The following is a 115,343-nucleotide window of genomic DNA, read 5'->3' as shown; positions in this document are numbered from 1 at the left end:
CTTTAGTGTATCATCGACATAAACATCACCTTGTTGAAATATATCATTCATCGAAATCACCACGATTCAATCACCTACCCTTATATATTTATTTTATTAATTGTTTAAACCGACTATGATTCAGCATAATATTACCAATCAAGCTTGCAATAACTGCTTTGACTAAATCCGCAGGCATGAAGACAAGGGATAAAGTCACTGATTTTGAAATCGGTAAATTAGTCATAAGCCCCATAACAATTGTACCTACAATATCTAATAAAATAACACCAAAGATAATTGTTGTACCTAATAATACAGTAAAGTTTATTTTTTTGAAATACAAATCTCTTACTAAACCAATTAGATATGCAATTACTGGATACATGATTAAAAAGCCAGTAGAGGGGCCTGCAAATACACCTATACCGCCACGTCCGCCAGATAATAATGGTAATCCAGTTGCTACAAGTAATAATAATACGATTACACTAAGCGCACCGTATTTACGTCCAAGTAAAATTCCCGCTAAGAAAATACCTATATTTTGTAAAACGATAGGTACTGGCATAATTGGTAATGGAATCGCTGGCACAAATCCTAATACACCAATAATTGCTGTCATTAAAGCAGTGTATACTAAATATTTTGTCGTCATAGTCAATCCTCCTAATGAAAAAAATTATACCATAAATGTTAACTGTTAAAAATAAAAAGTTTACAATATCTTATATATAATAAAAAAAGCACAACTCAACGGTGTTAATTCGTTGAATTGCGCTTTTTTAAAGCTGATTATAATGCTTATTAATTTAACTCGTGTATATTAGTTATTTAAAAGTTTATCTTTTAAATCTTTTCTCATAAATTCTAAAGTATATGGGTCATTATACCAATAAGTTTCAGCTTGCACTTCAAGCACATTGTCATTTTGAACTGCTGGTAAGTTATTCCATAGATTAGTTTTGGCATAAGCAGGTGTTGATTTCCCTTTACTTGTCGAAACAATATAATCGCCAGCATAATCTGCTATTTTTTCTTGTTTCACTTCAGCCCAGCCTTCTTTTTCAACTAAATCATTTAATTTTTCAGGCATTTTAAGTCCAAATGCTTGATACAATACTTCTCCGCCACGACCCCAGTTTGGTCCATAACTATATAGTTTTTTCTCGAATTCATCAAAAATTGAAACTGTTGCGTCTTCACCAATTTTATCTTTAATTTCTTTACCGTCTTTTTTAGTTTGCGCTTTCCATTTGTCTTCCCATTCTTTTACTTCATCTTCTTTACCAAGTAACTTACCTAATTCTCTTTGTTGGTCTAAATATTTATGTTTGCCATAATCAAATACGACTGTCGGCGCAATTTTTTTATATTTTTTAATATTTTTGTCAGTAGAATATACAACGATTAGATCTGGTTTCGTTTTTGCTACTTTCTCAACATCATTCTCGCCAACTTTTTCAACATCTTTAAATTTATCTTTAAGGAGGCTACTACTATCGACTTGTTCATTTACTGCAACAATATTCCCACCAAGATATTTAATTCCACCAGCATATGTAGGAGCAACTACTGCTATACGTTTTGGATTTTTTGGTATATCTATCTTTTTCCCGCTATCTAATTTATAAGACTTTGTTTCAGCTTTTGAGTCACTGTCCGAATTATTACCACATGCTGCTAAAATAAGCACTAAAGCAATTAACGGAAACAATAATTTTTTCATAAATTTTCCTCCATTGAAAATGATTATCACTACCAATTGATTATATAATGACTAAAGTAAATTTACAATAGTAATCATAAGTATCTTCACATTTTTTAAATTACAAAAAAATACATTTAGACAATTTGTCTAAATGTATTTTAACTGTTTATTTATATATTTTTAAAAATGATCTAATACACTATGTGCAATATTCGTATATGCCATATCTTCCATCGGCGGATTGTGTAAACCTGCGCGCATATCTCTATAATAGCGTTGTAATGGTCTTTCCATTTGAAGGCTTTTAGCACCAACAATACGCATAGCAATATCTATAACTTCTAAGCCTTGATTCATTACTAACACTTTACTTGCTGAGGTTTCATTCCATATTTGGCTACCTGAAACCTCCTGATTATATAAAGCCGCTGTGCTCCACAAGAAATGGCGCGCAGATAATAATTGCGCTTCCATCTTTCCAATATTTTGTTGCACAGTTGGTATATCACCGATTGTGCCTTCAATACTATTTGGGCTATAATTTTTCGCAAAATCAACAGCATAATCTCTTGCTGCTTGTGCAATACCAAGATACACACTTGGTATATGTAAAATCCAGCCATTCGGTTTTTTACCACCCGCGCCTCTTATTTCAACAAAGTTTTCTTGTGGGATATGTACATCATTTAATAATAAATCATGACTTTCAGTTGCACGCATACCTACCATATTCCAGTTATCTGCAATTTCTACACCAGGTGTATCTTTTTCGATTAAGAAAAAGCCAACTTGATCGATATCTTCATAATAAGCACTCACAACAAAATGGGTCAGCCCTTTACTCATTGAAGTAAACGTTTTTACTCCATTAACAACAAATCCATCATCTACTTTAACAGCGTTTGTCGCAGGTCTTCCCCCACGTGTTGGGCTACCAGTATCAGCTTCACTAACTGCTCGATTTACTAATGCCCCATTTTTCACTGCTTCAGCAAAGCGATCTAGCATATTGGGTTCCCACATTTGTTGTTCATATAACTGGCCTACTACACTTAAATGCCATCCTATAGAAAGTGCAGTCGCGCCATCAATAGATCCTAAATAGCTTTGTATTATAACCATATCTTCAACAGTTGCTCCTTCACCACCGTACGCTTTAGGTAAAGTAAGCAGTGTGTACCCTTCTTTTACTAACCATTCAATATTTTCATAAGGAAAACGCGAATGGATATCATTATATTCCGCTTTCTCTTTAAATTGCGTTTTAACTGTATCTAGTTTTGCAATCCATTTTTCTTGAATATCCGTATGTATTAATGCGGAATAATTCACTTTCATCACCTCATCATTAACTTTACTCCTATTTAAACTTAGTTTAACACTCGCCATTATTGAAAGAAAGCTTTTCAGCAATAAATCCTACTTTACCGATAAGATTTAATATGATACTTTGTATTTATTGACATACTGGGGGAAATTGAATGATTACAGTTAAAAATCTTATACATAAATACAACGAAAACACGATACTTAACGATGTCGGCTTTGCACAAGAACAAGGCACCGTTACTGCAATTATAGGACCAAGTGGTTCTGGGAAAACAACCTTACTTAGAACGTTAAATGCACTCGCACTTCCTAAATCTGGCACCATTGAAATCGGGGATGAAATTTTTGATGCTGCACATCATACAAATAAAGATATTGCTAAATTACGTAAAAAATCAGCTATGGTGTTTCAAAATTACAATTTATTTAAAAACAAAACAATACTTGAAAATATCACGTTAGGTTTAATACATGGTCAAAATTACAATACCAAACAAGCTAATGATATTGCCACATCTTATTTAGAGCGCGTGAATTTATTAAATCAAAAAGATAAATACCCTATTCAGCTATCTGGAGGTCAAAGCCAACGTGGAGGTATTATTCGTGCACTTGCGCTCAATCCAAAAGTTCTTTTACTAGATGAACCTACTTCTGCTTTAGACCCTGAATCAATTCAAAGCGTCTTATCTCTGATTAGATCGATTGCTCAAGAAGGTATGACGATGGTACTCGTTACACATGAAATACAATTTGCAAAAGCAATTGCTGATCAAGTTATATTTATTGATGATGGGCAAATCATCCATCGTGGAACGCCACAAGAAGTATTGGAAGATTCAAAATCTGAAAGAATCCATCGCTTTTTAAACAGAGTTGAAACGGAGCGTGACATTTAATGACATTAAAAAGAAGTTTCACATTTTTATTAATGTTAATGATGGTTTCCGTACTAACAGCATGTGGTAATAATGATGCTTCCGATAGTAAATCTCAGAAAAAAGAAGTTAAAGTAGCACTTTCTGCTGAAGTTAATCCACCTTATTTATATACTAATAAAGATAATGAGTTTGTCGGCTTAGATATGGATTATATGAAATTAATTGAAAAGAAATTACCTCAATATGATTTTAAATATGAAGTCGGTGAAGAGGAATCGAATTTAGTTGGGATTGGTTCAGGCAAGTTTGACATGGGGATAAATTGGTTTTTCAAAACACCAGAACGTGAAAAACAGTTTCTCTATCAAGATGAGCCTTACAGTTATGCGCTACCTTTATTAGTTGTAAACAAAGACAACAGTGACATACATAGTTTACAAGATTTACCTGGTAAAAAAATTACTCCTATGGCGCCAAGTGGTGGTTTATATTCTATACTCACACAGTTTAATAAAGACCATAGTTCCAAAATCGACATCAATACAATACAAGAACAAATAAATGCCGACGTTAAAATAGGAGGTATTGTGAAGAAAGAACCATTGCATATCGTTTATAATAAAAAACACCAAAAACTTCACGATGACGTGGATCGCGCGACCCAAGAACTTAAAGATGAAGGCAAATTACAATCACTTTCAAAAAAATATTTTGATATTAATGTCTTTGATGACTTAAGTGAAATCAATGAGCAAAAAGATAAATTGGAGGTGACAAACTAATGGGGTCAGTCAATTGGTTAGATTTGTTTGGACAAGTGTTGCAACAATTACCTTTAACTTTATTGATGATAATTGTTGCACTCTTTTTCGCAATCATACTTGGTTTTATTTTAGCAATGATTCGTATTAAAAAGACAAAAGTACTTGCTCCTATTGTAAGAGTTTATCTTTCATTTATACGGAGTACACCGTTATTATTACAACTCTTTTTAGTATATTTTGCATTACCACAATTATTGTTACTTATTCATATAGATATTAACCATTTCAGTAGATTGTTTTTTGTTATCTTAGCCTTTACTTTACATACAGGTGCATACCTTTCTGAAATTATCAGAGCAGGTTATCAATCCGTAGATTATAGTCAAATTGAAGCTGGATTAACAATTGGTTTATCTTATCCTAGAATTTTAAAAGATATTATTATACCTCAAGCTTTACGAAATAGCATACCGAATTTAACGACTCAAATCATAGAACTTGTAAAAGATACTTCGTTGGCTTTCACCATTGGTATCATCGATATGATGGGACAAGTCAAACTCATCATTGGAAATAATTACGGACTCGGCATGCTAGAGGTTTATATCGTAATTTCCATCATATATTGGATTATTGCTCTAATTATTCAAGGTACCTTTACTTTAATTGATAAACGAACACAAAAACCATATAGCGTTTAAGGAGGAAAATCATTTTGTCATTCATTCTATATACTATAAGTGAAGTACTTAAAGGCGTACCGAATACAATTATTATTTCCATTGTAGCTATGTTCGTAGGTCTTATTATCGGAACGTTATTTGCGATTATTCGTATCAAACGTGTGACTGTCTTATCTCAACTTATAATCGTGTATAATTCATTTTTTAGAAGTACACCATTAATCGTTCAATTGTTCATACTATATTATGGAATACCTTCATTTATACTTTTTTTAAATGATCAGTTCTCTTGGACAATCATTCCTGACATATTCTCACCTTTAACGATTGCCTTTATCGTCTTTTCTTTTCATGCCGTAGCGTATCTTTCTGAATCAATTAAAGGCGGTCTTCAATCCGTAGACCAAAATCAAATTGAAGCTGCCCAAACAGTCGGACTATCAAAATTCAACATTTATAAAGAAATTGTATTACCACAAGCTTTTGCTTATGCATTGCCTAACATAGAAAATCAATTCATTATGTTAATCAAAGGTACTTCCCTAGCATTCGCTGTTCAAGTAACTGAAATTATGGCAGTCAGTCGTGTTATTGCAAATGAAGGTTATCGTTTTATTCCTGTATATACAGTAGCAGCTATATTTTATTGGTTGTTAGCAATAATATTAGAGTTCATCTTTGCAAAAATGGAACGTAATATGACGCGTTACTTAAGCGCAAATGCTTCTTAGGTAACGATATCAAACAAAAAAACTGTTTCTGAAATGTTATTTCAGAAACAGTTTTTTATACTTTATTATATTTAAGCTAAACTTTCCATGCATTGCGCTTTAAGTTTATAATATTGTTTTACCTTTTTCGGCATTGTGCCATGTTGTAATTCATCTTTAGTAACTATAGGATAGTTTTTAAAAACAACTGAGCCTATATAACCACAAAGTGCACTACCTGATGCACACATGAGTGCCACAATTATTACAGTTAATGCATTATTAAATCCAAACATAACCATAAGCCCTGCAATTGGTGTAGCTGTACCTGTCGCCTCATTTACTAAACCAAACATAGAGATAATTACACCTGAGAGCGCACCACCTACAAAATTGGTTAAATATACTGGTACTGGATTTGCTGTCACAATATCTGCTTGAGATAAAGGCTCTATTGCAACTGAAATCGTTGTTTTACGATCTCCAAATTTCATACGCTTAAATAATACAAAGTTCATAAATGATGAACCAAATACTGCTAAAGCACCGATAGCCATTGGCGTACCAGTTAATCCTAATAATGCTGTTAATGCCATTGAACTTAAAGGTGCAGTAGCAACAACAGTAATAATACCACCAAGTACAATGCCCATAAGAATAGGACTTGAAGTCGTAGATTCTTTAATGATATTTCCAATTTGTAATAACGTCGCATCTACTAAAGGCGTTGTACCAATAGCAATTAAACGTGTAATAGGCGCGATGACAATAATCGCAGCAATTAAATCAAGCCCATCTGGTAATTTTTGTTCCATCCATTTCATACCGAAACTCGCAATATAAGCTGCAACAAAGCCAGGTAAAAGATCCATACTTCCACATGAGACAGCAATGACAAATGCATAAACTGGAGATACCCCCATAGCTAAAGCTACAAGTCCTGCAGCTGCAACACCGCCAAGTCCTCCAGCTGCATCACCCAACTCACCTAAGAATGGAATACCAAACAAGTCACCGCCTACATATTTGTGAAAAGCCTCTACTAGAAATGAAGCAATAGCTGCGTTAGCAAGAGCCCCCATAGCCTTGCCTCCATTTGGTGCTTTACTCGTGAACAATGTAAACAAAGCTAAAACAATCCCTAAAAATATGATCCCGATTAATAAATTCATAAAAACACCTTTCCAAACCATTTTGTATGCGCTTTCATTCGACAAATATTAGTATAGCACATTTAATTTGGTTCTCAAATCATATTTTTGTACAATATATAACTATAATTATAAAATTACATTATTCAGAATATTCAAATCTTTTAGACTTACGCACAACCTTATTATCATCAAGCTTTCACACTTTAAAACTGTTCCTGTAAGTTCTCTATAAGTTCATTAATTTTATCACGTTGTGCTTGATTTATATATACTACCACAGTTCTTTCATCTATATTGCTTCTTTTTTTATTTAAAAAATCCATTTTGATAAGCTTTTGCAAAGCCTTCGTTAAATAGTAGGGTTTCAATTCTGAGTATTGAGCAATTTCTTTTGCAGTGACGTCATTTTCTTTACAATTATACAGATAATTTAATATCAGTACTTCTTCATAATTTAGTTTATAGTTCTTTTTCGTTGTTTTAAAAAACTTCCTACCTTGTTGATAAGTTGCAATAAGTTCATTTAGTGACTTGAAATTTTGTTCATTCACAAAACCACTCCTTTTGTTATATCTTGATGTTAATAACTTAATTTTATCCTATTTAACGCCTTTAATTCAATATGCTTAACTATGAAAAATATGAACAATTCCTACTCTTTTTTTAATCTTTTATTTTTATTTTTAAATTTTAGTGGTTCATTCACCCTTTTTATTACTAAAAAAAGACATAGGTATAAAAATTTCAATTATCAAATATCTCTATTTAAAATAATGCATTTTGATATCTTAAATATGTCATAAAAATTCATACAAAAATGCACAGCACGTGTTAGACTATTATCCAACATTTGCTGTGCATTTAAGCGATTGCTATTTTAAATGATTGAGTTCAACCATTATTATTTTTTCTTAATATCAATTGTATCTAAGAAGCTTAATGCTGCTAAACCTGATAAATCTAATGCATGTTTAGCACCTGCTTTACCATGTCCTGCTTCAAAGTGTTTAATTGCTGCTACACCTAAAACTGAAATTGTTAAAAGTGATGCAATACGTGATAATCTTTTACTTGCAAAGCTTAAAACGAAAAATACAGCACTTAATGCTTCAAGTGCTCCTGCCAATGGCACTGCATTTGATGGCAAATTAAACACTTCAACAAAAGATTCTTTCATTGACTGGTCACCTTTAAGTTTAGGTTTTGATGCACCATATAATTCCTTAGCTAATTTTAAATTTGTTAAATAACGTAATATCATTATAAACGCTCCTTTTATTTGTTTTCAAAATATTTATCTACAATAGGCTTTACTCGCTCTGCTAATAATTTAATTGTATTGATTGTTTTATCATGTGGCATAGAACCTACAGGTGTATGAAGCATAAAACGAGTAAGACCTAGTGTTTCAATTGTTTCAATTATCTTTTGTGCAACGGTTTCCGGACTTCCAACATACAAAGCACCATGTGGAGCTGCTTCACGATCGAAGCTGTTTTCATCATATGGTGGCCAACCCCGTTCTTTGGCTAATATATCATGACTCGCTTTTACCGATGGGAAAAACTCACGTTTAGCCAACTCATCTGTTTCAGCAATATAGCCCCATGAATGCGTAGCAATAGGCAATTCATTTATATTATGTCCGTAAGATCTAGCAATAGATTTGTACATATCTATGTTTCTTCTAAATCTTTTTGGGTCACCGCCAATTATAGCATAAGTTATAGGTAATCCTAATGCTCCTGCTTTTAATGAAGATTCTGGTGTTCCTCCAGTTGCAATCGTAATTGGTAAAGGCCCATGCTCCGCCTTAGGATAAACACTTAAGTTTTCAATAGAAGGTCGTAACTCCCCTTCCCAATTTACAATTTCATGTTTATTAATGGTCATTAATAAATCTATTTTCTCATTAAAGAGTTGTTCATAGTCTTTTAACTCATAACCAAATAATGGAAATGATTCAATAAATGAACCTCTGCCCACCATTATTTCTGCACGTCCATTAGAAACTGCATTTAATGTAGAGAAACGTTCGTAAACTCGAACAGGATCATCTGAAGATAATACTGTTACTGCACTACTCAACTTTATATGCGTTGTATTACGAGCTGCTGCTGCTAACACTGTAACGGGATCAGATACTGCATAATCTGCTCGATGATGTTCTCCCAAACCATATACATCTAGACCATATTGGTCAGCTGTCTCTATTTCTTCTATTATATTTCTAATTCTTTGTCCATTACTTATAGCTGCTTGTCGTCCACTTTCCATCTGAATATCAATATTATCTGCAAATGATGTCAAACCAAGTTCTATTTTCAAATAATCACCTCACAAACTAAGTATATTTTTTATACCTCTATATTAAATACTTCCTTAGAACATGTCAATTTCAATGCTCTAATTCTTTTCTTTCCTATTAAGAAGGCTTTTAATTCACATTAACCTTAATTCAATACTTTTTATATAGTCTTTATTTATAGTGTTTTTTCATATATTTAAATAACTAAATTCTCTCATATTTTATTGTTTGTAATTTTCTGTTATTTTACAGCTTTGTAACAAACTGAAGTGCAATTATACACTGTAAATTTTGTAAATATTATATTAACGGGCTTTTAAGCCTTAAACGCCCATCTTCTTTTTGTTACATTAAGCACTTTATTATTAGAACTAAATTACAAAACGATAACAAACCCCACAAACAGACATTTTTCTGATAAAGTAATTCTTGTCGTTAAAACAGCGAAAAAAATTATAAATAATGTCTTTAAGAGACTGGGATAAATGATTTACAATTATTAGGAGGAAATTTAACAATGAAAAAAATCGCTACAGCTACTATCGCTACTGCAGGAATCGCTACTTTTGCTTTTGCACAAAATGATGCAGACGCTTCAGAAAATAACAATGGTGGGTATAACCCAAATGATCCAACATCATACAGCTATTCATATACAATAGACCAACAAGGTAACTATGATTACACTTGGCAAGGTAACTGGAACCCAAGCAATGCTGACCAAGGTCACAACAACAATGCTCAAAGCAATAACACTGCTGCTCAAAGCAATAACACTGCTGCTCAAAGCAATAACACTGCTGCTCAAAGCAATAACAGTGGTTATAGCTACAATCAAAACGGTTCTACAGCTACTAACAATAACTCAAACCAATCATATACAACAAATAACCAAGGTACTGGTGGAGGCGGAGCTGTTTCAACTTCTACTTCAAGTAGTAATGTTCAAGTAACAACTACTAGCGCACCATCAAGTTCATCAAACTCAATGGCTAACACTTCAGGTTCATCAAGCAACCTTTACACTTCAGGTCAATGTACATATTATGTATTTGATAAAGTTGGCGGTAAAATTGGTTCTACTTGGGGTAACGCAAACAACTGGGCAAGCGCTGCAGCTTCATCAGGTTACACTGTAAACAACTCACCTTCTCAAGGTTCAATCTTACAATCATCAACTGGCGCAATGGGTCACGTTGCTTATGTTGAAAATGTAAACAGCGACGGTTCAGTTAACGTTTCTGAAATGAACTACGGCCAAGGTGCTGGCGTTGTTACTTCACGTACAATCTCAGCTAGCCAAGCTTCATCTTACAACTATATTCACTAATAAATGATTTAAATAAAAAAGACAATCCTTATGGGTTGTCTTTTTTTTGCCGTTTTTTCTTATGACATTCTACTTATAATATAAAATCATGCATTTTAGTGATTATTCCACTATGTTATAGAATAGGAAAAGGAGTGAGACAGAAATCAAAATTTGATTTCCATCCCACTCCTACTAAATAGGGCCAGTCCCTATTTAGGTTTCAGACTTCTAAAGTCTTATATTTTTTAAAACCAATACGCTATCGCTATCCAATATATAAAGGCCATCAAATAAAGTAACGGAAAACTTTCTGAAGCCTTACCTTTTATCCGTTTATATAATACAAATCCACCTACTATGAGTAAAACAACTGAGAAAATAAGTCTTACAATAAACATCGTTTGCAATGAAATTATTGACGTCGGTGCCAACGGTAAAATCGCTAATACGATTGTTAATATAACAATAATAACCGTATAGTAAATTGTATCGCTACTCTTATTTCGATGAGAATTAATCCAAAATATAATAAGTCCAAATATCGTAGTTAGTAAAATTTCATGTATTATCGTTGAACTATCTAACAATTCGGTCTTATAAAGTAATATCGCTACAATTATCACTAGGTATAACATAGAATCACCTCATCCATAGTTATATATAACCGAATTATATATTTTTAAACTTATAATTCATATTTTATATTAAGAGTTATTGTTTTTTCTCTGTTAATTGTATACCTTTAAATCATTTAGTTTATTAGCTTTTTGCTTTTTTAATGCCAATACCTGAAAATCCATAAAAAATTGCGAATATGATACATAGATAACAAGGAACTGCCCAAATAAAGAATTGATCCACCGAAACACCTAATTGTTGTGTATAATAAATGCCTGATGTTCCCCATGGAATAAGTGGAATAATCATTGTACCTGAATCTTCTAGCGTTCTTGATAAATTAGAACGATCTAAATCCATATCATTATACATTTCCATCATTAACACGCCGACCATGATAATGACTACAGATGCCACACCAGCTGCGAGTACCATTATTAGACTACCGATTACAGTCGCTAGTATCAATTGTCCAACGGAATTAATATTTTTAGATATTGTTTTCAAAATAACATCTAAGCAACCAGCTTTTTCAACAATACCTGCGAAAGCATACCCACAAAAAATAGTAACAATGATTTCTGTCATGCTCATCATGCCGCCTTGCTCGACCAAATTAATGGCTTTATCCGATAATTCTCCACCACTTGCGGGTACCATGCCTTTATTAAAACCATCGAAAGTGGACTTAAATCCATCTACAATATTAAATCCATGATTAAATGCGCCAACAATGATTGCACTCAAGCTTGAAATAAGCATTGCAGGTACAGTCGATATTTTTAATAATAAACACGTAATAATGATTAATAAGGGAATCCATACAAAAATATTTATATTATAAATTTGAGATAATTCGCTAAGCATTTGATTCACTTGTGATGTATTAGTATTTCCACCAAACTGCCTACCTGCAAAATACCAAACGATTAGGCCTATGATTGATGCTGGTACAGTCGTCCATATCATTGCTCTTATATGCGCAAAGATATTCACTTTTGTTACTAAAGCTGCTAAATTTGTCGTATCTGAAAGTGGTGACATTTTATCACCAAACACCGCACCTGCAATTATGGCACCTGCTGCCATACCTGGCGTAATATGTAATTCTGTCGCTATAGCCATTAACGCCATGCCCGCAGTAGACGCAGAGCCCCATGCTGTCCCTGTGGCAACTGAAGTAATTGCACATATAATAAATGCAGATACTAAAAATAAATTAGGATTTAAAAATTCTAAGCCATAATAGATTAAAGCCGGAACAGTCCCAGAGTACATCCAAGTACCTACGATAATTCCGACTGCTAAAATGATAAAGATAGCTGGCATTGCTGTTGCTAACCGATGTGTGATACCTTCTTCCAAATCTTGCCATTTCAACCCAACACGTCTTGCTATAAATGCAGCATATGCTGACGCTAAAATTAATAAAGCTTGTATTGGAATTTCAAAAACAACAAATCCTGTGATTACAATTATAATCATTACTATTATAGTAGAAATTGATTCTAAAAATGTTGGTTGTCTTGTCATACACAGTCCCCCTATTGTTAGTTCAAATTAATTAAGCCCCAGCTTTTCTTTGCCTAATTCATTAATCGTGAGTCCTTCTTCAAAAAAGTCACGTTCTAAAATAGTAGATGCTAATACGATAATGGCATCAATATTTGGCGTTTCAACCTCAATTTCACGACCAAGACTAGACCATAATACGAGTCCGTATGCAATATCTTCTGTTAAATAACGGTTTTTCACATGATTTGGTCCTTTGATTTGTGAAAATACTGGACTCGTGTTAAACAATCTATTCAGAGGTTCATCTTCATCTTTTCTTTCTAAATAGCCACGTTCAATACGCGCTTCTTTAGCTGGAGATAATTCAAAGCCTAACTTACGTCCTAAAGTTAATCGTTCCAACTCTACGGCGTGCAGTAAACGAACGGTGTGTTTCGTTATGCCTTCTTCATATAATGCAAAGTCATCGGCATAATCGATACGTCCTACATTGAGTAATGTTGGACCTGGATGCACTTCTGGATTCCCGTTCTCAAGATTTGTTTTCCAAAGACTTTCCTCTTTGACAACATATGGGTATAGCGATTCAATCTTGTCAAAGCTGTCACTTAAATGTTCTTTATCATAAGTTGAAAAATGTACTTTTCTTACATTTAATGATAAGTCCACGTGAGCTTCATCAAAATTCACTCTCGTCCCATAAGTTAATGTGTTCACTTCAGCAAATATCGGCATAACTTCTATACGCATATCTTCTAAGACGTTCATAAATCGAATCGAAGCCATTGCCGCTGCCATATTAAAGAATATTAATTGCTTATCATTAATAAATGGCGCCATCGTACGCGCATAGTGTTCAATAAATGTAGATGGTATAATGACTTGAATGATTTCTGCATCACTAACAACATATTCCATATCATCACTGATATCAGTAAATTCGATAAACGTTTCTTCTCCTTCATTATTAAACGTAAATCCGCCTTGTGCTATTGCCTTGTCAAACTTATCAATAGATTGATTTCGACAATATAACTTCACCTCATGTCCTTTATGCTTCATATCTAATGCTGCTGTAACAGCACCATTTCCTGATCCTACGATTGCTATCTTCATAAATACCCTTCTTTCTCTAATGATTTGTATGTATGAGTGTTTTAAACATTACTATAATGTATATCCAATTTAGATTTCTTATAAACACTGGTATTCAACCTTTACTAGTTGCATTATATTCATTTGTTTCATTCAATTAAATGTACGACGTTTTAAAATGATCAATTTTTTAATTGTAGCCTTTAAAATTAAATATCAATCAACAATAATATTTGTTATAGTTATGCTAATAAGGGAGGCGTGATTCTATGGATGAACAATATAATGCAAACCAATCTTCTACAGTTATAAATCAAGAACCAAGTAGCGACGATAGATTAATGGGAACTTTAATCTATGTGCTAAGTTTTTTCACTTCGTTAATAGCACCACTTATTATTTGGCTTATTAAACGTGAAGATTCACCATTCATTGACAAGGCTGGTAAAAATTATTTCAACTTTTTACTTTCTTATATGATTTGGTTAATCGTTGCTTCAATAGCGATGTTTATCATAATAGGCTTTATCTTATTCCCTATTATAGCTATTTTGAATTTCATATTTACGATCGTAGCTGCTGTAAAAGCATATAATGGAGAAGACTATCTGCCACCACTTTCAATTAGATTTTTCAAATAAAACGAATCTAAATTTTGTGACTTATTACAACTCTTGTAATACAAATTAGTTATTTTGAATGTTAATTTATTGTAAAACCTTATACCACAGCTCTTTACAAACTATTACGAGCCGCTACCTTTCTGTAACCTCACATGTCGTTTATTACAACGATATGTGAGGTTTTTTTAATTGTTTTACAAAAGCGTAACAAACCACACAAACCTAAATTCATCTGTTAGAGTATTACTTGTCGTTGAAAGCAAAGCGAAAAATAAAAACATTAACTTTAAAGACTATCGAACGAATAACATAAATAATAAATATAAAGAACGAACAAATTTGGGAGGATTTTTTAATTATGAATAAATTAGTAACAGCAACAACTATCACAGCAGGTATTGGCGCAGCAATCGTAGGATTAGATCAAGGAAATGAAGCAAGTGCAGCAGAACAAACTCAACAAACAAACCAAACTACTACACAAGAAACTGCAAGCTCAAGTGCTAACTTATACACTTCAGGTCAATGTACTTGGTATGTATTTGATAAAGTAGGCGGAGGTATCGGTTCTACTTGGGGCAATGCAAATAACTGGGCGTCAGCAGCTTCATCTGCAGGCTACACAGTTAACAACTCTCCAGAAGCTGGATCAATCTTACAATCATCTGAAGGACCAATGGGCCACGTTGCATACGTTGAAAATGTAAACAGTGACGGTTCAGTAAATGTTTCAGAAATGAATTATAGCGGCGGACCTTACTCTGTAAGTGAACGTACTATCTCTGCTGGTGAAGCAGGTTCATATAACTATATCCACGTTAACTAATATTCGCTACTACAATATAAATTAGAATAACAGGATTTAGAACATTATAGAGTGTCAACAAAGTCTAAAACTTTGTTGACACTTTTTTTATGCACACTTTCCGCGGACGCCACCTCAACCTATAGTCTTCAATTCGTGCTTTATTAACTAGTCAAGCGTCCAAGCAAACCACTGCCTTTTTAAAAAAATATACTCAATCATTCAGACATATCGATTGATTGCACACTTATAAATGTTCACCACATCAAAGTAATTAAGCAAGACAACACGCGCTATAATTAAAACGAATCTAAAAATTCAGTATTAAGCGCTCAATATTTTTAGATTTTTTTAATATTGCAGTATAATAGAATATTTGAGAAAATAAGAGCGTTTGGTGAAAAAGGAGGCACAACGATGCAATGGTTTAAAGTTATACTTGCTGGGCTTATAGAAATATTATGGGTCACTGGCTTAAATACTGCTGATTCATTACTTAGTTGGATTGGTACGATTATCATTATTATTATAAGTTTCTTTCTTGTTATTTCTGCGTGTAAATCATTACCCGTTGGCACGGTTTACGCCGTATTCGTAGGTATTGGCGCAGTTGGTACTGTTTTAGTGGACATGTTATTTTTCGGTGATCCTTTTAACTTTATGAAAATCATCTTAATTATACTATTGGTAATAGGTATTATCGGTCTAAAATTAACTACAGAGGAGGCTGAAAACTAATGGCTTGGTTTATTTTACTTATTGCAGGGCTATTAGAAGTAGTCGGTGTAGTCATATTAAATGAAATTACACGCACTAAAAAGAAATCTTTAGTAGGCTTATTAGCAATTGCTTTTATCTGTAGTTTTAGCACGCTCAAAGTAGCAATGAATGACATTCCTATGGGAACTGCTTATGCAATTTGGAGTGGCATCGGTACTGGCGGTGGCACACTTGTGGGTATGTTGATATACAATGAATCTAAAAATGCAAAACGTATATTCTTTATTGGCTTGATTATTCTTTCAATTGTAGGCTTAAAGCTTATAAGTTAGAAAAACAAATAATAAAAAGATACTTTCTAAATCATGATATTAAAATAAAAGCAATAATCCACTGTTTAATTTAAATATATTATATTATTTTTGTTTAAAAAATAGCAGTAATTTGTGCCGACTCCTGCGGGAAAAGCACTAGCCGAAGACTACAGGCTGAGGCTGTGCCAGCGGAAAGCGTGCACAAAAGAGTGCCAACAAAGTCGGAGACTTTTTCGACACTCTAAAGCAATAATCCACTGTTTAACAATGGATTATTGCTTTTTTTGAGAATGGCTATGTTTGACTTATATACATTAAAATATATAAATAAGTAACATAGAAATCGCTTTCTATAGCTTTTAGGCATTATATAAAAAGAACACCCAACTATTTCTTTAATAAATATAATAATTTGTTTAGTGCTTTGAAATTTACTATACTAAATATATAATGGAGGGATTATACATGGTAAAAGTTTATATCGCAGGTCCAGTACCCGAAGTAGGTTTTGACTTGTTAAAAGATCAAGGTTATGAAGTTGAAATGTATGAAGGCGAAGGTATCATTGATAAAGATACTTTAAAGCAAGGGGTTAAAGATGCTGATGCATTAATTAGTCTTTTGTCTACCAACGTAGATAAAGAAGTAATTGATGCCGGTAGCAATTTAAAAATCGTCGCAAACTATGGTGCAGGTTTTAATAACGTAGATGTAGCCTATGCTCGTCAAAAAGACATTGACGTTACAAACACACCAAAAGCTTCAACAAATTCTACAGCTGAATTAACTTTTGCGCTCGTACTTGCAGTTGCAAGACGTATCGCTGAAGGTGATAAATTATGCCGTACAACTGGCTTCGATGGCTGGGCGCCACTGTTCTTCCGTGGCAGAGAAGTTTCTGGTAAAACGATTGGTATTATTGGTTTAGGTGAAATTGGTGCTGCTGTAGCAAGACGTGCCAAAGCATTTGATATGAATGTGCTTTATACTGGTCCTAACCAAAAAGTCGATAAAGAACGTGAAATCGGCGCCAAGTATGTAGACTTAGAAACTTTATTAAAAAATGCAGATTTTGTAACAATTAACGCTGCATATAATCCAGATTTACATCATCAAATTGACACTGAACAATTTAAAATGATGAAGTCAACGAGTTATTTAATTAATGCTTCGAGAGGCCCTATCGTCCATGAACATGCTTTAGTACAAGCTTTAAAAGATAAAGAAATTGAGGGCGCAGCTTTAGATGTTTTCGAATTTGAACCAGAAATAAATGACGAGTTGAAATCACTAGACAATGTAGTGCTCACACCACATATTGGTAATGCGACATTTGAATCTCGTGATATGATGTCTAAAATTGTTGCGAATGACACAATTAGTAAGCTAAATGATAAAAAACCTAAGTTTTTAGTAAATTAACAAATGAGTTGCTAAAAGTTTAATTCTAAATACTTAGTACAAATTAAAGCACCCATCCATTAAAAATATGGATGGGTGCTTTCTATTGAAATATTCCAAGTTTATTTACTTTTGGATTTATATAAAAATTTAGTTTGGTTCGTAACTAAATTATTAGGCAAAGCTTTTGCAACGCCATTTCTTACAGTTACAACCAGTTTATTACTACGTTGTGCGAGCTTACCTATTTTTCTAGAACGTTTAATTACTTTTTTAGTATGTTTTACACGTAATTTATCATAGCGTTGTAACGCCTCATCAAACGAATATGACTCAAGACAATTTGCTAAGACAATGGCGTCTTCCATTGCTTGTCCTGCCCCTTGTCCCATGTTTGGTGTCGTTGCATGCGCTGCATCACCAAGTAAAATAGCACGTTGATAAACAAAGGTTTTCAGTGGTTTTAGATCATAAATATCATTTAGTAAAATATCTGTTTCGCTTTGTTTATCTAATACGGTTCTTACTTCATTTGGAAAACGGTTAAATCTGGCTTGTAAATGAGGTTTACCATAGGTTTTCATTTTACTATCTTTTTCTTTCGCATTAATAGAAATAAACCAATAGGCTTGGTTGTTTAATAAGGGAACTATACCTACTCTACCCTTTGGCGACCAATACTCTTTAGCAATTTGAGCATCTTTAATATCCACATCTTCTACTAATCCTCTAAATACCGTATATCCTTGATATTCAGGCTTACTATTAGGTTCAACCGTATTTCTTATCTTAGAATGTACACCATCTGCACCAATACATAAGTCAAATGCTTCTTCTTGTTGTGTATCAAAATGTATAGTCACTTTTAAATCGCCATTATCAATATGAGTCACAAAATGATTTGTATAGATTGCTGTGTCTGGTACATAAGATTGAATAACATCTATTAAATCTTGACGAGACATTGTTAAGTTCACCGTATTCTTTTTTAACTTCACTTTGGATAGCAAGTTATTTTTATCATCTCGCACTTCCATCGTATCAGTAATTTGCCCGACATTTTTAATGCCTTTTGCTAAATCATGCTTTCCTAATTTTTCAATAACGTTACCACCAATGCCGATGCCTGCGCCTATTTCAGCTACTTCATTATTTTTTTCAAATACTTTGACATCATGTCCTTGTTCAATTAATAATGCTGCAGTTGTTAATCCACCAATGCCCGCGCCAACTATAGCTATTTTCATTTTTAATTCACTCCAAATTTTCCTAGTCTATTCAATATTAACACTTTTGCAAAACTATATATTAATAAGTTCTTTGATATTAACTTAAGTATTGTCAATAAGCCATCACACAAAAAAGATAACAAACGTATCATGAAAACACCCTGTTATCTTTCCTCATAAATATATGATAACTCAACTTTTATAAATAATAATCTTTATTAATATGATCTTTCTTTATACCTAGTTTATCATAATAAACCTTCATAAATGTGGCGATGTTTTCATCCCATTCTACATCACTAGCATATTGGTGTTCTCCAGGTGATTTTGGATTCCAGCGCATTTGATATAACGATAATTGCTCATTTTCAAAGTAATTACCTCTTATAAATTTAGCACCGCCCATAATTGCGCGTTCTGGTGAAGTCCAAGATTGCTTTTTAGCAAAGCTACTACCTGTGTGTACTGCATTTTCATCAAATGCACCAATACCATAAAAATTATAGTAATGCTTACCATCATCTTCTATACCGTTGGCCAATTCAGATTTACCATTGCCAGTTTCAACAAGCGCATGACTCACAAGGTATAACACATTAACTTCATATTTATCTTGTGCTTTTAAAAATGCTTCACCTTTATTTTTCAATATACCTTTATCTTTTAAAATATCATTTACTTCTTTTTCTGACATTGATATTTTTTCAGATATATCCATATGATTTAAGTTATCTTTGTCATTATTTACATCCATAGCTTTTTTAACATCAGTTTTTGAAGCCTCGACAAATCGACCATTTTTTTCTGTCATATTTAAAGTGCCTTCACCAAGTTGCTTATCTACCGCTTCATTAAAAGAATGTGTCTTTTGATTATCAAATAGATGTGTTTCATTTATAATTAATAAAATCGCAAATATGACAATGATAATGAGCATAATAAATAATGTTAATCTTTTCTTTAAAATTCCATTCATTATATAATAACTCCCTAGCTTACAGTTATTTAGTTAATGTAACATAAGCAATAATAATAGCAATTAAGACAACTACAAAAGAAATGTTAAGTGCTATCCTCATAGCTTTCTTATCTCTAAACAACATATTGAATATCATTAAACTGATTACTAATGAAACAGCAAACATTGTAATTGCCATAACCATATTCATCATTATTAAAAATATAATTCCCAAAACTAGAAATACATTTGAGATAATCGCCATGATTTTAATCATTTTCGCGTTAATAAGTCCTCCACTCCTCGCCCTTAAAAATATATAAAATTTAATTCTAATAATAGAAATTGTATCATAGTTCCCATTGTTTCAATATGTCATTTTTAAAACAATAAAAAGTTAGGAAGTGGACAGAAATATAATTTTTCTAATAAAATTTCGTCGTCCACCCCGGCACAGCTGACTGTAAAGTTGAATACAAACTTGATATAAACGCATTTTCAATTCAGTCAACCACTGCTAATATAAAAAATGAGACTGAGACATGTGCTATGTCCCAGCCTCTAACTATATATTTATTTAAAAGTGCTTATCTTGACATTCCTCTAAGCATATTCATCATATATGTTAAACTACGATTCATTTCATCATCTTTCAACATACCCATCAAACCAGTGATAGATGTTTTTTGATTTGGATTGGCTTGATTTGCGACGCGTAAGCCTTTATTTACTTTATTTAACATCCCAGATAAATCATCTACATCTAAATCGCCTAATAAAAATACAAGTGAAGCCATATTTGAAATTAACCCTGAATATTGTTCTTTATTTAATTCAACAGAGAATTTATTGGCTATAACACCTCTACTCTTCACTGCACCTGACATAGCATCTAGCAATTTAGCATCATCTAAAGTACTAATGATATTAATCGCTTTTAAAATGCTGTCTTTATTTGCTACAATCGCATCGGTCACTTCAGCTAAATTTTCTTCTTTAACCTCTGCTTCAGTTTTTTGCATGCGTTTAATATTTGTTATTCTTTCAGCCATTATTTATCCACCTGACTTCCTGGGAAAGTATAATCTTTACGATTCCATTTGTCTTCAACTCGAACGCTATATTGTGGTTGACGTTGTTTGTTTACACGGAAGTTCGTAGGATTGAGTGGTGATTTACCTCTTCGTGTCTTCACTTCCATACGACAACTTGTACGTTTATAAGATGGCGTATCTGTGTCTTTATCTACATCACTATTTGTCAATAAGTTAATGGCACCTTGGTCACCATTTTCCATCGCATTGTTATTTAATGGAATATAGATTTCTTTACCTTTAACTCTATCTGTGACATGGGCCACAAGTTCTACTTCACCAGTATCAGAAATCAATTTAATCTCTGCACCTTCGTGAATACCTCTATCTTCTGCTAATTCAGGAGACACTTCGACAAATGGATTTGGCATTTTGTATTGAAGTCCTGGCACTTTATAAGTCATATTACCTTCATGGAAATGCTCTAATACACGGCCATTATTTACGTGTAAATCATATTTTTCATTTACTTTAAAGAAATTATCAAATGTTAATGGATAGAAATTCGCTTTTCCATCATCAAAGTTAAAGCCTTCTAAGAAAAGTGTTGGTTGATCTGTACCATCTTCTGCTACTGGCCATTGTAAACTATTATATCCTTCTAGACGATCATAGTTTACACCTGAATATGACGGAGTAAGTCTTGCAATCTCGTCCATAATTTGACTTGGATGCGTATAGTTCCAATCATAACCTAACGTTTTCGCTACAGCTTGAATAATTTCCCAGTCTGGCTTAGAATCGCCTTTTGGTTCTAAAGCTTGATATAGACGCTGAATACGGCGCTCTGTATTTGTAAATGTACCTGTTTTTTCTAATGATGGACTAGCTGGTAACACTACATCTGCGTATGAAGCTGTAAATGTAAAGAATTCATCTTGTACGACTAAGAAACCAACTTTCTCTAATGCAGCTTGTACATAGTTGATGTTTGAGTCGACGATACCTGTATCTTCACCGTATAAATAAAGAGCATCAATTTCACCTTCATGAATACCTTCCATCATTTGATGGTTATCTTTACCTACTTCGTTTGGTAATGTTTCGCCATATTCTCGTTCGAATTTCGCTCTTATTTCCTCATCAGTAACACTTTGGTATCCTGGGAATTTATCAGGCATACTTCCCATATCACTACAACCTTGTACGTTATTATGACCACGTAAAGGATAAGCGCCTGTGCCTGGTCTTCTATAGTTACCTGTTGCTAACAATAAATTAGATATCGCTGTCGAAGTGTCACTACCAATGTCTTGTTGTGTTACGCCCATTGCCCATGCGATTGATACTGATTCTGCATCAACAACTTGATGTGCAAAGTCTATTAAGGACTCCTTAGAGATACCCGTTGTTTCTTCAGCAAACTCCATTGTAAATGGCGCTAATGATTTATGATACGCTTCAAAACTGTTCACCCATTTGTCGATAAACGCTTTATCATGAAGATCGTTATCGATAATATATTTAGTCACTGCTGACAACCAAACTAAATCAGTGCCTGGTTTAGGCTGATAGAAATTATCTGCGCGTTCAGCCATTTCATGCTTACGTATATCAAACACATTTAAAGTATTGTTATATAGCTTATGACCACGTTTAATACGTGAAGCAATAACTGGATGAGCTTCTGCTGTATTCGTACCAATTAACACGACCATATCTGCAATTTCAAGATCGTCTATTGAACCAGAGTCACCACCATGACCTACCGTTCTAAATAGTCCTTTTGTTGCTGGTGCTTGGCAATAACGTGAACAATTATCTACGTTGTTTGTGCCAATGACTTGTCTTGCAAGCTTTTGCATAAGGTAAGACTCTTCATTTGTTGCTTTTGAAGATGATATAAATGCTAAACCATCTGAACCATGTGATGCTTTAACTTTATTAAAGTTATCAGAGACAACTTTCAGTGCTTCATCCCATTCAACTTCTTCAAATTGACCATCTTTACGTACTAATGGTTTTGTAAGACGTTCTTCTGAATCAATATAATCCCAACCGAATTTACCTTTAACACACGTTGCAATTTTATTAGCTGGTGATTCTTGTTGAGGTTGAACTTTTATAACTTCTCTGTCTTTTGTCCATACATCGAAAGAACAACCAACACCACAATATGTACATACTGTCTTAGTTTTTTCGATGCGTTCTTCACGCATTGCTGCTTCTGAGTCAGAAACTGCGAACAATGGACCATAACCCGGTTCTGCTTTTTTCGTTAAATCAATCATAGCAGCTAATGAACCTGGCTCTAAATCAGTCATATATCCGGCACTGCCTTCCATGTTGACTTCCATCATTGCATTACATGGACAAACTGTTGCACATTGACCACAACCTACACACGATGATTCGTTGATTGATGTATCGTTATCCCAAATCACTCGTGGTTGTTGACGTTCCCAATCAATTGTAAGTGTTTCGTTTACTTGAACGTCTTGACATACTTCTACACAACGTCCACATAAGATACATTGATTTGGATCATAACGATAGAAAGGACCGTAATCTTTTTCGTATGGCTTTTCTTTATATTCATAAGTTTGATGCTCTAAACCCCATTGGTCCATTGTATTATGTATTTCACAGTCGCCATTGTTATAATCACAAACTGTGCAATACAACATATGATTTTCTAAGATTCTGTCTAAAGCTTCTTTTTGACTTGTTTGTACGTTATCATTTTGCGTATTAACAATCATCGGTCTATCAATTGTTGTGCCACACGCGCGTGCCATTTTACCGTCTATTTCAACAGTACACGTGTCACAAGTTTGTATTGGACCTAGCGATTCGTTATAGCATATTGATGGAATAAATGTATCTTGAGATTTGATGAACTCAAGTAAATTCGTCCCAGGTTCTACAAGATAATCTTTGCCATCCAATGAGACAATTAAATGTTCTTGCATTCTCTTCACCCCTATTATTATTTATGATGCCCGCGTTATATATATCTATTAGGTGCTGAATAACATTCCATCTAAAAAGCCCACACTTTTTTAAGATAATGTTATCTATATTGTATATCTATTTCGTATAAATGTTAAGGATTTCCACCTTATTTCACATTTTATTATATTAGATGTACTTCATAGTCCAAAACTTAATATTTATAGAATTTTTTTCTAATTCTTCTTGATTAATAAGCTTTATATTATTTCATATATATTGGCATAATAAAAAAACTATAGATTTTAGCATTCGCCAAAATCTATAGTTCATTCAAATTACATTCCTAAATTATCTTTAATGTTTGCTTCTATTTCACTAAGTGAACTCTCACTTGGTATAAAGTAGTACAAGCCATCATCTTGTATGCCACCTTGTCCATCTAATTGATGTCTATTGACTTGTTCGTTCGCGTCATTATAATTACTTCTTATTTTGTTTAATTCTCCAACTGTAAGGTCCGTTTTCACATTATCTTCAACATGATTCATTAATGAATTAAAATGTGTAACTGAACTGATACTTGTAAGTTTATTAGCTAAGCCTTGGATAACAAGTTGTTGACGTTCTTGACGACCAAAATCTCCGCCAGCGCCATCTTCTTTACGACTTCTAATAAATGCCATCGCTTCTTTTCCATCCATATGGGATTGAACGCCCTCACTAAACTGATACCCATCATATGAGAATGATGCGTTACTCGTTACATTGATACCACCGACAGTATCTATCATATCTTGCATACCATCCATATCTATCGTTGCGTAGTGGTCAATAGGTACATTCAATAAATTCTCTACTGATTTCACTGCCATGTCAGGTCCGCCATACGCATATGCATGATTGATTTTTTCAGTAGTACCTTTACCGACAATTTCTGCTTGTGTATCTCGTGGAATGCTGACAATTTCTGTCGTTTTTTTCTGCGGATTAATTGATAATACCATTACTGTATCACTACGTTGGCCACCACCATCTGCATCCCTTTTAGCGTCAGAATCTACACCAAACAGCGCAATCGTAAAAGGATCACCATCATCTAAGTTTACGTCTTTATCTCTTAATGAAGATTTATCTCTGTCTAAAGGATTATGAATTGATCCTCCAACAGAAAATATTTTAAATCCTAGATAAATAACTGCTAATAAAGCTAATAAAACTAATATACCAAAGAACCACAATATTAATTTTGTTGGTAATCCCATTTTTTTATTTTTTTTAGAACGATTCACTCTTATCATTCTCCGTTTCTGTATTCAATTTTCTCTCATTTAGTAATACATTATATATTAATAAGCTGGGTTTGGCATAGTGCTTTAGACCTATTATTTATATAATAAATATTTAATACAGTGATTGCTTATTGTATTTTGTATCCATCTCCTGAATTTAGTATACCTAATACTTTTTCATGACAAGCATTGTTACTAATAATAAATGGCCCTGCTTTAGAAAAGTCTAGTGGCGCATTATCTAAAGTTGTCATTTTAAGTCCAAGTTCACTTGCAAACAAGAATTGTGCTGCGATATCCCACGGTTTGGGATTTGTATTAACATGGGCACCAAATTGTCCTTTGATTACACGGATTGAATCTAAACCACAAGATCCGATAAAACGATGACTAAATGAAGCATCATTTAAACCATGAATCGTTTCATCATTCATAACTAATGTATTAAATGAAATAATCGCGTCTTGTAAATCAATACTTTCAGGTTTTTCTAGTGGTTTACCATTCACATATGCACCGTATCCTTTAGCTGCTTTGTACAGTTGACCATGTGGGTAGTCATATATATATGACAGCACTGGTTCACCATCAACAAAATAACCTAGAATAATACAGTAGTCTTCTTGTTGTTTAACTAAATTCGTCGTTCCATCAATAGGGTCCATAACCCATACATGCCCTTCTTTAGGACGCACTTCCTCATTTGACTTTTCTTCAGCAAACAACTGATGTTCCGGGAAGTTTTGGTTTAAAAATTGTTCAAAGTTGTTTTGTATTGATTTATCAACATTTGTCACTAAATCAAATCTATTTTGTTTCGTACTTGTAACCATATCTTCAATTAACTTCGGGATGATCTCATCCAATGTTTCAAGCCAAGCTCTCACAGCATCATCGATATAAATTAATTGTTCTTTTTCCATGTATAGGCACCTCTTTATATTTATAAATTATTATGTTCCTTATTAAGGATCAACTATCTTTAATTTATTATATTTTATCATAGAAATATTAATGAAATATATGATATATCATAACCATCAAAACATTTTGGCACACATATTGACGTTATGACATAAAAATAAAACCGACCAGCGTAGCTAGTCGGTTAAATAGAAAGGAAAGTAAGTAATAAATATTGAAGATGTTTGATTAGTAACGTGAACGAATTAGATGTTAACAAAACTATATGTAATAGCCTACCCCTTTGTCATCTACTCGCTACCCCCTTGTTACTAACTACATATTAACATAAGTTTTTAATGAATGTAAGCGTTTTCTTTATTTTTTTAAAAAAAGTTTTTCTAAATGTCGTCATTGTCACTTTTATGATATAATAAATGTAATATGTAATTATTTGGGAGGTGACTTTCTAATGAATAAACGCGAGAGACAAAATAAACTTGTTCTAGCTATTCAAGAGAATAGACAAATTACCGCTTCAGAGTTAGCAAAAAATTTAGAAGTATCAAAACGAACGATTTTAAGAGATATTCAAGATTTAGAAGATCAAGGTGTGAAAATTTTAGCAAAGCACGGTAAACTAGGTGGCTACCAACTTCAAGAAACACCAAATAGTTATGAGATTGAGCTGACTGAGAATCAACTATCCGCTTTGTTCTTAGTGCTTAATGAAAGTCAGTCTTACACTACGTTACCTTATAAAGAAGAAGTTAATGCAATTATTAAAAAGTGTTTGAATTTACCTTATACAAAAATGCGACGCGCTTTGAAAAAGCTAGATCGTTATATTAAATTTGATCACCGACAACATACAAATTTACCACCTATATTTTCTGAAGTCCTCATTTATTGTACTGAAAGAAATGTTATGGCAATGGAATACAATAACGGTACAAATATAGGCACTGAAAATGTTATTTTTATCGGATTATTATGTGAAAAAGGTTTATGGAAAGCAGTCGTCTTTGAAATTGGTTTGGGTAAAACAAATGAGATTCCTATTATTGATATACACGATATCTCATATTCATTTGAAAAGACAATCAAGACTCAAGACATTACAATAAATAATTATCAGCAATTTTTAAATCCAACTGAGTCCTAATTGTCTCAGTTGGATTTTTTATTAATTATATTTTTTCGATAAGCATATGAAAGGAAGTCTTTATGTATAACTTAGAATTTCATCATTTAGAACAACACATCAGTAAATTATTAAACTTACTAGAAATATATAAATTCGCAATCGTCACCAATCATAAAAAGAAAAACGACTTTAAACAAAATATTCATGATTATATCGATAAAGAATACGCAGCTTTAAAAAGCGTCTCAAAGCATCACACTTCTCTTATTCACTACAATTACTTTAAATTTCTTTCTGATCAAATTGAGCAACCTATAGATGAACTAACTATAGGTAATACAACGAAATATATAAGTGATATTCAGCAACGTTTATTTCGTATCCACCAATTATCAACTCCTCTTTTGTAACAATATTACACTTAAAAGATTTTTATAAATTAAAATTGTAATAGTTTTTCATGTGTTGTACAATGAAAACGATTACAGCAATATAAGGAGTGATAGCAATGCATGGATTTTCTATATATCTTGGACAGCCCATCGACAAACCATATATCAAACGGATGATTGCTTCAGGTTACAGCACCATTTTTACATCTGTACAAATCCCTGAAGAAAACGAAAGTACTAAATATCGCTATTTGGGAGAACTTTTAGATTATTTATCTAATGAGCAGCTTACATATATGATTGATATCAATCCTTTGTTGCTGGATCACAATTTCTACCAATTTTTACATCAATATGAGACAGCCGAATTTATGATCCGTATCGATCATAGTACTTCTTTAAATGTCGTCAACGATATTATCAGTAACGGATTCAAATGTTGTATCAATGCTAGCATCATCTCAGAGCAATTATTGCAACAGCTTTACCATGAGCTTAAAGATTTTACTTATCTCTGTTATTGCCATAATTATTATCCGAGACCTGATACCGGTTTGGAGCCGCAATTCGTAGCGTCACAAAATAATTTGATTTTAAAATATAACGCACAAGCAGATATATTTGGCTTCATCACTGGTTCAACGTTGCGTGGCCCTCTATATAAAGGTTTGCCAACAATTGAATCCACAAGATATCAGCATCCTATTCAAAGTGCACAGTTACTTAAAGATAACTTAGTCGAACATGTAATGATTGGAGATCCACTCATTGATTCACATACTGCACAACAACTCATTACTTTTTTACACCACAGACATTTCAACTTAAATATTGAGCTTTTAGATGACCAAGTATCATCAATATTATTTAAACCTCATACGGTACGTGCTGATAATCCAGCTCACGTTATTAGATCACAAGAAGCTCGTCTTTATTGTGATACAGAGATTCAACCCTTTTCAACAAATGGTCGTAATTTCGGTGCTATAACCGTGGATAATAAACTGAACGGACGTTATCAAGGTGAATTACAGATTATTAAAAATGATTTACCACCACATGATCATATCAATGTTGTAGGTGAAGTGAAAAAGAACGATTTACCATTAATTCAATGTATGCGGCCTAATGACACATTTGAATTTACGTACAAGAATAAGGAGCTGTAAAGATGAGTAATTTAATAACTGAATCAAGAAATGAAGCTACAATGCACTTAGACGAAATGACTATTCAACAAGCTTTAGAGACTATGAATGAAGAAGATCAAAAAGTACCTCAACAGATAAAACAAATATTGCCTGACTTAGCTAAAGTCATTGAAGTTACAACGAAGCAATTTAAAAAAGGTGGCCGTATTATCTATATGGGTGCAGGCACGAGTGGAAGACTCGGCGTACTCGATGCAGCAGAATGTGTGCCTACATTTAATACAACACCTGATGAATTCATCGGATTAATAGCCGGTGGACAACCTGCTATGACAGTCGCAGTCGAAGGTGCTGAAGATAGTGAATCACTAGCACATGATGATTTAAAACACATTGACTTAACAGACAACGATGTAGTTATTGGCATTGCGGCCAGTGGAACTACGCCCTACGTCAAAGGCGGTTTAAAATACGCTACAGAGGTAGGTGCACATACAGTTGCCATTTCTTGCAATGTCGATACAGAAATTAGCAAACTAGCTGAATTCCCTGTGGAAGTTAATGTCGGTCCCGAAGTATTAACTGGATCTACGAGATTAAAATCAGGAACAGCACAGAAACTCATTCTTAATATGATCTCCACAATCACGATGGTTGGCGTGGGAAAAGTTTATGGCAACCTCATGGTAGATGTAAAAGCCACAAACCATAAATTAGTTGATCGTTCAGTGCGCATTATTCAAGATATTTGTGATATTCCATATGAACAAGCTCAAAAGCTTTATAATGACGCAGACCAAAACCTTAAACAAGCAGTCGTTATGTATCTATGTGATGTTTCAAAAGCTGAAGCAGAAACTAAATTACGTCAAAATGACAATATTATTAAACAAGCAATAAAAAATTAATTTACACTGATTTAAATAGCAATGTCACGTTGCCACATGAACCATATAACTATGATGCAATAAGGAGGTATATAGGATGACAAAAGAACAAAAACTCGCAGAACATATTATAGACGCTGTTGGTGGTCTTGATAATATGGATAATGTTATTAATTGTATGACACGTGTCAGAATTAAAGTGATTGATGAAAACAAAGTAGATTATGATAAATTAAAAGCAACTCAAGGTGTTATGGGCGTCGTAAAAGACGAACGCGTGCAAGTAGTAGTTGGTCCAGGTACTGTTAATAAAGTAGCGGATCATATATCTCAATTAAGCGGTGTACGTCTAGGGGAAACAATCCCTCATAATTCAACGAATTATAAAGCTGATGCTGAAGCAAAAGCACAAGAAAATAAAACAGCAATTCAAAGCAAACAAAAGCGCGGCGCCTTTAATAAATTATTAAAAACAATTGCCAATATCTTTATTCCGTTAATTCCAGCCTTTATTGGTGCCGGATTAATTGGTGGTATTGCAGCAGTATTAAGTAACCTTTTAGCTGCTGGTCAAATTTCAGGTGACTGGGTTACACAACTTGTCACAGTGTTCAATGTAATTAAAGATGGTATGTTAGCTTATCTAGCTATCTTTACAGGTATTAATGCAGCCAAAGAATTCGGCGCAACACCAGGATTAGGTGGTGTTATTGGTGGTACTACATTACTCACAGGATTAACTGATGAAAATGCGATTATTAACATATTTACAGGCGAACCACTACAACCTGGTCAAGGTGGTATTATTGGCGTTATTTTTGCAGTTTGGCTTCTTAGTATCGTTGAAAAACGATTACATAAAATTGTCCCTAATGCAGTAGATATTATTGTCACACCAACTATTACGTTATTTATCATCGGTTTATTAACTATATTTATCTTTATGCCATTAGCTGGTTTTGTTTCTGACGGTTTAGTATCTGTCATCAATGCTACAATCAGTATCGGTGGCGTTTTTAGCGGCTTTATCATCGGTGCTTTTTTCCTACCACTAGTTATGTTAGGATTACATCATATATTTACGCCTATTCATATTGAAATGATCAATCAAACGGGTGCAACTTATTTACTTCCTATTGCTGCAATGGCAGGTGCTGGTCAAGTTGGTGCTGCTTTAGCTTTATGGGTAAGATGTAGAAAAAATACGACTTTAAGAAATACACTCAAAGGTGCACTACCTGTAGGATTTTTAGGAATCGGAGAACCTTTAATTTATGGTGTCACTTTACCATTAGGCAAACCATTCTTCACTGCATGTATTGGTGGAGGTATTGGTGGCGCTGTTGTTGGAGGTATTGGTCACATTGGGGCAACTGCAATCGGACCTAGTGGGATCTCATTGTTACCTTTGATTTCAGATCATATGTATTTAGGATATATTGCTGGACTACTCGCTGCGTATGCAGGTGGTTTCGTCTTCACCTATTTCTTAGGTACGACGAAGACTATGAGAGAATCTGATAGCTTAGGTGATTAACTATGACCAACGTACTTTACAAAATTGACAGCAATTATGCTCAGTTAACTAAAAGTGAGAAAAAGATTGCAGATTTTATTTTGAATTCACCACATAAAATCATCAATATGTCAGTTCAAGACTTATCTAACGAGATTCATACTAGTACTGCATCCATCGTTAGATTTAGTAAAAAGATTACAGATAAAGGTTTCCAAGAATTAAAAATTGCCATCTCTCGTTATTTACCTGATGATGCAATCCATAATAATCACCTTGAATTGGCGGATAATGAGTCAGTCGATACGCTAAAAACAAAAATGCTATCTCGTGCAACAGACACGATGAACTATGTATCAACGTACATAGATGAATATAGTATTGACAGTGTTTGCGAAACAATGAAGCGTTCAAATACAATATTCCTATTTGGTTATGGTGCTTCACTCGTCATCGTTACTGATTTATTTCAAAAATTATCACGCATTGGACTCAATGTCCGTTTGTTACAAGAAACGCATTTATTTATGTCAACGTTAGCGACACACGATGAAAATGACTGTATTATCTTTGTAACAAATCAAGGTAATCACAGTGAAATGCAATCTATGGCTAAAGTTGCAATGGACTATAATATTCCAATTATTACAATTTCTAGTTCTAATGATAATCCAGTCGCAAAAGTTTCAGACCATACTTTAATATATGGTCAAACGGATGAAAACGAACTGCGTATGGCCGCGACAACATCATTATTTGCTCAACTTTTTACAGTAGATATACTTTACTATCGTTATATTGCATTGAATTATCAAAGTGCACTAGACTCTATTACGCAGTCTAAAATGGCTTTAGATAATTACCGTAAGCATTTATCTAAAGTTCAATTTAAACATTAATCGATATGTTAAGTTGAACTATATTAAAGAAAAGCACCTATCGTCAGCATAATACGCTGTTTTGATAGGTGCTTTTTTATGAATTTGAATAAGGGACTAGTAAAACGTATAGCGATTTTTAGTCCCTTATTACAAGTTACCCTAAATATTGATATTCTGTTTATTTAGCATCACTTTTTAAGAGTTCAAAAATGTTTTTAGCATTATCTGTATTATCTATATTTCCTTGGAATTTATCACTACCAGGACCAAACGCATATGTGTTCACGTCTTCACCTGTATGTCCAGTTGTAGTCCACCCCGTATTCGATTTATCATTGATTGGTTTTTGAATTGCATTTTGTAATTCTTGTAATTGCCCTTCATATGCCTCATCATCTTCATTTAATTTTTTCAGTTTCTCAGCTTCATCTTTAATTTTATCAATTTGAGCTGCTTCTACATCAAAACCATAACCTTCATTAATTACTTGTTCAGCATCTTCACCTTTGGCAATTTGTTCAGTCATGTATGTGCCTGAATGTTTCATATCGTGAATTACTTGAGGATTCCAAAGGTAATCTTCACCTTTGGCAATTGATAAACCACCTGTCGAGTGATCTGCAGTTGCTACTACAAGTGTATCTTTATGTTCTTTAGCATAGTTCATGGCATAATCAAATGATTTTTCAAAACCTTCCATTTCTGACATTACACCAGTAACATCATTTGGATGCCCTGCTTTATCAATCGAAGCGCCTTCCACCATTAAAAAGAAACCTTTATCATTTTGCTGTAATTTATTAACTGCAGTTTCTGTCATATCTAATAGTTTAGGATTTTTATCAGGTGCGTCTATTTGTAATGGCATATTTCCATCAGCGAACAAACCTAATATTTGTTTACTTGTTGATTTTTGTAAATCGGTTTTATTATCTACAACATCATAGCCATCTTTTTTAAATTTATCTGTTAAATTACCATTTTCTTCACCGAAATATTTTGCACCACCACCGAGTAAGACATCTACTTTATGTTCGCCATTAATTTTATCATTATAAAATTGTTGTGCGATTTCATCTTTTTTATCGCGTGAATCTACGTGTGATGCATAAGCTGCAGGTGTTGCATCTGTAATCTCAGCAGTTGAAACTAAACCGGTAGATTTACCATTTTCTTTCGCTTGTTCTAATACTGTTTTAACATTTTCTTTATTTTCATCTACACCTATTGCGCCATTATATGTCTTATGACCAGAGCTAAATGCAGTAGCAGATGCTGCTGAATCCGTTACATTCTCTTTTGGATCAGCTGGATTTGTACGTTGATTACCGACAAGATGTTTATCGAACGCAGTTTTTTCCATTTCTTTTGTTTCAGGATTATCTGCGAAATAACGATACGCTGAATTATAAGATGGTCCCATACCATCGCCTACTAAGAATATTACATTTTTAGGGTTTTCAGTATTTCCCATATACGATACATCAGGTGTATCATTTGATGCTTTTCCATTACCAGAAGCATATGTTGGTTGTACATTGCCTAATGCCGAGCCAACAACAATTGCACTAGCTACAGTTACAGTTGCTAACTTATTAAATAGTTTCATAAATTAATAACTCCTTTGATATGTATTATTGTGCTTACATGTTAAGTGTAATCCATTAATTTTGCGTCAACATTTTAATAATGTAAATTTTCTTTAAAATAGTAGTTGTACAAGCACTTATATCCACAGTTTTAGAGCTATTTTTTATAATAAAAAGGTTAGCTATTTTATAACTTAGTAGTTTCAGTCATAAAATAGCTAACCTATATTTCATTTGAATTATCAACCTATGTTAAATTTGTTTATCTTTACCTAACTTATGATAGCCTTTTAAGAAAAAGAACATCGTCATGAATAATAAGAATACTATACCTATTACTACTGAGACTACTGTTTCTTTATTAAATAGCATGCCTATCAATACGACAATAAAGAATGCCATTGTAATATAGTTAGTAAAAGCCCCACCTGGCATTTTAAATGGATGCCCTTTTATTTCTTCAGGATGATTTTTTCTAAACCTTAAGTGACTAATTAAAATCATAAACCAAGGCACCATGCCTGGTAATATAGATGCACTATAAACATATACAAATATACTATCTGCACCTTTAATAAATAGTGGTAAAATAACGTTCAATAATGCACCGATTAAAATACCTAATGCAATTGCAATTACAGTCCAGACTGGCACACCATTTTTCATAACTTTACCAAAGAATTTAGGTAGCATACCTTTTTGAGATAAATTCAATGTCATACGACTTGCACTAAATATACCTGAGTTACAGCCAGACATTGCTGCAGTAAGTACAACAAAGTTTATTAGTCCAGCAGCAAATGTAATACCAACTTTTGCAAATGTAGCAACAAATGGACTACCAATGTTACCTAATTGATCCCAAGGATAAACTGTAACAATTACAAAAATAGCTCCAATATAGAAAATTAATATACGCCAAATGACGCCATTAACTGCACTTTTTATATTTTTTTGTGGGTCTTTTGTTTCTCCGGCAGTGATTCCAATTAACTCTACACCTTGATATGAACCAATTACAATAGATAGTGCAAAGAAGAATCCTAACCAACCATTAGGCATAAAACCACCGTGAGACCATAAATTAGAAAGTCCAATTGCCTCTCCTCCATTACCTAACCCGAAGAAGATAATTCCAAAACCAGCAATTATCATTAAGATAATCGTTACTATTTTGATCATTGCAAACCAGAATTCAAATTCACCAAAAGCTTTAACTGACACAAGATTTGCACAAGCCAATAATACTACTACAATAACGCCTGGTATCCATTGCGGTAAATCAGGAAACCAATAATTCATATATTCTCCAACAGCTATTACCTCACTCATACCAACAACTACCCATTGGAAAATATTGCTCCAGGCTGTTAAATAACCAGCTACTGGATGTATGTAATCACTTGCAAAGTTAGCAAAGGAACCAGAAGTTGGGTGTAAATAAACCATCTCTCCCATTGCTCTCATTACTAAAAATATAAATATACCTGCAATTAAATATGCAAATATAACTGAAGGACCTGTCCATTTTATAGTGCTTGTAGCTCCTAAAAACAGTCCGACTCCAATTGTTCCACCAAGTGCAATCATTCTCATCTGACGCGCACCTAGTCCCCTCTGTAACTCATTGTTCTCATTCATAATTCAAACCCCATCTCTTTCGATTATAAATAAAGATGAAACACTTATCATGTCGCCATTATACTATAAAATCTAAAAATTGGAACAATTATTTTTTGATTTATGTAAGGGCTTACATTTCCGTTATTAATTGTATTTTATTTCGTCAAAAAAAGCAAAGTAATTTTGTGAATTTCACTGTTTTTGATTTTTCAAATGTCATCATGATTTATTTAAAGTGATTCACAGTGGAACACACCTACTTCAAATATAATTCATAAAATTTATTATGGAGATATTGTGAATTCATTCACAAATACTGATTGTCATAGTATACTTGTCCTAATCTATCGAAAGTGAGGATAAGTAATTGAATGAGAAAAACATTAAATGGGATAAAGTCTTCTATGGTAAGGCGTGGATTGATCATGTAGTTGATACGATTAGAACCAAGGATGTACTTCAAAGTTTTTACTTTAAACGTTATTTATTACGTGCAACCATGGCTGGCTTTATATTAGGTATTATTACTGTATTCATATTGTTGATTAAAGCTTCTCTTGGAAGCGATGTGCCCTCTGGTGTTACAAATTTAGTTTCATCCGTTGCCTTTAGTTTTGCATTAGTGCTAATACTATTCACCAATTCAGAATTATTAACAAGTAATTTTATGTATTTCACTGTTGGATTGTATTATCGTGTTATTAGCCCTATGCGTGTCTTAAAAATTTTCACCTTATGCTTTATAGGAAACGTGGCAGGAGGATTAATATTTTTCACACTCACACGACATTCAGATATTATGTCTCCGGAGATGTTCATACAGCTTGAAATTACAATAGAGCATAAACTATTTGCCGCAGGATTTTTGGCAATTTTAATCAAAGGGATATTCGCTAATTTTTTTATTAATATTTCATTAGTCATCGCCATGCAAATTGATGACATTCTAGCTAAAATGTTTGGCATGATGTTTGGCGTATCCATATTCGCTTTTATGGGTTATGAACATGTCGTTTATAATTCTGTATTATTTGCTGGTGGACTCGTTTATCAAAGTGATTTATTGGCAGTTATTCCTACATTAATCAATTTACTTGGTGCTGCAATTGGAAACTATATTGGCGGGGGTTTGATCATCGGATTGTTTTACGCCTATTTAAATGATCATCATCAATATGACGGCCAAAGGTTGCATTAATTTTGTGACGTTCTATATTTCAAACTTTCTATGGTATAATTTTTATTAGATTTTATTACAAAGGAGTTCAACATGAATAAAATTTTACTTAAAAAAACAATTACAGTTTCTCTTATCTTTGGTGTGTTATTTTTCTTATTAAATTATGTTACTGGTTCAGATAGTTCAATTGGACAATTAATTTTAAAAAGTCTACTTGTAATTGTAGTATTTGCTATATTATATTATGTCTTATTTTCTATTGTTGATTCACCAGAACGAAAATATAAATTTGGTATCACGATTCCAATCGCATTGTTATTAGCTATTATCATATGTGCTTTAATATCTACTATAAAAGTTGGTATTATTGTCGGTTTAATTGTTGGTATCATCGCTGGTTATGTTTGGGAATATATAGAAAAAAATAAAAATGGTGGTGACAAATCATGAGTATGATTATAGGCGTTATTGTAATTATTTTACTGATTGTAAGTTTGATTCCTAATTTAAAAGCAGTAAAAGCCTCTAAAGAAACTGGTGAAAAAAATACGCGTTTTGCAATCATGGTAGGTATAGATTCAATACTACTTGTCCTCGTTGTAGCAACATTGATTTTCCAACTTTTATAATTAACAATGTTTATATTAAATATAAGCTAACATATATAATTCAGTTGACTTCGCAACAGTGCTTTGTTTGCGTGCTAAAGGGAGCCTCCATATGGAAGCTCCCTTTTTATATTTAAAATCAGGTACAAATTTACAATTTATCTTGAAGCACAAAATAATATATTAAACTAGCGCCTAACAAATAAACCACTGTTCCTACCATAAATGATCTAAATTGTATTTTAAAAGGTATTTTTTTATTAAAAATCGGACCTAATACCAAATTACTTATCGCCAATACAATGGGCCCACCCAAGAAAAATAAAATTAAATATCCACTCATTTAATTAGCCTCTATTTTTCTCAAAGTACGTCGTAATGATTTCTTCACCGGTTAAATCTTTTCCAGTAAATGCCACTTCGCTAAAATCTTGTTTTTCTGTCATTGTATTTGTATTGACGATAACATCTAAACCGGCTAAAACTGCGGCAGTTGCACCATTAACTGAGTCTTCGATTGCTAAACAATTTCCAGGATTGTAATTCAGTTTTTGAACAGCAGTGAGGTATGGCTCAGGGCTTGGTTTAACTGCTTCAACATCTTCTCGACCTACAACGATATCGATATAATTGCTTAATCCTAGACTTTCAAAAGCTGGTTTGATGTCAGCTCTATAGCTACTCGTCGCAATCGCCATGGGTATATGACATTTTTTGCAATAGTCCATTAACTGTTTCATTGCATCAATGATTGGCAAATCAACGCTTGTGCTACTATGTTCGACATAAATTTCATACTTATTTTCTTTGCCTAATTGACTTTCTAAATAATGATGTAAATCCGTCGCAGCTCCGCCAATAGATTGACGATAAAAATCCAATGTTATTTCAGTTAAATTATGTTTTTTCAAGTGCTTATTAATGATTTCAAATAGATGTCTTTCTGTATCAATAATCGTGCCATCAAAATCAAATATGACTGCTCTATACATAATATATCCTCCTCTGTCCACTTGTTGTTTCGTTAAATTATATTAATGCTAGCTTATCATATTTTAAAATCGAAATATGTAGTTTAGATTTTAAAATCGTAATATAGCAATTGAGGCTGAGACATGTGATATGTCCCAGCCTCATTATTTATGCTTCTAGTGTTATTACCGTTTATTCCAATATTTTGCTAAAATTGGTCCGGTAATATTGTGTACCAAACTAAATACTGCCCCAGGCACTGCCGATAAAGGACTAAAGTGTACAGTAGCTAATGTTACTGCTAACCCTGAATTCTGCATACCAACTTCAATCGAAACAGCTTTTTTATCAGCGCGTTCCAGTTTAAATATATTTGCTAATGTATATCCTAATACATAACCAACAATGTTATGTAGTATGACTACTGCAAAAATGAGCAATCCTGTTTCTAGTATTTGTGATTTACTCCCACCTACTACAGAAGCGAGTATCAGTGAAATAGCAATTACAGAAACGATCGGCAATGCAGTTGCAGTCTTATCAGCGAATTTTTTAAATACTTTTTGTAATATAAAACCAATCGCAATAGGAATAAGTATCACTTGCACTACTGACCAAAACATACTCATAAATGAAACTTGTAACCATTCATGTGCGAATAAATAAATTAATGCTGGCGTTAAGAACGGAGCAAGTAACGTAGAGACGCTTGTAATAGCTACAGACAACGCAACATTCGCATTTGCTAAATAACTCATAACGTTACTTGATGTTCCCCCTGGACAACACCCAACTAATATCACACCAATTGCAATTTCTGGTGGTAATTGAAATAATTTAGCAATTAAAAAAGCCGCTAAAGGCATGATTGTATATTGTAAAACTACCCCAATTATTACGCACTTAGGCGATTGAAATACAATCTTAAAATCTTTAGGGTCAATGGTTAACCCCATCCCCAACATTACGATACCAAGTAAATATGGCACCCAACCACTTAACGTAGCTAACTGAGTTGGAAAAATAAAGCCAATTATTGCAGCGATTAACATCCAGATCAAGAATGTGTTTGTTGCAAACTTACTCACTTTTGATAACATCTCTAAACACTTCCTCTATGTATTAATAATGAAAAATGTATCATACTTTAAACAGCTATACAACTGAATTTTCAAAATATTCCAACTTTTTAAAAGCCAAAAATTTAACTTCAAAAATAATTTTCAACTTCGTTCTAAAGACCTAGTGCCAACATTTTAAAAGAGTGGTACAATTTAATAGAAATAAAAACTTGTATAATTTTAAGTGTAAAGAATATTATGATTAATATCCATATGACACTTTATATAGATATGGAGGTATAATATGTTTTTAGATAGAACAGAAACTTTTGTGTTAAATATAGGTGGACTTAACAAACGTGCCACACGTAAAAATTTAACTAAATTATGTAAGCAAATTAATTTTTGCAACTCATTCAAGTTTTCAATTTTCAAAGAAAATAACTTGTATGCATTAAAGGTCAACTTACCAAAATACCAGTTACCATATATTATTAGTTTTCTGAGCTTCCATAATTATTTAATTTATCAAATTATAGAAAGTAATCATTCTGAAAAACTATTAGATCTTGATCATTTATTGTTATCTTCTAAACGTTTTGAACTAACTATCGATGGACTTTACGACGCTTTTGTTAAAGACAAAGTCATTGATATTTTGAACTTAATCAATCAAACGGAGCATATTACATATACCTTCAATAGAGATAAAATAAATGTTTCTTGTTCTCCTAAAGTTTTCGCAAAACTCATCCAAATGATTGCTACTCATAACATTGATGTACTTGGTGCAATATATCAACCACGATTAATGAATAAAGCTAGAATTTCGTAATTCGTTTATATAATAAAGCACAGCCATGGAACGATTCCATACGGGCTGTGCTTATTTTTTATTATCTATTTAATCTTGCTCTCCCTCGTTAACGATGTTTTCAAAGGCTTCTCTTACTTGTGGTACTGACATACCAACAACGACTTGGACATTTTTACCACTTTTAACTAATCCATGTGCCATTTGATTATGTGTGAAATAACCACTATCTTCTACTTTATCTATATCATTCACTGTTAATCTTAAGCGTGTCGTACAATTTGTTACGTCCTTGATATTTTCTTTACCGCCAAGGCCTTCTAAATAATAATTTGCTTTATCTTCGTATTCATTACCAGTAGATGTTGCGTTTCCTTTGTCATCACTGCCTTTTTTACTCTTATAATCATTTTTACTATACAACTTCACGTCTTCTTCGTCTTTCTTACGACCAGGAAGTGGAATATTGAATTTTAAAATTAAGAATCTGAATAAGAAATAATAAATAGCTGTAAATACAAGACCAATAATGATTTGAATTACATATGTTAACCAATGATTTTGTGCTAAAGGTATCCAATTGGTAGCAAAGAAGTCTAATAGACCGCCACCAAAGTTACCTACGAGGCCAAATCCATACATCAGTGTATCCATTGTTGCAGCTAATAGTGCGTGCAATACAAATAAATAAGGTGCAATAAACAAGAATGTAAATTCTAATGGCTCTGTAATACCTACAACTACAGCAGTTAATGTAGCTGGAATAAGTAACGCTGCAATTTTTTTCTTATTCTCTTTAGGTGTAGTTGAATACATTGCTAATGCAATACCTATCGAACCAAATACTTTACCATTACCTTGTAACATAAATCCATAAGGGAATTGTTCTTTCAATGACTTCGTACTCGTCGCAAATTCATTTACATGCGCAAACCACTCTGCTTTTAACCCGTGGTTTACCACTACTGGACCTACTTCAATTGGTGCATATATAAAGTGATGTAAACCTGTTGGAATAAGTACTCTTTCTAAGAAGTGATATAGCCATACCCCAATGTAACCTGATCCTATGATAAATCCTTGTAATGAAGAAATACCACCTTGAATCGTCGGCCAAACAATACATGTTATCAATGCAATCGGCAACATAACAATAAACGAAATCGTTACTACAAATGTTAATCCTTGGAACACACCTAGCATTTCAGGCAGTTTCTTACTGTAGAACCTATTATGTATCCATGTCACAATACTAGAAATTATGATACCACCTAAAATATTGGTATCTAATGTTTCAATCCCAGCAATTGCTTTGAGTCCAGTAACATTCTCGACTCCTTTTTCAAAATTAGCCCCAAAAGTATGTGGCCATTGTGTAAGAATAGCGTTAATAAATGTATTAAACATGAGATAGCCCATTAACGCTGCTAGTGCAGCATGACCAGGTGCTTTTTTAGCTAAAGAAAGTGGCAATCCGACAGCAAATACAATTTCCATATGATCGAATATTACCCAACCACCAGATTCTATTACGGACCATATTCTAAACCAAGTCGTCCCATCTTCTGCAATACTTCCCATTATTGCCGGATTTTTAAATAATGTAGCAAACCCTAAAACAATACCGAAGAAAGCAAACATCAGTACTGGAACTATCATCGCACTCCCAAATCGTTTAATTGCGTTCATAGAAATATACCCCCAAATTCTATTAAATTTAGATAACTTACATTCAAATACTTATATGTAAACTTATCATTTTTTAGATACGTCTGTTTCAAATCTTATCTCAATACTAAAGGAAACGCTTACATATAAGCAATGGTTTGACTATATTACGAATAGTTTTGTATAATCAGATTATATTTCCAAAAGTTGAAAATATTTTCATGAAGTGCGAGGTTATCATATTGTTTTTAGATGAACGCGTTAATAATAACTTTAATAAATTAAATGAGAATGACTTACATATTGCTCATTTTATCAATACACATACGACAAAATGTAAAACAATGAAAATTCAAGACTTAGCAGAATATACACATGCTTCAAATGCAACTATTCATCGTTTTACACGTAAATTAGGTTTTGATGGTTATAGTGACTTTAAATCTTATTTAAAGTTTGAAACTGAAAAATCTCATAATCTCCCTTCCGACTCTATCGAAGGTTTTAAACAAGACGTCGAAAATACTTTTACATATTTAGAACGCATTGATTATAACCTTGTCACTGATAAAATCAATGAAGCAGAGACCGTCTATTTGTATGGGACAGGCGTCGCGCAAATGAATGTCGCCCAAGAAGCGCAACGCATTTTGTTAACAATTCATAAAAATATTATTGTATTACATGATGTACACGAATTTAAAATGGTCCTTAATAGAACAACACCTACAGATATTTTCTTCATTATTTCTCTTTCTGGTGAATCTCATCAATTAACAGATATCACCAACTTATTACAGTTACGTCAAAAATATTTTTTCTCCATAACTACTTTAAATGATAATACACTTGCTCAAAAAGCTGATTATAATATTTATGTCTCTAGCAATACTTTTTATCTTGCTGACGGTATAGATTATTCAAGCTTTATAAGTTATCACATATTTTTCGAAACATTATTGCGTAAGTTTAACGAGCGCATAGAAAAAGGTGAAATTATTTCTTAATAATTCACAAACTTTATGCTGAGCTTACTATTGCAATACAACTAAACTTCTCTAAGTTCAAATATCAGTACGCCACACCATTAACATCTACTTATGGCGTGGTGTTATTTTAATTTGTTCTACGGTATTTTCAACCTGATTACATACGAGACGCCTGAGAGGAACAGCACGAGCCGAAGACTATATACAAGCTGAGACCATGCCCTAGGTAAGCGAGTATGAAGTATATATTGTACAGTAGAAGTTATACTTGGCCGAAAACGCACAAAAAAACTGCCAACAAAGCGACAACTTTGCTAACAGTTTATATTCACAACATCTCATTACATGTTAAAGGTCTGATTCAAATTCTTCCAATACCACTTGTAATTTATCAAATAATATTTCAAAACCATGCGCAGTAGAATCATGATATTCTTTTTTCTTCTGCTTATATTCCAGTGTTGTATATCTACGTTCTTTTGGCACAAAAGCTTTATAATTAAAAATCATTTGTGTGATGCCCGCTTCTCTTTCGAATATTTCAATTTCAATTGTATCTTCAGAATCACTTAACTCTGGCATACCAATTGTCATGACGATATATTCATACGGTGTTAACGTAATAAAAGAACCTTTTACTACATTTTCTTTCCCCTTACGAACGTCAACTATTTCATAACTTCCATTTTGTTCAGCGTTAATATGAATTGATTTATTTGTTCTATCTGTTGTCATAAACCATTGTTTAAGAAAACGTTGATCTGTCCATGCTTGATATAATAATTCTGGTTCAACTTTAAATAGTCGTTCAAGTCGAATCTCAACGTATTCATTTTCAACATTATATTTACCCACGATTGTTCACCTACTTTCACTCTTAATTCTATTCTAACCTATTCTACAAGACTTCTAAACAATAATCATATGAATCATAAAATGTTCTAGTCTTTACTTTAAAACGATCAACTTCTATATTTTATCGTCAATAGTCAGTAAACGTCAAAATTTTAAACGTCACTTCCGTAAAAACATGTATTTAAGACTTTTTATAAAATCACAGTATATTCCAGCATAATAAAAAGGGAGGTTCATCAGATACAAACAATGCACTGATTCTCCTTCCCTTTTAACCCCTTATTTTTTATTTAATCTTGGTAAGTTAAAGAAGATTGCAATCAAACCACAAACTCCTAAAATCATAGGATAAATAGAGTAAGGTAATAACTCAAATGGAGATATAGATGCCACACCTGCTGCTGCAATTAACTGTGGACTATAAGGTAAGAGTCCTTGGAAACAACTCGCAAACATATCCAAAATACTTGCAGATTTTCTTGGGTCTACATCGTATTCTTCCGAAATTTCTTTTGCTAGTGGACCAGCCATCAATATCGATATCGTATTATTCGCTGTTGAAATATCCGCTGCACTGACTAACCCAGCTATACCTAATTCTGCGCCACGTTTTGATTTCACTCTATTACGAACAAAGTGAAGTAACCATGTAATACCGCCGTTATGTTGAATAAGTGCTACAAGACCTCCGATAAGTAAGGCAATCATCGCTATATCTTCCATACCAATAATACCTTTTGAAATAGATCCTAATAATCCCGTCCAACCAAATGATCCATCTATAAGTCCAATTATTGCTGATAGTGCGATACCACCTATAAGTACAATAATCACATTAATACCAATTAATGCTAATATCAGTACCATTAAATAAGGTAAGACTTTGATAATGTTATAGTCATAACTTTTAGTTGCATCAATTTGTGCTCCATTTGTTAAAAACCACAAAGCTATAATCGTAAATATAGCACCTGGCAACACAATTTTAATATTCACTTTAAATTTATCACTCATTTTTGTCTTTTGAGTACGTACGGCTGCGATTGTTGTATCTGAAATCATTGATAAATTATCACCAAACATTGCACCACCTACAACCGTAGCCATCGTAATAGCTGCTGAGACATCAGTTGCTTGACTCAATCCAAATCCAACAGGCGCTATTGCTGCTACTGTACCTACAGAAGTGCCCATTGAAAGCGAAACAAACATACAAATAATAAATAAGCCTACGATAATTAAATTTTCTGGAATAAGTGACAATCCTAAATTAACTGTAGATTGCACGCCACCCATGTCTTCAGTAGTCTGAGAGAAGGCTCCAGCCAGTATAAAGATGAGCATCATTAAAATAATGTTTGAATGACCCGCGCCTTTTGTGAAAACTTCCACTTTTTTATGAAACGTTTCTTTTCTATTTAAAATCAAAGCTACAATAGATGCTACTAGAATAGCTACATTTAATGGCATTGTTGAAAAATCTCCTGTACCAATACCTACACCTAAAAATAAGCCTACAAATACGAGCAATGGAATCAATGCCCAAGCGTTACCTTTCTTTGTCTTCTCCATACAAAACCAACTTTCTATAAGGGTAAAAGCGTGAAATTTACTCATCGCTATTTCTTTGTGTTTCCTTTTTTGAAAATAAAAAAACTCTTTTCTATTGAAGAAAAGAGTAAACGTTGTGTTTTCATTCTTATCTTCTAGCATACATTTATGCTACTGGAATTGGCACACGCATCATCATGTTGCCGAAGTATCAACGGGCCAGTCCCTCCACTTCTCTAGATAAGTTATTAAATTGTTCTATTACAGTACATTTTGAACTGTAATTCGTCAAATACTGATTTAGCTTAATACGTTAAAGCACGTTTGTCAACATTACTTTGCAATCATACGCTATATACAAAAAGTGCGACCCCCTTATTCAGTAGGTCGCACAATCGTAAATGTTTCTCCTAATGATGCATAGTCATTACCGGCTAAGCGCGAAACAGCTGCTAATGCCTGAGCATCAATTTTACTGTCTTCAAAGTATACATCATCATCGATATGAAACATAACGACTTCACCAATAATTAAATCAGAGCCTTCTTGTGGATCGCCTAATGGAATAATTCTGTTTAATTTACATTCTATGCGGACTTTTGCTTGTTGTATCCCTGGGACAGAAACAAGTTCTGAATCAATACATGTTAAATTTGTTCTTTCTAGCTCATTACGCTTACGCTCTATTGGTGCTGCCGTTTTATTAACTTCTTCAACAATTGTTTCATCAGTAATATGAACGACAAATTCTTCGGTTTCTTCGATATTTACTGAGGTATCTTTTCGTTCACCTTCTGAACGGACCGTAGAAATCATAATCATTGGTGGTGCGCTATTCACTATATTAAAGAAACTGAATGGCGCTGCATTTAAATGACCTGATTTATCTTGAGAAGTAACAAATGCTATCGGTCTTGGAATTATACTCCCACTCAATAATTTATAATTTTGTTTTTTAGAGAGTCTATCTGCTTTAAATTGTTTCATATTTTATTACCATACCCTTCAAAAAATAAAAGCTAGATAATCTATAAGAGATTACTAACTTTTGATATCATTAGTCTAACTGAGTTCCGCCTGTTACACCATAAACTTGCCCAGCCGTATAACTCGACTCTTCAGCAGCTAAATGTACATATACTCCTGAAAGTTCAACAGGTTGTCCTGCTCTACCTAACACTTCTTTTTGACCAAATGTAGGTATCTTCGATTGTGGTTGTCCGCCAGATATTTGTAGGGGTGACCAAAATGGCCCAGGTGCTACACAATTCACACGAATACCTTTGGCACCTAATTCTTCTGATAAACTTTTAGTTAATGAAATGATTGCTGCTTTTGAGGCTGCATAATCGTGTAGGATAGGACTTGGATTATACCCTTGCACGGATGATGTTGTCGTAATTGTAGCACCCGGTTGTAAATAATCTAGTGCTTTTTGAACTGTCCAAAATATAGGATAAACGTTTGTTTCAAATGTTTCAGTAAATGAAGCTGTATCGAAACTTTTTAAATCATCTCTGTATTGTTGGTGTCCTGCTACAAGGGTTACATTGTCTAAACCACCTAATTCATTATAAGCTTGCTCAACTAAATCATAGTTAAATTGTTCATTTCGGAGATCTCCTGGTATTAAAACAGCTTTTCTACCTGCTGATTCAATCACTTCTTGTACTTCTTCGGCGTCTGCTTGTTCTTCAGGAAGATAATTTATCGCTACATCAGCGCCTTCTTTCGCATACGCTATAGCAGCAGCTCTTCCAATGGCAGAATCTCCACCCGTCACCAACATTTTATAATCTGTTAATCTCCCATAACCAATATATGAGGTTTCCCCACAATCTGGTTTAGGTTCTAATTCTTTTTGTAAACCAGGAACTGTTTGTTCTTGTTTTGGAAAATCTTCATTTGAAAATTTTGTTCTTGGATCTTGGGCTGCCATAATACAACACTCCTTAAATAATTATTATATCTATACATTACCCAAATTTTATAGGAGTTAATACATATACAAAGTGTTTAACAACTTATACCTCGTTCAATAATTTTTGAACAAATGTAACAAAATACTCAGGTACTTTTTCTAGAATACGTTCATCTGGGTCATACTTAGGGTGATGTAAATCATATTCACTATTCGACCCAATAAATGCAAAAACGCTTGGATATTTATTTGAAAAACCAGAAAAGTCTTCGCCAATTGTTAAAGGTTTATCCATAACTTCTACATTATATCCAACTTGTTTGGCTACTTCGATAGCGTCATTCGTTAATTTTTCATCATTTTTAACGGCACCTGGTAAACGATGATATAGTGTTTCTATTTCGACATCAAAGGCTTCTGCAAGTCCACTTCCAATTGCTCTAAGTCGTTCTTCAATATAAACACGTTTATCTTCATCAAAGCTTCTCACAGTACCTTGGACGTACGCTTGATCAGCAATAACATTCCATGTATTGCCACTAGATACTTCACCTATAGTTACAACTGCGCTATCAAAAGCAGATAAATTTCTACTTACTATCGATTGAACACTATTAATTAATTGTCCTAGAACGATGACAGGGTCGTTACCCTGTTCTGGTTTAGCAGCATGCGCACCTGTACCTTTTATTTTAAATTCAAAACGGTCTACAGACGATGTAATTACACCCGACTTCACTGCAAATTCACCCACATCTAACGACGGATAGTTGTGATAGCCTAATACAGCTTTTGCGCCATCAATCGCTCCTGATTCAGTGATATGTAGCGCCCCATAACCCAGTTCTTCTGCAGGTTGAAAAATAATACGGACACGCCCTTTTAATTGGCTTTCAATGTCTTTAAGTCTTGTTGCTACCGCTAAAATACTGGCCATGTGTATATCATGTCCACATGCATGCATCACACCTTCATTCGTTGAAGTGAATTCATGTACCACTTGCTCATGGATAGGCAAAGCATCAATGTCTGTTCTTACAGCTACGAATGTTTCACCTTGTCCTACTTCAGCAACTAAACCAGTCTCTAGTGGTAAATCAATTATTTTAATATCATATGCTTCTAATATTCGTTTCAATCTTTTTGTCGTCTCATATTCAGCATCTGAAAGTTCAGGGTATTGATGTAAGGTTCTTCTCCAATTCACGTAATCTTCATATTGTGGCATTATATGTCACGTCCTTTCTTATTAATAAAACGGTAAATCATGTAATAACTTATTGTTACAACAACGACGCCTAAGGCAAGGTTATTCGTAATTAAAATAATCACTACGGTAGAAATAATTAAAATGCTATTTAACAAAGGTGCTTTGCGAATGAATGGCAACGTTCGTCTATCAAACGTACCAAGTGAAATCGTGATCAACACAGTGGCTAACACTGCCATAGGTATGCGTCCGATAATCTCTCCAAAAATAAATAAACATATCAATAAAAAGCTGCCTGTGATGAAAGTCGACAACCTTGAATTCGCACCCATTGCTACATTAAAGCGTGATTGTCCAACAAGTGCACTACCGCCAAACCCTCCAAACAAGCCAACGATAAAGTTCGCGATGCCTTGACCAATAGATTCCTTATTCTTATCACTGGTTGTCGAAGTTACAACATCAACCATTTGCGCAGTTAAAGTCGTTTGTATCACGGCTACAATAGCCATTGCTATACCATAAAGTAATGCAATCATCACTATATTCAAATCACTTATTTCATTTGGTATGGAAGGTATTGGCATTTTTATATGTATTGAAGCCATATCAGAAACATATTGAATGTTTGGTTTCATCACTCCTGCAAGTAACGTCAATATAATAATAGCTATTAAAGGTGCTGGTATAAGTTTGATATATTGTCCTGCCAGCCAAATAATAAAGAATGAAGCAATTGCAAACACATATGTCGAGGCTGAAATGTTAAATATATGCTTTAATTGGGAGGTAAACAATAATAAACCTAATGCATTCATAAAACCAATGACTACACCCGTAGGTATGAAGTCTAACAATTTATTTATGTGACAATATCCCAATATAATTTGTATGACACCCATAAACAATGTAGCTAATATAAGCGCGTTTAGACCATGACTTGCCATTAATGGTGCGACTACTAGCGACACACCACTACTTGGCGCTGAGACCATCAACGTTCTATTCCCAGTAAAGCTCAACACGAGCATCATCAAACCAGTACTTAACATGCCTATCGTTGGACTTACACCAGCGATGAAAGAGAATGCAATTGCGCCTGGAAGTAATGCAAGGGCAAGTAATATACCTGTGAGCATATTTTGACTTAAATCCCCACTCCATTGTTTAACATAAGTAGTTTGCCCCACATTCGATGTCACCTCCCATGTATGCTTTAAATAACATGGTACCATAATTGTCGAAATATTTAATCAACTCAAACTTAATTTGTTTTATCCTTAAAATGAAGCGGAATAGATATCAAATTTGATTTCGTATTCCCGCCCCATAAGATTGATTAGAAAAAATGAGTCTGAGACATAAATACGTGTCCCAGACTCATTGTTATTAGTTATTTAACTTAACTTGGTTATCAACCAGTAATTTGCCATCTTTAATTACTTTTTCAGCATGGTTTATACCATAATGATACGGAATATACTCATGGTTTGGTGCATCCCAAATGACAATATTGGCTTTGTCACCTTTATTAATTGTACCAGCGTCAACGTCAATTGCTTTCGCTGCATTTACCGTAACGGCATTCCATATTTCATTCGGTGATAATTTTAATTTCAATGCAGCAATCGACATTACAAGTTGTAAATTATTCGTTACACAACTTCCTGGATTAAAGTCTGTTGCAATTGCGATAGCGCCATCATTATCTAACATCCCTCTAGCATCTGCGTATTGCTCTTTTCCTAAATAAAACGTTGTACCTGGTAATAATACAGCTACTGTATCGCTATCTTTAAGTTTCGCTTTGCCCTCTGTACTGGATGCTACTAAATGGTCTGCAGAAATTGCGCCTTCATCAATTGCTAATTCAAGACCACCTAATGGATCAATTTCATCCGCATGAATTTTAACATCAAAGCCTAGATCCTTTGCTGCTTGCATATATCTTCTGGATTCTTCTACTGTAAATACGCCTGTTTCGCAAAAGATATCTGCAAAATCAGCATACTGTTTAACTTCAGGTAATAAATCAATCATTTCTTGTAAAAAGGCTTGATTAGATTTCGCATCTTTTGGTACTGCATGTGGACCTAGGAAAGTATGTTTCATATCTAAGTTATATTTATCTGCTAAACGCTTAGATACACGTAGTTGCTTGAGTTCACTTTCTTTATCTAAACCATAACCACTCTTACTTTCAACAGCTAAAACCCCGTGTTGTATCATCGTTAACAAATTCTTTTCAGCTTTTTTAAACAGCTCTTCTTCAGTGGCATTTCGTGTAGCTTCCACTGTGGATAAAATACCTCCACCTTGTTCAAGTATTTCTAAATATGAAACGCCTTGTCTTTTAAGCGACATTTCATGTTCTCTTGAACCACCATGAACTAAATGTGTATGTGCTTCAACAAGTGATGGTGATACAACTTTTCCTGTAGCGTCGATTGTTTCCTTCGCCTCATATTCATCTGTATGGGCACCTGAGTAAACCACTTTGCCATCTTTAACAACTACCGTTCCATTTTCAACGATTTCTAATTCGTCTAAATCTTTTCCTTTTAAAGGACGCTCTGTAGATTTTGGTAAAATTAATTGTTTAATATTTTGTATAATTAAATCATTCATTTTTTATCTCCTTTACCCGTAATCATTGGAATTTTGATACCTTTTTCTTTAGCAACATTAATTGCTGATTCATAACCTGCATCTGCATGTCTTACAACACCCATACCCGGATCTGTCGTTAATACACGTCCTAAACGACGATCTGCGCGTTCTGAACCATCAGCGACAATGACCATACCAGCATGTAATGAATAACCCATACCTACACCACCGCCATGATGGAACGAAATCCATGAGCCACCAGCTGCTGTGTTAATTAAAGCATTTAATACTGCCCAATCTCCCACAGCATCTGAACCATCTTTCATGCCTTCTGTCTCACGGTTTGGACTCGCAACAGATCCTGAATCAAGATGGTCACGACCAATAACAACTGGTGCAGAAATTTCCCCGTCACGAACTAAACGATTTAAAGCTAAGCCCATTTTGGCACGTTCTTCATAACCTAACCAAGCTATACGAGAAGGTAATCCTTGGAATGCAATTTTTTCTTGTGCTAAATCTAACCAGCGAATGAGCTTTTCATTATCTGGGAATAGTTTTCTCATTTCTTCATCTGCACGTTCAATATCTTTAGGATTTCCACTTAAAGCTGCAAAGCGAAATGGTCCTTTGCCTTCACAGAATAAAGGTCGGATATAAGCTGGTACAAATCCTGGAAAATCAAAAGCGTTTTCTAAGCCATTATTATAGGCAACTTGTCTAATGTTATTCCCGTAATCAAAAGCAACTGCACCATTTTTTTGGAATTCGATCATTAACTCAACGTGTTTTCTCATTGAATCTTGCGATAACGCAACGTATGCTTTAGGATCTTTATCACGTAGTGCTTTTGCTTCCTCTAAAGAATAAGCTTGTGGAATGTAACCGTTCAATGGATCATGTGCACTTGTCTGGTCAGTAACAATATCAATTTTAAAGCCTTTATCTAAAATGGCTTTGTGTGTATCTACAGCATTACCAACAAGTCCGATAGATAATGGTTTGCCTTCTTGTCGTGCTTCTTCGGCTAAACGTAAAGCTTCATCTAAGTCATGTGTCTTCACATCGCAATAACGCGTTTCTATACGTTTATCAATACGTGTCTCATCAACATCTACACCGATTACAACACCGCCATTCATTGTAACGGCCAGTGGTTGCGCACCACCCATGCCGCCTAGACCGGCTGTTAAAGTCACTGTCCCATTTAACGTGCCATCGTAATGTTGATTAGCAAGCTCACCAAACGTTTCATAAGTGCCTTGAACAATACCTTGGGAACCAATATATATCCAGCTACCTGCTGTCATTTGTCCATACATCATTAATCCTTTTTTATCTAATTCGTTAAAGTGATCCCAATTTGCCCACTCTGGTACAAGCACTGAATTTGAAATTAATACACGCGGTGCTTCTTCATGTGTTTTAAATACAGCAACTGGTTTTCCGGATTGCACTAACATTGTTTCATCCGCTTCTAATGAACGTAACGTCTCTTCTATCGCTTCAAATGCTTCCCAATTTCTAGCTGCTTTACCAATACCGCCATATACAACTAAATCTTCAGGACGTTCAGCTACTTCTGGATCTAAGTTGTTATACAACATTCTAAGCACTGCTTCTTGTTCCCAGCCTTTACATTCAATATCTAAACCTTTTTTTGCTACTATTTTTCTCATGAAAAATCACTCCTCATTTTAATTAATTAACCTTTGTTTATTAAATCTTAAAATAACCATAATGCGAATGGTATCGTGATGAGTAAAGTAAGTACTACTCTTTCAAACCATATCAAGACCAATTTACCAACTGATATTTTTATCTCAGTTGAAAGAATCACAGGTACAACACTCGAGAAAAAGATAATTGCCGAAACACTCATTACGCCTACTATAAATCTCGTAGCTAAATCAGCAGTTTGTGCAATCGCTGCAGGCAACAGCATTTCAACAATCGAAATGGTTGAGGCTTGTGCTAATATTGCTACATCTTGGACTGGGAATATACTTATAAATGGATAAAAAATATAAGATACATATTCGATTATCGGTGTGTATTCAGCAATAATTAGACCTAAGAAGCCAATAGACATAATAGAAGGCAATATCGCAATTGTCATTACGACGCCGTCACGTAAATTTTCACGTACATTTCCTATTAGTGAGTCAGCATTTTTAACAGCTAATTTAGCTTCTAACCAAGACTCTTTTAATAAAGGCATATTTCTGCGTTTTTCTTCTTTATATGGTTGGTTCTGATATGTCGTGTTTTTCTCAAATCTTATAGGTGGGAGTTGTACGGTAATGGCAGTAACTATAAAAGTCACTGCAAGTGTGAACCAAAAGTAAAGGTTCCAATGTTCGATAATACCTAGTGTATTAGCTACTATAATCATGAAAGTAGCAGATACAGTTGAAAAACCTGTCGCAACGATAACTGCTTCTTTATGCGTATAGCCGCCTTTCTTATAGACTTTATTTGTAATTAATAAGCCAATTGAATAACTCCCTACAAACGAAGCAACCGCATCAACTGCTGATTTACCTGGCGTTTTAAAAATAGGTCTCATTACTGGTCTCATAATTACGCCAATAAATTCTAATAAACCGTAACCCACTAAAAATGTTAATAAAATAGCTCCTACTGGGATTAACACACTTAGTGGTATCGCTAATTTATCGTATAAAAACGGTCCAATACTTTCTTTCAATACAAATCCTGGTCCAAAATCAAAGACAATCATGAAAGCAATGAAGACGCCTAGTACTTTAAATAAGCTAAATATAATATCAGTTTTTGATTTGTTCCACTTTTTATTAATAAATGGATGTAATGCACCTATAATGATTAAAAGTAATACATAATATGGCAAAATTGGATTCACCAAATATGTAATCCACTGAACAATATGATCAATCAGAATTGTTGATTTACCGTTAATCGTTATAGGTACAAAGAAACATATAATGCCAATCAAGCTATAAATGAAAAATTTCCACATGTACTTCACGCCCCTAACATGAAAGTACGCCTCCCGCTATATTACTAAGTATAATATGATATGATATATCCTACCAATATAAATAAATTAATTATTAATAGTTTAAAACTATAAATGAAATACAGATTCAAGGAGGCATTGTGTTGAAAATCATTCAATTAGAGTATTTTGTCGCTGTTGTGAAATATAATAGTTTCACTAAAGCTGCTAACTTTTTACATATTAGTCAACCGTCTTTAACGACTACAATAAAAAAAATGGAAGCCAATTTAGGTTATGACCTTTTTATGAGAACTACTAAGGATATTAAAATCACTGAAAAAGGAATTCATTTTTATAATTACGCCCAACAATTGATACAGAATTATCATCAAACAATCGAAAAAATGTATGACCTTAGTATGGGACATGCGCCTAAAATCAAATTATCTATTTTAGAATCAGCAAATCAATGGATTTCTCAAGTGCTTTCTATCCATTTAAAATATAACCCCAACCAGACTTATCTTGTATCTGAAGTGCATGACCAAAATAAAATACTGGAACAGCTCATCAATTTTGAAAATCACCTTGCATTGACCAATGAACAAATTAGTCATGAAGATATTAAATCTATTCCTTTATATGAAGAATCCTATGTCGTTATTACACCTAAAAATGCTTTTCCAGATACTAAAATAACGTCTATTAAATCATTGCCATTAATCTTACCTACCAAAGGTTCTCAAGTGCGTAAACATCTTGATGATTACTTTACACGTATGAATATACATCCGAATATCATTATGGAAGTTGATCGTTTTGAAGCGGCTACTAATTTTGTCCATAGAGGATTGGGATATGCAGTTATTCCACGTGTATATTATCAATCATTTAACGCTCGGGATTTGGATGCTTTGGAAATGCGTCCCAAATTAGGTCGTTCTATTTATATCAATTACCTAAAAAAAAGAAAGCACTCAGACCGAGTACTTTCTTTTATAAATCAATGCATTGATTATTGGAATATTAAAGAATAAAATGATGTAAAAAATTAGCAGATAATTTAGCAGTTCGATTATCCATATCATATTTTGGATTCGTTTCGGCAATACTAACAGTCGAAACTTTCTCACTTGGAATAATACGTTTCGCCAATTCAAGGACAACATGTGGTGATAGGCCTAATACAGCATTTGCACTTACCCCCGGTGCGAATGCACTATCAATAACATCCATACATATCGTAAACATAATCACATCATGATCATGTATAAAACGTTCTATCTTATCCTTAATTGGAGGAGAAATTTGATGTAACAATTCATCAGAATAAACAAAACCGATGTCTCTTTCTTTCGCGTAATCAAATAGTGCTTGCGTGTTACCACCTTGTTGAATACCTAATACTAAATAATCAGTATTTTCATCCTGTTCTAAAATTTGTCTAAAGCTCGTACCAGAAGTAGAACCAGATTCTTTTCTAGTGTCAAAGTGTGCATCAATATTGATAACACCAATAGAAGCATCAGGAAACGCCTCACGTGTGCCCAAATACTGTGCATAAGCGATATCATGTCCGCCCCCTAACAAAAAGGTTTGGTTATGTCTTTGTATCGATGAAGCAACATAATGCGCAAATTCTTGTTGTGTTTCTTCTAAAGTCTCATGATTATGTTCAACATTACCATAATCATAAATTGAACATGTTCTCAAGACTGGTAAATTAGCAAAAGTCTTCTTGATTGCGTCTGGGCCTAACTTAGCTCCAATTCTTCCTTTATTAAGTTCAACACCCTTATCAACCGCATAACCTAACATACCTACACCGTGACGTGGCTCATCGTACTCATCTTCAATATTACGAAATTGTATTGTTTGAAAATGCCTGAATTCTGTTTCCTCTGTTTCACTATCTACTCTTCCTGTCCATAAATCACGTTGTGCTAATTTATACATAGTTCTCCTCCTTTTGAAACTATATCGACACTTAAAGTATACGCTTACATTTTTACCAATTCAATTATATTTATAATTATCTTTACCCACTTGTTTAAAAGTTAATTTTGAAATTCATATTAAAATTGTTGCATTTAGACGTTTGATTTTGTAAAAGTATTACATTTCAATGATAAATATTTGAATTTAATTTATTTATCACTAAGAAGTATGTATAATTAGGAATAAATGATTTTTCTGAACCCTATTGGAGGTTACATAATGAATACAAAACGTATACCAGGTTTTCAATGGGCAATGATGATATTTATTTTCTTCATTATTGCTTATGCAGCACCTATTATACTTAAAGATTTTCAAGGTACAATTTCTCTTAAAACTTTTGTCTTTGACATGAGCAGCTTAGCACCATTTATTGCTGCCGTTATATGTTTACTCGTCTTTAAACACAGAGGTACGCAACTTGGTAGTTTAAAGTTTTCAATTAGTTTAAAAGTTATAGAACGTATCATTTTAGCACTTGTCATACCATTAATTATTTTTATTATTGCTATGATTTGCTTCAATGTTTATGCTGATAGTTTTGTACTACTACAAACAGACGATTTATCTGTTTCAATTATATCAATTATTATTGGTCAAATTATCATGGCTTTCTTAGTAGAGTTTGGTTTCCGTTCTTATTTACAACATATTGTTGAAACTAAGATGAATACATTTATCGCATCTATTATTGTGGGCATTATGTATTCAATATGGAATGTTAATATTTCATTTAGCTTTGATTATGCGATATATAGTTTCCTTTATTCTTTCGCTTTTTCAATGATTATTGGAGAACTTATTCGTGCTACAAAAGGACGTACAATATACATTGCGACAATATTCCATGCGACAATGTCATTTGGATTCGTTTTCTTATTTAACGAAGAATTGGGCGATGTGTTCCCAATGAAAGTAATTGCTTTAACTACAGCCGCTGTTGCTGCTGTTTACATTCTATTAAGTATTATCGTTCGTTCGATTCTTTATTTCTTCACAAAACGTAATTTAGATGAAGTGGATGATAACAACTACCTTGATCACGTTAATGAAACATCTGAAAACGATGCACAAACTGATGATGATGTTGATGTAGATAGTGTTAAAGATGAAAATAAGACAAGCACGTCGTCTTCGGACAGCTTAAAGTCAACGACTGCTGCAAGTGGTGTTGCTGCGGCTCATCATACAGCGCATGACTCAGATCAACAACACACTGATGAGACAACAAAGACGACAACTTCAACAGTCGATGATAAAAATACAGCATCGTCTACAGCATCTACTGTTAATGAAGCAACTGAACAAAACAACGCAGATTTAACTACTGATGATAATCAAAAAAAGACAAACACTGAAAGCAACACGACGTATGATGATCATGTTGAAATAAATGAAGAAGATGACAAAACAAAATCTAATGATAATAACGACTCAAACAATTTGACTAATAGTTCCGTTGAAGCATCTACTGAAAAAGTAAAGCATGATACAACTGACAACGATAATGAGTCATTAAAAACAAGTGCACGTTATTCATCTTCTCGTAAATCTTCGGCTGTGAGTGATGCGAAAGCATCCATTACAGATGATGATCATGTTGAAGACACATCATCAACTAAATCAAACTCTACAACCGCAACACATAATGATCAAGAAGTAGACAATGATTCAAATGATAAACAAACGCGTTCACCTTTTAATCTTAAAAGTAAACGTGGTCACCGTCGTTAGTCACACCAATGCGTAATATTATTAAAACTTGAGGAGTATGGTATGCCTCAAAAAGTGTCGACAGAGCCTCTGGCTTTGTCGACATTTTTTGTTTATGCTGTCTGCGCGTCCGATATTGCTTTATTAACTAGTCAGGCCTCTCCAAAGCATTATCATCTTTAAATAAAAGTACAAAAAAGCGGATGAGACATAATTACATGTCTCATCCGCCATTTTTATTATTTATTTTTCAAGTACTTTCACACCGTCTGGTGAACCAATAATAATTTGGTCAGCAACATCTAAGAAATAACCGGTTTCCAATACGCCCACAAGATGGATTAAATATTCATGCATTTCATAAGCATCTATACTTCCGTTTAATTCTAAGTCCAATATATAGTTACCATTATCTGTAATAAATGGCACATCATCAACAACACGGCGTATTGCTTTAATATTACCCTTACCATATGACTCAATCTTTTTAGAAACGAGTAGCCAATTAAATTTATCTACTTCCACAGGAAGCTTAAACGTTTGGCCTAAATAATCTACGCATTTACTATCATCTATTAAAACAATAAATCTGTCTGCCATAGCATCAATTACTTTTTCTCTGAATAGTGCTCCACCGCCACCTTTTATAAGGTTTAATTGATTGTCTACTTCATCAGCGCCATCAATTGCGATATCAATTTTATCCACATCGTTTACATCGACTACACGCATACCTAATTCCTTTGCGATATAAGCTGTTTTGTTTGAAGTACAGACGCCAGTTATATCAATATGTGCTTGTTCTAATTTCTCTGCGATTTTTGGCACGAGTAGTTCAATTGTTGAACCTGAACCAATACCCACAACCATACCATCTTTAATTTGGTCTAATGCATCATCAAATGTACTTAACTTCAACTGTTTTTTATTCATAATGCTTCCCCTTTACACACAGTACTTTTATCTTTATTGTACATGAGATTCATAAAAATACATAGCTAAAAAACGTAAATATAAGACGCTAATATATGTTCACTTGCATATTCTGAAAATTGTTTTAAAATGATAATCACTAAACTGCAGGAGGTACTGAATTATGATTTATGCGCTAGATGCAATTTCTACAGGTAAAATTCAAGATTTATCATACAGTACGAAAAGACCGATGCGCTCAGCCTTAAACAAAAAGAGAATTACAAGTCAAATGTGGTTATCGAAGACTGGGTTTATTGAAGATGAGCAAGAATATAAAGGACACGGTGGACCAGATAAAGCGCTATGCCTTTATAGTAAGAAGAACTATGAATTATGGAAAAATGATGTTTCTACATTACCTGACTATGCTATGTTTGGTGAGAATTTAACTGCTGTCGATTTAGATGAAAATGACATTTATTTGGGTGATCAATTTCAATTAGATGAAGCAATTGTAGAAGTATCTGAAATAAGAGAACCATGTTGGAAAATTCAAGAAAAGTATAAAATTCCAGATTTAGTTAAGCGCATGTCGCGTTCTTGCAAGACTGGGTTTTATCTTAGAGTTATCAAAGAAGGATTTGTAGATGATGGTGCAAATTTAGAATTCATACATTCTTCAAACACGCATATGCCGCTTTCAGTGTTCGAACTGAATGACATCTATTATAACGATAATAAAAATATAACGCGTTTAACAGATGCTTTGAAAAATCCCTATCTAACTGACGAGAGACATTCAAAATTGCAAAAATTTTTAAAACGCGCACAAAACATCGCAGAGAAATAACTATATAAATGGGGACTAGATAGAAAACTAAATTTTTCTAATAAGGTTTGTTGTATGATTCGACTTCGGCAAAGATGACTAGAAAATGGACTACAAGAATTGTAAGTCTTTAAAAGTTTAATATAAGCGCATTTCCAATGCAGTTAACTACTGCCAATATAAAAATAAGTCTGAGACATATATTAATGTCCCAGACTCATTTGCATAATATCAATTTAGTTTCTATAACTCTTTTTCAAAAATTTTATATGACGTTTTTGAATAGTATGGTTGATTCGCTTCCAATATAGATGGTGCTTTTTCTCCCATTAAGTTAATGTCATTTGGTATACATTGCGTTTCAAGCGTAAAACCAGAATGTGCCTTATAAATATTAAAGTCACTTTGCCAACTTGTAGTATCATTAAATGTGAAAATGACAACATTTGGCATGTCAGTGTTCACTGTTAATAAAAAGCGTTTATTTTCAACGGTCATTTCATTGCCACCTATATCAAATGGATGATCGATGCCGCCAAAACGTTCCATTTGTGCTTTCACAACTGGATGCTCACTCGTAAAGATGTCTTTAAATTGTATGTTTCTTTCGTTAAACGTGTCCACTAAATCAATTGGTTCCATGCTTTCAACGATATTATCGTCGCCTAATAAATACATATCTAATTTTGAACTTGAAATACTATGGTTATCAATCACATTATTATCTCTATTCAAATTAAAATAAACATGATTCATCGGATTAAATAACGTTTTCTCTGTAGCGGTTGCTTTGTATTCAATTGTCCATTTATGATCAACATCATAAGAATGAATTACTTCTAGCTCAATATCACCAGGAAAATGGTCGTCCAAACTTTTTATAGTTGTTGTGAAAATAACTTTTACTTGGCCCACTTGCTCTTCAATTTCATAATCAAAGAAGCGTGTACCAATACCTTCTGGCCCACCATGTATGTTATGTTCACCGTTATTTGCGTCAAGCTGATAAGTCTTTCCATCTAATTCGAAAGTCGCATTTGCAATTCTGCCACCATAACGGCCAATTGTTGCCCCGAAATGAAATGGGTTTTCCTCATAGAATTCATCTGCTTCTACAACATTTCCAAGTACAATGTTATTATCATCGTACTTCCATGAGACAATACGTGCACCATAATTTGTAAAAACAATTTTCGTTTCTTCATTATCAATTTTAATTAAATCAATACCATTACTTTGGCTTTCTACTTTTGCAAACATCATCAATTACTCCCTTTCAAACCCAATACTTTTTCAAAAGTTAATATCAGGTTTTATCATGAATAAAAACATCACTTACAAACGTGGCCTGTAAATCACAACTCAGAAGGGGATCTTCATTGTGTTTAGGCAATGTAAACTGTCTCACTACAAGTCCAATTTATTTGAATATTTATTTTGAAAATAATAATTCAATTGTAGTGAACAATCCCTATCACACATAATACGATTAAATGTAACAACATCAATGTGATTAACTATGCTTCCCTCTAGCATAAGTTAACTTGCAAAGTCACTGTGATGGAATAACACAAATCTTGTGTAATATTTAATACTCCCTAATTCTTCTATTACTCTCTTATATTGTAACAATTTAGTCAAATGTTTATCTATACTAATCGTCAATTTTAACAAACAATCATAAAAATTGTTATACTTTTTCTATTATTATACAAATAATAGCCAAATTTTCATTTTACAATATTATAACTTTGTTGAATTCCTCTTTATTCTACTACTTAATTTATATAAGTACATAGTAATTTTATATAAACAACTTTCTATTCACTCTAAAAAGATACGTTTTTTATACACAATAAACGTATCAATCATAAAAAATAAACTACCTCCACATATTACATGTTGATGGCAGTTTATTTTAATCGCTCATTTTAAATTATTATTTTTTGTTAAATATACGTTTTACCGAACTCATAAAGCCTTTATCAAAACTCAAAATCGTATCTTTATAACTACGCACTGCAACCCATAATAGTATAAAAATAGTGATAATAGAGATAATCATACTTAATACAATTTCCCATATAGCAACATCTGGCGTGGATGCACGAACAAACATCACAAATGGTGAAAGTAATGGTATGAAGCTGGTAATTTTCACCAATAATGTATCTGTGTTCATGATACTAAATAAGGAAATATAAAATGCAATCATACTAATTAATGTCATTGGCATTAATGATTGATTAATATCTTCTATACGAGCAGTAATAGATCCTAAAATCGATGCTAAAATAATATATGAAAGTATACCAATAATCATTGATATGATACCTACGACGATTAATTGCACGGTTAATTCGTTTGGTTCAATATTAAACCCTTTTAACATATCTCCAATATCAAACAATAAGAAACATATAATGCCAGCCACAATAAATATACTGATTTGGGTTAATGCTACTGAAACCACACCTGCCATCTTCGCAAGAATATGCGTCACTGGTGACACACTCGTAATAATCATTTCGATAACTCGTGATGTTTTCTCAGTTGCGATTTCCATAGCAACTTGGCTCGCATAATTGAAAACGATAAAGAATATAAGCATCACGCCTGCATATACAATCATTGTATTAAAGCCTTTTTGAGCTTCACTTAAATTTGAATTGTTAGCATTATCTGCAAGCACTTCTGAAGTTACTTCACTTTGAGACTGTAACTGCTTTAATTCATCTTGTGATAAGTTTAAATTCGCTGCAACAAATTGTGTTTGTATAGTTGATAATGTCGCTTTTAATTTTTGCTTATCTTGTTCTGAAACAGTATCTTTACTCAATATTTTACCTGAAAGTTTTTTATTTTCACTCAGTTTAATAACGTAAGCTTTATCTAATTTTTCGTTTTTAACCTGTGACTTTGCTTGTTTTTCTGATAATTGCTTAAAGTCTGCGCCTTCATCAAGTTGATCACCTTGTGATTTAATGACTTTATAAATTTCATTATTCGATGAGACAACCCCTACTTTATCAGGTCCATCATCAAATAAATCAATAATTTTATTAATATTCGCCGCTCCAACCATTAAAAGAATCACAATAGCTGTAAAAATAACAAATGACTTTGTTTTGACTTTACTTTTATAAGTTAAGGAAAAAGTCGCAAAGAATTTATCCATTGACGTCACCTACTTTTGCTATAAAGATTTCATTTAGTGATGGTTCTACAACTTGGAACCGTTTGACGAAACCATACTGTGTTACAACTTCATAAATTTTTTCAGCAACCGCTTCTGTCTCAATCATTGCTTTGATTTCTCTTTTACTTCTATCTACTTGTAATACACCGTCAATGCTATCTATTTCTGGCATTTCATGTTCTGTTTCTATGACGACGCTTTTCTTACCATGATTTGCTTTCACTTCATCAATTGGACCTGAAACAACAAGCTCTCCACGATTTAGAATACAGACATTGTCACATAATTCTTCTACATGTTCCATTCTATGAGAGCTATATATAATAGTAGTACCAGCATCATTTAAATCTTTAACAGCTGATTTTAATAACTCTACATTGACTGGATCTAAGCCACTGAATGGTTCATCCAAAATTAATAATTCTGGTTTATGTAACATACTTGCTAAAAGTTGGATTTTTTGTTGATTCCCTTTGGATAATGCTTCAATTTTCTTTTCTCTATTTTCGTTAATACCAAACCTATCTAACCAATAATCTATAGCTTCCGTAATTTCTTTGGACTTCATTCCTTTTAAAGTAGCTAAATAACGTAATTCATCTTCTACTTTCATTTTAGGATGTAATCCTCTCTCTTCTGGTAAATAGCCAATGTGGTTGTATGAAGTCTTGTCTATGGGTTTGTCATTATATGCAATTTTACCTTCAGTGATTGGCGTTAGTCCTAAAATCATTCTGAAGGTTGTCGTTTTTCCTGCACCATTTCTGCCTAGAAAACCTAACATTTTACCTTGTTCTAAAGATAATGAAATATCATTAACCGCTGTAAAATCTTTATATTTCTTGGTTACATGTTCAATGTTTAGTGACATTGTGCCCCGACCCCTCTCTTTTTAAAAATAATATACTTTGATAATACCATTAGATCAAGCAAAGTTACATTTTAAATTCAACTTTGCTTGACATGATTCTACTTTTTTACTTCTTGTGCAAGTGATATCGCACAAGAAAAAATTAACGCTGTTTCCACTTAAACTAAGTTGGTAACAGCGTTTTAATTTCAGTATTTTAATTCCTCTTGTTTTTGATTATGAGTTTGTCCAAGTTGCTCATTTTCTTTTGGGTTAAAAGTATCCTCATACATATGAGCATTCGAGCGAATGTGATTACCATATTTATGGCTCGTCCCATATTTATTTGTTTTTCTCTCACTATCCAAACAACAAATCACTAAACAATATATTCCTAATATCCCATAAATGATATATATCAACATCAGCGTAATGATACTAGCAATATTAGCATATTCAGGATCCATCGCATTTATTAATGTAATCATAATATTAGTAACAATTAATACGGCAAAATAAATCACTGGAATCAACATTTGCCTACCAGTATCATGAAATCTTCTAACCAATAATGCCCAGCAAGGAATCAGTGTAGCTAATCCATATATAACTAGATATATAAAAGATATGAATATTAAAATGCCTCCAATTACAGTGATTTCACCAGAATAAGATGAAAGACCTGAAACAAGCATGATAAAACCTATAATAAGTAATATTAGCCCTGGTATCATAAAAATCATATGCCATAATGTCATATACCAATATTCGCTTCGACGTGAGCGCCCTTTAAAATTAACATAGTTTGTCCAGAACAATTTGAGCGCTTGAAGAAAACTAACTTTTCGCTCCATCATACTCCCCCTTTCATATTCATTTGTTAAAGATAATTTTTAATTCACATTAAATTTTGGTACATTATATGTAAATTCTTTAAATATCTTATTTAGTTTAGTGTAACAAACTATTTTGTAAGTAGTAATACAATTTTACTGATTCTAAAAAACATTTAAAAATATTTATTTTTTAAAAAACTAGAAACCGGAGGAACAACTCATGGATTTTTTACGTCGAGATACAATAACTATTGCTAAAGATTTATTAGGTATCAAAGTGATTTTTCAAGATGAACTAGAAACATTCACTGGATATATTGTAGAAACAGAGGCCTATGTTGGCAAAGAAGACCGTGCCGCTCATGGTTTTAATGGAAAAAGAACGCCCAAAGTAGAATCTTTATATAAACGAGGCGGGACGATATATGCACACGTGATGCACAATCACCTTTTAATAAATTTTGTCACAAAAGATGAAGGCGTCCCTGAAGGTGTATTAATTAGAGCTGTCGAACCTGAAGAAGGTATCGAAACCATGAAATTAAATAGAGGGAAAAGTGGATTTGAATTAACCAATGGACCTGGAAAGTGGACCAAAGCTTTTAATATTCCTCGACATTTAGATGGTTCTCGTTTAAATGAAAGTCGTCTATTAATCGACACTAAAAATCGTAAATATCCATGTGCTATTGAAGAAAGCGGACGTATTGGAATTCCAAATAAAGGCGACTGGACATTTAAACCACTACGCTTTACTGTAAAAGGCAATCCCTATGTCTCTAAGATGCGCAAATCAGATATGATTGATTCAGAACATACTTGGCGCAAATAACTAATTATAATCATATAGAAAAGGAGCTTCCAAAAATGGAAGCTCCGCTACGTTCGTTTCTATTTCTTTTATCGATTGATTTATTCAACATTACAGACCCCGCCACTGTTTAATTTAAACATATTATATTATTTTTGTTTGAAAAATGGCAGTAACTTGGGCCGACTCCTGCGGGAAAAGCACTAGCCGAAGACTACAGGCTGAGGCTGTGCCCGCGGAAAGCGTGCACAAAAAAGTGCCAACAAAGTCAGAGACTTTGTCGACACTCTGAGAGCTTCCAAAAATGGAAGCTCTTTTTTCTATATCAAGCATAAGTTTTTCATCAACTATTTATTTTTTAACTTTTTATTTCCATCTAATAAACCAAATTGAATTGTAATAATTGTACAAATAACCAATATAACTGGATAGAAAGAATATTTTAATACTTCTAAATAAGAGACATCGCCATATTGCTCTACCATTAACATCCCGCTGTCATGAGGGAGGACCATTAAAGCACTACAAGCAAATATATCTAGTAAGCTGGCCATCCGTTTAGGTGGCACTTTATATTCATCACCAATCTCTTTTGCAATTGGTGCCGAAATAATAATCGCTAACGTATTATGTGAAAGTGCAGCAGATAGGACACCTGACATCATACTGATGACATATTCAGCACTTTTACGCCCTGTAGCTTTTCGCTTCATAGCTTGAATGATCCAATCTACACCACCATAGTATCGAATCAATGCTACAAGGCCAGATACTAAGAATGCTACAAGGAAAATGTTGAACATACTTTCCATACCATCACCAATCGATTTCGTAAATTGGAAGATACCCATTTGACCTTGAACCAAACCTAGTAATCCAGCCATCCCAATACCAAGAATAAGCACAAGAATGACGTCTAAACCTGCAATAGCTGCAATTAATACAAATATATAAGATAAAATATTTATAAAATTAAAGCTTAAGTCGCCTTCTACTTTACCTGTACCACCTACAATGGCGTATATAATCGCCGTAATTAATGCTGCCGGCAAAGCGATGAGCACATTCATTTTAAATTTATCTTTCATCTTTGCGCCTACGCCGTTCGTTGCAGCAATCGTTGTATCAGAAATAATAGATAAATTATCACCAAAGTAAGCACCTGCAATAACAGCTGCACCCGCTGCTGCTACGCTTAAGTCCGCTGCTTGTGCCACGGCTACACCTACAGGAATAAATGCTGCTTGTGCTCCTGTTGAAGTCCCTAACGTTAAGGCAGCAAACCCACTCATTATAAATATTCCTGGGATAAGTAAACTTGGCGGAATCACGGATAGACCCATGTTGACCATAGCTTCTTTACCACCCATTTCAGACGTAACCGTTGAAAAAGCACCTGCAAGTAACAAGATTAATCCAAGATTTACAATGCCTGAGTTCCCTGCGTGTTCAGTGAAAATCTGAACTTTTTTCGTAAATTTCGTTTTTCTATCATAACAAGTCCATGCTATGACAATACCTATAAAAATAGCGACATGTCGTGGCAGTTGATCAAAAGCATCCTCTTTGCCCATAATCGTAAATGTAATCCCCACACCGATATATAAAATTAAAAATATTAATAACGGCAATAACGCTAACGCACCATATTGTTTTTCACTTCTTAATGATTCATCCATATACTTACTCCTTATAACCTAGTATTTACATATGATATATAGTATATCAAAACCTATTGAATGTCATTGCATAAAACTTCATTTCTTTTATTCAGTTATTTATTTTCGTTCCATCACATTGATATAGCTCATTTTAATACTACCTCTATTATATTATGAATCAATTTTGAAGCATTGCTATTACCTTTAATACTATATAAATTAACTTCTATTATAAAACAAGGTGTTAAATTACACAAAAAACTATATATTTCTAAGCATTTAATTTTTTTCTAGCATTATCATATTCGAGAATGTATAATAAATATAATGGGCTTTTGTAAGCACTTTCTTGTTTAAGTGCAAAAATTGTTTACATATCACATTATAGGAGAGATTTATTTGTAAAATGAGGGGGAATGAAAATGCTAGAGCTAGATGCTATTACTACTTTAGCACTTGCGAGTGTTTTATACCTTTTAGGTATATATGTTGTGAATCACATATCAATTTTAAGGCGATTATGTATCCCAGCACCAGTAATTGGTGGTTTGTTATTCGCGATACTTGTTGCTGTCTTACAATCAACGAACATTATAACAATAAAATTAGATTCTGATTTTATTCAGAATTTCTTTATGCTTGCTTTCTTTACAACAATTGGACTAGGAGCATCATTAAAACTACTACGCTTAGGCGGAAAAGTATTAATATTATATTTTATCTTTTGTGGCTTTCTTGCCGTATTCCAAAATATCATCGGTGTATCTATCGCAAAAGTTTTAAATATTCCGCCATTGCTTGGACTAACAGCTGGTTCAATGTCAATGGAAGGTGGACATGGTAATGCTGCAGCATATGGTCAAACCGTGCAAAACATGGGTATTGATTCCGCATTAACAGCCGCTTTAGCAGCCGCAACATTAGGACTTGTTGCTGGTGGTTTAATTGGTGGACCAGTCGTTAAATATTTAATAAATAAATATAATTTAAAACCAGAACATGCAGAAGAAACAACAAAAGATTATAGTAATGTAAAATCAAACTCATATTTAAGAAACCGCATGACACCGACAACAATTTTCCTATTACAATTTTCAATTGTAGCCATCTGTATGGCCATTGGTTCTTATTTAGGTAATACGTTCTCAGACTTAACAGGTATTAATATTCCTGTTTATGTAGGTGCTATGTTTATCGCAGTTATTATACGTAATATATCAGAATATAATAATTTAAATCTGATTGATATGAAGATTATCGATAGTATCAGTGATGTTTCTCTTAGCTTATTCTTATCTATTGCCTTAATGAGTATTCAACTTACTGAAATTTATCAATTAGCGATTCCACTGATTGTTATTGTATTAGTACAAGTTGTATTCATCGTATTATTCTCAGTCTTCGTCGTTTTCCGAGGACTTGGTAAAAATTATGATGCCGCAGTTATGATTGGTGGTTTCATCGGACACGGTCTAGGTGCTACTCCTAACGCAATGGCTAACTTAGATGTTATTACTAAAAAATACGGTGCATCACCTAAAGCTTATCTTGTCGTTCCGATTGTCGGTGCGTTCTTAATAGATTTACTTGGTGTACCAATCGTTACAGCATTCATTAACATTTTTGGTTAAGGTAAAAATGACATTTGAATCAAACTGAGATATAAACATGCTCAGTTGAATAAAAGGATGGCCGAGACAAGTATTTATGTCTCAGCCATCCTTTTTTATTACCTAATATCTAATCCTCTTTGCTCTATCCATGATTCTAGCTTAGGACTAAAGATCATTTGTGATTGTTTTAAATCTTTAATTGTTGGCGTATCAAGCATGGTCATAATTTTCTTCATATGCTCTGTGAATTGTTCAGTATAATTAATTGTCTCTGTAATGCCATGGTTCTCGACTTGGTTTAAAAATGGTCGTGACATACCAACAGCACTCGCACCTAATGCAAGGCATTTCACTGCATCTAGTGGTGTTCTCACACCGCCACTTGCTAATATATCCATATCTTGCTGGTGTGCAGTACTTTCTAATAATGATTCAACAGTCGTTTGACCCCATAAACCAAGATAATCCATATCTTTATACGTACGTCTTTCATTTTCAATATCTACAAAGTTTGTACCGCCGCGTCCACTTACATCAACGTATCGGATTCCAATCTCATGCAATTGTTTAATGGTTTCTTTGCTCATACCAAAGCCAACTTCTTTAACAATTACTGGTACATCCACATGTGCTACAATTTGCGCAAGGTTTTCCATCCATGTAGAGAAGGTTCTATTCCCTTCTGGCATGACAAGTTCTTGGGGCGCATTCACGTGAACTTGTAGCGCTTGTGCATCAAGTAATTTCACTGATTCAACTGCTTTATCTACAGGCACATCTGCACCAACATTACTGAATATAATACCATCAGGATTTGTTTCTCTTACTACACTAAATGATGAAATCATTTTACTATTACGCAAAGCAGCATGTGTAGATCCCACAGCCATTGCCATCCCAGTTTCACGTGCAATGATTGCCAGCTTCTCATTGATCTCTTTCGTCCATTCACTGCCGCCTGTCATTGCATTAATATATAATGGTTTCTTAAGTGTAAAGTCCTTTAATTCACTTTGTATATTAACATCATCCACATCAATATTCGGAATTGAATGATGGACAAACCTTATTTCATCAAAATCTGAAATTGTAGCATCTTGTTGTGCCATTGCAATTTCTACGTGCTCATTCTTTCTTTGTTCTCTTTTATTATCACTCATCTTTTGCCCTACTTTCAATCCTTATTATGTTCACTCTATTATTTAAAACATTACCTATATTTTCAATTATAAAATTAAAACCATTTTTCTTTTTTAAAATAAAAAATACTCCCTATACTAATCGCTAACATGATTGCAAGCACAATGTAATAACCGTAATCCCATTTAAGCTCTGGCATATTTGAAAAATTCATTCCATATATACCTGTAATTAATGTTAGAGGGAGGAATACAACAGATACTAAAGTAAGTATTTGCATAATGCTATTCATCTTATAGTATGAATATGACGAATAATTATCCCTGATTTCTTCTGTCATTTCTTGTGATAAGTTCATTATATTTTCTTGTTTAATCATATGATCGTCTATATGTTGAATATACATATGATTTTTGTCATCTACAAGTAATTGACTGCTTTCTTTCATATTCTCTACTAATTCTCTCATTGGATATATAATACGCTTTAATTTTATGATTTTTGAACGTATTTTAAATACATCATCCATTATTTCTTTAGTTGAGCTACCATGTGTTTCTCTATCTTCTAACTCATAGACTTTATTTTCGATATCATAAATTAATTCAAAATAAGTATCTACAACTTCGTCTAAAATATAAAGTATCGCATCTGAAGCGTCTAAATCCGATTCATAATGACTTGAGATATACTGTTCCACCTCTTGTAACACATCAAAAGGCTTATGATGATATGTAATTAACATGTTGTCTTTAATGAACAAATTCAGTACTTTATCTCCTTTATATTGCGAGTCCACACTATGAAACACTATGTATTGATAAGTATCATAGGTTTTATATTTAGCTCTTGGAGTCCCATTTACCGTATCATCAATTTCAAGCTGATTAAAATTAAAGTAGGATTGTAACATCTCGTTTTCTTCATCAGATGGATCATTAAAATCACACCAGATAAAAGTAGCTGATTCAGGAATTTCTTTAAAGTGATTAACTTGGGTTAAAGTTTCTTTGGAAGTCTGATATTTTATTGTCACACTCATAATTTCCCTCCTAAAATCATTTCTTCTATTTTACCATGAAATAGACCGTATGTATGGTTTGGTAAGTTTTAGTTATTTCTCTTTAGAAAATACATTTACATGTTAAAATTTAACTATTACTTTTGTTTTTAACAACCAAGGAGCTGTTTACATGAAAAAGCCTTTTACAGTAGTTCAAACTGTTGCTAAAGAAATGATTGACCATAACGGACACGTACATGATGCGAACTATAATATGGTTTTTAGTGATGCAATTAACCAATTTAATTATCAGCATGGTTTATCACTTCAAGAACGTAAAGCATTAAATTATACAATGTTCACTGTCGAGGAACAGACTGCTTATTTATCGGAATTAATTGAAAATGACCAATTCTACATCAGTGTATATATATATAATTATGATGTTAAAAGAGTACATTTCTTCTCTATAATGAAACAACAAGACGGGACAACTGTAGCTACAAATGAAGCTATGATGTTAGGTATTAGCAGAGAGACTAAAAAACCAGCCCCATTCCCTCAACATTATTTAGATCAAATTGTAAGTTATTATGATAATCAAGGACGCATCGATTGGCCTAAACAATTAGGTCATCGTATCAACATTCCACAATAAGGAGCTGTATATTTATGACACAAAATATAAGAGAAATCATACAATTACAACTTTATGATTTATTCGATAATACTAAATTTGAACTTAGTGAACTTAACCAAAATAAAAGTCTCGTTATTAATGGCCCTGATAGTAAACTCATTAAGCGAGGTTTAGATATAAGTTATCTCCAAGGTCAAAAGAAGGCAATCGATGCCATTCATACGCTTTTAAAAACATATACAGACGACCGTACATTCATTGAACATTATAATAATTACACGCTTATTACTTCTGAAGAATTTGAAACATCTGCTTCTAACTTTAGTTCAATGATTGAACCTCAAGATGAATTTGAATTATTTTTAGCCACTCACTATAATCTAATGGGTCAAAAATTAGTTATTGATACAATTAACACACTTATAAATACTTAAACGTAATGAAACGGTAGTGGGACAGAAATCTAATGTTTCTAAAAAGATTTCGTTGTATGAATCATCTCGTCAAAGTTGACCAGAAAATGATTGAGGCTGAGACAAGTATTTATGTCCCAGCCTCATTTTATTTTATTCTATATCTTTTGCCTTTGTAAGTTGGATTTTCATTTAAAATAACTAACTTTATCGTACATTATACATCAATTGTATTAACGATTTGTTTAACCACTTTATGAGACTCTCTAATAGGCAAAAGTTCGAATGCATGAACCATATTTTTATATTCATAATAATGTATGGGTTGTTGACGCTCTTCTAAAATATCAACCAATTTTTTCATATCTGGTTGATAAATTTCACGCGTACCACCAAACATAAATATCGGTGGTAAATGACTTAAATTCCCATTAATAGGTGAAACTTTAGGTTCATCTAGTGAAAAACCTTTTGACCAATGACGCATAATTTTTTGAATACCATATTTATTTAGAATGACATCTTTCTTTTCTAACTCTTCTGTAATCGCTTCGTTTTGTAGATCCGCATCTAGAAGTGGAGACAGTAAATAAAGTTTATTTGGTAAGGGTTGTTGCTTATCTTGTAATTGTTGCATAAAGCCTAATGCTAATGCACCACCAGTCCCATCACCCATAATGACAATTTCATCACTACTCACTTCGGATAATAATTGATTATACACTTCAAAAATAGCACTATATGTGTCATCAATATAGTACTCAGGTGCTTTAGGATAAATTGGCATAACAATTTCATGTAATGTACTTAATGCGAGCTTATCCATTAATCTCCAATGAAATGCTGACGGTTGCAATACATTGTAGCCACCATGTATATATAGTATTTTTTTCTTGCGACTATGCCTAAAACAAAATCTGAAAAGTTGCATGTTCCCTATAGTTTGCTTATCCAAATCAGATTTTACATTTAATGTTTCTGGTTGTTTATGCTTTTTTTCATTCATTTTTAACCTTGTATCTAAAAATCGTTCAAAATCTTGCTCACCTTCAAATAAAATTGATCTATGTGGTAATAAATACTTGTTGATAAATTTTGTTGTCAGTCTTGATTTCATTCATAATCAACCCAATCTCTATATTTAATGTGCATTTTATCAGAATTTTTTAATATAATTTAGTATTTAAAAATTAATGTTATGGTAAAATTAATACAATGACATAAAAAAGAAGATATAATATAATGTAAGTAACATAAAAAACCCCTATTTTAAATGCTATTGAATATTAAATACATTCTATCGATAATTAAAATGTATCAGTTATTAAGCATTATAACAAAACAAAAGTCATAAAATAAGCAGATGCTAATAATAGTTTAGCGAAAGGAGCACCTTATGGCCGAAAAAAACAAACAGTTTGCCGATTTTGAGCACACATTAACGAGCGAGCCTATGCAAAGAGGATCTCGCTACGGTAAAAAGAAACTTTCTTGGGTGAACATACTTATCCAACTTATCGTATTAATATTAGTAGCTATTACAGGCTATAGTATGTTTAAGGAACCTATTTTCAACCTAGTATTTGTCAAAGAAACAGTTGATTTCCATCAACTTACAAACTTTCAGGAAACGATCAATAGCTTCTCTAACTTAAATATCAATGTTGAAAACATTGACAACTTACAAACAAGTATCGATCGTTTAATATTAGTGTTTTATGTATTTTTTATTGCTTGTATCTTTAGTTTAGTTTTAACTATTTTTACGATTATTTTTAATAGAACTGCATTAAAAGTTGTCAATATGTTTATTATTGCTATTATGTTAGTTATTACATTTGGTTTTTCTTACTTAATTAAAAATATTGCTAAACGTATTGCCGATTCAATGAATCAATATTACGTTTCCGTTAGGCCTATTGATATTTTGACAGAAGCCGACGCAATTCATAATGCGCTCATTCTTTTAGGTTGTAGTATTGCATTGATTATCATTAGTATGCTTTTTAGAAATCGTAAACCTCGTATACGTGCTTAATATCGAAAGCATAAGCGTTGATTCATTAAGCTAATACAACTAAATTTAAAATAGAAATAACCAATCCATTAGACAACTAACGGATTGGTTATTTTTGTTTTGAGAATGATTATTTATATCTCATGTTTCTATCTTATTGTTACTTTAATTTTCTTTTGATAAATAATGTTCTTTCCCTTTTAAGAAAAGACTCAATATAAATGCAAGTGCACTTAAACCTGTCGCAACTAAGAACGCACTATTCACACCATTGATGGAGGCAATTTTCTGAACAAATTCTAATAATTGTGATGTCGCTAATTGTTCGCCACCCATTGTTTGTGCCATTTCTTGTAAACGATCTTTAATAAATGGATTCGTTTTATCCAAATCTTGTGAATAAGCAGCGATATGTTCAGTTGTTTGTGTTGACATTACAGTCACTAATAACGCTGTGCCTATAGAACCTGAAAGTTGTCTTAATGTATTGGATAAGGCATTACCATGCGAAATCAAACGTTGTGGCAAGGAGTTCATGCCTGCAGTCATAATCGGCATCATGATAAAACTCATACCAAATGAACGAATCATATAAACTACCATTATGTGATTATACGTTGTATTCCCATTCAGTTTCGACAATTCCCATGTTGCATAAGTCATGATTGCTGTACCTATAAGGGCTAACGGTTTAATACCAATTGTATCTAATAATTTACCTGCAATAGGACCCATTAGACCCATAATTAATGCACCAGGTAATAATAATAACCCAGAATCCATTGGACTAAATCCTTTTAAGTTTTGTAAATACAGAGGCAATAGAATCATACCACCGTATAAACTCATTGTAACAATCATATTGATTATAGTTGTTAAAGTGAAACCTGAATATTTTAATACTTCCATATTCAACATCGGTACACGCATTGTAAGTTCTCTAATAACAAAGGCAATAATAAAGATAACACCTAGCACTAATGAAATTAACACGATAGGTGAAGTCCATGTATTATTCCCCGCTTCACTGAAGCCATATAATAGCGCGCCAAAACCAATGGTACTAAAGATAATACCTGGAACATCTGCTTTAGGGTTTGTCGTAACTTGATATACTCTAAACCATATATAACCAGTAACTAAAGCTACAAGTCCGATGATAAACATACCATAGAACATAACATTCCATTGATAATTTTCAACGATATATCCAGATAATGTTGGACCAATCGCTGGTGCTAAGATCATTGCTATACCTAATGTTCCCATTGCTGCTCCACGTTTTTCTGGTGGGAAAATCGTCATAAATACATTTGTACCCAACGGCATTAATACACCAGCTCCAATGGCTTGTAATACACGTCCTGCCATCATCATTCCAAATGAACCTGATATACCACAGACTAAAGAGCCTAATGTAAATAATGCCATCGCAACTAAAAAGAGTTTACGATAAGAATATTTATTAAATAAAAACGCACTGATAGGAATTAAAATACCGTTGACCAACATAAATCCTGTCATTAGCCACTGACCCGTATTCGCAGAAATATTAAAATCAATATTGATTTCTGGTAAAGCCACGTTCAATAACGTTTGATTTAAAATCGCAATAAACATACCAAAAATCATGGCTACTAAAACTTTGGCTTGTGTAGCGCCTTTACCAAACATAAATGAATTATGTTTGGCTTTTAGTTGTTCATTGACTTGGGCTTCTTCTGAATTTGGATTTATCTTTTCGTGATCAGAATCAGTTTGTTGTTGTACTTCTTCTGTTTCTGTATTGACGGTTTCGCTTTCATCATCAAGCACTTCAGAATCCGATGTAACGTTTTCACTTGTATGATGTATTTCTTCAGATTGTGATGTTGTTTCGCTAGATTTTTCATTGTCTCTTACTTTAAATTTAGATTGATAAGTTTCATTCGATGTGTTGTTTTCATGCTTAGCATGTTCCATTTGTCGCATTGATTTCTTCTTATTTTTTTTAGTGATAAATAGATTCAATAATCCGACAAGAATGAGCGCTATGACTACGTAAATTATAATGAAGGCTATTGTCATTTCAAGCCCTCCTTAGTTTTTATGAATTTTGACTTCAGCGTTCATTCCTGGAACAACATTATTAGATGGTTTTGAATCTAGTGAGATTTTTACAGGTACTACTTGAGAAACTTTAGTATAGTTACCATCACTGTTTGTTGAAGGCATCATTGAAAAACTTGAAGCTGTTGCTTTACCAACTTCTTCTACTTTACCTTTAAGCTCAGCATCTTCACCGTCTAGTGTTATATTTACATCTTTACCTTTTTCAACATCCGCAATATCTTTTTCATCAACATTTGCAGTAATGTATGAATCATCTAAATTATAAGCATAGGCTATTGGCGTTCCAGCTTGCGCCATTGAACCTTCCATACCATCTGTTTTTACAATCGTTCCATCTTGAGGCATTTTAATATCCATATTTTGTGATTGGCCATCTTCACCTTTTGCTGCGATTTCTGCAACTTTGTCACCTTTACTTAACTTCTCATTATTCTTAACGTCAAAAGATTTAATTTCGCCTGCTGATGGAGCTGAAACTTTAATTTGCTCTCCATCAACTTTGGCATTATCTGTACTGACAAATCCTGTAGCTTGATTATAAAAGTGGAAACCAACTACTCCTATTATTACAAGAACTACAATGGTAATGACATTAATTAACACCATTTTCTTCATTACACTTTCCTCCTATTTGCTTTTAAAATTCACCTTATATATTATAGAGTCATGCTAAAGAAAAAAACACCGACACTTCTACTAAATGTGTCGGGTAAGTAATCATATGTTATTTTGAAGGAGATAAAATGAGACAGACAGCTAAAAATAAAATCATTCGAAATATGATTATCCTATTAGAAGAACATCCATTTGAACATATTACTATTAAAATGATTTGCGCATATAGTGGTGTTAACAGAACGACATTCTATGATTATTTTGTGGATAAATATGAGCTTTTATCTACAATTCAAACTTATCACCTAAAGAAGTATATTCAATTATTAGATGTCTTACACAATAGCTTTGAACACACAGAAATCAACTACGAGAAATTATATAAATTTTTCAAAATCATTTTGTGCTATATCCATCGTCATTATGGCTTCTTTCACGCAATATTTGTCACAAATCCAAATCGTGACTTATTTAGCGATTATGTTAAAGAAACCAAACTCAATTATACAAAATTGTTAGATGATTATACGACCGTGGCAAATAAAAAACAGTTTGTTACGTATGCTATCGGGGGACAGCTTGGTATTATCTATTATTGGATACGAGAAGGTTGTATTGAATCACCAAATGAAATGGCACAAATTTTACTTGCAAATGCAATTAAATTAGGGCGTTAATACTGTAATCACTTTCGTATTACGATATTTCTAAAGTACATAAATGAAAAACGGCTGCTAGGTATCCACTAAGGAATCTAACAGCCATTTTTCATTTTCTCTTTATCCAATTTACTATTTAGGCGCTACACGTTTAAATACAAAATAATTTATTATTTGAAGTATCATCAATAATAACCCTACTATCAATATAATTGTGACGTAAGGTATATAACTATCTTCCCCCATTACGCCTACTAGTGGTGATACAAGCCCACCTATTAAGAATTGAACTAATCCTAATAAGCTAGACGCACTTCCATTGCCGCCTGTGTTCTCATCCATTGCAATTGAGAATCCTAGTGTCGCTACTCCTGTAACAGGAGCCACAAGAATAATAAAACCTATAAACAATAGCCAGATAGATAGATGCATGTACAAAATAATGCTTATCCACACAATACCCACTAATTGGATGATTGTTAATACACGTAAAAGAACTTGTCTATCAATATAATCCACTAACTTACCTGTTAATTGACTAGAAATAATGAGACTTATACCTACGGATGCAAACATAATGCTAAATTGCTGAGCAGACATGTCATAAATGCGTTGTGCAATAAAAGGAGATGCAGAAATATAACTAAACAAAATAACGAATGTCACACCTTGTATAAGCATAGGTAATACAAATCGAGGCGTCGCTAATAACTGTTTGAAACTTTTGAAGATACTTACGAGATGTGGACTATCTCGTTGTTCAGTTGACAATGACTCTTTGATATTAAATATCGTTCCAAATAACATAAGCAGACCAAATAAAGTTAATATGACAAAGACCATCCGCCACGTAGAAAATGATAAAATGACGCCCCCTAATGCTGGTGCTAATACTGGTGCAACACCGTTTACTAGCATAAGTAACGCTAAAAATTTAGTTAATTGTTTTCCGGTATACAGATCACTTGATATCGCTCTAGAAATCACCGCTCCTGCTCCACCACAAAATCCTTGTACAAATCGTAAGGCAATCATCCACCAAATATTATCCACAAAAATAATACCTATACTTGCCATAGTAAATAACGCCATAGCTACGATTAGTGGTGTCTTTCGTCCTATAGCATCTGATATCGGACCTACAAATAAATTACCTAATGCTAAACCAATCATAAATAAAGATAATGTTAGTTGTGAATTAGATGTTGTTGTATTGAAATCTGATTGTATCTGTGGCAAACCTGGCAAGAACATATCAATAGATAATGCCCCTATCGCAGTCAACGCGCCTAAGATAATAACAAACAGTAAGGAATTCTTATTTTGCTCTTGATAATTAGACATTTCTTTTCTCCCCAATGTTGAAGCCCTAGCAATTTTAGCTACTTAGTTAACACTTTATATCATATCATTATAAGATAAAGTTTATTGCTATTATTATAGCCTTTGCGAACGCAATTTTAAATAGATGAAGTTAAATTGATATGTAAAAGACAAAGGGAGCGAGAATACATAATCAAAATTTGATATCGTATTCCCGCTCCCACAAGGTAACTATAAAAAGTACGTTTTGCATTAAATTTTCAAATATTTAACTTTCCTCTGAGTATTTCACTACTTTTAAATCATTCGCTTTGTCATTACCTTCAAGTTGATATTCTACCTCACCATATTGGCCATCTTCTTTTAACGCTTGGCCCGTAACATAGAATGTTTTACCTTCTTTTACAATATCAGTGATTTCTGGTTGTTGAAGATAGAATAGTTCATTAGATTTAACGTCCTTTTTAGTATCCTTATATTTTTCACTATCTTTCTTTATATAAGATGATACTAAATTAAAATTACTTTGACTGCGTGCGCTAATCATTGCCGCAATGTATTCACCGAAAAAACGAGACACCTTATTTCTAAAACTATTTTCTTCTTTTTCTTTTTCCTCAACATACTTCTCAATTTCATCATCATCAAAGTTTAAAGTAACCTGTGTTTTATCTTTGAGGTTATCTGTTTTCACTGTTGTTTCTGCTGACTTAAATGTTTTCTTCTTCGCTTGTCCTTCAGCAGATACTGTTATATCTTTTGTTTTGGGATATGGACCAAATTCCTTGGCTTTTGCGTAATCATAAGCTTTGTCATTGATTTTCACTTTAACTGAATCTGTATCTATTTCGGATGCACCATTTAATTCAACTTGTACATATGACTCGTTAAAATCTTCAATAACATCAACTGACTCATTGTTGCTGTTATTAAAGTTGAATTTAAGGTGACCATTGAATTGACCATTTTCCATTTCTTTCTTAGCTTCAAGTGTGTAATCACCTGGAATAAATTTACCTAAAGAAGTTGGCTTATTTTTCTCAGCAACTACCGTTTTTTGTTTATCGTCTGCCTTAAATTTATAAGTTGTTTTTTGTTTAGGTTTCACAATTGCTTCTTTAGTTGGTGCAGTAAAGCTCATATTATCAAATATTAAATAACGTGTTCCATTTTTACTGATTCTCAGAACTTTTTCTCCATTTTTGGCTGTGACAAAATCTGAATTCTTTGTATCATTTTGGTTCAATTTCGCAATTTTACTATTTACATCTTTCACAAAGTTATCCATTCCAACTTCATTTTTTATGTATTTAATATAAGCTTCAGCTTCATTTTCATCAACACTGTTATTTTGGGTACTCAAAAGCGTTGAAAGTTTTTGCGTATCGTTATTATCTACTGCATTTATTATAATCTCTGATTGTGCTTCAGGTGAATTAAAATTTCTTACTAAGAAAAAAACAATGATCAGTAAGATAAGGATAAAGAATGCAATCCCCAAAGGAATAACTTTACGTGCGTTAAAGTTTGCTGTATTTTTATTTGTTTTTGTAGAGCGCGTCATTTTTTCTGAATCGCCTTGTTTTGCTCGATAACCGCAATGACTACACCTTCTCTGCCCATTTCTTATGTTTTCTCCGCACTTTGGACATTTTTGCATTTTATCACCTCTTTACCCTCGATTTTTACACTATCCCGTTATTTTAACACATTATAGGTTGAAACTATATGTCAGATTAATACTGCATAAATTACTATACCTATGCAGTATTGAAGTATTATAATGTATATTTTAAAAGCTATAATATTTATTATATGTGCCTTGCTTAAAAATTGATATACGCATTTAGTCTAATGCTTCAGTTCTGTCATTGGATCATCCGTTGTTCAAAACAATATATCTACAAACTTTATAACTAAATAATTCATAAAATAAAAGCAGCTACTAGTCACCCTAGCTTGGATGCTAACAGCCACTTAATAAGATTCATATTTATCTAATTATAACTTGCTGTGTTTTTAGATTCGTCCTACCATACTAATATTGATTAATGTTACGAATGATGTTTGACATTAAAGTTCTTCAGTCTTTGGTCAATGATTTCCAATACATACCGCGCTTGTTCAATTTCATCATCTGATAAATCATGCAGCATATCACTCACTATGTCATTTATAATAGACTTACTTTTTCTATTAAACTGTTTGCCCTTCTCAGTTAATTTAATATATTTTAATCGTTGATCGCCTGTATCTTCAGATTTATCCCATTGTACAACCTCAGCTTGAATTAGCTTTTTTATTCTTCTACTGACGGCAGCTTTATTTACGCCTTGACGTTCTGTTATTTCTGTTAAAGTCATCGCTTTTCCATTTTCAAGCATTAAAATAACGTTCGCCTGTTCTTTTGATACATTGTACTCTTCTCTTAACGCCTTTAATAATTTAGCTAATAATGTATTTACATCATCTATGAATTCTATATGACTACTTAAATTTTTCACCATTGGTTGCACCTCTTCAATCTCTACTATATGTAATATCATTTTGTCATTTGTTATATTAATAGTATCAATATTTTAACTTCTATAAAAGTTAAAATATATAATGCATCCATTTATGGATGTTGTGTATTGCTTAATATTAATAGTAACGTTTTATACATTTGCTTATTTTAATGGATTCAACTACATTTAATATACTATAAAATACTGGGGTGAAACATGAATATTCTGGCACTACTCTGTAGTTTACTGACAGTACTTATTTTCGTAAGTATGTATTTAAATTTAAAATATTTTGCAAATATCAATATTTTTATTTCCCAGGTAATATTAGGTTATATTGTAATTATATTACGTATTGCTTCTCATCATATCCCTATAGATATCATTGTTGTGATGATTATTGGTTTCTTATTAGTACATATAAAACACAAACATATACTGCAGTATCGTATGAGCGCGCTATTTTTAAAACGACTCTATCGCTTATCTTTTAAAGTCATCGTTTTCACACTTGCTTGTGCCTACATTAGCTTGCTACCGTTTGCATTTAATGTTGTATTTCTATGGTTAGCAGCGATTGCCTTTAGCGCAATTTTCACTTTTATTTGTTATGTATCTTGCGCTTCTTGTTATTTAAATCAACAACACATCGCAAAATTTGATACGATACTCGTCTTAGGTGCAGGTATTTTTAATGAACATGTCACGCCTATGCTAGCTAGTAGATTAGACCGAGCATTAGCCTTGTTTAATCGACAACCAAATGCGCAATTAATCGTAAGTGGCGGGCAAGGTACGGATGAACCTATATCTGAAGCTTTGGCAATGTTTCGTTACTTAGTTGACCGTGGCGTGAATCCAGATCAAATCTTAATGGAAGATGCATCTACGAGTACATATGAAAATATTAAATTTACAAAAGCACTGATACAACAGTCATTTAAAATAAAACCTAAGATTGTCTGTGTTACAAGTCAATTTCATATTATGCGTGCAGTCCGCTTCGGCCAAAAGTTAGACCTTAAATTAACAGGTGTAGGAAGTCATACGCCCTATCACTTTTTTGAAGTTGCTTTAATTAGAGATTTTTTAGCATTAATGTATCAATACAAGTTATTGCTAACAGTCTACTTCGCTACATTGTTTTTTGCTTGTATTTTTGCATTGTGGCACATCCCTACTCTGTAGACATATAATTTTAAAAACAACCAGCTTAAATCAACTAAAATTAGCAATTTAGCAAATAGGTCAACATGACATAGTACTAAGCATTAATTAATGGCAATAAACATAAGATGAATGAGAACGTAAAAAAACAAGAGGCTGGGACATATCACATGTCTCAGCCTCTTGTTTTATATTGGCAGTGCCTGACTGAATTGAACTTTTATGGTCTATGAATTCACTATTACACCATTATCTAATTCAATTACTCTGTCTGCATATTGAAATAATCGTTTATCATGGGTAATCATTATACCTATCATTTTTTTACTTTGTATTTGATTTTTAATCATGTGAATAACTTCAGTTGCACGTTCTGCATCTAAACTTGCTGTAGGTTCATCCGCAAGTATAATTTTAGGATTGTTCATCAATGCTCTCATAATCGCTACACGTTGTTTCTCCCCACCAGATAACATATGTGGAAATACATTTAAACGGTGTTCTAATCCTATTTGTTTTAATAACATTTCCGCTCTTTGATTAGCATCATTTTTAGACATTCCAGCTTCTTTACCTATTGTCGTTAACTGTGCTTTCACTTTTAAATAAGGTACTAAATGTGAAGATTGAAATATAAATCCAATTTCATTCAATCTTAATTCTGATGCTTTTTTATCTCCTGCATATAACGGAGAACCATTATACAAAATGTCACCACTATTTTGTGAGAGTAAACCACCTAAAATAGTAAGCAATGTTGTCTTACCTGAACCTGACGCACCATTTAATATTACGAATTCTCCATCATTCACTTCAAAGTTTATTCCTTTTAATACTGGCGTTTCTGATGGACCTTTACCAAATGTTTTTTTAATATTTTTTACTTGTAAACTCATTATTCTCCACCTCCAATTGCTTCAATAGGGTCTACTTTAAATAGTTTAATGAATGATAATACCGCACCTATAATTGCCACTACAATAAATACGCCTACAACTAATAAAAGATTAGATGCTGTTACGTGGAATGGCATCGATACTGGCATAATTAATGATAAACCACTCACGAAGCCGACAGAAATCAATACACCGATCATAGTAGTAATTAATATTTGAATTAATAATGCACTTAATAAATGTTTTGTTTTGATTCCAATTGCTTTTAAGATACCGATTTCTGGTATTTTTTGAATCGTCATAACATAGAAGAATGCGCTAAGTACGATCGCTGAAATCACGAATAAACTTACAATCATCATATTTAATGGCGCTTGCTCTGCTTGATAACTTGGTATTTCACTTGTAATATCATCTTGTGTAAATACTTTGACATCTGAGATTTTATTTACTTCATCTTGTTGTTTACTTGTTAAGTCTTTAACAGGATAAACTGTACTCACTTGTTTGTTCAAGTTGTCGAAACCACTGTCATTCATCATCACGACTGAGCTATGTGAATGCATCGTATCGTTGATAACACCTGATACTCTTAATTCTTTACCATCTTTAACTTCAACCATGTCACCGACGTTTATACCTTCGGCAGTAAGCTTGCTGTTGATTGCAAATTCATTATCTTTTGTTGGATAACTACCTTCTGCCAATTCAGGCTTGTCATTATCTACCGTATTAATCATCACAACATCTTCTTCGGCTTTATTAATTTTTAATGTTTGTGACGCTAATTTTAATGGTTCTTGATTTGTAATATCTTCTATTTTCTTTTGTTGTTCTGGTTTGATAATTGATTTCTCAATTTGTGGTTGCTTATTGTCTTGTAAAACATATTTTTCAGTTTTCATGTTGTCTAACATCGATATATTTTCTCTCGCTAACCCCTGTGCTAGTCCACTAATAAATAAGACCATAACACCTAGTAATAAAATGATTAACATAATTAAAATATAACGGAATTTATAATATTTAATCTCCTGCCATGCTAATTTCATTATTTCCCACTCCTTCTCTAAAACTTATATCTAGAGTTTATCCTCCTTATGTGAACTCAATATGAACTCATGTTCATTTTTAAAACTTTTGTTATTTGTTAAGTCATTTAGTAACGTTTATAATGACATTAAAATGAAGAAGGAGACATTGCCCATGACAACTTGTCTAATTGTCGATGATGACAAAAAAATCTTAGAGTATGTTTCTAATTATATTAGTCGTGAAGGATTAGAAACAATTACGCAATCAAGTGCTGAAGATGCATTGTCCTACCTTGAATCCAATCAAGTAGACATTGCCATTGTAGATATTATGATGGGTGGCATGAGCGGTTTTGAGCTTTGTAAGATTTTAAAAGAAGATTACAATATGCCGGTCATCATGTTAACTGCACGTGATGCTTTAAGCGATAAAGAGCAAGCTTATTTAACAGGCACGGATGACTATGTCACGAAACCTTTTGAAGTGAAAGAACTTATTTTCAGAATTAAAGCTGTGCTTAAACGCTATAATATTAATGCTAATAATGAAATTACTATTGGCAACCTGACGATTAATCAAGCGTATTTAGAATTACAAACAGCATCTAAAACGATGAATTTGCCTAATAAAGAATTCCAATTACTATTTATCCTTGCTTCTCATCCAAGACAAGTTTTTAACCGTGATGATTTAATAGAAAAAATATGGGGATTTGATTATGAAGGTGATGAACGCACTGTCGATGTTCACATTAAACGTCTTAGAAAGAGGCTTGAAAAATTGGAAGCATCAGTAACAATTCATACAGTGCGTGGATTGGGTTATAAGGTGGATGATCATGTTTAAATCACTCTATACACGCATTGCAGTGTATACCATTGTTGTTATGCTCTTCAGTGCAGCAGTCAGTTTTTTATGTACAAATATTATTTATCATAATTTTTTGAAAGAAAATAATGATGCAAAAATTATGCGTACTTTAAAAGATTCGATGGAATACCAAAATGAATCAAAAATAGATAGCTATCCACCATTTTTCAAACATTTAGGTGAAATGAACTACCAAATTATGACTATTTCAGAAAACGGAAAAAGAACATACTATGGTGAACCATTCAGAAAAGATAATATAGCACAACAAGAAGTTCAAAGCGTACTAAACGGTAAAGATTATCATGGTATTAAAAATTTACCTTACGCGCCTATTATTACTGGTTTTTTTGAAAACACTACTCAAAACACAGTAGGTATTGCTTTTGAATCCAAAGGTCAAAACTATGCTGTCTTCATGAGACCAGATATTGGTAAAACATTTAGTGAATTTAGAATATTCTTAGCGATATTAATATCGTTATTACTCATTATCTCTATCATTCTAGTTATTTCTTCAACTTATACATTAATCAAACCCATTCAACAATTGAAAAATGCGACAGAACGTCTTATGCAAGGTAATTTTGATACGGCCATTAAGATCACCCGTAAAGATGAATTAGGCACGTTACAATATCGATTTGATAAAATGAGACTTTCATTAAAACAATTAGATGATATGAGACAACATTTCGTTCAGAACGTTTCTCATGAAATAAAAACACCATTAACCCATATTCATCATCTACTTGATCAGCTCAAATTCGCTAAGAGTGATCAAGAACGTGAGCGCTATATTGATGATATTTACCAAATCACTACACAACTTAGCGAATTAACAAAAGAACTTTTACTGTTATCGGAAATTGATAATGGTGCACATCTTGAATTTAAAGATCACATTGAACTTAACCAACTTTTAAAACAAATTATTCGCCATGAACAATTTCCTGCCAATGAAAAAGATTTAATCATTATGTCAGATTTAGAGAATATTGAAATGATTGGTAACGAACGCTTATTACATCAAGCATTCCAAAACCTCATTACAAATGCCATTAAATATTCAATTCAAGGTGGCACGATAGATATTATGCTCAAACAAGATTTAGATTCTATCAATTGTACGATTACAGACGATGGTCAGGGTATGACTGAAGAAACCCAATCTCGTTTGTTCGAACGTTTTTATAAAGCAAGTAACCATGACAACAGTAATGGCTTAGGCCTTGCTATTGCTAAGGCCATTTTTGAACTACATGGAGGTACGATATCCATAGTAAGCGAAAAAAATAAGGGCACTACATTCTCTATCGAAATCCGTAAAAGTTAAACTAAAAGCGCACGGTTAGCCTAGTATGATACTAGATTAACCGTGCGCTTATTTTCATTGCTTATTATCATATCAATGCTAAAGCAATATTAATTTATTTTTAGATTTTTCGTGATCTCTTTATTCAATTTCGTATAAAGTGCTTCATTATCTGATAATTTCATGCCATATGAAGGTACCATTGTTTTTACTTTATCTTCCCATTGTTTAAATTCTTCACCATAGCAGCGTTTAAGCATATCAAGCATAATATCTACTGCTGTAGAAGCACCAGGCGACGCACCTAACAATGCAGACAATGAACCGTCTTCAGAAGTTATAACTTCTGTACCAAATTGCAATGTTCCTTTACCATTTTCTGTATCTTTTATAACTTGCACACGTTGACCAGCTACAACAATTTCCCAATCTTCACTCTTAGCATTAGGAACAAATTGACGTAAGTCTTCCATACGCTCTTCATTTGAAAGGGTAAGTTGTGAAATTAAATATTTTGTTAAACTCATTTCTTTAATTCCTGCAGACAGCATTGTAATTAAGTTATTTGGTTTTACAGACTTAATTAAATCCATATTTGAACCAGTTTTCATGAATTTAGGTGAAAATCCTGCAAATGGACCAAATAATATTGTACGTTTGCCATCTATGTAACGTGTGTCTAAATGTGGTACTGACATTGGTGGCGCTCCTACTGAAGCTTTTCCATATACTTTAGCAAGATGTTGTGTTGTAATAGATTCATCTTTACATACTAAGAACAAGCCACTTACAGGGAATCCACCAACATGTTTAGATTCTTTAATACCTGTTTTTTGTAGCAATTGTAAACTTGCCCCACCAGCACCGATGAACACGAAATCACTTTCAACAAATGTCACGATATCTGTTTGTAAATCTTTAACTTTCATCTCCCAAACACCGTCTTCACGTTGTTTAAGATCTTGTACTTCATGTTCATAATTCAATTCAACTTGCTTTTCTTCTAAGTTTTCAAATAACTTTTTAGTTAGTGCACCGAAGTTAACATCTGTGCCAGTTTTATCATAACTCATTGCCACTGGTACATGAGATGTACGACCTTCCATCATCAGTGGCACCCAATCAGCTATTTTATCTTTATTATCAGTAATTTCCATATTACTGAATAGAATGTTTTTATTTAATCTCTCCACACGTCTTTTTAAGAAATCTACATTTCGGACGCCTTGTACAAAGCTCATGTGAGGTACAGGCTTAATAAACGCCTCGGGCTGCGTAAGTTGACCTTGTTTAACTAAGTAATTCCAAAATTGTTTAGTAACTTGGAATTGTTCATTAATTTTTACGGCCTTATTTATATCTATTGAACCATCTTTATTTTCTTTTGTATAATTCAACTCACATAATGCAGAGTGACCGGTTCCTGCATTATTCCAACCATTAGAACTTTCTTCTGCTGGTGTAGATAACCTTTCATACATCTTAATCTCTTTCTCTGGTGCGAGTTCTTTTAATATAGTTCCTAATGTTGCGCTCATGATACCGCCACCGATTAAGATGACATCTGTTTTGCTATGTTTTGTGCTCATAACAAACACAGTCCCCCTTTTATATATGTTTATAGAAACGTTATCTTTATCCTTTTAGAAAATGGGATGAAGCGTTTTCTATAACTAAAAAATAAAAAACCTTGCCGTTATAATTGATTAAAATATAAAAATAACGAAATATATCTTTATACTTCTCTAATTATATACGTAATTGGCCTATGAAAAAAGGGCTTTCAGTAATTCTACACAAATTTTGTTAATATGTGTTAACCAAACTATTAAATAAAAGTTCTATTATATCTTCTAAAAAGACGTTAATACGCTTTTTAAATACTTAAATAAGTTTGATACTACTCATAAAAAAACATCATACAATTCATGATATAATGAATTCTAATTTAAGTTAAGAAACATTTGGAGGTTCTCGGATGAAATCAATCACTTTTTTCATGCATAATATTTATGCTATGGGCGGCACTGTAAAGTCTATTTCACAATTAGCTAATACGCTAGCTAAAAAAGGTCATAAAATCGAAATTATTTCTGTATTTAAAGGTGATATAAAACCTTATTTCGAACTCCATGATTCTATAGTTATAAAACCTTTGATCAATTATCAGTTACACCCTAAAAATTTTAAAGATTTATTTTTTAACCGCATCAATAAATACACTTCAATTTCTAAACCTAAAGTACTTTCAAAAAACGAACCGGGTTTAAATCAATTTTCACGTTATATAGAGAAAAAGATGATTAGATCCATCCGTAAAATTGATACAGACATTCTAATCGGAACTAGAGCCAGTTTTAATATATTGATTGCAAAATACGCACAAAACAACATTGAAACCATTGGCATGGAGCACATGAATTTTGAAGCCCATCCCGAAGCATTTCAACAAGAAATCATTGATGCATATACCGCTTTAGATAAAGTGACTACACTTACTACTGTAGATAAAATTAAATATCAATCATTTATTCAAACACCTGTTTACCTTGTTCCAAATATTTTAGATGAACCTAGACTTACTATCACAAAAGAAAAAATAATTACTGCAGCTGGCCGTTTAGAATATGAAAAAGGGTTCGACTTACTCATCGATAGTATTAATCCTATTCAACATATCGTCAGAAAATTTGGCTATAAAGTACACATTTTCGGAGAAGGTCAGGAAAGAGAAGCGCTACAACAACTTATTGATCGTTATAATTTATCAGATATTGTTTTACTACAAGGTTCAACGCAACAATTAAACGAAAAATTAGCAATTAGTGAAATTACAGTCGTTCCTTCGCGTAACGAAGGTTTCGGCATGGTTATCTTAGAAGCCATGAACCAAAGTAATATTGTAGTAAGCTTTAGTGGAAACGCTGGCCCTGATTCTATTATTAAAAATAATGTGAATGGTTATTTAATAGATCACACGAACGTGACTGAATTATCGAATAAACTGCGTAGACTAATCAATCAAGAATTCAAAGAACACGTCCTTATAGAAAATGGTTTCAAGACCGTCGCTGCTTATGCGCCTGAAGCTATTTATCAACAGTTTTCAAATATGCTTAATTCACACACACCATAGTGCTTTATCCAAAACGTAAACAAATCAAACGTTAATTATGACGTTTGATTTGTTTTTTTAAACCTAAGTATCGACAATGATTTGGCTCCGTCCAGTAGAATAGCTCGAGCTGAAGAATACAGGCTGAGGCCGTGCTTTAGGCAAGTGAGTATGAAACTTATATAGTGAAGTCAAATTTATACTTGTGGAAAGCGTACAAAAAAACTGCCAACAAAGTCACGGGCTTTGTCGACAGCCAAATAATGTGTAGTCGTTTTTAATTATTTATTTCTATATAAAGAAATTCAAGATAAATGTCCAAATACATATGAATACGAGCATCGCAATACTATAGCGTAATGTCATTTTCAACAGTTGAGATTCTTTACCAACTTGTTGAACAGATGCAGTAGCGATTGCAATAGATTGTGGAGATATAAGTTTCGCTGCTACACCACCAACAGTATTGGCAGAAACGAGTAACGCACCACTTGCTCCTATATTATTTGCAACAGCTGCTTGAATCGGCGCAAATAACGTATTATTATTTGTCACTGATCCAGTTAAGAAGACGCCAATCCAACCTAAAATTGGAGATAATAATGGGAATATAGCGCCTGTTTTTGCAATACCTTCACCAATTACATTACTTAACCCTGCATACGTCATAAGTTTTGAAATTACTAAGATAAAGCATATTGTGATGATTGGTAACCAAAGTTCTTTAAATGAAAGTTTAAATAGTCGACCACCATCAGCAAAACCAACACGTTTAGACATTAAAATAGTAATAATTATTACTAAAAGAATGGCTGTACCTGTTTGACCAATTAGGTTTAATGGAAGACTAATTGCTTTATTTGCAATCTCACTGTATGTGCCCGGTAATGTGATGTTAAAGACGAACGCTTCTAATGCGCCACCTGGCTCAAACAGTGCTTTGAAATTTGGTGCACTCCATATCATTACAAATACAGTTAAAATAAAGAACGGGCTCCATGCATAAACAATTTCTTTCGCTTTATGTTGCTCAATTTGTTGTGGTTTCTCTTCTTTATTAATTCTAAAGATATGTTTTGGTTGGAATTTTTTAGAAAATAAAGCTAATGCTAACATTGCACCTAATGGCGGAATAATATCTGCTAATTCAGGTCCAACAAATAATGTAATTACAGCTTGTAACACTGTATAAGTAATACTTACAATTAAGATGGCTGGCAATGTTTCTTTAATACCTTTGAAACCATCAATAATCCATATCAATAGAAATGGTACCGCCATATTCATAATGAATAAAGTTAGCGTAGACATTTGTGAGACTGCCATACCTGTAATATCTTCTGGTAAACCTAAAGTATTAATTACAGTAATCGGTAAACCAATCGCACCAAACGCTCCTGCCGTAGCATTTGCAATTAAACATAACATCGCTGCTTGTAATGGAGCGAAACCTAGTTGAGTAAGTAAAAGTGCACAGATTGCAATTGGCACGCCAAAACCTGCAGCACCTTCTAAGAATCCATTAAACGCAAACCCAATAAGTAATAATTGGATACGTTGGTCTTGTGAGATACTAGATATACTATCTTGGATAGTTTGGAACTGCCCTGTTTCAGTTGTAACTTTATATAATAATACTGCCATGATAACAATATAACCAATAGGTATGATACCTTGGAAAAATCCTTCGACAACTGCACCAGAAGCAATACTTACTGGTAGTTTAAAGCACAATATTGCAATGATTAATGTAACGACTACAGTAGTAATTGCAGCATATATCCCTTTCATTCTAAACACAGTTAAGCATAACAAGAATAAAATAATAGGAATCGCTGCAATGATAGATGAGACTAATACATTGTTAAAGGGGTTAAAAGTTTCTACAAACATTCGTTTCACCACTTCTTTCTATTTTAATTTTTGGGGTAGATTATTATTGTGATTTTTTTCACAATGAAATTATAACATTTTCTGTCTTAAATACAATATACTTTTTAAAACTTTCGTTATTTTTTTAGCGTAACACGAAGTTTAAAATTTTAAAACCTGCTCTACAAGGGATTCATTTATCTCAAGTGCACTCCGTGGTAAAATAGTAACAATAATGATTAAGTAGAGGGATATTAATGATAAAACAAATTGAATTAGCTGAGTGGCAACATTTAGAAACTCAACTAAAAAAAGCAACACTAGAAAATTATACACATTTTGTTGTAATTAACAAGGATGTAAAAATACACCGAAATATGATTGATGCAGTTAATTTGAAACCTTGCATGATTGTATCTGACTATACTGTTAACCAACAATATATAAATGATTGTCGTTATTTTGGTAAATTAGAGATTACATTTAATGACTGGATAGAAAATATTAATCACTATCCAAACATCATTTTCCATATAGAAACAACTCAGCGTATTATAGATGACTTTAATATACAAAATGTATTTGACTTAGCTTTAATATCACTATTGCAAGATGACGTTGCTACTGACAGTCATGTCACTTTTGATTTCAGTCAGTCATTCACTACAAGTAATAAGATATGGAAGGATATACATAAACTGACACCATTGAACACGACAAAGTTCAATTTAAATAAATTAGCATATGAACATAAACATGGGCTTCCATTTAAAACAAATGAAACATTAGCGCCAGAACAAATGCGTTTTACTGATAAATGGTTAAATTCTACAGGTTTCAAAATGCCTCACTGGTTATTCAATATGATGCAACGTCAGTCAGTTAAAAAACATCGAGAACAAAGCTACATATATGAAAAAAATCCGTCAAAAGTTAAAAATCATATTGTATTCTTAGGCTTCGATTATGGTTTTAGAGGTAATTCTCGTTACTTGTTCAATCACTTTGCAAAACATTTTTCAAAATTACCAATATATTTTATAACCGATGATGTCAATGGTCCAAACTTCATTAAACCAAATGATCCAAAAGCAAAAGAGCTTATAGAAAGCGCATGTGTAGTGATATTAGAAAGTAATATTCCAGACACACTAAAACCCAATGGAACTGTTATTCAACTTTGGCACGGCACGCCCATAAAAAAACTGTTTTTAGATAGTAATGAACCGTCACAAAATCTAAATATTTACAATTACCGCGCACGTAAATACAATAAATGGTTACAACAAGATTATTTTGTGTGTGATAGTGAATCTATTATAGAATATTTCAAATCTGCTTTTCCGCAACAACAAACACATATTTTAAACTGCGGTTATCCTAGAAATAGATATTTGCTAGATAAACAAACGGATCACCATTATATTTCTTTTATTAAACGAGAATTGAAGTTAGACCCTGAAAAAGAAACTTTACTTTATGCACCAACATGGAAATCTCACCACGATGATTCAGATTTATTACCTATTAGTGATGGATTACTCAATAAATATAATGTTGTATTTAAAGGACATATTGAAGATCAATCTTCTTATATTCCTGAAAATGCAATTCTTGCACCGTCACATATAGAAGTTCAAGATTTATTATTAGTTTCAGACATTGTACTCACAGACTATTCTTCTATTATTTTTGATGCATTAACAATTAATAAAACTGTTTGTCAGTACACACCAAATCACGCTAAATACATTTCTGAACGTGGCGTCTACGATGAAGTTATGCATTCATTAGCTACTGTTAGATATAGTGATGCTAAAGCATTGCTAAATGATTTAATTAGTCATCAAATGACAGAGATTCATTCCAATTCTTTTATCAATAGAGATAATCATGCTTTTGAAACCCTGTCTCATATTATTAAAAAGTGTAATAGAACATATAATTAACATAAAATATCGTTAAACTTACATTAAAAAGGCTAGGAAAACTCATTATAGTAATGAGTTCTCCCAGCCTTTTTTATTGTGTGTATCATTTTCACTTCAATTGATTATTGATGATAAGCTGGATCTACAACTCTTACAGTCCCTTGTTGATCTACTGTAGCAATTGCATATGTTCCTGGTTCAGCTTGATTTTGGAAACTAAAGATATAACTATAATTACCTTCGCTTCCTTCAATGGCATAATCATTGTAAGGATTAGATTGGCCATTAATTGAGTTAACTTCTGCCGTTGCATTATCTAATGAGTTTTGGAAGTTAGGTAAATTCTGTAATGCGGCCTGATTATCAACAGTTCCTGACGAAATATTTTGTGAAACTGGAACCGCATTTTGTCCTTGGTACGGTGGTACATATTCTGATGCTCCTGAATTTGCTGTACCATTGTTTGCATTGTTTGCATTCGCATTGTTTGATGCATCACTGTTAGAATTCGCATTATCATTTGCACCATTTGTATTTGCGCTATCTGCAGAACCATTAGCGTTATTACCACTGTTAGCTGCATCGCCATTAGCATTTGCACCACTAGAACTATTAGCACTATCGCCACTATTAGAGCTGTTAGCGTCATTACTACCGCTTGAATTTGAACCATTGCTGTCTGAAGCATTTCCACTGTCGCTTGATGAACTATTGCTATCTGAATCGCTATTACTGTTGCTATCAGAACTATCATCATCGCTTGAATTGCTGTCACCAGATTTACTGTCTGAATCTTTGTCTGAGCTATCATTGCTCTTCTTGTCATCATTCTTAGAATCTTTTGATTGGTCTTCGCTAGATTTTTTGTCGTCTGAACTATCGTCTTTTTTATTACTTTCGTCATCGCCACCATTTGAACAAGCAGCTAAAGCTAAAGATAGTGTCAGAGCCCCTGCTAATAATTTTTTCATATAGAAAACCTCCTTATGTTTTAATACTCATAACTTAATGATTTAGCCATATGTATTAATTTGCCCAATAAGTTAGATGAGAATTAGTATGTTATTCACTATAAATTTAAAAATAAACATCTTTTATCAAAATTTTTTCGAAAGAAAATATAAATTTAATGAAAACTAAACAATTTATTAAATACTATTCATATCTATAAATCTTTCTCCATAATTAAATCCGTATCTATAATAGAACCTGTATAAAATTGGTGTTCTCCAGTCACTGTAAGTCCTTGTTTTAGATAAAACCGATGAGCTTGCGCATTATGCTCCCATACACCTAACCAAAGCTTTGATTTGTTGAGTTCTTTAGCCTTTGTTACTGCAAAATCAAAGACATCGCTACCTTTACCACTTCCTTGTGCTTGGGGTAGAAAATAAATACGTTGCAGTTCAAGATACTCATCACCCATAACTTCCGTTTGAGCATCATTAACATTCAATTTAAAATAACCAATTATTTCATTTTTTTCCTTATAAAAGTAAGTGAATGAAATTTTATTTAGTAATTCTTTTTCTAGTTGCTCCATAGCATAAGCTTCATTAAAATAATGGTTAAAATCTTCATCAGAATATTCGCCTGCCTCAAAAGTTGTTCTAAAAGTTGTCATGCACAACGCTCTCAATATTTTAACCTCAGATTGTTTAACACGTTCAATACATTGGGTCATAATTTCCACCTCTATCTCAATTCATATTTGTAATTTATTATACTAATCCGAGGATAATTTTACTATAATTTGATTATAATTCCATTACTTTTAAAAGGTATATTTACAACATCGTTTTACTTTCATATAATCAAAAAAGTTTTTTACTTTAAAACGCTTACTTCTAAAACCTTGTGTCTAGGCTTATTGTGTAATTTGCAATTACGTGATAAAGTTGATTCTAGTTTTTTAATTGTGCATAAATATATACATAAGGGAGTGCCCTAAGGCAATGACTCAATCATTTAAAGCTTTTGTAGTCGATGAACAGGACGGCAAAGTAACAAATCAATTTAAAGATATAACTATAGATGACCTTCCAGCAGGTGAAGTGCTGATTAAGGTTAAGTACTCAGGTATCAATTATAAAGATGCATTAGCAACAGTTGAAAATTCAAAAGTTGTCAATGCTTATCCAATGGTTCCAGGCATTGATTTAGCAGGTGTAATAGAACATTCTGATACGCACGCATTCAATCCTGGCGAAGAAGTAATCGTAACTGGTTACGATTTAGGTAGTAGTCATTTTGGTGGATTTAGTGAATATGCTCGTGTCAAAGAAGAATGGATCGTGCCATTACCTAAAGATTTAACACTGGAAGAGGCTATGATCTACGGAACAGCTGGTTATACAGCAGGATTAGCAATAGAGAAATTAGAACGTAACGGACTTTCAGTTGAAAAAGATGACGTACTTGTACGTGGTGCTACAGGTGGTGTTGGAACACTAGCTGTTATGATGTTAGATTCTATTGGCTTTGATGTTGTAGCGAGCACAGGTAAATCAGGTGTTGAAGAAAAGCTTAAATCACTCGGTGCAAAAGAAGTTATACCTCGTATTAACGAAACTGATAATAAACTGCTTGGCAAACGTACTTGGCAAGGAGCAATTGATCCTGTAGGTGGCGAAAGTTTATCTCAGATTATCAAACAAATAGATTACAATGGAAGTATCGCAGTAATCGGTATGACTGGTGGTCATACATTTGACAGTTCAGTATTTCCTTTCATATTAAGAGGTACAAGTATTATAGGCATTGATTCAGTTTATACTGAAATGAAACAACGTAAACATATTTGGCGTCGATTAGCTAAAGACTTAAAACCAGATCAATTACATGAAATTAAACAAGTAATCAAATTTAGCGATATAAAAGATAGTATTAAAAAGGTGCTTGAACACAATAATTCTGGCCGTATCGTTATCGATTTCGAAGCCTAGTAAAATAGTGAGTTCTTGCTATCCTACTTCAATTTTTATTTTGAAGTAGGATTTTTTGCATTTTAAATACAAATGAATTTATATTCGTACATAGAAAATATTCCGTTTGATATAAATACATATAAATTAATAAAAATCTTATACTTTAATATTTACAACCAATATGTGAAAGCGTATACTTATACCTATCGAATTAAATCAGGAGGGTTTGGGAATGAAAATAAATAAGAAACTCATCTTTTTCCTTGGTGCCTTAGGTGGTTTACTCTACGGTTATGACACGGGAGTCATATCTGGTGCCTTATTATTTATAAACGAGGATATTCCTTTAAATAGTTTTACAGAAGGTTTAGTTGTTTCATCTATGCTTATTGGGGCAATTGTTGGTTCGGGAGCTAGTGGCCCAATGTCCGATAGACTTGGACGTAGACGCGTTGTGTTTATCATAGCGATCATTTATATTGTCGGGGCATTAATTCTAGCATTAGCTCCATCAATGCCAATCTTAGTACTCGGTCGTTTAGTTATCGGGTTAGCCGTTGGTGGTTCTACCGCAATCGTTCCAGTATACTTATCTGAAATGGCACCAACAGAACAACGTGGTTCATTAAGTTCATTAAACCAATTAATGATTACAATTGGTATTTTAGCAGCATATTTAATCAACTATGCTTTCACACCAATTGAAGGTTGGAGATGGATGTTAGGTCTTGCAATTGTACCTTCTCTCATCTTACTTATCGGTGTAGCATTTATGCCTGAAAGTCCAAGATGGTTACTTGAACATCGAAGCGAAAAAGCTGCTCGAGATGTTATGAAATTAACATTTAAACAAAATGAAATAGACAAAGAAATTGCTGATATGAAAGAAATCAACAAGATTTCTGACAGCACTTGGAACGTTCTAAAATCAGCTTGGTTACGACCTACACTATTAATTGGTTGTGTGTTTGCCTTGCTACAACAAATTATAGGGATTAACGCAATCATTTATTATGCGCCTACTATTTTCAGTAAAGCTGGATTAGGAGATGCCACTTCTATTTTAGGTACAGTGGGTATCGGCGCAGTGAACGTGATAGTTACAATTGTTGCTATTAATATTATTGATAAGATTGACCGTAAACGCCTATTAATTATTGGTAATATCGGTATGGTAGCTTCATTATTAATCATGGCTATTTTAATATGGTCAATGGGAATTCAATCATCAGCTTGGATTATTGTTGCTTGTTTAACTCTTTTCATTATATTCTTTGGTTTCACTTGGGGTCCTGTACTATGGGTTATGTTACCAGAATTATTCCCAATGCGTGCACGTGGCGCAGCAACGGGTATGGCAGCATTAGTATTGTCAATTGGTAGTTTATTAGTTGCACAATTCTTCCCACTCTTGACTGACGTATTACCAGTAGAACAAGTATTCTTAATCTTTGCAGCTATTGGTATTGTAGCTTTAATCTTTGTTATTAAATACCTACCAGAAACGCGCGGACGTAGCTTAGAAGAAATCGAAGCCGAATTACGTTCTAGAACAAATGCAGACGAAGCAAATATTAATGAAACAAAATAATCTCATTATATAAAAGGTACACTGAAACACATCAGTTTTACCTCAAAGAGGGTATGAAGTCATATGACTTCATACCCTCTCTTTTTGTGCACATTAAACATTTGGTTTTTATAGGTATTTTCCTTCATTAAATTTTTGTGTGCATTTTCTTCTATATAAGTTCAACCAACAAATAGTCGACAATCTAAAACAAACCTTTGAAATTATATACTAAACCACAGTACAACTTTTGTTGTTCAGTACAAAGTTTGATTTGTTTATGTTATTAGATAAGCCAGTTTTGTTATATTTTAATATTTCCTATACATTCCTGCCGAATGCGGTTCTGTCATGATAAAACCATATTGTGCATATAATTGATCTGCTGGATAATCAGCAATTAAACTGACATAAGTACCTTGTTCCGCTTCAGCAGAAATGTAAGCCATAATATCTGTCATAATCAACTTGCCATAACCTTGCCCTTGGTAATTAGGATTAACAGCTATATCAATAATTTGAAACGCTGTCCCACCATCACCAATCACTCTCCCCATGCCAATAAGCAATTGATTATCATAAATGGTTACATCAAAACAAGCATGAGCTAAACCTTTCTCTGCTGCTTTTTGTGATTTCTCACTCAATCCTGCTATTTTACGTAAATTTCGATACTCTGAAATTGCTGGTGCTTCATGCTTTATTTCTATCATTTACGAACAACTCCTAAAAAAGACTATGTAACATTTACCATATCACATAGCCTTTTAGCTTACTTTTATTTTATAGATATTTTTTCATAACTACTTTATTGGATTCTTTAAACACATCATTGTGACTAGATACATAACCCTCAGGCGTGGCTTTAGGCTCGACATATAATTTAGCTAAGTTTGCGGCATTCGCAGCATCACTAAATGCACTAGCAATCAGATGTGCTTTTGCTTCATGATAAATAATATCACCACATGCATACAGTCCTTCTATACTTGTAGATGTATTGCCAAAACCTTTAATACTATATTCGTTAAACATATCAACTTGAGTTGAAGATTCTTCTAGTAATGTACTTTCATGGTCAAAGCCATGACTTATAATTACTTCATCAAATGTTTTTACAATTTGTTCTTTTGTTTCTGTATTTTCTAAAATAACTTGCTCAATTTTGGTTTGCGTAGAATCACCAATAAGTTGATGAATATGTGTATTAGATAACTTTTCAACTTCTAATTTTTCCAACACATCTTTCATTGCCTCATAGCCTCTAATATCTGCCTTACGATAAATAAGCGTGACACTTTTGGCATAACCACTTAAATCATTTGCCCAATCTAACGCAGAATTTCCAGCACCTGAAATCAATACATTTTTATCTTTAAATTTTTTCAATGATTGGACTACATAGTGCAAATTCGTTAGTTTATAGCGCTCTGCATCTTTGATATCTAATTGCTTAGGATTAATAATCCCACCACCAATTGCAATGATGACAGATTTAGCATTATAAATATGATGTTTAGCTGTTTCAATTTCAAAATGTTGTTCTGCTATTTTTCTAATATCTATGACACGTTCTTCCAAATTCACTTCAGGATTAAAATGTAAACCTTGTGCAACCGTATCTTTAATTACTTCGGCACACGGTTTAGGTGCTAAACCACCAATGTCCCATATAATTTTTTCAGGATAAACATGCATTTTTCCACCAAGTTTATCTTGTATATCAATAATTCTAACACTCATACCTCGTAAACCCGCATAGAAACTCGCGTACAATCCTGCTGGCCCACCGCCAATAATTATAACGTCATCCATAATGAATCCTCCCAAAATCTATCTTTTCTGTTGATTCTATTATGCTTGAAATGATAACGGTTATCAATGGAAACGCTGTTATTTTTAATCAATTTTACATTTTTTTGTGTTCTTAAAATTAATATAACTATACGGTCATTTTTTTAACCCATAACTTATTAACGAAGCAGCTCATCAAGATAATAAAAAAGGATGAGACATCATTACATGTCTCATCCTCAATTTTATTTTTCATCTTTAGGATCTTTAATAATTGCACTTTTTAACAAGAAGAATAATAAAATAAATCCTGCTGTTAAAATTGTATGTCCGATACCAGCAAATCCTGCAAATGATTCTGGTACTGTTTTACCTATGACTTGATATGTCCCTTTAGTAAACATCATTCCTATTGTTGTTAATACACCTAGGTTAAATATAATGTAGAACCAATTAAATAGATAATAACTACTTAAATTAAAGACTTTTGTTACAGGTAATAAAATAAGATGCATAAACATACCTAATATCAACGTATGTGTGTGTACAACTACAAGTTGTGTTTCACCAGTAAAATCATACGCTAACGTTAATTCACGATAATAAAAACCACTTAGTAAACCTAAGATTGTATAGACTAAAAAAGCATACAAAATTCTGCGCATCGAGACTCCTCCTTATAGCTATTATAGGATATTTTTTTGAAAATTACAGTGACAATTCAACAAACTTACACATTAAAAAGACAAGTCATATTTTTATGATGACTTGTCTTTTTATTTATTTTATTAATTAAAATTACATACTATTTTATTTAGCTGTCTTTTTAAAAATTGCTATTAACGATAAAATAATTGCAACAATTGATACAATCCATAGTGCTATTGGACCATTACTAGATTGACTACTTCCAGCAGTATCTTCGTTGCCCTTAGCTACTTTAGTAATAGGTGCAGGTTTTTCTGAATCTTCATCGCCTGTCCATTTAACAGTATCACCATCATCGTAGGTTTGGTAAGCCTCCCATTTGAATTCTCCTTCTTTTTCAGGGTTAGCGACTTGAATTGGTAAATCGATGAATTCATTTGGACCAATGCCTTTATCTGTTGCCGTCCAAGTAATTTTTGTAATATTACCTTCATCATCTTTAGTTAATTTATGATCAAATTGATCATTAGGCTCTACACCAACTACTGTAAGTTCTTCCGGTACTTTTAATTCAATTTTAGTCGTATTTGCATCTTTTTCTACTGGAATTCTAACATCATACTTTTCATATGAGCCCGGTTCACTTGTATCCGGATTTAACGTTACATGTGCATCTGCACTTTTAGAAAAGCCCACTGCAATGATACATGCGACTATTGCTGCCATAATTTGTTTAAACATTATTTTTATCTCCTTTTATCCTGGAATATTAATTTGACTCATAATTACACCAACTAATATCAATATGAGTCCTATACTTAATTCAATATACAATGTTACTTTATTTGCACGGTGTTGTTTTCCTAACGCACGTGTCGTTTGATAAAAACCTAGCGTCATCATGATGAGCGTTAATACCACTTTAACGATGAGCAATGCACTCCATGTTTGTATATCAGTCCAAATAGCTAATATATTTGTTTGATCTATAGACATCAATACACCCGAAATAATAATAAGTGCTACTGCAATTGTATTTAATTTCAATAAAAATGCTCTGATAGCCTGGCTATTCTGATTTGATTTCGCACGTATGACAAATAATAAATAAATCAATGCACCTAACCAAAGTGACATCCCGCCTATATGTACTGTTCTAATTAAAATCGACCAAATAGGCACGCTTTGAGACCATGCGTGTCCAGACATACTCAATGTGATTAGCATTATTATTGTGATGAATACATACCAACTCTGTGCCATGTGTTTCAATGTAAATAACCCTAACAATACTATGATGGCCACCATCGATAAGACAAATGGCACTTGTGTGAGTGCTGCTGTTTGCAATGATAATACATCAGATACAACATCTGAAGAAAGTGTCATCATATAAACTAAAGCAGTCATTACTGAAAGCATCATAAGCATCCATACAATGGGTTTAAAATATCGATCTGACTTAAATGTTAATAATCCCTTCCTACTTGCCAATTGATTTACTAGAAATAGGCCAGATAATGTAATAATAAGCCCTTCAGTTATAAAGCGTAATACGCCAAACCAAAAATCTGCTTTTTCATAAAATGGCGGTGTTGTGTCAATTCCATTAGCAGTTTCTTTTCCAATTGAAAATTCAAACGTATCGCTTATCTCGTGACCGTCTGCTGACATTGTTTGCCATTTTATATTATGCGTTCCTTTTTCTAACTCATCCACAGGAAATGATAATGTCTGCGAAGAACCCGTTGTACTTGGTTTCACTTCAGCAATTTCACTTCCAGTATCATCAAAAATTTGCACACTCGAATATTGTGCGTGTACTGGTTCATTAAATTGTAGCTCAATTTCTCCTGGTTGTTCATCTACAACGCTGTTTGCGTTTGGCGTTGCTTTTTCAAGTGTGGCATGTGCTGACACTTGTTGCGTTAATGCCATAAACACTATGATTATAGTGATGAAAAATATAGACATCGTCGCTTTAGGAAATCTTATAGACAGTTGCACAACAAATCCCCCTAATTATGTCTTGTACCTCTCATCATATTAAATTCAAAGTATATTCACAATATTAATTATTAATTGTCATTTTTCAGACATATCATTTACAATAATTATTTTAATTTATGTTATATACTTGCAATCAATTTATTACACATTATTCATTTATACAATGCTATCTTTTAAAAATATGATGTTTTACTTTTCAAAAATAAATATCACTTATGCGCTCTCTAAACAATAAAACGCTCATTCCAAATTGTTGTGATTAGGAATGAGCGTTTTTAATATATGAATTGATTTCAAATTATCTTTTAGTTGTTTTCATTATGCTCAACTTGGTCTATTTTATCCACTTTACGCTGTGAACCGCCTTCCCAAGCTACGTTGAGATAAGCTTCAACGTTCTTTTTAGCGACTTCTATACCAACAATTTGAGCACCCATTGTCAAAATTTGTGCGTTATTACTTAATTGTGCACGTTCTGCAGAGTAATAATCATGTGCAAGTGCTGCACGAATGCCTTTGAGTTTATTAGCAGTGATTGCTACGCCAATACCTGTACCACAAATTAAGATACCTCTTTCATTTTGTCCTTGTTGGATGCTTTTACCTACTTCGGCAGCTACATCTGGATAGTCAGTTTCTGCACATTGATGACAACCAAAATCTTCTACCTCATGTCCTAATTGTTCAACATGAGCTTTAACCGCTTCTTTTAATTCATAACCATTATGGTCTGCACCAATTGCTATTTTCATTCTAATTCCTCCTTATAGATTTAGCTACAGTAATTAAATAAATGATTTAAAAGTTTCTAACATGAGATAAGAAGATGTCGCACCTGGGTCAACATGTCCTTGGGCACGATAACCGAGTCTTTTAGAACGGCCTTTATTCGAAATAATCTCTTTCGTGCTCTCCATTCCTGACTTCGCTTTAACCAGTGCTTTATTAAAAGCAGGCCCAAACGGTTCACCCTCACCTAGTGCGCTTTCTAAAGATTTATAGAATGGTTCAAGCGTATCTATCATTGTCTTATCTCCAATTTCAGCTTTACCTCTATCTTTAATACCTTTACTAAAAGCAATCCAAAATTGATATAATGCTTCATCATCTAGTTCAGTTTTATTTTTTATTGCAACGGCCGCTTTAAGATAACCAGAAGCATAGAGTGGACCAACTGAAGAACCGACTGCATCTAAAAAACTTTTCCCCACTGCAACACTAATCTTTGCGATATCGTCTTGTGTTTGTAATTCATTATTTATCGTTTTTTGTACGGCTTGATAACCAATATTCATCGTTACACCATGGTCACCGTCACCGATTTTCCTATCCAATTCACAAAGTACATCTTGTTGTTCTTCAAATAAGGTTGTTAACGCTAAGATATATGCTTTAAATGATTGACTCGTCAACGCCATAACTACTTCCTCCTACACTTCTTTAAAGTTTGGGCAATCTACAGGATGATCCATACAAGATTTCAAAGTGTCATCTAATTTCATTAAAGTCACCGAAAAGCCGCCCATTTCCATTGAAGTTATAAAATTACCTATATAAGATTTATATGTTTTAATGTTTTGTTCTTTTAAAATTTCATCTACTTCTTTATTTATGATGTACAGTTCCATTTGAGAGGTTGCACCTAAGCCATTAACCAATACAACCACTTCATCGTCAGCGTTATATAATCCTTCTTTTAAAATATTTTGCATCATCACATGGACTGTTTCTTTTGCTGTGCGAATTGTTGTTTTTTCAATACCAGGTTCACCATGATGTCCTAAGCCAATTTCCATCTCATTTTCTTCTAAATCAAAACTTGGTTTTCCAGTTTGAGGTAAATAGCATGGACTTAAACCAATACCCATTGAACGTGTATGATCATTAGCTAATTGGGCAATACGTCTTACCTCTTCTAAGTCATAACCAAAATCAGCTGCTGCGCCTGCCGCCTTATACACTAGCAACTCTCCAGCTATCCCTCTACGATCATCAATATCTTTTGAAGAGGCGACATCATCATTACCTATGACCACTGCGGTTTTGATGTCATCTTCAATTTCAGTCATTTCACTAGCCATTTCAAAGTTCATCAAATCGCCCGCGTAATTACCATAAATATATAGCACACCGTGGCCTTCACTTATTTCTTTAGTTACAGCTTGTATTGGAATAGGAGATGGAGAAGCAAATATATTACCTACAGCAACACCATCTGCCATACCTTGACCGACATAACCCAGAAACGCTGGTTCGTGTCCTGAACCACCACCTATTAATACACTTACTTTTCGATTCGTATCACGTTTCTTTCCAATTAACGCCCTTTGATGAAGTTTTGAACGTCTAATATAGTCAGGGTAGGCAATCACATAACCTGTCATTAACTCTTCAATGACATTATCGGGGTTATTAATCATTTTTTTCATTTCAATTCTCTCCTTTTTACGATGCTCTGTATTTGTACTTAGCTGTTTAAGGTACCAGAACGATTTTTAATGATTGATCACCTTTTTTCATTAGTTCAAAACCTTCCTCAAAATCTTTAAGTGCTAATTGATGCGTCACAACCCCATCTGTTGGGAAATCTCCTTTTGCTATACCATCGATAACAAGTGGGTAACAATAAGGCCCTAAATGGCTACCCATTAGATCTAATTCTTTACGGTCTGATATAATACTCCAATCCACTGTAACGGGATCTGCAAATACCGAAAATTCTACAAAACGGCCTAATTTTCTAATTGCACTCAAACCTTGCTCTACTGATTTAGGATGACCGGTTGCTTCGATGTAAGTATCACAACCATACCCTTCAGTCAACGCTTTAATTTCTTTGACGACATCTACCTTAGATGGATTCATAACAATATCAGCACCGAATTTTTTCGCTAATTCTAAACGGTCATCTTTCATATCTAGCACTACTAACGTTTCAGCGCCTGATTTTTTAGCAGCACCCACCATACCTAAACCTAAAGTTCCTGCACCAGATAACACAACAAAATCACCGAGTTTAACATTTGCACGTTGTACAGCGTGTAAACTACATGCATAAGGTTCTATTAAAATCGCTTTTTCAATTGGCATACCTTCCGGCACTTTATAATTAATTGCTTCTTTCGTGAATTTCATATATTCTGCCATACCACCGTTTACGTTGTTTTGGAAGCCATATAGATCATGTTTTTCACACATCCAATACTGTCCATGGTTACAAAATCTGCAATCCCAACAAGGTACAATTTGTTCAGAAATGACACGATCACCAATTTCAAAATCTGTGACTTCATTCCCTTTTTCAACAATTCGTGCAATAAATTCATGTCCGGGTATCATAGGTGCTTTGATATATGATGGCTGTGTTTCATCACCCCAAAAACTAGGTGCCCCATCATACGCTTTAATATCACCTGCGCAAATTCCACAAGCTTCTACTTTAACGACAATCTCTTTAGGATTATCAATTGTTGGCGTATCTACAGTTTCATATTTATATTCTCCAGGTGCATAAGCTACAACAGCATTCATTTTTTCCGGATAATTTTTCTTTGTCATTATTAACAGCTCCTCCACTTTTTAGAAAGCGTTTTCATTTACAACTACAATTCTAATATATATTTTCGTTTCTTTCAAATATTTTTTCGTTTATTTTCATTTCGACTTGTTTTTATTTTCTTGTGTACGATTTATGTTAAAATAGTTTATGATACGAAGGAGGATATGATTCATATGAAAATGTACGCGGATGAACGAAGAGAGCATATATATACTTATATAAAATCACACAAACGTGCGACTGTTAAACAGCTTTCAGATTATTTAAGTGTGACAGAAGCAACCGTTAGGAGTGATCTTAGACGTTTAGAAAGTGAAAACAAAGTCACTCGAACACACGGTGGTGCAAAAGTAACTGAAAATATGACTTCTAAATTAAACTTTTCTTATCGTCTGACACAAAAACATAGTGAAAAGTATAAAATTAGTAAATATGCATTAAAAAAGATTGAACCCCAACAATGCATTATGATTGATGCAAGCTCTACAACATATGAATTAGCAAAATTATTAGCAGAAACTACGATGGAACTTACAATTATTACAAATGGTTTAGAAAATGCGGTACTTTTAAAAGAGAATCCCCATTTAACTGTTCTAGTAGTTGGAGGATTTGTTTCACAGGACTCAAATGCTATTACTGGTAATATAGATTCACAAATATTAGAAATGTATCATATTGATTATTTCTTTTTATCCGCAAATGGCTTTACACTTGATAATGGATTAACAGACTTCTCACTACCTGAAGTTCAATTAAAAAAACAAATGGTACGAGAAAGTGAAAATGTAATTGCACTTATTGATAAAAGTAAATTCGATATTTCTTCTACACTTTCCTTTGCCAAAATCAGTGATATCACCGAAGTTATAACGGATGAACCACCAACTCAAAAATGGACACATGACGTCCCTTTCACGCTTACAATTGCAAATAAATAAAAAGGAACAATGATGAAAACTGTTATTTTAAAAGTTAAATATAACTTCTAAAATATTACAGTACATCATTGTTCCTTATATTTTTGTTGTTTTTAAACACCGCCGCTCCAACCTACAGCAGTAAAGATGTAAAGTATAACTGAGCCGACGACAATCCAAATCAGAAACAGTGGTATCATAAATTTAAACCAAGAACCAAAGTTTGCTTTGGCAATCGCGATAGCGCCTATTGTTGCACCTAAAGTTGGTGTAATTAAGTTACCTAACCCTCCACCAAACGATAAAGAGGTTAATAACATTTGATCATTAACGCCTAATGCATTAGTTACAGGTTGTAAAATAGGAATCATCACACTCATTAATCCTGAACCAGACGGTACTAGGAAATTAAATACACCTGCGACAATAAAGACGATAACAGCTACCATGCCAGATGATGAACCATCAAGTTGTGTAGTAAGACTGTTTACAATTGTACTTAATATCTTCCCTTTTTCTAAAATTACACTAATTGTATTTGCCATGATAATCGCAAATGCTACGACCAACATCGGTTTAGCACCTTCCAAAAATCCATCAACCATTGCAGTTGTCCCTTTTTGTTTTATTAAATAGGCTAAAACAAAACTAATGCCAAAAACAGTAATAAAAACACCATTGCCGTATTTTTCTGTCCAGTTTAGCATACCATTACCTAATGCTAATATAATCGGCGTCACAATGACTAATGCAGCTACGATGATATCTCTCCAATTTACTTGTCTATCTTCAATTGCCATATCATCATTACTTTTTTCTTTATGATTAAACAGCCACGTTTGTGTCGGCATCATACTCTTATTGGGATCTTTAATGACTCTTCTTGCGTACCAAATTACATATAATAGAGTGATAATTAAAAACACTGCATACATGATAGCTCTTCCACCATAACCAGAATATAGCGCTACTTCAGGATAAACAATTTGGCCAATTTTAGCCATACCTGAGGGAGAAATTGAAAAAGCCATATACAAAGGTAAAAATGTAATCGCTAGTGCCATAATAGGGTCTAATTTCAAACGGTTTACGAGTATGACACCAAGCGTTACGAACACGATCATTTGATCTCCACCAACGAAGAAACCGATAAACGCCATCAGGGAAAACAACCCGACAATTAATGGTAATGCACCTGCATGTTCGAAACGAAAAATCATATAATTTGTTAATTTTGTCACAGAGTCTAATTGTAATATACCGCCCATTGCGCCACCTATAAATAATAATAGTGTAATCGTTTGGGCCGATTGTATTCCCCCATTAAGTATGAGTGTAATAGCATAAAATGGATTCACTGGACTTTGTGAAATCGCATGATAAGTCCCCTGTATCATTGATCCATCTTTACTCGTATCAAATTGCCCAGCAGGAATGACATACGTCAATAAACAAGCAAACATCATCATAATAAGCATCATTAATAGCACATGAGGTAATTGGAATTTTCTTTTCACTTTTGTTTCAGTTTGCTCTGGGGTGTTGTTGACGTTACTATGATTTACATGTTCATATGATGTTGTACTTGATTCTGACATGAACTTCTCTCCTTATATTTAAAAAACAGACACAACGTTATAAAACCAGATGCGTCTATCCACTTTATTGTTTACTGAGTATTAATGTGTTACTTCTGACTTACTATATCTATTTTCTTTAAAAGGAATACCAATGTGATCACGTAATGTATCTCCTTGATATGCTTTATCGTAATAACCTTGTTCTTCTAAAATAGGTAATACATTATTTAAAAATTCATCATATACAGGTCCGTTAATATGAGGTCCGAAGATAAATCCATCTGCTGCGCCATGTTCAAACCATTCAATGAGTAAGTTTGCTACTTCTTCATAAGTTCCAGTGAAAGGAGAGCGACGAGCTGTTTCTTCTAAAGCAACATCTCTCAATGTTAAATTATTTTGTTTTGCACGTGCCGCGATAGAATCTGCAGTTGCACGGAAGCTATTTTGCCCCACTTCACCTAAATCTGGAAACGGTGCATCGAGATCATATTGACTGAAATCATGATGATCATAATATCTGCCTAAGTAATCTAAAGCTTCGTCAATTGTCGCCAATGATTTTATTTCATCAAAGCGTGCTTCTACCTCATCGCTCGACTTACCAATAACTGGGGATAATATAGGATATACTTTAATATTTTGTGGATCACGCCCAAACGTTTTGGCTTGTGATTTAATACTGTCGTAATTACTTTTAGCAATATCCAGTGATTCACCTAAAGTAAATACTGCATCAGCATATTGAGCTGCATATGCTTGTCCTTTAGGAGATGCACCTGCTTGAAATATGACAGGTTGACCTTGCTCTGAACGACTGGCATTTAATGGACCCTTAACTTGAAAATATTGTCCCTTATAATCTAACGTGTGCATTTTTTCCTTATCTAAATATGCACCAGTCTCAACATCAAATGTAAAGGCATCATCTTCGTAAGAATCCCATAATCCTTGAACGACTTGAAGATGTTCCTCAGCAATATCATATCTGACATCATGTTCAGGATGGTCTCCTTTACTATAATTATCCGCACTACCAGCAAGCGGCGAAGTTACTATGTTCCAACCTGCACGCCCATGACTAATTTTATCGATTGTTGCGAGTTGTCGAGCAACAGTGAAGGGTTCACTATATGACGTTGAAATGGTACCAACTAAACCAATACGTTGAGTTACCGGCGCAAGCGCAGCTAAAAATGTTAACGGCTCATGTCTATCTAAAAAGTGTGGAATAGATTTCTCATGAATAAATAATCCATCTGCTACAAATACAAAACTGAATCCTGCTTGTTCAGCTTTTTTAGCGACATCAAGTTGGAACTCAAAATTTGTACTTGCATCACTCGGTACGTCTTTAGATTTCCAAGCATGCATATGACCACCAGGACCGTTTAACATGATCCCAAAATCGATTTTATTTTGACTCATAATACCCCTTCTTTCTGCTTTTCTTTGTTATTCGTTATAGCTAGTTGTTCTACTGTTTTAATTCTTAATTTATGATTTTGAACTGGCATATGTAGCATAAATTCATCTATATTGCCGTCACGATTTAATTGATTGAGCTGTTGCTTAATTTCATCTGCGGAACCATTAAAAACATCTATTTGTTTTTCTTCAACTTCAAAGTCTTCGTCACTTTGTTTTTTAAATGTTTCTACTTGTTCCTTTGTATTGACAGTGATTTTTCTACCGTCATCGAAATGTAAAGCGTAATTTGTACTACCTTCTTTAACTAATGCCTGTTCTTCTTTATTCTCTGATACAACGGCAGCTACCCCTACAATGACTCTGCCTTCAGGAAATTGTTGCTTATAATCTTTAAGGGCTTGTTGTAATGTTTCAATATTTGAATTTATGAAAAATGCATATATAAACCCTACTTTTTCTGTAGCAGCAAATTGCGCAGAACGTTCACTACCACCTAGTAGATAAATTTGTGGTGTAGGTATTTCATTATTGCGAATCGTTGTTTGTAATTGTCGATAATCTTCGTCTTCAGAAAAACTGCCATTATTAAATTGATTTAATAAATGAAATTTATCATTGAAGCTTGTTTGTGGTGACTTGAATTCTGTTTGCAACGCTTGTGTCGCTAAAGGAAAGCCTCCAGGTGCTTTACCTATACCTAAATCGACTCTTCCAGGTGCTAAATGACTAATGAAATGAAATTGTTCTATAACTTTGAATGGACTATAATGTTGCAACATTACGCCACCAGAACCTACACGTATATTTTTTGTGTGATTCAATATATGTGTTACAAGTATCTCCGGACTCGTACCAGCTACTTCTTCTATATTGTGATGTTCAGCAACAAAGTACCTTGTATAATTTAATTTATCTGCTAGTTGTGCCAATTCAACGGTACGAGCTATACCGTCGTTTACTGTTTCATTTTTATCTATCGGACTTTGATCAAGAATGCTAATGGCTGTCACACGCTGTCCCCCCCATATCAGTTTTCTGAAAATTTTATTATATGTAATATTATGCCTTCCATGACTTTTTGTCAAGTATCCCTATCTCTTTACTAAGAATTAAAAATAAAATAGTTTGATACATGTGTTTTAATGTGTCAGCTATAGCAATATCAGTTATTTTTCAACAGTAAAAAAGCTGAGAAAGTCTGTTTTACAACAAAATTTCTCAGCTTTTAACTTTATATTTAATTAAATTTTAGTAAGTCCAACCTACAGTATGTTCTGTTTCTTCTTCACTTGAAAGTTCGTCAATATCAATCATTGCTTCTGATACATTTCTCGAATGATAGCCAATACGTTCTAGTATAGCAATCATATCTAGATATAACAGGCCACCTTCTGGCGAACATTCACCTGAACTTAAACGCTTAATATGTTTTTTTCTTAAATCATGTTCAAGTGTATATGAATCGTTACTTAAATTAACAATTTCATCTTTTTTAACTTTGTCATATACGCTAAACATTTCAACTGATTTATCGAATGACATATTCACGTGTGAATAAAGTTTATCAATGCTTTGTGCAGCTTTATCAGAGATTTGTACTGGTTCGTTATGCAACTGTTTCAAATCTAATATATATGCTTCAGATAATCCTGCTACTTTTAACATCGTACGATTTACATCAAATAACACAGACATTCTTTCTGCATCTTTTTTGGATATTTTCTTCTCAGATATTTTCGTTAAATATTCTTTTACATTGTCATGCATGTTTTGAACAGCGGCATGTTTTTGAAGTACTTTTTTCTCATTTTTTTCATTGTATTCACTAACATTCTCTAATAATGAGTATGTCATACGTCCAATGTTTTGGATTTCATCTTGTGCTTCTTGTAAAGCGATACTTGGAGCTCTATTAATTAAATTTTTATCTAGATGTCTAGGTTTATATTTTTCTGTTATATCTTCACCAGGAATAAGTTTTGTTACGATCCAAGCTAGGACAAATATGAATGGTAGTTGAATTAACGTATTCGTAATATTAAACGTACCGTGTGCAAATGCGATCGTCATTTCTGGATTTAAGTTCATTAAACCTTGCATCCATTCGATAACCCATTGATATATCGGTAAAATCGCTAAGAATATTGCCGCACCTATTACATTAAATATAACATGTACTGCTGCTACACGTTTTGCTGCAAGTGAGCCGGCTAAACTTGCGAGTATTGCCGTGATTGTCGTACCAATGTTGTCACCTAATAATATAGGTAACGCACCATTTAGACTAACTAAATCGTTCGCAAAGAAACCTTGTAGTATACCAATTGTGGCACTTGAGCTTTGAACGACAACTGTTATAATCGTACCTGCTGCAACTCCGAAAATTGGGTTCGTTGACATGTCTAGCATGAATTGATGGAAACCATCTAAATTAGCAAGTGGTTTTACGGCGCTGCTCATTAATTCTAAACCGTAGAATAACGAACCAAAACCAAATAAAATCATACCAATATTTTTAACTTTACGTTTTTGAACAAAGAATATTAAAAATGCACCAATAGCTAATATTGGTAACGAATATGCACCGAGATCAATACCTATAATAAATGCTGTAACCGTGGTACCTATATTCGCTCCCATTACAACACCAATGGCTTGACGCATTGTCATAAATCCAGCACTTACAAGTCCAATCGTAATTACCGTTGTACCTGAACTACTTTGGATCAAAATCGTAACTATCATACCTGCAAGTACGCCCATAAGCGGGTTGCTCGTAAATTTATTTAATATACTTCTCAGACGGTCCCCAGCTGATGCTTGTAAGCCATCACCCATTTGTTTAATACCGTATAAAAATATACCTAATCCACCGATAAAAGTGAAAATTGTCTCCATAACAGATGAATCCATTGTCACACCTCTTTAAATTATTTGTAAACTATGTGAATTATAACGCATATTTGTAAATTTAGTGTTAATTTCTTATTAAAATTATAGAGATATTTCTAAATGTTTTTGCAATCATATTTCAACGACATATCAGACCCCTTCTCAAACGCTTTGTTATCAATATTTCCCTAGTTATTTTATTGATTTTGCGTGTAAAATAATTATGTCTTTTTAATGAATTTAATCATATAAATATATTCAAATTTATTAATTCTCTTTTTTATGTTTTTATTGAGTTGTAAGTATTAAAAAAACTCCCCAAATTTTGGGGAGACTTTTTTTATTTGAGCTTAATTTTCATCCTAATTTTTTCTCTAATTGGTTGTAATATACAGTTAATTACTTTGTTTAAGATGGTAATTCTGAACGTTTTCCACTATGCTTTCTAATAATTGCTGCTAAGAGCGATGAAATGATACCGAAAATGATAAATCCTACAAACATCCACATTGTTGAATTCATTTCTAATGACTGATGCATATAGAGTAATTCTCGTAAATATTCAGCATAGTGCGTAAATGGATTCCAATTCACTATATAGTCTTGATAGAATTTAGGTAACATTTGTTTTGGCGAGGTTACGAGTTGCATGCTAAAGAACATTGCAATAAAGAAAATAGGTATTGCTTTCATACCTAGCCACGTCATTACACCCAAGATTAATCCTATAAATCCTAGAATGGAAATAGATATATAAATTGCTATTTTATTTATATCAGAGAAGTCAAAACCTAACACGCCTGACATGAAATAAACATACCCAAATCCACCAATAAATGCTGTGATCACACTTAGAATCATTTGACCTAATGAAGCAATGATACGTTGCGAAATTTTAACAATATTACTGGTTCTAAATGCAAAGAATAGCAATATTGAAACTACAATTGAACTTATCCAGACTGGCATAAACATTAAGAATGGCGCGTTACCGCTAGCTTGGTGGTCCTTCACTTCATTCACTTTTTTATCTACTACATTCACTGGCGTTGTAATATCTTTGATGTCGCTCGCATTCACTTTCACATTTTGTTTATCTAATGTATCTAGCGCCTGCTCAGAAATTTGCTTATTCAGATTATCTCCTATGCCTGTGAGTACATTGGTTGACATTTGTGAAGCTTGCATATTTGCCCCACTGTTCGTAAGTGTTTTAAATTCAGCTTGCTTAACTGTTATACCTTGACTACTACTCGATTCACTCATTTTTTGTTGCATTTGTGAAGCTTGAGCAGCAGGCATTTCACCTGATTTCACTTTATCTTCCATTTCTTGTTTCTTACTATCCATTACTACCTTTTGAGTTTTACTCATCGCATTTTTTGAAAAGTCTTTTTCGAAAATTGCAGCACCAAAATATTTTTGTTCATCTAATCCTTTGCGTGCTTCCTTTTCACTATCTACATTGACCCATTTTATTTCATTTGAGTCACTATTCTTTAATTTATCTTCTAAATTTTTACCTATGTTTATATCTTTATTTTGAATAGATGTCCCTTCATCGTGATTCACGATTGCAATCGGCATCTCTTTCGGTTGGGGATTATATGCAGGATAAAATCCAATTGAAAAAATAGCAAGTATAATTAATATCGCTATTGGTGCAACCCAAAGTAATTTGCTTTTAAATATATTCATATTATTTACCTCCTTATTAAACATCGTGTTGATTATTGATTACTTTGTTTATTATAATGAGGTTAATCGAATATTCAATATGCAATAACAATCATATTGTTTGTTTATCAACATATAGATATATATTGTTAATTAACTCTAATGAGGTGACGACTATGCCAGAAGATCGACGTGTCCGTAAAACGAAAACAGCAATTAAAAATGCTTTTATACAATTGCTTGAAGAAAAAGATTTAGAAAAAATTACGATACAAAATATTACACAATTAGCCGATGTGAACCGTGGTACTTTTTATTTACACTATGAAGATAAATACATTTTACTTTCTGATATGGAAGATGAATATACCTTAGCTTTATCGTCTGCGGTTGATTTCGACAAAGTCATTATGCAGAATGATGATTTAGAGGCCTTTGCTAAGCATTTTACAGAAGACATTTTAAAAAAAGTAGTGACTTATTTATATGATCATATAGATTTCTACAAAGTTATTTTTAGCTTGGAACGTAAAAGTCAAATTGAAAATAAAATTTCCGATATCATGCTGAATAATATGAAAAAAAATGTTTCAAATAACAATACAATTGCAGATATTCCTTTAGACTATTTTCATAGTTATACTGCAGGGGCCATGATTTCATTTATTAAGCATTGGGTACAAGATGAAGATAGAATGGATCCAGAGACGGTAGTTGATTATTTGTTTAAGATTATCTTTAATGGTCCTTTGCGTCTTATGGCAAATGAGCACCAACCTACTGATTTTACAAATTAAACTTGTCATCTTTGTATTTCTTCGCTAGTATTAAAAAGAATTTTAGAGAAAGGAACTATTTGTATTATGATTACTGCATATAAACACACACAAACACATGAGATTGTTGAATCTCCATTAGATCAATCCGCTTCTTGGATAAATGTAGTTGATCCAAATTGGGAAGAAATTGAATCTTTAATAAATTTATACGGTATTCCAGACGACTTTGTTCGGGACCCATTAGATACAGAAGAAAGCGCTCGTGTAGAGTATGATGAAGAGACACGTTATTCACTAATCATTCTCGATATCCCAGTTGTTAATGATACAAACTTAAAAGTACTTTCATTTATTACTATTCCTTTAGGTATCATCATTGGTAACAAAAAAATAATAACCGTATGTAATACTGAAAATGAGTTTCTTGAAGAGTTTAATCGCCAAAATATTAATCTACATTTTCATAGTCGCTTTGCGCTTAATATATTACTGACAATTTCCAACCACTATAATAGAAATCTTAGATTACTCAATAAAACAAGATTACGCATCGAACGTGATTTAAAAAATAATGTCACGAATAAACAACTTTATAATTTAATG

General features: G+C 33.2%; 108 protein-coding genes and 1 riboswitch (2 of these 109 cut by a window edge). Of the genes, 40 read left to right on the top strand and 68 right to left on the bottom strand.

All coding sequences use genetic code 11. The features are described from left to right. The 4 genes from ACP3TL_RS00840 to ACP3TL_RS00825 all read right to left on the bottom strand — a co-directional run. On the bottom strand, nucleotides 1-51 hold the start of the coding sequence (locus tag ACP3TL_RS00840; RefSeq protein WP_046466038.1) for a GNAT family N-acetyltransferase. Its footprint begins 696 nt before the window's first position; 51 of the gene's 747 nt are visible here — the first part of the coding sequence; the start codon lies at nucleotides 49-51; the stop codon falls past the left edge of the window. A 37-nt stretch (nucleotides 52-88) separates the two neighbouring features. Next, nucleotides 89-637 (bottom strand): biotin transporter BioY, encoded by a 549-nt coding sequence (locus ACP3TL_RS00835; protein WP_046465852.1) that lies wholly within the window; start codon nucleotides 635-637, stop codon nucleotides 89-91. A gap of 168 nt (nucleotides 638-805) precedes the next feature. After that, nucleotides 806-1,708 (bottom strand): ABC transporter substrate-binding protein, encoded by a 903-nt coding sequence (locus tag ACP3TL_RS00830; RefSeq protein ID WP_046465853.1) that lies wholly within the window; start codon nucleotides 1,706-1,708, stop codon nucleotides 806-808. Between the two features lie 162 nt (nucleotides 1,709-1,870). Further along, nucleotides 1,871-3,028, bottom strand: coding sequence for an acyl-CoA dehydrogenase family protein (locus ACP3TL_RS00825; protein ID WP_046465854.1), 1,158 nt, complete (start codon nucleotides 3,026-3,028; stop codon nucleotides 1,871-1,873). A gap of 143 nt (nucleotides 3,029-3,171) precedes the next feature. Between ACP3TL_RS00825 and ACP3TL_RS00820 the strand changes: the two genes are divergently transcribed. The 4 genes from ACP3TL_RS00820 to ACP3TL_RS00805 are packed head-to-tail and all read left to right on the top strand — an operon-like array spanning nucleotide 3,172 to nucleotide 6,078. Further along, nucleotides 3,172-3,918, top strand: coding sequence for an amino acid ABC transporter ATP-binding protein (locus tag ACP3TL_RS00820; RefSeq protein ID WP_285326355.1), 747 nt, complete (start codon nucleotides 3,172-3,174; stop codon nucleotides 3,916-3,918). Further along, the gene (locus tag ACP3TL_RS00815; protein WP_285326357.1) at nucleotides 3,918-4,682 is read left to right on the top strand and encodes a transporter substrate-binding domain-containing protein; all 765 of its coding nucleotides are present in this window, start codon (nucleotides 3,918-3,920) and stop codon (nucleotides 4,680-4,682) included. Before ACP3TL_RS00820 ends, ACP3TL_RS00815 begins: the two co-directional genes overlap by 1 nt. Further along, nucleotides 4,682-5,365, top strand: a complete 684-nt coding sequence (locus ACP3TL_RS00810; RefSeq protein ID WP_069817623.1) for an amino acid ABC transporter permease — start codon at nucleotides 4,682-4,684, stop codon at nucleotides 5,363-5,365. Before ACP3TL_RS00815 ends, ACP3TL_RS00810 begins: the two co-directional genes overlap by 1 nt. Nucleotides 5,366-5,379: 14 nt before the next feature. Beyond that, a complete protein-coding gene (locus ACP3TL_RS00805; RefSeq protein ID WP_046465858.1) occupies nucleotides 5,380-6,078 on the top strand; it encodes an amino acid ABC transporter permease in 699 nt (232 codons plus the stop codon). 71 nt (nucleotides 6,079-6,149) lie between these two features. Here ACP3TL_RS00805 and ACP3TL_RS00800 read toward each other — a convergent pair whose 3' ends face one another. The 4 genes from ACP3TL_RS00800 to ACP3TL_RS00785 all read right to left on the bottom strand — a co-directional run bounded on the left by ACP3TL_RS00800 (nucleotide 6,150) and on the right by ACP3TL_RS00785 (nucleotide 9,539). Beyond that, nucleotides 6,150-7,229 (bottom strand): PTS sugar transporter subunit IIC, encoded by a 1,080-nt coding sequence (locus ACP3TL_RS00800; protein ID WP_046465859.1) that lies wholly within the window; start codon nucleotides 7,227-7,229, stop codon nucleotides 6,150-6,152. 185 nt (nucleotides 7,230-7,414) lie between these two features. Beyond that, the gene (locus ACP3TL_RS00795; protein WP_046465860.1) at nucleotides 7,415-7,762 is read right to left on the bottom strand and encodes a transcriptional regulator, SarA/Rot family; all 348 of its coding nucleotides are present in this window, start codon (nucleotides 7,760-7,762) and stop codon (nucleotides 7,415-7,417) included. A gap of 350 nt (nucleotides 7,763-8,112) precedes the next feature. Next, a complete protein-coding gene (locus ACP3TL_RS00790; protein ID WP_046465861.1) occupies nucleotides 8,113-8,472 on the bottom strand; it encodes a DoxX family protein in 360 nt (119 codons plus the stop codon). A 14-nt stretch (nucleotides 8,473-8,486) separates the two neighbouring features. Next, on the bottom strand, nucleotides 8,487-9,539 hold the full coding sequence (locus ACP3TL_RS00785) for an LLM class flavin-dependent oxidoreductase (RefSeq protein WP_046465862.1): 1,053 nt from the start codon (nucleotides 9,537-9,539) through the stop codon (nucleotides 8,487-8,489). A gap of 497 nt (nucleotides 9,540-10,036) precedes the next feature. On the opposite strand from ACP3TL_RS00785, the gene ACP3TL_RS00780 reads away from it, so the two are divergent. Further along, nucleotides 10,037-10,849 (top strand): CHAP domain-containing protein, encoded by an 813-nt coding sequence (locus ACP3TL_RS00780; protein WP_285336826.1) that lies wholly within the window; start codon nucleotides 10,037-10,039, stop codon nucleotides 10,847-10,849. A gap of 227 nt (nucleotides 10,850-11,076) precedes the next feature. Here the strand turns inward: ACP3TL_RS00780 and ACP3TL_RS00775 are convergent, their stop codons facing one another. The 3 genes from ACP3TL_RS00775 to ACP3TL_RS00765 form a co-directional block, all read right to left on the bottom strand. Next, on the bottom strand, nucleotides 11,077-11,466 hold the full coding sequence (locus ACP3TL_RS00775) for a hypothetical protein (protein WP_285326361.1): 390 nt from the start codon (nucleotides 11,464-11,466) through the stop codon (nucleotides 11,077-11,079). 124 nt (nucleotides 11,467-11,590) lie between these two features. Continuing rightward, nucleotides 11,591-12,982, bottom strand: a complete 1,392-nt coding sequence (gene nhaC / locus ACP3TL_RS00770) for a Na+/H+ antiporter NhaC (protein ID WP_046465865.1) — start codon at nucleotides 12,980-12,982, stop codon at nucleotides 11,591-11,593. Nucleotides 12,983-13,009: 27 nt separating this feature from the next. Then, complete coding sequence (locus ACP3TL_RS00765; RefSeq protein WP_046465866.1) at nucleotides 13,010-14,080, bottom strand: NAD/NADP-dependent octopine/nopaline dehydrogenase family protein; 1,071 nt, start codon at nucleotides 14,078-14,080, stop codon at nucleotides 13,010-13,012. Nucleotides 14,081-14,328: 248 nt separating this feature from the next. On the opposite strand from ACP3TL_RS00765, the gene ACP3TL_RS00760 reads away from it, so the two are divergent. From ACP3TL_RS00760 to ACP3TL_RS00740, 5 genes are all read left to right on the top strand, one after another. After that, nucleotides 14,329-14,700, top strand: coding sequence for a DUF4870 domain-containing protein (locus tag ACP3TL_RS00760; protein WP_046465867.1), 372 nt, complete (start codon nucleotides 14,329-14,331; stop codon nucleotides 14,698-14,700). Nucleotides 14,701-15,040: 340 nt separating this feature from the next. Then, complete coding sequence (locus tag ACP3TL_RS00755) at nucleotides 15,041-15,508, top strand: CHAP domain-containing protein (RefSeq protein WP_046465868.1); 468 nt, start codon at nucleotides 15,041-15,043, stop codon at nucleotides 15,506-15,508. A gap of 396 nt (nucleotides 15,509-15,904) precedes the next feature. Continuing rightward, the gene (locus tag ACP3TL_RS00750) at nucleotides 15,905-16,225 is read left to right on the top strand and encodes a DMT family transporter (RefSeq protein WP_046465869.1); all 321 of its coding nucleotides are present in this window, start codon (nucleotides 15,905-15,907) and stop codon (nucleotides 16,223-16,225) included. Next, on the top strand, nucleotides 16,225-16,539 hold the full coding sequence (locus tag ACP3TL_RS00745; protein ID WP_046465870.1) for a DMT family transporter: 315 nt from the start codon (nucleotides 16,225-16,227) through the stop codon (nucleotides 16,537-16,539). The genes ACP3TL_RS00750 and ACP3TL_RS00745 overlap by 1 nt, the downstream gene beginning before the upstream one ends. Nucleotides 16,540-16,986: 447 nt before the next feature. Further along, nucleotides 16,987-17,943 carry a 2-hydroxyacid dehydrogenase family protein gene (locus ACP3TL_RS00740; RefSeq protein ID WP_046465871.1) on the top strand — a complete coding sequence of 319 codons (957 nt, stop codon included), beginning with the start codon at nucleotides 16,987-16,989 and terminating at the stop codon, nucleotides 17,941-17,943. Between the two features lie 101 nt (nucleotides 17,944-18,044). Here the strand turns inward: ACP3TL_RS00740 and ACP3TL_RS00735 are convergent, their stop codons facing one another. The 7 genes from ACP3TL_RS00735 to ACP3TL_RS00705 form a co-directional block, all read right to left on the bottom strand. Then, complete coding sequence (locus tag ACP3TL_RS00735) at nucleotides 18,045-19,169, bottom strand: FAD-dependent monooxygenase (RefSeq protein WP_046465872.1); 1,125 nt, start codon at nucleotides 19,167-19,169, stop codon at nucleotides 18,045-18,047. 181 nt (nucleotides 19,170-19,350) lie between these two features. Further along, nucleotides 19,351-20,127, bottom strand: a complete 777-nt coding sequence (locus ACP3TL_RS00730; RefSeq protein WP_046465873.1) for an N-acetylglucosaminidase — start codon at nucleotides 20,125-20,127, stop codon at nucleotides 19,351-19,353. A 25-nt stretch (nucleotides 20,128-20,152) separates the two neighbouring features. Then, the gene (locus ACP3TL_RS00725; RefSeq protein ID WP_080947915.1) at nucleotides 20,153-20,386 is read right to left on the bottom strand and encodes a hypothetical protein; all 234 of its coding nucleotides are present in this window, start codon (nucleotides 20,384-20,386) and stop codon (nucleotides 20,153-20,155) included. Nucleotides 20,387-20,696: 310 nt separating this feature from the next. Then, entirely contained in the window at nucleotides 20,697-21,161 is a 465-nt protein-coding gene (locus ACP3TL_RS00720; protein WP_046465874.1) for a helical membrane plugin domain-containing protein, read from the bottom strand. Further along, nucleotides 21,161-24,115 carry a formate dehydrogenase subunit alpha gene (fdhF, locus tag ACP3TL_RS00715; protein WP_046465875.1) on the bottom strand — a complete coding sequence of 985 codons (2,955 nt, stop codon included), beginning with the start codon at nucleotides 24,113-24,115 and terminating at the stop codon, nucleotides 21,161-21,163. The genes ACP3TL_RS00720 and fdhF overlap by 1 nt, the downstream gene beginning before the upstream one ends. 318 nt (nucleotides 24,116-24,433) lie before the next feature. Further along, nucleotides 24,434-25,387, bottom strand: a complete 954-nt coding sequence (locus ACP3TL_RS00710; protein WP_046465876.1) for an LCP family glycopolymer transferase — start codon at nucleotides 25,385-25,387, stop codon at nucleotides 24,434-24,436. A gap of 128 nt (nucleotides 25,388-25,515) precedes the next feature. Next, entirely contained in the window at nucleotides 25,516-26,310 is a 795-nt protein-coding gene (locus tag ACP3TL_RS00705; RefSeq protein ID WP_046465877.1) for an inositol monophosphatase family protein, read from the bottom strand. Between the two features lie 452 nt (nucleotides 26,311-26,762). Between ACP3TL_RS00705 and ACP3TL_RS00700 the strand changes: the two genes are divergently transcribed. From ACP3TL_RS00700 to ACP3TL_RS00675, 6 genes are all read left to right on the top strand, one after another. Next, a complete protein-coding gene (locus ACP3TL_RS00700) occupies nucleotides 26,763-27,455 on the top strand; it encodes a helix-turn-helix transcriptional regulator (RefSeq protein WP_046465878.1) in 693 nt (230 codons plus the stop codon). A gap of 62 nt (nucleotides 27,456-27,517) precedes the next feature. After that, nucleotides 27,518-27,847, top strand: a complete 330-nt coding sequence (locus tag ACP3TL_RS00695; RefSeq protein WP_046465879.1) for a hypothetical protein — start codon at nucleotides 27,518-27,520, stop codon at nucleotides 27,845-27,847. Nucleotides 27,848-27,945: 98 nt separating this feature from the next. Then, entirely contained in the window at nucleotides 27,946-28,998 is a 1,053-nt protein-coding gene (locus ACP3TL_RS00690; RefSeq protein WP_046465880.1) for a MupG family TIM beta-alpha barrel fold protein, read from the top strand. A gap of 2 nt (nucleotides 28,999-29,000) precedes the next feature. Beyond that, nucleotides 29,001-29,888, top strand: coding sequence for an N-acetylmuramic acid 6-phosphate etherase (gene murQ, locus ACP3TL_RS00685; protein WP_046465881.1), 888 nt, complete (start codon nucleotides 29,001-29,003; stop codon nucleotides 29,886-29,888). Nucleotides 29,889-29,964: 76 nt separating this feature from the next. Further along, nucleotides 29,965-31,404: a PTS transporter subunit EIIC gene (locus tag ACP3TL_RS00680; protein ID WP_046465882.1), complete on the top strand. Its 1,440-nt coding sequence runs from the start codon at nucleotides 29,965-29,967 to the stop codon at nucleotides 31,402-31,404. Nucleotides 31,405-31,406: 2 nt separating this feature from the next. Continuing rightward, entirely contained in the window at nucleotides 31,407-32,282 is an 876-nt protein-coding gene (locus ACP3TL_RS00675) for a MurR/RpiR family transcriptional regulator (protein WP_285326375.1), read from the top strand. Between the two features lie 160 nt (nucleotides 32,283-32,442). Here the strand turns inward: ACP3TL_RS00675 and ACP3TL_RS00670 are convergent, their stop codons facing one another. Together ACP3TL_RS00670 and ACP3TL_RS00665 are read right to left on the bottom strand one after the other, a co-directional pair. Beyond that, on the bottom strand, nucleotides 32,443-33,873 hold the full coding sequence (locus ACP3TL_RS00670) for an alkaline phosphatase (RefSeq protein WP_046465884.1): 1,431 nt from the start codon (nucleotides 33,871-33,873) through the stop codon (nucleotides 32,443-32,445). 232 nt (nucleotides 33,874-34,105) lie between these two features. Then, nucleotides 34,106-35,494 carry an amino acid permease gene (locus tag ACP3TL_RS00665; RefSeq protein WP_046465885.1) on the bottom strand — a complete coding sequence of 463 codons (1,389 nt, stop codon included), beginning with the start codon at nucleotides 35,492-35,494 and terminating at the stop codon, nucleotides 34,106-34,108. A gap of 349 nt (nucleotides 35,495-35,843) precedes the next feature. Between ACP3TL_RS00665 and ACP3TL_RS00660 the strand changes: the two genes are divergently transcribed. From ACP3TL_RS00660 to ACP3TL_RS00650, 3 genes are all read left to right on the top strand, one after another. After that, nucleotides 35,844-36,674, top strand: a complete 831-nt coding sequence (locus ACP3TL_RS00660) for a formate/nitrite transporter family protein (RefSeq protein WP_046465886.1) — start codon at nucleotides 35,844-35,846, stop codon at nucleotides 36,672-36,674. Between the two features lie 72 nt (nucleotides 36,675-36,746). Beyond that, on the top strand, nucleotides 36,747-37,106 hold the full coding sequence (locus tag ACP3TL_RS00655) for a hypothetical protein (protein WP_046465887.1): 360 nt from the start codon (nucleotides 36,747-36,749) through the stop codon (nucleotides 37,104-37,106). Then, the gene (locus ACP3TL_RS00650) at nucleotides 37,103-37,285 is read left to right on the top strand and encodes a hypothetical protein (RefSeq protein WP_002506889.1); all 183 of its coding nucleotides are present in this window, start codon (nucleotides 37,103-37,105) and stop codon (nucleotides 37,283-37,285) included. The genes ACP3TL_RS00655 and ACP3TL_RS00650 overlap by 4 nt, the downstream gene beginning before the upstream one ends. A gap of 130 nt (nucleotides 37,286-37,415) precedes the next feature. Here ACP3TL_RS00650 and ACP3TL_RS00645 read toward each other — a convergent pair whose 3' ends face one another. From ACP3TL_RS00645 to ACP3TL_RS00635, 3 genes are all read right to left on the bottom strand, one after another. Next, a complete protein-coding gene (locus tag ACP3TL_RS00645) occupies nucleotides 37,416-37,607 on the bottom strand; it encodes a hypothetical protein (protein ID WP_046465888.1) in 192 nt (63 codons plus the stop codon). Between the two features lie 4 nt (nucleotides 37,608-37,611). Further along, on the bottom strand, nucleotides 37,612-38,256 hold the full coding sequence (locus ACP3TL_RS00640) for an HAD family hydrolase (RefSeq protein WP_046465889.1): 645 nt from the start codon (nucleotides 38,254-38,256) through the stop codon (nucleotides 37,612-37,614). A 165-nt stretch (nucleotides 38,257-38,421) separates the two neighbouring features. Beyond that, nucleotides 38,422-39,336 (bottom strand): bile acid:sodium symporter family protein, encoded by a 915-nt coding sequence (locus ACP3TL_RS00635; RefSeq protein WP_046465890.1) that lies wholly within the window; start codon nucleotides 39,334-39,336, stop codon nucleotides 38,422-38,424. Between the two features lie 265 nt (nucleotides 39,337-39,601). On the opposite strand from ACP3TL_RS00635, the gene ACP3TL_RS00630 reads away from it, so the two are divergent. Further along, nucleotides 39,602-40,132 carry a hypothetical protein gene (locus tag ACP3TL_RS00630; RefSeq protein WP_046465891.1) on the top strand — a complete coding sequence of 177 codons (531 nt, stop codon included), beginning with the start codon at nucleotides 39,602-39,604 and terminating at the stop codon, nucleotides 40,130-40,132. Between the two features lie 69 nt (nucleotides 40,133-40,201). On the opposite strand, the gene ACP3TL_RS00625 is transcribed toward ACP3TL_RS00630, so the two are convergent. Then, nucleotides 40,202-41,800, bottom strand: a complete 1,599-nt coding sequence (locus ACP3TL_RS00625) for an alpha-glucoside-specific PTS transporter subunit IIBC (protein ID WP_046465892.1) — start codon at nucleotides 41,798-41,800, stop codon at nucleotides 40,202-40,204. Nucleotides 41,801-42,021: 221 nt separating this feature from the next. Here ACP3TL_RS00625 and ACP3TL_RS00620 point away from each other — a divergent pair, with 221 nt between their 5' ends. After that, nucleotides 42,022-42,786, top strand: coding sequence for a MurR/RpiR family transcriptional regulator (locus ACP3TL_RS00620; RefSeq protein ID WP_046465893.1), 765 nt, complete (start codon nucleotides 42,022-42,024; stop codon nucleotides 42,784-42,786). 330 nt (nucleotides 42,787-43,116) lie between these two features. Here the strand turns inward: ACP3TL_RS00620 and ACP3TL_RS00615 are convergent, their stop codons facing one another. The 9 genes from ACP3TL_RS00615 to ACP3TL_RS00575 form a co-directional block, all read right to left on the bottom strand. After that, nucleotides 43,117-43,623, bottom strand: coding sequence for an SRPBCC family protein (locus tag ACP3TL_RS00615; protein WP_046465894.1), 507 nt, complete (start codon nucleotides 43,621-43,623; stop codon nucleotides 43,117-43,119). Between the two features lie 279 nt (nucleotides 43,624-43,902). Beyond that, nucleotides 43,903-45,336 carry a Na+/H+ antiporter NhaC family protein gene (locus ACP3TL_RS00610; RefSeq protein WP_226957432.1) on the bottom strand — a complete coding sequence of 478 codons (1,434 nt, stop codon included), beginning with the start codon at nucleotides 45,334-45,336 and terminating at the stop codon, nucleotides 43,903-43,905. Next, nucleotides 45,320-45,421, bottom strand: a riboswitch (SAM riboswitch). (Overlaps the previous gene by 17 nt.) A gap of 128 nt (nucleotides 45,422-45,549) precedes the next feature. Further along, complete coding sequence (locus tag ACP3TL_RS00605; RefSeq protein ID WP_285326382.1) at nucleotides 45,550-46,161, bottom strand: flavin reductase family protein; 612 nt, start codon at nucleotides 46,159-46,161, stop codon at nucleotides 45,550-45,552. Nucleotides 46,162-46,231: 70 nt separating this feature from the next. After that, complete coding sequence (locus ACP3TL_RS00600; RefSeq protein WP_277575618.1) at nucleotides 46,232-47,113, bottom strand: SDR family oxidoreductase; 882 nt, start codon at nucleotides 47,111-47,113, stop codon at nucleotides 46,232-46,234. An 85-nt stretch (nucleotides 47,114-47,198) separates the two neighbouring features. Continuing rightward, entirely contained in the window at nucleotides 47,199-48,323 is a 1,125-nt protein-coding gene (locus tag ACP3TL_RS00595; protein ID WP_046465898.1) for an amidohydrolase, read from the bottom strand. Then, the gene (locus ACP3TL_RS00590; protein ID WP_080947916.1) at nucleotides 48,323-49,495 is read right to left on the bottom strand and encodes a SulP family inorganic anion transporter; all 1,173 of its coding nucleotides are present in this window, start codon (nucleotides 49,493-49,495) and stop codon (nucleotides 48,323-48,325) included. Before ACP3TL_RS00590 ends, ACP3TL_RS00595 begins: the two co-directional genes overlap by 1 nt. 199 nt (nucleotides 49,496-49,694) lie before the next feature. Continuing rightward, complete coding sequence (gene hutI, locus ACP3TL_RS00585) at nucleotides 49,695-50,933, bottom strand: imidazolonepropionase (RefSeq protein ID WP_046465900.1); 1,239 nt, start codon at nucleotides 50,931-50,933, stop codon at nucleotides 49,695-49,697. Next, a complete protein-coding gene (gene hutU / locus ACP3TL_RS00580; RefSeq protein WP_277580043.1) occupies nucleotides 50,930-52,594 on the bottom strand; it encodes a urocanate hydratase in 1,665 nt (554 codons plus the stop codon). Before hutU ends, hutI begins: the two co-directional genes overlap by 4 nt. A 47-nt stretch (nucleotides 52,595-52,641) precedes the next feature. Then, nucleotides 52,642-53,916 carry a YjiH family protein gene (locus ACP3TL_RS00575; protein ID WP_069817598.1) on the bottom strand — a complete coding sequence of 425 codons (1,275 nt, stop codon included), beginning with the start codon at nucleotides 53,914-53,916 and terminating at the stop codon, nucleotides 52,642-52,644. Nucleotides 53,917-54,059: 143 nt separating this feature from the next. Here ACP3TL_RS00575 and ACP3TL_RS00570 point away from each other — a divergent pair, with 143 nt between their 5' ends. Further along, on the top strand, nucleotides 54,060-54,935 hold the full coding sequence (locus tag ACP3TL_RS00570; protein WP_069832977.1) for a LysR family transcriptional regulator: 876 nt from the start codon (nucleotides 54,060-54,062) through the stop codon (nucleotides 54,933-54,935). Here ACP3TL_RS00570 and hutG read toward each other — a convergent pair. Then, entirely contained in the window at nucleotides 54,925-55,854 is a 930-nt protein-coding gene (gene hutG / locus ACP3TL_RS00565; RefSeq protein WP_069832976.1) for a formimidoylglutamase, read from the bottom strand. The two genes, ACP3TL_RS00570 and hutG, sit on opposite strands and share 11 nt — an antisense overlap. Nucleotides 55,855-56,115: 261 nt before the next feature. Here hutG and sdpC point away from each other — a divergent pair, with 261 nt between their 5' ends. Then, the gene (sdpC, locus tag ACP3TL_RS00560) at nucleotides 56,116-57,630 is read left to right on the top strand and encodes a peptidoglycan release complex CPBP-like subunit SdpC (protein ID WP_069832975.1); all 1,515 of its coding nucleotides are present in this window, start codon (nucleotides 56,116-56,118) and stop codon (nucleotides 57,628-57,630) included. Between the two features lie 222 nt (nucleotides 57,631-57,852). Here the strand turns inward: sdpC and ACP3TL_RS00555 are convergent, their stop codons facing one another. After that, a complete protein-coding gene (locus tag ACP3TL_RS00555; protein WP_069832974.1) occupies nucleotides 57,853-58,542 on the bottom strand; it encodes a ribose 5-phosphate isomerase A in 690 nt (229 codons plus the stop codon). Between the two features lie 163 nt (nucleotides 58,543-58,705). On the opposite strand from ACP3TL_RS00555, the gene ACP3TL_RS00550 reads away from it, so the two are divergent. Continuing rightward, entirely contained in the window at nucleotides 58,706-59,374 is a 669-nt protein-coding gene (locus tag ACP3TL_RS00550; protein WP_069817594.1) for an MOSC domain-containing protein, read from the top strand. 222 nt (nucleotides 59,375-59,596) lie between these two features. Here the strand turns inward: ACP3TL_RS00550 and ACP3TL_RS00545 are convergent, their stop codons facing one another. The 4 genes from ACP3TL_RS00545 to ACP3TL_RS00530 form a co-directional block, all read right to left on the bottom strand. Further along, complete coding sequence (locus ACP3TL_RS00545) at nucleotides 59,597-60,613, bottom strand: aldose epimerase family protein (RefSeq protein ID WP_069832973.1); 1,017 nt, start codon at nucleotides 60,611-60,613, stop codon at nucleotides 59,597-59,599. 679 nt (nucleotides 60,614-61,292) lie between these two features. Continuing rightward, a complete protein-coding gene (locus tag ACP3TL_RS00540; RefSeq protein WP_069832972.1) occupies nucleotides 61,293-62,531 on the bottom strand; it encodes an ABC transporter permease in 1,239 nt (412 codons plus the stop codon). Continuing rightward, complete coding sequence (locus tag ACP3TL_RS00535) at nucleotides 62,524-63,423, bottom strand: ABC transporter ATP-binding protein (RefSeq protein WP_069817591.1); 900 nt, start codon at nucleotides 63,421-63,423, stop codon at nucleotides 62,524-62,526. Before ACP3TL_RS00535 ends, ACP3TL_RS00540 begins: the two co-directional genes overlap by 8 nt. Nucleotides 63,424-63,611: 188 nt before the next feature. Continuing rightward, on the bottom strand, nucleotides 63,612-64,256 hold the full coding sequence (locus tag ACP3TL_RS00530; protein ID WP_069832971.1) for a DUF805 domain-containing protein: 645 nt from the start codon (nucleotides 64,254-64,256) through the stop codon (nucleotides 63,612-63,614). Nucleotides 64,257-64,458: 202 nt separating this feature from the next. Here ACP3TL_RS00530 and ACP3TL_RS00525 point away from each other — a divergent pair, with 202 nt between their 5' ends. Continuing rightward, nucleotides 64,459-65,070, top strand: coding sequence for a DNA-3-methyladenine glycosylase (locus tag ACP3TL_RS00525; protein WP_069832970.1), 612 nt, complete (start codon nucleotides 64,459-64,461; stop codon nucleotides 65,068-65,070). Between the two features lie 326 nt (nucleotides 65,071-65,396). On the opposite strand, the gene ACP3TL_RS00520 is transcribed toward ACP3TL_RS00525, so the two are convergent. Continuing rightward, nucleotides 65,397-66,728 (bottom strand): Na+/H+ antiporter NhaC family protein, encoded by a 1,332-nt coding sequence (locus tag ACP3TL_RS00520; RefSeq protein ID WP_285336829.1) that lies wholly within the window; start codon nucleotides 66,726-66,728, stop codon nucleotides 65,397-65,399. 404 nt (nucleotides 66,729-67,132) lie between these two features. Here ACP3TL_RS00520 and gltS point away from each other — a divergent pair, with 404 nt between their 5' ends. After that, entirely contained in the window at nucleotides 67,133-68,341 is a 1,209-nt protein-coding gene (gltS, locus tag ACP3TL_RS00515; protein ID WP_069832969.1) for a sodium/glutamate symporter, read from the top strand. 98 nt (nucleotides 68,342-68,439) lie between these two features. Here the strand turns inward: gltS and fni are convergent, their stop codons facing one another. Both fni and corA read right to left on the bottom strand, forming a co-directional pair. Continuing rightward, a complete protein-coding gene (gene fni, locus ACP3TL_RS00510) occupies nucleotides 68,440-69,483 on the bottom strand; it encodes a type 2 isopentenyl-diphosphate Delta-isomerase (protein ID WP_069832968.1) in 1,044 nt (347 codons plus the stop codon). A 74-nt stretch (nucleotides 69,484-69,557) separates the two neighbouring features. Further along, nucleotides 69,558-70,505, bottom strand: coding sequence for a magnesium/cobalt transporter CorA (corA, locus tag ACP3TL_RS00505; RefSeq protein ID WP_277575621.1), 948 nt, complete (start codon nucleotides 70,503-70,505; stop codon nucleotides 69,558-69,560). Between the two features lie 151 nt (nucleotides 70,506-70,656). On the opposite strand from corA, the gene ACP3TL_RS00500 reads away from it, so the two are divergent. Both ACP3TL_RS00500 and ACP3TL_RS00495 read left to right on the top strand, forming a co-directional pair. Beyond that, entirely contained in the window at nucleotides 70,657-71,124 is a 468-nt protein-coding gene (locus ACP3TL_RS00500) for a thioesterase family protein (RefSeq protein WP_069832966.1), read from the top strand. Nucleotides 71,125-71,138: 14 nt separating this feature from the next. Continuing rightward, nucleotides 71,139-71,540: a hypothetical protein gene (locus tag ACP3TL_RS00495; protein ID WP_069832965.1), complete on the top strand. Its 402-nt coding sequence runs from the start codon at nucleotides 71,139-71,141 to the stop codon at nucleotides 71,538-71,540. A 196-nt stretch (nucleotides 71,541-71,736) separates the two neighbouring features. Here ACP3TL_RS00495 and ACP3TL_RS00490 read toward each other — a convergent pair whose 3' ends face one another. Next, nucleotides 71,737-72,636, bottom strand: a complete 900-nt coding sequence (locus ACP3TL_RS00490) for an alpha/beta hydrolase fold domain-containing protein (RefSeq protein WP_069817582.1) — start codon at nucleotides 72,634-72,636, stop codon at nucleotides 71,737-71,739. A gap of 279 nt (nucleotides 72,637-72,915) precedes the next feature. Here ACP3TL_RS00490 and ACP3TL_RS00485 point away from each other — a divergent pair, with 279 nt between their 5' ends. After that, complete coding sequence (locus ACP3TL_RS00485) at nucleotides 72,916-73,557, top strand: hypothetical protein (protein WP_069832964.1); 642 nt, start codon at nucleotides 72,916-72,918, stop codon at nucleotides 73,555-73,557. A gap of 144 nt (nucleotides 73,558-73,701) precedes the next feature. Here the strand turns inward: ACP3TL_RS00485 and ACP3TL_RS00480 are convergent, their stop codons facing one another. Then, nucleotides 73,702-75,603 (bottom strand): DHA2 family efflux MFS transporter permease subunit, encoded by a 1,902-nt coding sequence (locus tag ACP3TL_RS00480; RefSeq protein ID WP_069832963.1) that lies wholly within the window; start codon nucleotides 75,601-75,603, stop codon nucleotides 73,702-73,704. Between the two features lie 12 nt (nucleotides 75,604-75,615). Continuing rightward, entirely contained in the window at nucleotides 75,616-76,263 is a 648-nt protein-coding gene (locus tag ACP3TL_RS00475) for an HlyD family secretion protein (protein WP_069832962.1), read from the bottom strand. 128 nt (nucleotides 76,264-76,391) lie between these two features. Between ACP3TL_RS00475 and ACP3TL_RS00470 the strand changes: the two genes are divergently transcribed. After that, nucleotides 76,392-76,940, top strand: coding sequence for a TetR/AcrR family transcriptional regulator (locus tag ACP3TL_RS00470; RefSeq protein ID WP_069817578.1), 549 nt, complete (start codon nucleotides 76,392-76,394; stop codon nucleotides 76,938-76,940). A 114-nt stretch (nucleotides 76,941-77,054) separates the two neighbouring features. Here ACP3TL_RS00470 and tcaB read toward each other — a convergent pair whose 3' ends face one another. The 3 genes from tcaB to tcaR form a co-directional block, all read right to left on the bottom strand. Next, nucleotides 77,055-78,266 carry a putative multidrug effflux MFS transporter TcaB gene (gene tcaB, locus ACP3TL_RS00465; protein WP_069832961.1) on the bottom strand — a complete coding sequence of 404 codons (1,212 nt, stop codon included), beginning with the start codon at nucleotides 78,264-78,266 and terminating at the stop codon, nucleotides 77,055-77,057. Nucleotides 78,267-78,513: 247 nt separating this feature from the next. Next, nucleotides 78,514-79,905: a membrane-associated protein TcaA gene (tcaA, locus tag ACP3TL_RS00460; protein ID WP_069832960.1), complete on the bottom strand. Its 1,392-nt coding sequence runs from the start codon at nucleotides 79,903-79,905 to the stop codon at nucleotides 78,514-78,516. A 394-nt stretch (nucleotides 79,906-80,299) separates the two neighbouring features. Further along, the gene (tcaR, locus tag ACP3TL_RS00455; RefSeq protein ID WP_285326398.1) at nucleotides 80,300-80,752 is read right to left on the bottom strand and encodes a MarR family transcriptional regulator TcaR; all 453 of its coding nucleotides are present in this window, start codon (nucleotides 80,750-80,752) and stop codon (nucleotides 80,300-80,302) included. 216 nt (nucleotides 80,753-80,968) lie between these two features. Here tcaR and ACP3TL_RS00450 point away from each other — a divergent pair, with 216 nt between their 5' ends. Then, nucleotides 80,969-81,940, top strand: coding sequence for a YdcF family protein (locus ACP3TL_RS00450; protein ID WP_069832959.1), 972 nt, complete (start codon nucleotides 80,969-80,971; stop codon nucleotides 81,938-81,940). Nucleotides 81,941-82,146: 206 nt separating this feature from the next. On the opposite strand, the gene ACP3TL_RS00445 is transcribed toward ACP3TL_RS00450, so the two are convergent. Both ACP3TL_RS00445 and ACP3TL_RS00440 read right to left on the bottom strand, forming a co-directional pair. Then, nucleotides 82,147-82,815, bottom strand: a complete 669-nt coding sequence (locus tag ACP3TL_RS00445; RefSeq protein ID WP_069817573.1) for an ABC transporter ATP-binding protein — start codon at nucleotides 82,813-82,815, stop codon at nucleotides 82,147-82,149. Continuing rightward, nucleotides 82,815-83,867, bottom strand: coding sequence for an ABC transporter permease (locus ACP3TL_RS00440; RefSeq protein WP_069817571.1), 1,053 nt, complete (start codon nucleotides 83,865-83,867; stop codon nucleotides 82,815-82,817). Before ACP3TL_RS00440 ends, ACP3TL_RS00445 begins: the two co-directional genes overlap by 1 nt. A 154-nt stretch (nucleotides 83,868-84,021) precedes the next feature. On the opposite strand from ACP3TL_RS00440, the gene ACP3TL_RS00435 reads away from it, so the two are divergent. Both ACP3TL_RS00435 and ACP3TL_RS00430 read left to right on the top strand, forming a co-directional pair. Continuing rightward, nucleotides 84,022-84,696: a response regulator transcription factor gene (locus ACP3TL_RS00435; RefSeq protein ID WP_069817568.1), complete on the top strand. Its 675-nt coding sequence runs from the start codon at nucleotides 84,022-84,024 to the stop codon at nucleotides 84,694-84,696. Continuing rightward, nucleotides 84,689-86,056, top strand: a complete 1,368-nt coding sequence (locus tag ACP3TL_RS00430) for a HAMP domain-containing sensor histidine kinase (protein ID WP_069832958.1) — start codon at nucleotides 84,689-84,691, stop codon at nucleotides 86,054-86,056. The genes ACP3TL_RS00435 and ACP3TL_RS00430 overlap by 8 nt, the downstream gene beginning before the upstream one ends. 89 nt (nucleotides 86,057-86,145) lie before the next feature. Here ACP3TL_RS00430 and mqo read toward each other — a convergent pair whose 3' ends face one another. Continuing rightward, on the bottom strand, nucleotides 86,146-87,624 hold the full coding sequence (gene mqo / locus ACP3TL_RS00425) for a malate dehydrogenase (quinone) (RefSeq protein WP_069817565.1): 1,479 nt from the start codon (nucleotides 87,622-87,624) through the stop codon (nucleotides 86,146-86,148). A 389-nt stretch (nucleotides 87,625-88,013) separates the two neighbouring features. Between mqo and ACP3TL_RS00420 the strand changes: the two genes are divergently transcribed. Beyond that, nucleotides 88,014-89,171, top strand: a complete 1,158-nt coding sequence (locus ACP3TL_RS00420) for a glycosyltransferase family 4 protein (protein WP_069832957.1) — start codon at nucleotides 88,014-88,016, stop codon at nucleotides 89,169-89,171. A gap of 270 nt (nucleotides 89,172-89,441) precedes the next feature. Here ACP3TL_RS00420 and ACP3TL_RS00415 read toward each other — a convergent pair whose 3' ends face one another. Beyond that, nucleotides 89,442-91,043, bottom strand: coding sequence for an L-lactate permease (locus ACP3TL_RS00415; protein WP_069817562.1), 1,602 nt, complete (start codon nucleotides 91,041-91,043; stop codon nucleotides 89,442-89,444). Between the two features lie 236 nt (nucleotides 91,044-91,279). Between ACP3TL_RS00415 and ACP3TL_RS00410 the strand changes: the two genes are divergently transcribed. Beyond that, entirely contained in the window at nucleotides 91,280-92,971 is a 1,692-nt protein-coding gene (locus tag ACP3TL_RS00410; protein WP_277575625.1) for a CDP-glycerol glycerophosphotransferase family protein, read from the top strand. Nucleotides 92,972-93,075: 104 nt separating this feature from the next. On the opposite strand, the gene ACP3TL_RS00405 is transcribed toward ACP3TL_RS00410, so the two are convergent. Further along, nucleotides 93,076-93,924: a hypothetical protein gene (locus tag ACP3TL_RS00405; RefSeq protein WP_069832955.1), complete on the bottom strand. Its 849-nt coding sequence runs from the start codon at nucleotides 93,922-93,924 to the stop codon at nucleotides 93,076-93,078. 194 nt (nucleotides 93,925-94,118) lie between these two features. Further along, nucleotides 94,119-94,637, bottom strand: coding sequence for a GNAT family N-acetyltransferase (locus ACP3TL_RS00400; protein WP_277575626.1), 519 nt, complete (start codon nucleotides 94,635-94,637; stop codon nucleotides 94,119-94,121). A gap of 271 nt (nucleotides 94,638-94,908) precedes the next feature. Here ACP3TL_RS00400 and ACP3TL_RS00395 point away from each other — a divergent pair, with 271 nt between their 5' ends. Further along, nucleotides 94,909-95,898 carry an acrylyl-CoA reductase family protein gene (locus tag ACP3TL_RS00395; RefSeq protein ID WP_069817554.1) on the top strand — a complete coding sequence of 330 codons (990 nt, stop codon included), beginning with the start codon at nucleotides 94,909-94,911 and terminating at the stop codon, nucleotides 95,896-95,898. Nucleotides 95,899-96,112: 214 nt separating this feature from the next. Next, nucleotides 96,113-97,471, top strand: a complete 1,359-nt coding sequence (gene glcP, locus ACP3TL_RS00390) for a glucose transporter GlcP (protein ID WP_069817552.1) — start codon at nucleotides 96,113-96,115, stop codon at nucleotides 97,469-97,471. A 290-nt stretch (nucleotides 97,472-97,761) separates the two neighbouring features. Here glcP and ACP3TL_RS00385 read toward each other — a convergent pair whose 3' ends face one another. The 9 genes from ACP3TL_RS00385 to ACP3TL_RS00345 form a co-directional block, all read right to left on the bottom strand. After that, the gene (locus tag ACP3TL_RS00385) at nucleotides 97,762-98,163 is read right to left on the bottom strand and encodes a GNAT family N-acetyltransferase (protein WP_069832953.1); all 402 of its coding nucleotides are present in this window, start codon (nucleotides 98,161-98,163) and stop codon (nucleotides 97,762-97,764) included. 70 nt (nucleotides 98,164-98,233) lie between these two features. After that, the gene (locus tag ACP3TL_RS00380; protein WP_069817549.1) at nucleotides 98,234-99,265 is read right to left on the bottom strand and encodes an NAD(P)/FAD-dependent oxidoreductase; all 1,032 of its coding nucleotides are present in this window, start codon (nucleotides 99,263-99,265) and stop codon (nucleotides 98,234-98,236) included. A 224-nt stretch (nucleotides 99,266-99,489) separates the two neighbouring features. Continuing rightward, nucleotides 99,490-99,909, bottom strand: a complete 420-nt coding sequence (locus ACP3TL_RS00375; RefSeq protein WP_065338641.1) for a DUF2871 domain-containing protein — start codon at nucleotides 99,907-99,909, stop codon at nucleotides 99,490-99,492. Between the two features lie 145 nt (nucleotides 99,910-100,054). After that, on the bottom strand, nucleotides 100,055-100,633 hold the full coding sequence (locus tag ACP3TL_RS00370) for a YcnI family copper-binding membrane protein (protein ID WP_069817546.1): 579 nt from the start codon (nucleotides 100,631-100,633) through the stop codon (nucleotides 100,055-100,057). A gap of 15 nt (nucleotides 100,634-100,648) precedes the next feature. Next, nucleotides 100,649-101,899, bottom strand: a complete 1,251-nt coding sequence (locus ACP3TL_RS00365; protein ID WP_081325322.1) for a copper resistance CopC/CopD family protein — start codon at nucleotides 101,897-101,899, stop codon at nucleotides 100,649-100,651. Between the two features lie 308 nt (nucleotides 101,900-102,207). Continuing rightward, nucleotides 102,208-102,654, bottom strand: a complete 447-nt coding sequence (gene rpiB / locus ACP3TL_RS00360) for a ribose 5-phosphate isomerase B (protein WP_069817545.1) — start codon at nucleotides 102,652-102,654, stop codon at nucleotides 102,208-102,210. A 33-nt stretch (nucleotides 102,655-102,687) separates the two neighbouring features. Next, nucleotides 102,688-103,320 carry a dihydroxyacetone kinase subunit DhaL gene (gene dhaL / locus ACP3TL_RS00355; protein ID WP_069832952.1) on the bottom strand — a complete coding sequence of 211 codons (633 nt, stop codon included), beginning with the start codon at nucleotides 103,318-103,320 and terminating at the stop codon, nucleotides 102,688-102,690. A 12-nt stretch (nucleotides 103,321-103,332) separates the two neighbouring features. Continuing rightward, on the bottom strand, nucleotides 103,333-104,331 hold the full coding sequence (locus tag ACP3TL_RS00350; RefSeq protein ID WP_069817543.1) for a dihydroxyacetone kinase subunit DhaK: 999 nt from the start codon (nucleotides 104,329-104,331) through the stop codon (nucleotides 103,333-103,335). A gap of 46 nt (nucleotides 104,332-104,377) precedes the next feature. After that, nucleotides 104,378-105,460, bottom strand: coding sequence for an MDR/zinc-dependent alcohol dehydrogenase-like family protein (locus tag ACP3TL_RS00345; protein ID WP_069832951.1), 1,083 nt, complete (start codon nucleotides 105,458-105,460; stop codon nucleotides 104,378-104,380). 174 nt (nucleotides 105,461-105,634) lie between these two features. On the opposite strand from ACP3TL_RS00345, the gene ACP3TL_RS00340 reads away from it, so the two are divergent. Further along, nucleotides 105,635-106,402 (top strand): DeoR/GlpR family DNA-binding transcription regulator, encoded by a 768-nt coding sequence (locus tag ACP3TL_RS00340; protein WP_069817541.1) that lies wholly within the window; start codon nucleotides 105,635-105,637, stop codon nucleotides 106,400-106,402. Between the two features lie 92 nt (nucleotides 106,403-106,494). Here the strand turns inward: ACP3TL_RS00340 and ACP3TL_RS00335 are convergent, their stop codons facing one another. The 5 genes from ACP3TL_RS00335 to ACP3TL_RS00315 form a co-directional block, all read right to left on the bottom strand. Continuing rightward, nucleotides 106,495-107,979 (bottom strand): Na+/H+ antiporter NhaC family protein, encoded by a 1,485-nt coding sequence (locus ACP3TL_RS00335; protein ID WP_069832950.1) that lies wholly within the window; start codon nucleotides 107,977-107,979, stop codon nucleotides 106,495-106,497. Between the two features lie 81 nt (nucleotides 107,980-108,060). Further along, entirely contained in the window at nucleotides 108,061-109,389 is a 1,329-nt protein-coding gene (locus ACP3TL_RS00330; protein WP_069832949.1) for an LLM class flavin-dependent oxidoreductase, read from the bottom strand. Next, nucleotides 109,386-110,402, bottom strand: coding sequence for an LLM class flavin-dependent oxidoreductase (locus ACP3TL_RS00325; protein WP_069817536.1), 1,017 nt, complete (start codon nucleotides 110,400-110,402; stop codon nucleotides 109,386-109,388). The genes ACP3TL_RS00330 and ACP3TL_RS00325 overlap by 4 nt, the downstream gene beginning before the upstream one ends. A 238-nt stretch (nucleotides 110,403-110,640) precedes the next feature. Continuing rightward, on the bottom strand, nucleotides 110,641-112,305 hold the full coding sequence (locus ACP3TL_RS00320) for a Na/Pi cotransporter family protein (protein ID WP_277575628.1): 1,665 nt from the start codon (nucleotides 112,303-112,305) through the stop codon (nucleotides 110,641-110,643). A gap of 387 nt (nucleotides 112,306-112,692) precedes the next feature. Beyond that, nucleotides 112,693-113,982, bottom strand: a complete 1,290-nt coding sequence (locus tag ACP3TL_RS00315) for an ABC transporter permease (protein ID WP_069832947.1) — start codon at nucleotides 113,980-113,982, stop codon at nucleotides 112,693-112,695. Nucleotides 113,983-114,137: 155 nt separating this feature from the next. On the opposite strand from ACP3TL_RS00315, the gene ACP3TL_RS00310 reads away from it, so the two are divergent. Beyond that, complete coding sequence (locus tag ACP3TL_RS00310; protein ID WP_069832946.1) at nucleotides 114,138-114,758, top strand: TetR/AcrR family transcriptional regulator; 621 nt, start codon at nucleotides 114,138-114,140, stop codon at nucleotides 114,756-114,758. 66 nt (nucleotides 114,759-114,824) lie between these two features. Continuing rightward, a protein-coding gene (locus ACP3TL_RS00305; RefSeq protein WP_285326418.1) for a magnesium transporter CorA family protein crosses the window boundary here: on the top strand, nucleotides 114,825-115,343 show its 5' portion. Its footprint extends 420 nt past the window's final position; only the first 519 of its 939 coding nucleotides appear in the window; the start codon lies at nucleotides 114,825-114,827; its stop codon lies off the right edge, out of view.

Origin of the sequence: Staphylococcus caseorum (genome assembly GCF_049943195.1) — a bacterium.
Classification (GTDB): domain Bacteria; phylum Bacillota; class Bacilli; order Staphylococcales; family Staphylococcaceae; genus Staphylococcus; species Staphylococcus equorum_A.
Note: the sequence above shows the minus strand (reverse complement) of the source record. Positions and strands in the feature narration are given on the sequence as shown.

Bases quoted from the DNA above. Each gene is read 5' to 3' on its own strand.
- ACP3TL_RS00835 (WP_046465852.1), bottom strand. From the start codon at position 637: ATGACGACAAAATATTTAGTATACACTGCTTTAATGACAGCAATTATT.
- ACP3TL_RS00830 (WP_046465853.1), bottom strand. From the start codon at position 1,708: ATGAAAAAATTATTGTTTCCGTTAATTGCTTTAGTGCTTATTTTAGCA.
- ACP3TL_RS00825 (WP_046465854.1), bottom strand. From the start codon at position 3,028: ATGAAAGTGAATTATTCCGCATTAATACATACGGATATTCAAGAAAAA.
- ACP3TL_RS00820 (WP_285326355.1), top strand. From the start codon at position 3,172: ATGATTACAGTTAAAAATCTTATACATAAATACAACGAAAACACGATA.
- ACP3TL_RS00815 (WP_285326357.1), top strand. From the start codon at position 3,918: ATGACATTAAAAAGAAGTTTCACATTTTTATTAATGTTAATGATGGTT.
- ACP3TL_RS00810 (WP_069817623.1), top strand. From the start codon at position 4,682: ATGGGGTCAGTCAATTGGTTAGATTTGTTTGGACAAGTGTTGCAACAA.
- ACP3TL_RS00800 (WP_046465859.1), bottom strand. From the start codon at position 7,229: ATGAATTTATTAATCGGGATCATATTTTTAGGGATTGTTTTAGCTTTG.
- ACP3TL_RS00790 (WP_046465861.1), bottom strand. From the start codon at position 8,472: ATGATATTACGTTATTTAACAAATTTAAAATTAGCTAAGGAATTATAT.
- ACP3TL_RS00780 (WP_285336826.1), top strand. From the start codon at position 10,037: ATGAAAAAAATCGCTACAGCTACTATCGCTACTGCAGGAATCGCTACT.
- ACP3TL_RS00775 (WP_285326361.1), bottom strand. From the start codon at position 11,466: ATGTTATACCTAGTGATAATTGTAGCGATATTACTTTATAAGACCGAA.
- nhaC (WP_046465865.1), bottom strand. From the start codon at position 12,982: ATGACAAGACAACCAACATTTTTAGAATCAATTTCTACTATAATAGTA.
- ACP3TL_RS00765 (WP_046465866.1), bottom strand. From the start codon at position 14,080: ATGAAGATAGCAATCGTAGGATCAGGAAATGGTGCTGTTACAGCAGCA.
- ACP3TL_RS00760 (WP_046465867.1), top strand. From the start codon at position 14,329: ATGGATGAACAATATAATGCAAACCAATCTTCTACAGTTATAAATCAA.
- ACP3TL_RS00755 (WP_046465868.1), top strand. From the start codon at position 15,041: ATGAATAAATTAGTAACAGCAACAACTATCACAGCAGGTATTGGCGCA.
- ACP3TL_RS00750 (WP_046465869.1), top strand. From the start codon at position 15,905: ATGCAATGGTTTAAAGTTATACTTGCTGGGCTTATAGAAATATTATGG.
- ACP3TL_RS00745 (WP_046465870.1), top strand. From the start codon at position 16,225: ATGGCTTGGTTTATTTTACTTATTGCAGGGCTATTAGAAGTAGTCGGT.
- ACP3TL_RS00740 (WP_046465871.1), top strand. From the start codon at position 16,987: ATGGTAAAAGTTTATATCGCAGGTCCAGTACCCGAAGTAGGTTTTGAC.
- ACP3TL_RS00735 (WP_046465872.1), bottom strand. From the start codon at position 19,169: ATGAAAATAGCTATAGTTGGCGCGGGCATTGGTGGATTAACAACTGCA.
- ACP3TL_RS00730 (WP_046465873.1), bottom strand. From the start codon at position 20,127: ATGAATGGAATTTTAAAGAAAAGATTAACATTATTTATTATGCTCATT.
- ACP3TL_RS00725 (WP_080947915.1), bottom strand. From the start codon at position 20,386: ATGATTAAAATCATGGCGATTATCTCAAATGTATTTCTAGTTTTGGGA.
- ACP3TL_RS00720 (WP_046465874.1), bottom strand. From the start codon at position 21,161: ATGGCTGAAAGAATAACAAATATTAAACGCATGCAAAAAACTGAAGCA.
- fdhF (WP_046465875.1), bottom strand. From the start codon at position 24,115: ATGCAAGAACATTTAATTGTCTCATTGGATGGCAAAGATTATCTTGTA.
- ACP3TL_RS00705 (WP_046465877.1), bottom strand. From the start codon at position 26,310: ATGGAAAAAGAACAATTAATTTATATCGATGATGCTGTGAGAGCTTGG.
- ACP3TL_RS00700 (WP_046465878.1), top strand. From the start codon at position 26,763: ATGAATAAACGCGAGAGACAAAATAAACTTGTTCTAGCTATTCAAGAG.
- ACP3TL_RS00695 (WP_046465879.1), top strand. From the start codon at position 27,518: ATGTATAACTTAGAATTTCATCATTTAGAACAACACATCAGTAAATTA.
- ACP3TL_RS00690 (WP_046465880.1), top strand. From the start codon at position 27,946: ATGCATGGATTTTCTATATATCTTGGACAGCCCATCGACAAACCATAT.
- murQ (WP_046465881.1), top strand. From the start codon at position 29,001: ATGAGTAATTTAATAACTGAATCAAGAAATGAAGCTACAATGCACTTA.
- ACP3TL_RS00680 (WP_046465882.1), top strand. From the start codon at position 29,965: ATGACAAAAGAACAAAAACTCGCAGAACATATTATAGACGCTGTTGGT.
- ACP3TL_RS00675 (WP_285326375.1), top strand. From the start codon at position 31,407: ATGACCAACGTACTTTACAAAATTGACAGCAATTATGCTCAGTTAACT.
- ACP3TL_RS00670 (WP_046465884.1), bottom strand. From the start codon at position 33,873: ATGAAACTATTTAATAAGTTAGCAACTGTAACTGTAGCTAGTGCAATT.
- ACP3TL_RS00665 (WP_046465885.1), bottom strand. From the start codon at position 35,494: ATGAATGAGAACAATGAGTTACAGAGGGGACTAGGTGCGCGTCAGATG.
- ACP3TL_RS00655 (WP_046465887.1), top strand. From the start codon at position 36,747: ATGAATAAAATTTTACTTAAAAAAACAATTACAGTTTCTCTTATCTTT.
- ACP3TL_RS00650 (WP_002506889.1), top strand. From the start codon at position 37,103: ATGAGTATGATTATAGGCGTTATTGTAATTATTTTACTGATTGTAAGT.
- ACP3TL_RS00645 (WP_046465888.1), bottom strand. From the start codon at position 37,607: ATGAGTGGATATTTAATTTTATTTTTCTTGGGTGGGCCCATTGTATTG.
- ACP3TL_RS00640 (WP_046465889.1), bottom strand. From the start codon at position 38,256: ATGTATAGAGCAGTCATATTTGATTTTGATGGCACGATTATTGATACA.
- ACP3TL_RS00635 (WP_046465890.1), bottom strand. From the start codon at position 39,336: ATGTTATCAAAAGTGAGTAAGTTTGCAACAAACACATTCTTGATCTGG.
- ACP3TL_RS00630 (WP_046465891.1), top strand. From the start codon at position 39,602: ATGTTTTTAGATAGAACAGAAACTTTTGTGTTAAATATAGGTGGACTT.
- ACP3TL_RS00625 (WP_046465892.1), bottom strand. From the start codon at position 41,800: ATGAACGCAATTAAACGATTTGGGAGTGCGATGATAGTTCCAGTACTG.
- ACP3TL_RS00610 (WP_226957432.1), bottom strand. From the start codon at position 45,336: ATGCTAGAAGATAAGAATGAAAACACAACGTTTACTCTTTTCTTCAAT.
- ACP3TL_RS00605 (WP_285326382.1), bottom strand. From the start codon at position 46,161: ATGAAACAATTTAAAGCAGATAGACTCTCTAAAAAACAAAATTATAAA.
- ACP3TL_RS00600 (WP_277575618.1), bottom strand. From the start codon at position 47,113: ATGGCAGCCCAAGATCCAAGAACAAAATTTTCAAATGAAGATTTTCCA.
- ACP3TL_RS00595 (WP_046465898.1), bottom strand. From the start codon at position 48,323: ATGCCACAATATGAAGATTACGTGAATTGGAGAAGAACCTTACATCAA.
- hutI (WP_046465900.1), bottom strand. From the start codon at position 50,933: ATGAATGATTTAATTATACAAAATATTAAACAATTAATTTTACCAAAA.
- hutU (WP_277580043.1), bottom strand. From the start codon at position 52,594: ATGAGAAAAATAGTAGCAAAAAAAGGTTTAGATATTGAATGTAAAGGC.
- ACP3TL_RS00575 (WP_069817598.1), bottom strand. From the start codon at position 53,916: ATGTGGAAATTTTTCATTTATAGCTTGATTGGCATTATATGTTTCTTT.
- hutG (WP_069832976.1), bottom strand. From the start codon at position 55,854: ATGTATAAATTAGCACAACGTGATTTATGGACAGGAAGAGTAGATAGT.
- sdpC (WP_069832975.1), top strand. From the start codon at position 56,116: ATGAATACAAAACGTATACCAGGTTTTCAATGGGCAATGATGATATTT.
- ACP3TL_RS00555 (WP_069832974.1), bottom strand. From the start codon at position 58,542: ATGAATAAAAAACAGTTGAAGTTAAGTACATTTGATGATGCATTAGAC.
- ACP3TL_RS00550 (WP_069817594.1), top strand. From the start codon at position 58,706: ATGATTTATGCGCTAGATGCAATTTCTACAGGTAAAATTCAAGATTTA.
- ACP3TL_RS00545 (WP_069832973.1), bottom strand. From the start codon at position 60,613: ATGTTTGCAAAAGTAGAAAGCCAAAGTAATGGTATTGATTTAATTAAA.
- ACP3TL_RS00540 (WP_069832972.1), bottom strand. From the start codon at position 62,531: ATGGATAAATTCTTTGCGACTTTTTCCTTAACTTATAAAAGTAAAGTC.
- ACP3TL_RS00535 (WP_069817591.1), bottom strand. From the start codon at position 63,423: ATGTCACTAAACATTGAACATGTAACCAAGAAATATAAAGATTTTACA.
- ACP3TL_RS00530 (WP_069832971.1), bottom strand. From the start codon at position 64,256: ATGGAGCGAAAAGTTAGTTTTCTTCAAGCGCTCAAATTGTTCTGGACA.
- ACP3TL_RS00525 (WP_069832970.1), top strand. From the start codon at position 64,459: ATGGATTTTTTACGTCGAGATACAATAACTATTGCTAAAGATTTATTA.
- ACP3TL_RS00520 (WP_285336829.1), bottom strand. From the start codon at position 66,728: ATGGATGAATCATTAAGAAGTGAAAAACAATATGGTGCGTTAGCGTTA.
- gltS (WP_069832969.1), top strand. From the start codon at position 67,133: ATGCTAGAGCTAGATGCTATTACTACTTTAGCACTTGCGAGTGTTTTA.
- fni (WP_069832968.1), bottom strand. From the start codon at position 69,483: ATGAGTGATAATAAAAGAGAACAAAGAAAGAATGAGCACGTAGAAATT.
- corA (WP_277575621.1), bottom strand. From the start codon at position 70,505: ATGAGTGTGACAATAAAATATCAGACTTCCAAAGAAACTTTAACCCAA.
- ACP3TL_RS00500 (WP_069832966.1), top strand. From the start codon at position 70,657: ATGAAAAAGCCTTTTACAGTAGTTCAAACTGTTGCTAAAGAAATGATT.
- ACP3TL_RS00495 (WP_069832965.1), top strand. From the start codon at position 71,139: ATGACACAAAATATAAGAGAAATCATACAATTACAACTTTATGATTTA.
- ACP3TL_RS00490 (WP_069817582.1), bottom strand. From the start codon at position 72,636: ATGAAATCAAGACTGACAACAAAATTTATCAACAAGTATTTATTACCA.
- ACP3TL_RS00485 (WP_069832964.1), top strand. From the start codon at position 72,916: ATGGCCGAAAAAAACAAACAGTTTGCCGATTTTGAGCACACATTAACG.
- ACP3TL_RS00480 (WP_069832963.1), bottom strand. From the start codon at position 75,603: ATGACAATAGCCTTCATTATAATTTACGTAGTCATAGCGCTCATTCTT.
- ACP3TL_RS00475 (WP_069832962.1), bottom strand. From the start codon at position 76,263: ATGAAGAAAATGGTGTTAATTAATGTCATTACCATTGTAGTTCTTGTA.
- ACP3TL_RS00470 (WP_069817578.1), top strand. From the start codon at position 76,392: ATGAGACAGACAGCTAAAAATAAAATCATTCGAAATATGATTATCCTA.
- tcaB (WP_069832961.1), bottom strand. From the start codon at position 78,266: ATGTCTAATTATCAAGAGCAAAATAAGAATTCCTTACTGTTTGTTATT.
- tcaA (WP_069832960.1), bottom strand. From the start codon at position 79,905: ATGCAAAAATGTCCAAAGTGCGGAGAAAACATAAGAAATGGGCAGAGA.
- tcaR (WP_285326398.1), bottom strand. From the start codon at position 80,752: ATGGTGAAAAATTTAAGTAGTCATATAGAATTCATAGATGATGTAAAT.
- ACP3TL_RS00450 (WP_069832959.1), top strand. From the start codon at position 80,969: ATGAATATTCTGGCACTACTCTGTAGTTTACTGACAGTACTTATTTTC.
- ACP3TL_RS00445 (WP_069817573.1), bottom strand. From the start codon at position 82,815: ATGAGTTTACAAGTAAAAAATATTAAAAAAACATTTGGTAAAGGTCCA.
- ACP3TL_RS00440 (WP_069817571.1), bottom strand. From the start codon at position 83,867: ATGAAATTAGCATGGCAGGAGATTAAATATTATAAATTCCGTTATATT.
- ACP3TL_RS00435 (WP_069817568.1), top strand. From the start codon at position 84,022: ATGACAACTTGTCTAATTGTCGATGATGACAAAAAAATCTTAGAGTAT.
- ACP3TL_RS00430 (WP_069832958.1), top strand. From the start codon at position 84,689: ATGTTTAAATCACTCTATACACGCATTGCAGTGTATACCATTGTTGTT.
- mqo (WP_069817565.1), bottom strand. From the start codon at position 87,624: ATGAGCACAAAACATAGCAAAACAGATGTCATCTTAATCGGTGGCGGT.
- ACP3TL_RS00420 (WP_069832957.1), top strand. From the start codon at position 88,014: ATGAAATCAATCACTTTTTTCATGCATAATATTTATGCTATGGGCGGC.
- ACP3TL_RS00415 (WP_069817562.1), bottom strand. From the start codon at position 91,043: ATGTTTGTAGAAACTTTTAACCCCTTTAACAATGTATTAGTCTCATCT.
- ACP3TL_RS00410 (WP_277575625.1), top strand. From the start codon at position 91,280: ATGATAAAACAAATTGAATTAGCTGAGTGGCAACATTTAGAAACTCAA.
- ACP3TL_RS00405 (WP_069832955.1), bottom strand. From the start codon at position 93,924: ATGAAAAAATTATTAGCAGGGGCTCTGACACTATCTTTAGCTTTAGCT.
- ACP3TL_RS00400 (WP_277575626.1), bottom strand. From the start codon at position 94,637: ATGACCCAATGTATTGAACGTGTTAAACAATCTGAGGTTAAAATATTG.
- ACP3TL_RS00395 (WP_069817554.1), top strand. From the start codon at position 94,909: ATGACTCAATCATTTAAAGCTTTTGTAGTCGATGAACAGGACGGCAAA.
- glcP (WP_069817552.1), top strand. From the start codon at position 96,113: ATGAAAATAAATAAGAAACTCATCTTTTTCCTTGGTGCCTTAGGTGGT.
- ACP3TL_RS00385 (WP_069832953.1), bottom strand. From the start codon at position 98,163: ATGATAGAAATAAAGCATGAAGCACCAGCAATTTCAGAGTATCGAAAT.
- ACP3TL_RS00380 (WP_069817549.1), bottom strand. From the start codon at position 99,265: ATGGATGACGTTATAATTATTGGCGGTGGGCCAGCAGGATTGTACGCG.
- ACP3TL_RS00375 (WP_065338641.1), bottom strand. From the start codon at position 99,909: ATGCGCAGAATTTTGTATGCTTTTTTAGTCTATACAATCTTAGGTTTA.
- ACP3TL_RS00370 (WP_069817546.1), bottom strand. From the start codon at position 100,633: ATGTTTAAACAAATTATGGCAGCAATAGTCGCATGTATCATTGCAGTG.
- rpiB (WP_069817545.1), bottom strand. From the start codon at position 102,654: ATGAAAATAGCAATTGGTGCAGACCATAATGGTTATGAATTAAAAGAA.
- dhaL (WP_069832952.1), bottom strand. From the start codon at position 103,320: ATGGCGTTGACGAGTCAATCATTTAAAGCATATATCTTAGCGTTAACA.
- ACP3TL_RS00350 (WP_069817543.1), bottom strand. From the start codon at position 104,331: ATGAAAAAAATGATTAATAACCCCGATAATGTCATTGAAGAGTTAATG.
- ACP3TL_RS00345 (WP_069832951.1), bottom strand. From the start codon at position 105,460: ATGACAAAGAAAAATTATCCGGAAAAAATGAATGCTGTTGTAGCTTAT.
- ACP3TL_RS00340 (WP_069817541.1), top strand. From the start codon at position 105,635: ATGAAAATGTACGCGGATGAACGAAGAGAGCATATATATACTTATATA.
- ACP3TL_RS00335 (WP_069832950.1), bottom strand. From the start codon at position 107,979: ATGTCAGAATCAAGTACAACATCATATGAACATGTAAATCATAGTAAC.
- ACP3TL_RS00330 (WP_069832949.1), bottom strand. From the start codon at position 109,389: ATGAGTCAAAATAAAATCGATTTTGGGATCATGTTAAACGGTCCTGGT.
- ACP3TL_RS00320 (WP_277575628.1), bottom strand. From the start codon at position 112,305: ATGGATTCATCTGTTATGGAGACAATTTTCACTTTTATCGGTGGATTA.
- ACP3TL_RS00315 (WP_069832947.1), bottom strand. From the start codon at position 113,982: ATGAATATATTTAAAAGCAAATTACTTTGGGTTGCACCAATAGCGATA.
- ACP3TL_RS00310 (WP_069832946.1), top strand. From the start codon at position 114,138: ATGCCAGAAGATCGACGTGTCCGTAAAACGAAAACAGCAATTAAAAAT.